The organism is Companilactobacillus bobalius, assembly GCF_002179915.1.
Lineage (GTDB): Bacteria > Bacillota > Bacilli > Lactobacillales > Lactobacillaceae > Companilactobacillus > Companilactobacillus bobalius.
The window spans coordinates 57,672-163,304 of record NZ_MYFM01000008.1; the positions used below are offsets into that span (position 1 = coordinate 57,672).

At 35.1% G+C, this 105,633-nt stretch carries 116 protein-coding genes, 2 tRNA genes and 1 other annotated feature (1 of these 119 cut by a window edge); of the genes, 99 read left to right on the plus strand and 19 right to left on the minus strand.

Annotation, left to right across the window (positions count from 1 at the left end; all coding sequences use genetic code 11):
• The 5 genes in view from LKACC16343_RS12025 to LKACC16343_RS12045 are tightly spaced (at most 60 nt apart) and all read left to right on the plus strand, a layout consistent with a single transcriptional unit that may run on beyond the window.
• On the plus strand, positions 1 to 710 hold the final stretch of the coding sequence (locus LKACC16343_RS12025) for a PBP1A family penicillin-binding protein (RefSeq protein WP_056951436.1). Its footprint begins 1,363 nt before the window's first position; only the last 710 of its 2,073 coding nucleotides appear in the window; the start codon falls outside the window, past its left edge; the stop codon is at positions 708 to 710.
• Positions 711 to 719: 9 nt separating this feature from the next.
• Positions 720 to 1,061 (plus strand): YlbF family regulator, encoded by a 342-nt coding sequence (locus tag LKACC16343_RS12030; protein WP_056951434.1) that lies wholly within the window; start codon positions 720 to 722, stop codon positions 1,059 to 1,061.
• A gap of 60 nt (positions 1,062 to 1,121) precedes the next feature.
• The gene (locus LKACC16343_RS12035; RefSeq protein WP_056951431.1) at positions 1,122 to 2,285 is read left to right on the plus strand and encodes a metallophosphoesterase family protein; all 1,164 of its coding nucleotides are present in this window, start codon (positions 1,122 to 1,124) and stop codon (positions 2,283 to 2,285) included.
• 2 nt (positions 2,286 to 2,287) lie between these two features.
• Complete coding sequence (locus tag LKACC16343_RS12040) at positions 2,288 to 4,717, plus strand: AAA family ATPase (RefSeq protein WP_056951429.1); 2,430 nt, start codon at positions 2,288 to 2,290, stop codon at positions 4,715 to 4,717.
• Complete coding sequence (locus tag LKACC16343_RS12045) at positions 4,717 to 5,655, plus strand: 3'-5' exoribonuclease YhaM family protein (protein WP_173585299.1); 939 nt, start codon at positions 4,717 to 4,719, stop codon at positions 5,653 to 5,655. The genes LKACC16343_RS12040 and LKACC16343_RS12045 overlap by 1 nt, the downstream gene beginning before the upstream one ends.
• A gap of 65 nt (positions 5,656 to 5,720) precedes the next feature.
• Here LKACC16343_RS12045 and LKACC16343_RS12050 read toward each other — a convergent pair whose 3' ends face one another.
• The 5 genes from LKACC16343_RS12050 to LKACC16343_RS12065 form a co-directional block, all read right to left on the minus strand.
• A complete protein-coding gene (locus LKACC16343_RS12050) occupies positions 5,721 to 6,182 on the minus strand; it encodes an HD domain-containing protein (RefSeq protein WP_338064418.1) in 462 nt (153 codons plus the stop codon).
• Entirely contained in the window at positions 6,097 to 6,315 is a 219-nt protein-coding gene (locus LKACC16343_RS14620) for a hypothetical protein (protein ID WP_056951424.1), read from the minus strand. Before LKACC16343_RS14620 ends, LKACC16343_RS12050 begins: the two co-directional genes overlap by 86 nt.
• Before the next feature lie 57 nt (positions 6,316 to 6,372).
• On the minus strand, positions 6,373 to 7,281 hold the full coding sequence (locus tag LKACC16343_RS12055) for a peptidylprolyl isomerase PrsA (RefSeq protein ID WP_056951422.1): 909 nt from the start codon (positions 7,279 to 7,281) through the stop codon (positions 6,373 to 6,375).
• Positions 7,282 to 7,392: 111 nt separating this feature from the next.
• The gene (locus LKACC16343_RS12060) at positions 7,393 to 7,686 is read right to left on the minus strand and encodes a hypothetical protein (RefSeq protein ID WP_056951420.1); all 294 of its coding nucleotides are present in this window, start codon (positions 7,684 to 7,686) and stop codon (positions 7,393 to 7,395) included.
• A 1-nt stretch (position 7,687) separates the two neighbouring features.
• The gene (locus tag LKACC16343_RS12065) at positions 7,688 to 8,116 is read right to left on the minus strand and encodes an HIT family protein (RefSeq protein WP_056951418.1); all 429 of its coding nucleotides are present in this window, start codon (positions 8,114 to 8,116) and stop codon (positions 7,688 to 7,690) included.
• Positions 8,117 to 8,205: 89 nt separating this feature from the next.
• Here LKACC16343_RS12065 and LKACC16343_RS12070 point away from each other — a divergent pair, with 89 nt between their 5' ends.
• Genes LKACC16343_RS12070 through trmB form a run of 3 tightly spaced genes read left to right on the plus strand, consistent with a single transcriptional unit; the run spans position 8,206 to position 10,821 of the window.
• Positions 8,206 to 8,940, plus strand: a complete 735-nt coding sequence (locus tag LKACC16343_RS12070) for an ABC transporter ATP-binding protein (protein ID WP_056951416.1) — start codon at positions 8,206 to 8,208, stop codon at positions 8,938 to 8,940.
• Positions 8,940 to 10,157 carry an ABC transporter permease gene (locus LKACC16343_RS12075; RefSeq protein ID WP_056951413.1) on the plus strand — a complete coding sequence of 406 codons (1,218 nt, stop codon included), beginning with the start codon at positions 8,940 to 8,942 and terminating at the stop codon, positions 10,155 to 10,157. The genes LKACC16343_RS12070 and LKACC16343_RS12075 overlap by 1 nt, the downstream gene beginning before the upstream one ends.
• A 16-nt stretch (positions 10,158 to 10,173) precedes the next feature.
• Entirely contained in the window at positions 10,174 to 10,821 is a 648-nt protein-coding gene (trmB, locus tag LKACC16343_RS12080; RefSeq protein WP_056951411.1) for a tRNA (guanosine(46)-N7)-methyltransferase TrmB, read from the plus strand.
• Between the two features lie 10 nt (positions 10,822 to 10,831).
• On the opposite strand, the gene LKACC16343_RS12085 is transcribed toward trmB, so the two are convergent.
• Complete coding sequence (locus LKACC16343_RS12085; protein ID WP_056951409.1) at positions 10,832 to 11,146, minus strand: hypothetical protein; 315 nt, start codon at positions 11,144 to 11,146, stop codon at positions 10,832 to 10,834.
• 127 nt (positions 11,147 to 11,273) lie between these two features.
• Between LKACC16343_RS12085 and LKACC16343_RS12090 the strand changes: the two genes are divergently transcribed.
• The 14 genes from LKACC16343_RS12090 to LKACC16343_RS12155 all read left to right on the plus strand — a co-directional run bounded on the left by LKACC16343_RS12090 (position 11,274) and on the right by LKACC16343_RS12155 (position 28,342).
• Positions 11,274 to 11,600, plus strand: coding sequence for a thioredoxin family protein (locus LKACC16343_RS12090; protein ID WP_056951407.1), 327 nt, complete (start codon positions 11,274 to 11,276; stop codon positions 11,598 to 11,600).
• A 22-nt stretch (positions 11,601 to 11,622) separates the two neighbouring features.
• Entirely contained in the window at positions 11,623 to 12,258 is a 636-nt protein-coding gene (gene ytpR / locus LKACC16343_RS12095; RefSeq protein WP_056951405.1) for a YtpR family tRNA-binding protein, read from the plus strand.
• 8 nt (positions 12,259 to 12,266) lie between these two features.
• Positions 12,267 to 13,598, plus strand: a complete 1,332-nt coding sequence (gene murC / locus LKACC16343_RS12100) for a UDP-N-acetylmuramate--L-alanine ligase (protein WP_056951403.1) — start codon at positions 12,267 to 12,269, stop codon at positions 13,596 to 13,598.
• A 51-nt stretch (positions 13,599 to 13,649) separates the two neighbouring features.
• Complete coding sequence (locus LKACC16343_RS12105; RefSeq protein WP_056951401.1) at positions 13,650 to 15,068, plus strand: MFS transporter; 1,419 nt, start codon at positions 13,650 to 13,652, stop codon at positions 15,066 to 15,068.
• 114 nt (positions 15,069 to 15,182) lie between these two features.
• Positions 15,183 to 17,840 carry a DNA polymerase I gene (gene polA / locus LKACC16343_RS12110; protein ID WP_056951399.1) on the plus strand — a complete coding sequence of 886 codons (2,658 nt, stop codon included), beginning with the start codon at positions 15,183 to 15,185 and terminating at the stop codon, positions 17,838 to 17,840.
• Positions 17,841 to 17,854: 14 nt separating this feature from the next.
• A complete protein-coding gene (gene mutM / locus LKACC16343_RS12115) occupies positions 17,855 to 18,682 on the plus strand; it encodes a DNA-formamidopyrimidine glycosylase (RefSeq protein ID WP_056951397.1) in 828 nt (275 codons plus the stop codon).
• Positions 18,679 to 19,272 carry a dephospho-CoA kinase gene (gene coaE, locus LKACC16343_RS12120; RefSeq protein WP_056951395.1) on the plus strand — a complete coding sequence of 198 codons (594 nt, stop codon included), beginning with the start codon at positions 18,679 to 18,681 and terminating at the stop codon, positions 19,270 to 19,272. The genes mutM and coaE overlap by 4 nt, the downstream gene beginning before the upstream one ends.
• 21 nt (positions 19,273 to 19,293) lie before the next feature.
• Positions 19,294 to 19,767 carry a transcriptional regulator NrdR gene (gene nrdR, locus LKACC16343_RS12125; RefSeq protein ID WP_025084483.1) on the plus strand — a complete coding sequence of 158 codons (474 nt, stop codon included), beginning with the start codon at positions 19,294 to 19,296 and terminating at the stop codon, positions 19,765 to 19,767.
• Between the two features lie 17 nt (positions 19,768 to 19,784).
• Positions 19,785 to 21,152, plus strand: coding sequence for a DnaD domain protein (locus LKACC16343_RS12130; protein ID WP_143444269.1), 1,368 nt, complete (start codon positions 19,785 to 19,787; stop codon positions 21,150 to 21,152).
• A 2-nt stretch (positions 21,153 to 21,154) separates the two neighbouring features.
• The gene (gene dnaI / locus LKACC16343_RS12135) at positions 21,155 to 22,063 is read left to right on the plus strand and encodes a primosomal protein DnaI (protein ID WP_025084486.1); all 909 of its coding nucleotides are present in this window, start codon (positions 21,155 to 21,157) and stop codon (positions 22,061 to 22,063) included.
• A gap of 297 nt (positions 22,064 to 22,360) precedes the next feature.
• Positions 22,361 to 24,331, plus strand: a complete 1,971-nt coding sequence (gene thrS / locus LKACC16343_RS12140) for a threonine--tRNA ligase (protein ID WP_056951392.1) — start codon at positions 22,361 to 22,363, stop codon at positions 24,329 to 24,331.
• 334 nt (positions 24,332 to 24,665) lie between these two features.
• Complete coding sequence (ald, locus tag LKACC16343_RS12145; protein WP_056951391.1) at positions 24,666 to 25,787, plus strand: alanine dehydrogenase; 1,122 nt, start codon at positions 24,666 to 24,668, stop codon at positions 25,785 to 25,787.
• Positions 25,788 to 25,835: 48 nt separating this feature from the next.
• Positions 25,836 to 26,864: a bifunctional threonine ammonia-lyase/L-serine ammonia-lyase TdcB gene (tdcB, locus tag LKACC16343_RS12150; protein ID WP_087721297.1), complete on the plus strand. Its 1,029-nt coding sequence runs from the start codon at positions 25,836 to 25,838 to the stop codon at positions 26,862 to 26,864.
• A gap of 92 nt (positions 26,865 to 26,956) precedes the next feature.
• Entirely contained in the window at positions 26,957 to 28,342 is a 1,386-nt protein-coding gene (locus tag LKACC16343_RS12155) for an APC family permease (RefSeq protein WP_056951389.1), read from the plus strand.
• A 358-nt stretch (positions 28,343 to 28,700) separates the two neighbouring features.
• On the opposite strand, the gene LKACC16343_RS12160 is transcribed toward LKACC16343_RS12155, so the two are convergent.
• Positions 28,701 to 29,141 (minus strand): MerR family transcriptional regulator, encoded by a 441-nt coding sequence (locus LKACC16343_RS12160; RefSeq protein ID WP_056951386.1) that lies wholly within the window; start codon positions 29,139 to 29,141, stop codon positions 28,701 to 28,703.
• A 91-nt stretch (positions 29,142 to 29,232) separates the two neighbouring features.
• Between LKACC16343_RS12160 and LKACC16343_RS12165 the strand changes: the two genes are divergently transcribed.
• The 18 genes from LKACC16343_RS12165 to LKACC16343_RS12250 all read left to right on the plus strand — a co-directional run bounded on the left by LKACC16343_RS12165 (position 29,233) and on the right by LKACC16343_RS12250 (position 43,809).
• Complete coding sequence (locus tag LKACC16343_RS12165) at positions 29,233 to 30,252, plus strand: NAD-dependent epimerase/dehydratase family protein (RefSeq protein WP_056951384.1); 1,020 nt, start codon at positions 29,233 to 29,235, stop codon at positions 30,250 to 30,252.
• Positions 30,253 to 30,515: 263 nt separating this feature from the next.
• The gene (gene infC, locus LKACC16343_RS12170; protein ID WP_056951383.1) at positions 30,516 to 31,049 is read left to right on the plus strand and encodes a translation initiation factor IF-3; all 534 of its coding nucleotides are present in this window, start codon (positions 30,516 to 30,518) and stop codon (positions 31,047 to 31,049) included.
• Positions 31,050 to 31,063: 14 nt separating this feature from the next.
• Positions 31,064 to 31,261: a 50S ribosomal protein L35 gene (gene rpmI / locus LKACC16343_RS12175; RefSeq protein WP_025084493.1), complete on the plus strand. Its 198-nt coding sequence runs from the start codon at positions 31,064 to 31,066 to the stop codon at positions 31,259 to 31,261.
• A 50-nt stretch (positions 31,262 to 31,311) separates the two neighbouring features.
• Entirely contained in the window at positions 31,312 to 31,668 is a 357-nt protein-coding gene (gene rplT / locus LKACC16343_RS12180) for a 50S ribosomal protein L20 (protein ID WP_025084494.1), read from the plus strand.
• 73 nt (positions 31,669 to 31,741) lie between these two features.
• Entirely contained in the window at positions 31,742 to 32,269 is a 528-nt protein-coding gene (locus tag LKACC16343_RS12185; protein ID WP_025084495.1) for a YqeG family HAD IIIA-type phosphatase, read from the plus strand.
• Complete coding sequence (gene yqeH / locus LKACC16343_RS12190) at positions 32,256 to 33,371, plus strand: ribosome biogenesis GTPase YqeH (protein WP_056951382.1); 1,116 nt, start codon at positions 32,256 to 32,258, stop codon at positions 33,369 to 33,371. Before LKACC16343_RS12185 ends, yqeH begins: the two co-directional genes overlap by 14 nt.
• A 10-nt stretch (positions 33,372 to 33,381) precedes the next feature.
• Positions 33,382 to 33,696: a YhbY family RNA-binding protein gene (locus tag LKACC16343_RS12195; RefSeq protein WP_025084497.1), complete on the plus strand. Its 315-nt coding sequence runs from the start codon at positions 33,382 to 33,384 to the stop codon at positions 33,694 to 33,696.
• 14 nt (positions 33,697 to 33,710) lie between these two features.
• A complete protein-coding gene (locus LKACC16343_RS12200) occupies positions 33,711 to 34,349 on the plus strand; it encodes a nicotinate-nucleotide adenylyltransferase (protein WP_025084498.1) in 639 nt (212 codons plus the stop codon).
• Positions 34,342 to 34,944: a bis(5'-nucleosyl)-tetraphosphatase (symmetrical) YqeK gene (gene yqeK / locus LKACC16343_RS12205; RefSeq protein ID WP_056951380.1), complete on the plus strand. Its 603-nt coding sequence runs from the start codon at positions 34,342 to 34,344 to the stop codon at positions 34,942 to 34,944. The genes LKACC16343_RS12200 and yqeK overlap by 8 nt, the downstream gene beginning before the upstream one ends.
• Position 34,945: 1 nt before the next feature.
• Positions 34,946 to 35,302: a ribosome silencing factor gene (gene rsfS, locus LKACC16343_RS12210; protein ID WP_056951378.1), complete on the plus strand. Its 357-nt coding sequence runs from the start codon at positions 34,946 to 34,948 to the stop codon at positions 35,300 to 35,302.
• On the plus strand, positions 35,302 to 36,033 hold the full coding sequence (locus LKACC16343_RS12215; protein ID WP_056951376.1) for a class I SAM-dependent DNA methyltransferase: 732 nt from the start codon (positions 35,302 to 35,304) through the stop codon (positions 36,031 to 36,033). Before rsfS ends, LKACC16343_RS12215 begins: the two co-directional genes overlap by 1 nt.
• Before the next feature lie 8 nt (positions 36,034 to 36,041).
• Entirely contained in the window at positions 36,042 to 37,142 is a 1,101-nt protein-coding gene (locus tag LKACC16343_RS12220; protein WP_056951374.1) for a nucleotidyltransferase, read from the plus strand.
• A complete protein-coding gene (locus LKACC16343_RS12225) occupies positions 37,142 to 37,693 on the plus strand; it encodes a YceD family protein (RefSeq protein ID WP_056951372.1) in 552 nt (183 codons plus the stop codon). Before LKACC16343_RS12220 ends, LKACC16343_RS12225 begins: the two co-directional genes overlap by 1 nt.
• Before the next feature lie 171 nt (positions 37,694 to 37,864).
• Positions 37,865 to 39,289, plus strand: coding sequence for an NADP-dependent phosphogluconate dehydrogenase (gndA, locus tag LKACC16343_RS12230; RefSeq protein WP_056951370.1), 1,425 nt, complete (start codon positions 37,865 to 37,867; stop codon positions 39,287 to 39,289).
• Positions 39,290 to 39,442: 153 nt separating this feature from the next.
• The gene (locus LKACC16343_RS12235; RefSeq protein WP_056951367.1) at positions 39,443 to 40,753 is read left to right on the plus strand and encodes a PTS sugar transporter subunit IIC; all 1,311 of its coding nucleotides are present in this window, start codon (positions 39,443 to 39,445) and stop codon (positions 40,751 to 40,753) included.
• Positions 40,754 to 40,981: 228 nt separating this feature from the next.
• Positions 40,982 to 41,668 carry a response regulator transcription factor gene (locus LKACC16343_RS12240; protein ID WP_056951365.1) on the plus strand — a complete coding sequence of 229 codons (687 nt, stop codon included), beginning with the start codon at positions 40,982 to 40,984 and terminating at the stop codon, positions 41,666 to 41,668.
• On the plus strand, positions 41,665 to 42,744 hold the full coding sequence (locus tag LKACC16343_RS12245) for a sensor histidine kinase (protein ID WP_056951363.1): 1,080 nt from the start codon (positions 41,665 to 41,667) through the stop codon (positions 42,742 to 42,744). Before LKACC16343_RS12240 ends, LKACC16343_RS12245 begins: the two co-directional genes overlap by 4 nt.
• 129 nt (positions 42,745 to 42,873) lie before the next feature.
• Positions 42,874 to 43,809 (plus strand): hypothetical protein, encoded by a 936-nt coding sequence (locus LKACC16343_RS12250; RefSeq protein WP_056951361.1) that lies wholly within the window; start codon positions 42,874 to 42,876, stop codon positions 43,807 to 43,809.
• A 51-nt stretch (positions 43,810 to 43,860) separates the two neighbouring features.
• Here the strand turns inward: LKACC16343_RS12250 and yidC are convergent, their stop codons facing one another.
• Entirely contained in the window at positions 43,861 to 44,847 is a 987-nt protein-coding gene (gene yidC, locus LKACC16343_RS12255; RefSeq protein ID WP_056951359.1) for a membrane protein insertase YidC, read from the minus strand.
• 58 nt (positions 44,848 to 44,905) lie between these two features.
• Positions 44,906 to 45,181 carry an acylphosphatase gene (locus tag LKACC16343_RS12260; RefSeq protein ID WP_056951357.1) on the minus strand — a complete coding sequence of 92 codons (276 nt, stop codon included), beginning with the start codon at positions 45,179 to 45,181 and terminating at the stop codon, positions 44,906 to 44,908.
• A 67-nt stretch (positions 45,182 to 45,248) separates the two neighbouring features.
• On the opposite strand from LKACC16343_RS12260, the gene LKACC16343_RS12265 reads away from it, so the two are divergent.
• From LKACC16343_RS12265 to LKACC16343_RS12325, 13 genes are all read left to right on the plus strand, one after another.
• Entirely contained in the window at positions 45,249 to 46,010 is a 762-nt protein-coding gene (locus tag LKACC16343_RS12265) for a TrmH family RNA methyltransferase (protein ID WP_056951355.1), read from the plus strand.
• Positions 46,011 to 46,334: 324 nt separating this feature from the next.
• Complete coding sequence (gene pheS / locus LKACC16343_RS12270; RefSeq protein WP_056951353.1) at positions 46,335 to 47,381, plus strand: phenylalanine--tRNA ligase subunit alpha; 1,047 nt, start codon at positions 46,335 to 46,337, stop codon at positions 47,379 to 47,381.
• A gap of 4 nt (positions 47,382 to 47,385) precedes the next feature.
• On the plus strand, positions 47,386 to 49,791 hold the full coding sequence (gene pheT / locus LKACC16343_RS12275; RefSeq protein ID WP_056951352.1) for a phenylalanine--tRNA ligase subunit beta: 2,406 nt from the start codon (positions 47,386 to 47,388) through the stop codon (positions 49,789 to 49,791).
• Positions 49,792 to 49,898: 107 nt separating this feature from the next.
• Positions 49,899 to 50,993, plus strand: a complete 1,095-nt coding sequence (gene mltG, locus LKACC16343_RS12280; protein WP_056951514.1) for an endolytic transglycosylase MltG — start codon at positions 49,899 to 49,901, stop codon at positions 50,991 to 50,993.
• A 103-nt stretch (positions 50,994 to 51,096) separates the two neighbouring features.
• Positions 51,097 to 51,573, plus strand: a complete 477-nt coding sequence (gene greA / locus LKACC16343_RS12285) for a transcription elongation factor GreA (RefSeq protein ID WP_054641987.1) — start codon at positions 51,097 to 51,099, stop codon at positions 51,571 to 51,573.
• Between the two features lie 50 nt (positions 51,574 to 51,623).
• Entirely contained in the window at positions 51,624 to 51,920 is a 297-nt protein-coding gene (locus LKACC16343_RS12290; RefSeq protein WP_056951350.1) for a HesB/YadR/YfhF family protein, read from the plus strand.
• 24 nt (positions 51,921 to 51,944) lie between these two features.
• Positions 51,945 to 54,053: a peptidoglycan D,D-transpeptidase FtsI family protein gene (locus LKACC16343_RS12295; RefSeq protein WP_056951348.1), complete on the plus strand. Its 2,109-nt coding sequence runs from the start codon at positions 51,945 to 51,947 to the stop codon at positions 54,051 to 54,053.
• Between the two features lie 89 nt (positions 54,054 to 54,142).
• On the plus strand, positions 54,143 to 54,292 hold the full coding sequence (gene rpmG, locus LKACC16343_RS12300; RefSeq protein WP_075887565.1) for a 50S ribosomal protein L33: 150 nt from the start codon (positions 54,143 to 54,145) through the stop codon (positions 54,290 to 54,292).
• Positions 54,293 to 54,345: 53 nt separating this feature from the next.
• Entirely contained in the window at positions 54,346 to 54,918 is a 573-nt protein-coding gene (locus LKACC16343_RS12305; protein ID WP_056951346.1) for a 5-formyltetrahydrofolate cyclo-ligase, read from the plus strand.
• Complete coding sequence (locus LKACC16343_RS12310; protein ID WP_056951344.1) at positions 54,911 to 55,582, plus strand: rhomboid family intramembrane serine protease; 672 nt, start codon at positions 54,911 to 54,913, stop codon at positions 55,580 to 55,582. The genes LKACC16343_RS12305 and LKACC16343_RS12310 overlap by 8 nt, the downstream gene beginning before the upstream one ends.
• Positions 55,575 to 55,805: a YqgQ family protein gene (locus LKACC16343_RS12315; protein WP_025084517.1), complete on the plus strand. Its 231-nt coding sequence runs from the start codon at positions 55,575 to 55,577 to the stop codon at positions 55,803 to 55,805. The genes LKACC16343_RS12310 and LKACC16343_RS12315 overlap by 8 nt, the downstream gene beginning before the upstream one ends.
• A complete protein-coding gene (locus tag LKACC16343_RS12320) occupies positions 55,802 to 56,764 on the plus strand; it encodes an ROK family glucokinase (protein ID WP_025084518.1) in 963 nt (320 codons plus the stop codon). The genes LKACC16343_RS12315 and LKACC16343_RS12320 overlap by 4 nt, the downstream gene beginning before the upstream one ends.
• Positions 56,765 to 56,776: 12 nt before the next feature.
• A complete protein-coding gene (locus LKACC16343_RS12325) occupies positions 56,777 to 57,184 on the plus strand; it encodes a rhodanese-like domain-containing protein (protein ID WP_054641982.1) in 408 nt (135 codons plus the stop codon).
• A 58-nt stretch (positions 57,185 to 57,242) separates the two neighbouring features.
• Here LKACC16343_RS12325 and LKACC16343_RS12330 read toward each other — a convergent pair whose 3' ends face one another.
• Positions 57,243 to 57,437: a DUF3042 family protein gene (locus LKACC16343_RS12330; protein ID WP_025084520.1), complete on the minus strand. Its 195-nt coding sequence runs from the start codon at positions 57,435 to 57,437 to the stop codon at positions 57,243 to 57,245.
• An 86-nt stretch (positions 57,438 to 57,523) separates the two neighbouring features.
• On the opposite strand from LKACC16343_RS12330, the gene miaA reads away from it, so the two are divergent.
• The 4 genes from miaA to LKACC16343_RS12345 all read left to right on the plus strand — a co-directional run bounded on the left by miaA (position 57,524) and on the right by LKACC16343_RS12345 (position 61,139).
• The gene (gene miaA, locus LKACC16343_RS12335) at positions 57,524 to 58,450 is read left to right on the plus strand and encodes a tRNA (adenosine(37)-N6)-dimethylallyltransferase MiaA (protein WP_056951342.1); all 927 of its coding nucleotides are present in this window, start codon (positions 57,524 to 57,526) and stop codon (positions 58,448 to 58,450) included.
• Positions 58,443 to 59,696: a methionine gamma-lyase family protein gene (locus LKACC16343_RS12340; protein WP_056951340.1), complete on the plus strand. Its 1,254-nt coding sequence runs from the start codon at positions 58,443 to 58,445 to the stop codon at positions 59,694 to 59,696. The genes miaA and LKACC16343_RS12340 overlap by 8 nt, the downstream gene beginning before the upstream one ends.
• Before the next feature lie 91 nt (positions 59,697 to 59,787).
• A complete protein-coding gene (locus LKACC16343_RS14625) occupies positions 59,788 to 59,919 on the plus strand; it encodes a hypothetical protein (RefSeq protein ID WP_256970471.1) in 132 nt (43 codons plus the stop codon).
• A gap of 245 nt (positions 59,920 to 60,164) precedes the next feature.
• Positions 60,165 to 61,139 (plus strand): cation diffusion facilitator family transporter, encoded by a 975-nt coding sequence (locus tag LKACC16343_RS12345; RefSeq protein ID WP_056951338.1) that lies wholly within the window; start codon positions 60,165 to 60,167, stop codon positions 61,137 to 61,139.
• A 47-nt stretch (positions 61,140 to 61,186) separates the two neighbouring features.
• Here the strand turns inward: LKACC16343_RS12345 and LKACC16343_RS12350 are convergent.
• The 4 genes from LKACC16343_RS12350 to LKACC16343_RS12360 all read right to left on the minus strand — a co-directional run bounded on the left by LKACC16343_RS12350 (position 61,187) and on the right by LKACC16343_RS12360 (position 62,126).
• A tRNA-Arg gene (locus tag LKACC16343_RS12350) sits at positions 61,187 to 61,260 on the minus strand.
• A gap of 147 nt (positions 61,261 to 61,407) precedes the next feature.
• A tRNA-Arg gene (locus LKACC16343_RS12355) sits at positions 61,408 to 61,481 on the minus strand.
• Between the two features lie 135 nt (positions 61,482 to 61,616).
• Positions 61,617 to 61,739, minus strand: coding sequence for a hypothetical protein (locus tag LKACC16343_RS14630; protein WP_256970564.1), 123 nt, complete (start codon positions 61,737 to 61,739; stop codon positions 61,617 to 61,619).
• A gap of 186 nt (positions 61,740 to 61,925) precedes the next feature.
• A complete protein-coding gene (locus LKACC16343_RS12360) occupies positions 61,926 to 62,126 on the minus strand; it encodes a hypothetical protein (RefSeq protein ID WP_054641980.1) in 201 nt (66 codons plus the stop codon).
• A gap of 186 nt (positions 62,127 to 62,312) precedes the next feature.
• Here LKACC16343_RS12360 and LKACC16343_RS12365 point away from each other — a divergent pair, with 186 nt between their 5' ends.
• The 15 genes from LKACC16343_RS12365 (at position 62,313) to recN (ending at position 74,237) form a co-directional block, all read left to right on the plus strand.
• Complete coding sequence (locus LKACC16343_RS12365) at positions 62,313 to 63,716, plus strand: carboxylesterase family protein (protein ID WP_056951336.1); 1,404 nt, start codon at positions 62,313 to 62,315, stop codon at positions 63,714 to 63,716.
• 131 nt (positions 63,717 to 63,847) lie between these two features.
• A complete protein-coding gene (locus LKACC16343_RS14380; protein WP_025085483.1) occupies positions 63,848 to 64,102 on the plus strand; it encodes a hypothetical protein in 255 nt (84 codons plus the stop codon).
• 93 nt (positions 64,103 to 64,195) lie between these two features.
• On the plus strand, positions 64,196 to 65,764 hold the full coding sequence (locus tag LKACC16343_RS12375; protein ID WP_056951332.1) for a hypothetical protein: 1,569 nt from the start codon (positions 64,196 to 64,198) through the stop codon (positions 65,762 to 65,764).
• A 44-nt stretch (positions 65,765 to 65,808) separates the two neighbouring features.
• Positions 65,809 to 65,876, plus strand: a sequence feature (ribosomal protein L21 leader region).
• A gap of 9 nt (positions 65,877 to 65,885) precedes the next feature.
• Positions 65,886 to 66,197 carry a 50S ribosomal protein L21 gene (gene rplU, locus LKACC16343_RS12380; RefSeq protein ID WP_025085481.1) on the plus strand — a complete coding sequence of 104 codons (312 nt, stop codon included), beginning with the start codon at positions 65,886 to 65,888 and terminating at the stop codon, positions 66,195 to 66,197.
• 2 nt (positions 66,198 to 66,199) lie between these two features.
• Positions 66,200 to 66,544 carry a ribosomal-processing cysteine protease Prp gene (locus LKACC16343_RS12385; protein ID WP_054641976.1) on the plus strand — a complete coding sequence of 115 codons (345 nt, stop codon included), beginning with the start codon at positions 66,200 to 66,202 and terminating at the stop codon, positions 66,542 to 66,544.
• Between the two features lie 12 nt (positions 66,545 to 66,556).
• Entirely contained in the window at positions 66,557 to 66,829 is a 273-nt protein-coding gene (rpmA, locus tag LKACC16343_RS12390) for a 50S ribosomal protein L27 (RefSeq protein ID WP_025085479.1), read from the plus strand.
• Between the two features lie 137 nt (positions 66,830 to 66,966).
• Complete coding sequence (efp, locus tag LKACC16343_RS12395; RefSeq protein WP_054641975.1) at positions 66,967 to 67,530, plus strand: elongation factor P; 564 nt, start codon at positions 66,967 to 66,969, stop codon at positions 67,528 to 67,530.
• 23 nt (positions 67,531 to 67,553) lie between these two features.
• Positions 67,554 to 67,973: an Asp23/Gls24 family envelope stress response protein gene (locus LKACC16343_RS12400; protein ID WP_025085477.1), complete on the plus strand. Its 420-nt coding sequence runs from the start codon at positions 67,554 to 67,556 to the stop codon at positions 67,971 to 67,973.
• 5 nt (positions 67,974 to 67,978) lie between these two features.
• Positions 67,979 to 68,383, plus strand: coding sequence for a transcription antitermination factor NusB (gene nusB, locus LKACC16343_RS12405; protein WP_054641974.1), 405 nt, complete (start codon positions 67,979 to 67,981; stop codon positions 68,381 to 68,383).
• Between the two features lie 27 nt (positions 68,384 to 68,410).
• Complete coding sequence (locus tag LKACC16343_RS12410; RefSeq protein ID WP_321197791.1) at positions 68,411 to 69,271, plus strand: bifunctional 5,10-methylenetetrahydrofolate dehydrogenase/5,10-methenyltetrahydrofolate cyclohydrolase; 861 nt, start codon at positions 68,411 to 68,413, stop codon at positions 69,269 to 69,271.
• Positions 69,264 to 70,613 (plus strand): exodeoxyribonuclease VII large subunit, encoded by a 1,350-nt coding sequence (gene xseA / locus LKACC16343_RS12415; protein WP_056951330.1) that lies wholly within the window; start codon positions 69,264 to 69,266, stop codon positions 70,611 to 70,613. The genes LKACC16343_RS12410 and xseA overlap by 8 nt, the downstream gene beginning before the upstream one ends.
• Positions 70,606 to 70,845: an exodeoxyribonuclease VII small subunit gene (locus tag LKACC16343_RS12420; protein WP_025085473.1), complete on the plus strand. Its 240-nt coding sequence runs from the start codon at positions 70,606 to 70,608 to the stop codon at positions 70,843 to 70,845. The genes xseA and LKACC16343_RS12420 overlap by 8 nt, the downstream gene beginning before the upstream one ends.
• Before the next feature lie 2 nt (positions 70,846 to 70,847).
• A complete protein-coding gene (locus LKACC16343_RS12425) occupies positions 70,848 to 71,696 on the plus strand; it encodes a polyprenyl synthetase family protein (RefSeq protein ID WP_056951328.1) in 849 nt (282 codons plus the stop codon).
• Between the two features lie 10 nt (positions 71,697 to 71,706).
• Complete coding sequence (locus LKACC16343_RS12430; protein ID WP_056951326.1) at positions 71,707 to 72,531, plus strand: TlyA family RNA methyltransferase; 825 nt, start codon at positions 71,707 to 71,709, stop codon at positions 72,529 to 72,531.
• Positions 72,532 to 72,539: 8 nt separating this feature from the next.
• Complete coding sequence (gene recN, locus LKACC16343_RS12435; RefSeq protein ID WP_056951324.1) at positions 72,540 to 74,237, plus strand: DNA repair protein RecN; 1,698 nt, start codon at positions 72,540 to 72,542, stop codon at positions 74,235 to 74,237.
• On the opposite strand, the gene LKACC16343_RS12440 is transcribed toward recN, so the two are convergent.
• Positions 74,229 to 74,549, minus strand: coding sequence for a hypothetical protein (locus LKACC16343_RS12440; RefSeq protein WP_056951321.1), 321 nt, complete (start codon positions 74,547 to 74,549; stop codon positions 74,229 to 74,231). The two genes, recN and LKACC16343_RS12440, sit on opposite strands and share 9 nt — an antisense overlap.
• Before the next feature lie 179 nt (positions 74,550 to 74,728).
• On the opposite strand from LKACC16343_RS12440, the gene gmk reads away from it, so the two are divergent.
• The 11 genes from gmk (at position 74,729) to LKACC16343_RS12495 (ending at position 86,639) form a co-directional block, all read left to right on the plus strand.
• Entirely contained in the window at positions 74,729 to 75,340 is a 612-nt protein-coding gene (gene gmk / locus LKACC16343_RS12445; protein ID WP_056951319.1) for a guanylate kinase, read from the plus strand.
• A gap of 4 nt (positions 75,341 to 75,344) precedes the next feature.
• Positions 75,345 to 75,602 carry a DNA-directed RNA polymerase subunit omega gene (gene rpoZ, locus LKACC16343_RS12450; RefSeq protein ID WP_025085468.1) on the plus strand — a complete coding sequence of 86 codons (258 nt, stop codon included), beginning with the start codon at positions 75,345 to 75,347 and terminating at the stop codon, positions 75,600 to 75,602.
• A gap of 84 nt (positions 75,603 to 75,686) precedes the next feature.
• Complete coding sequence (gene priA / locus LKACC16343_RS12455; protein WP_056951317.1) at positions 75,687 to 78,095, plus strand: primosomal protein N'; 2,409 nt, start codon at positions 75,687 to 75,689, stop codon at positions 78,093 to 78,095.
• Between the two features lie 10 nt (positions 78,096 to 78,105).
• Positions 78,106 to 79,056, plus strand: a complete 951-nt coding sequence (fmt, locus tag LKACC16343_RS12460) for a methionyl-tRNA formyltransferase (RefSeq protein ID WP_056951315.1) — start codon at positions 78,106 to 78,108, stop codon at positions 79,054 to 79,056.
• Positions 79,046 to 80,368: a 16S rRNA (cytosine(967)-C(5))-methyltransferase RsmB gene (gene rsmB, locus LKACC16343_RS12465; RefSeq protein ID WP_056951313.1), complete on the plus strand. Its 1,323-nt coding sequence runs from the start codon at positions 79,046 to 79,048 to the stop codon at positions 80,366 to 80,368. The genes fmt and rsmB overlap by 11 nt, the downstream gene beginning before the upstream one ends.
• 19 nt (positions 80,369 to 80,387) lie before the next feature.
• Positions 80,388 to 81,134, plus strand: coding sequence for a Stp1/IreP family PP2C-type Ser/Thr phosphatase (locus tag LKACC16343_RS12470; protein WP_056951311.1), 747 nt, complete (start codon positions 80,388 to 80,390; stop codon positions 81,132 to 81,134).
• On the plus strand, positions 81,135 to 83,102 hold the full coding sequence (pknB, locus tag LKACC16343_RS12475) for a Stk1 family PASTA domain-containing Ser/Thr kinase (RefSeq protein WP_056951309.1): 1,968 nt from the start codon (positions 81,135 to 81,137) through the stop codon (positions 83,100 to 83,102).
• Between the two features lie 7 nt (positions 83,103 to 83,109).
• On the plus strand, positions 83,110 to 84,000 hold the full coding sequence (gene rsgA / locus LKACC16343_RS12480; protein WP_056951307.1) for a ribosome small subunit-dependent GTPase A: 891 nt from the start codon (positions 83,110 to 83,112) through the stop codon (positions 83,998 to 84,000).
• A gap of 13 nt (positions 84,001 to 84,013) precedes the next feature.
• Positions 84,014 to 84,685, plus strand: a complete 672-nt coding sequence (gene rpe / locus LKACC16343_RS12485; RefSeq protein ID WP_056951305.1) for a ribulose-phosphate 3-epimerase — start codon at positions 84,014 to 84,016, stop codon at positions 84,683 to 84,685.
• Entirely contained in the window at positions 84,682 to 85,335 is a 654-nt protein-coding gene (locus LKACC16343_RS12490) for a thiamine diphosphokinase (protein ID WP_056951303.1), read from the plus strand. The genes rpe and LKACC16343_RS12490 overlap by 4 nt, the downstream gene beginning before the upstream one ends.
• A gap of 158 nt (positions 85,336 to 85,493) precedes the next feature.
• The gene (locus LKACC16343_RS12495; protein ID WP_056951301.1) at positions 85,494 to 86,639 is read left to right on the plus strand and encodes a trans-sulfuration enzyme family protein; all 1,146 of its coding nucleotides are present in this window, start codon (positions 85,494 to 85,496) and stop codon (positions 86,637 to 86,639) included.
• Positions 86,640 to 86,702: 63 nt separating this feature from the next.
• Here the strand turns inward: LKACC16343_RS12495 and LKACC16343_RS12500 are convergent, their stop codons facing one another.
• Positions 86,703 to 87,530, minus strand: a complete 828-nt coding sequence (locus LKACC16343_RS12500) for a polysaccharide lyase domain-containing protein (RefSeq protein ID WP_056951299.1) — start codon at positions 87,528 to 87,530, stop codon at positions 86,703 to 86,705.
• Positions 87,531 to 87,640: 110 nt separating this feature from the next.
• Complete coding sequence (gene rpmB / locus LKACC16343_RS12505) at positions 87,641 to 87,826, minus strand: 50S ribosomal protein L28 (protein WP_010019437.1); 186 nt, start codon at positions 87,824 to 87,826, stop codon at positions 87,641 to 87,643.
• A 197-nt stretch (positions 87,827 to 88,023) separates the two neighbouring features.
• Between rpmB and LKACC16343_RS12510 the strand changes: the two genes are divergently transcribed.
• The 14 genes from LKACC16343_RS12510 to rplS all read left to right on the plus strand — a co-directional run bounded on the left by LKACC16343_RS12510 (position 88,024) and on the right by rplS (position 103,431).
• Positions 88,024 to 88,392 carry an Asp23/Gls24 family envelope stress response protein gene (locus LKACC16343_RS12510; protein ID WP_025085695.1) on the plus strand — a complete coding sequence of 123 codons (369 nt, stop codon included), beginning with the start codon at positions 88,024 to 88,026 and terminating at the stop codon, positions 88,390 to 88,392.
• A gap of 25 nt (positions 88,393 to 88,417) precedes the next feature.
• On the plus strand, positions 88,418 to 90,106 hold the full coding sequence (locus tag LKACC16343_RS12515; protein ID WP_087721298.1) for a DAK2 domain-containing protein: 1,689 nt from the start codon (positions 88,418 to 88,420) through the stop codon (positions 90,104 to 90,106).
• Between the two features lie 73 nt (positions 90,107 to 90,179).
• Positions 90,180 to 92,216: an ATP-dependent DNA helicase RecG gene (recG, locus tag LKACC16343_RS12520; RefSeq protein WP_056951297.1), complete on the plus strand. Its 2,037-nt coding sequence runs from the start codon at positions 90,180 to 90,182 to the stop codon at positions 92,214 to 92,216.
• A 12-nt stretch (positions 92,217 to 92,228) separates the two neighbouring features.
• Positions 92,229 to 93,233 (plus strand): phosphate acyltransferase PlsX, encoded by a 1,005-nt coding sequence (plsX, locus tag LKACC16343_RS12525; protein ID WP_056951295.1) that lies wholly within the window; start codon positions 92,229 to 92,231, stop codon positions 93,231 to 93,233.
• A gap of 11 nt (positions 93,234 to 93,244) precedes the next feature.
• A complete protein-coding gene (acpP, locus tag LKACC16343_RS12530; protein ID WP_025085698.1) occupies positions 93,245 to 93,487 on the plus strand; it encodes an acyl carrier protein in 243 nt (80 codons plus the stop codon).
• Between the two features lie 85 nt (positions 93,488 to 93,572).
• Positions 93,573 to 94,262, plus strand: coding sequence for a ribonuclease III (gene rnc / locus LKACC16343_RS12535; RefSeq protein ID WP_054641954.1), 690 nt, complete (start codon positions 93,573 to 93,575; stop codon positions 94,260 to 94,262).
• Between the two features lie 14 nt (positions 94,263 to 94,276).
• Positions 94,277 to 97,822 carry a chromosome segregation protein SMC gene (smc, locus tag LKACC16343_RS12540; RefSeq protein ID WP_056951293.1) on the plus strand — a complete coding sequence of 1,182 codons (3,546 nt, stop codon included), beginning with the start codon at positions 94,277 to 94,279 and terminating at the stop codon, positions 97,820 to 97,822.
• Positions 97,823 to 97,832: 10 nt separating this feature from the next.
• Complete coding sequence (ftsY, locus tag LKACC16343_RS12545) at positions 97,833 to 99,332, plus strand: signal recognition particle-docking protein FtsY (protein WP_056951291.1); 1,500 nt, start codon at positions 97,833 to 97,835, stop codon at positions 99,330 to 99,332.
• Between the two features lies 1 nt (position 99,333).
• Positions 99,334 to 99,675 carry a YlxM family DNA-binding protein gene (gene ylxM / locus LKACC16343_RS12550; RefSeq protein ID WP_056951289.1) on the plus strand — a complete coding sequence of 114 codons (342 nt, stop codon included), beginning with the start codon at positions 99,334 to 99,336 and terminating at the stop codon, positions 99,673 to 99,675.
• A gap of 12 nt (positions 99,676 to 99,687) precedes the next feature.
• Positions 99,688 to 101,124, plus strand: coding sequence for a signal recognition particle protein (gene ffh, locus LKACC16343_RS12555; protein ID WP_054641952.1), 1,437 nt, complete (start codon positions 99,688 to 99,690; stop codon positions 101,122 to 101,124).
• Between the two features lie 257 nt (positions 101,125 to 101,381).
• The gene (gene rpsP / locus LKACC16343_RS12560) at positions 101,382 to 101,654 is read left to right on the plus strand and encodes a 30S ribosomal protein S16 (protein WP_010019451.1); all 273 of its coding nucleotides are present in this window, start codon (positions 101,382 to 101,384) and stop codon (positions 101,652 to 101,654) included.
• 66 nt (positions 101,655 to 101,720) lie between these two features.
• Positions 101,721 to 102,236: a ribosome maturation factor RimM gene (gene rimM, locus LKACC16343_RS12565; RefSeq protein ID WP_056951288.1), complete on the plus strand. Its 516-nt coding sequence runs from the start codon at positions 101,721 to 101,723 to the stop codon at positions 102,234 to 102,236.
• Positions 102,236 to 102,964 (plus strand): tRNA (guanosine(37)-N1)-methyltransferase TrmD, encoded by a 729-nt coding sequence (gene trmD, locus LKACC16343_RS12570; protein ID WP_056951286.1) that lies wholly within the window; start codon positions 102,236 to 102,238, stop codon positions 102,962 to 102,964. Before rimM ends, trmD begins: the two co-directional genes overlap by 1 nt.
• A 113-nt stretch (positions 102,965 to 103,077) precedes the next feature.
• Entirely contained in the window at positions 103,078 to 103,431 is a 354-nt protein-coding gene (gene rplS, locus LKACC16343_RS12575) for a 50S ribosomal protein L19 (RefSeq protein WP_054641949.1), read from the plus strand.
• A gap of 91 nt (positions 103,432 to 103,522) precedes the next feature.
• Here rplS and LKACC16343_RS12580 read toward each other — a convergent pair whose 3' ends face one another.
• Positions 103,523 to 104,143 carry a histidine phosphatase family protein gene (locus LKACC16343_RS12580; protein ID WP_056951284.1) on the minus strand — a complete coding sequence of 207 codons (621 nt, stop codon included), beginning with the start codon at positions 104,141 to 104,143 and terminating at the stop codon, positions 103,523 to 103,525.
• Positions 104,144 to 104,230: 87 nt separating this feature from the next.
• A complete protein-coding gene (lexA, locus tag LKACC16343_RS12585; RefSeq protein ID WP_025085679.1) occupies positions 104,231 to 104,854 on the minus strand; it encodes a transcriptional repressor LexA in 624 nt (207 codons plus the stop codon).
• A gap of 94 nt (positions 104,855 to 104,948) precedes the next feature.
• Between lexA and LKACC16343_RS12590 the strand changes: the two genes are divergently transcribed.
• Together LKACC16343_RS12590 and LKACC16343_RS12595 are read left to right on the plus strand one after the other, a co-directional pair.
• Positions 104,949 to 105,191: a DUF896 domain-containing protein gene (locus LKACC16343_RS12590; protein ID WP_025085678.1), complete on the plus strand. Its 243-nt coding sequence runs from the start codon at positions 104,949 to 104,951 to the stop codon at positions 105,189 to 105,191.
• Positions 105,192 to 105,253: 62 nt separating this feature from the next.
• Complete coding sequence (locus LKACC16343_RS12595; RefSeq protein WP_056951281.1) at positions 105,254 to 105,472, plus strand: YneF family protein; 219 nt, start codon at positions 105,254 to 105,256, stop codon at positions 105,470 to 105,472.
• The last annotated feature ends 161 nt before the right edge of the window (positions 105,473 to 105,633 follow it).

A 105,633-nucleotide genomic window follows, 5' to 3' on the forward strand; every position in this document is an offset into this window, starting at 1 on the left:
GTGTGAAAAAAGGTGTTAGCTCTGTTGAAAATTTTGGAATTAAGATTCACAAGAATGATCAAAATTTGGCTTTAGCTTTGGGTGGTTTGGAGAATGGTGTTTCACCAATGCAAATGGCTCGTGCCTATACTGCTTTTGCCAATGAAGGTAAACTAGCTAATACACACTTTATTACTAAAATTGTTGATTCAACCGGAACTGTGATTGTCGATAATACTAATAATTCAACTAAACAGATCATTAGTAAGAATACTGCTAAAGAGATGACAAGTATGATGCTTGGTGTTTACAATGAGGGAACTGGTAAAGCTGCCAAACCTTCAGGTTATCAAATAGCAGGTAAGACCGGCAGTACCGAAGTTCCCCGTTCATGGGGCTACGACGGTACAAAGGATCAATGGATGATTGGTTATACTCCAGATGTAGTCGTTGCTAGTTGGATCGGTTTCGACAAGACAGATCAAAATCATTTCATACCAGGTACAAGTGAAAATGGTCTAGCAGCTTTATTCAAAAATGAGATGGAAAACATTTTACCAGAAACAAAGGGTACTGATTTTGGAGTGAAGGATGCTGCCAATTTGGCTCAAGCGGATAAAGATGATTCTGGAAATAAAGATATTACAAAATCTATTGAAGATGGCGTAAACAACGTTAAAAATAAAGCTACAGAATGGTATAATGATATTAAGAACTTTTTTGGTCAATAGGAGGACTGTATGAACATTTATGATAGTGCCAATCAACTTGAACAAGATTTAAGAAAGACAACAGAAGTTTCCGAATTAAAACTTGCTTTTGAAGCTGTTAAGGCTAACGACCTAGCATACAAGCTTTTTGATAAGGTTCAAAACAAACAATTTGAACTTCAACAAAAACAAATGCAAGGCCAAGAAATCACGGATGATGATATCAACTCAATGCGTGAATTAACAGATCAACTTTCAAATTACAGTGAAATTCAAAACTTAATGGAAAAAGAGCAAAAGATGAATTCGATGATGGATGAATTGAACAAAATCATTTCAAAACCAATCGCCGAAATTTATCAAGATAAATAATAAGGACTTAGGGCTTAGGTATTTTGCTCAAGTCCTTTTCTTTTACGGGGGAGTTTTAGAATGAAGTTTTTGCATGCAGCTGATTTGCATTTAGACACACCATTTGTGGGTATAAGTGATTTTTCAAAAGAATTACAAGCTAAATTAAAGGCTTCAACTTATGAAGCAGCTCGAAAGCTTTTTCGAGTTGCCTTAGAACAAGAAGTCGATTTTGTCATATTAGCGGGAGATATTTTTGATGATACGGACAGTTCTTTAAAAGCACAGATGTTTTTAAAATCTGAATTTGAAAAGTTAAAGCAAGCTGGTATTGAAGTCTTGATGGTCTACGGTAATCATGATTATTATCGCAGTAATTTTTCAGTTATCGACTTTCCTGATAATGTGACAGTTTTTGGTCAAGAACCCACAGAAAAAACTTTGACCACTAAAGATGGTCAAAAGGTTGGCGTTGCTGGATTCAGCTACTATCAACAACACATTAATAAAAATCTCGTTCAAGATTATCCTGAACGCGAGGGCGTAGATTATCAAATTGGCATCTTGCATGCAGGTGTTGGTGATGATAATTATGCTCCCTTTAAAATCAATGATTTATTGAAAAAAGGATATGATTACTGGGCTTTAGGTCATATTCATAAGCGCCAGGTTTTGAATAAAAAGCCAATGATCGTTTATCCAGGCGATATTCAAGGTCGCAATCAAAACGAAACAACTCCTAAAGGCTTTTATCTTGTTTCAGTTGAGAATGGTGCTACACAATTAGAATTTGTTCAGAGTAGTATTTATACGTGGGAAAAAGCCAGTTTAAGTGTTACTGCAGATGATACAGTAGACTCATTGATTCAAAAGATACAACAATTTTTGGATAAGCCTAATGTATTATTGACCTTAACAATTGAAAACGCTCAGAATTTGGATGCGGATGTTGTTAAGACAATTAATCGTAATGAGTTAAAACAACAACTACAAAATCTAGCAATGCCAGGTACTCTTTATAAGATTTATTTGAAATATAATAGTAATCCTCAATTGGCCGCAATTGATCAAAAATATTGGGATGAGGCAGAACAAAAGTCTATTAACTTAGATGATATCAAGGATTTAGATAGTAGACTTTACAGTTCGGATGTTATTCGAGAGCATATTAATCAGCCAGATTTTCTAAAACGTATTGTTAGACTGACTAAAAATACAATTAATCAAAAATATACTGGAGAGTAATCGTGAAACTAGTTAAAGCAAAAATATATGGTTTTGGTAAATGGGTCGACCAGGAATTTGACTTTCAACAAGATTATCAAGTTATTTTTGGTTCCAATGAAGCCGGTAAAACGACCCTCTTAAATTTTATAAAAAGTATTCTCTTTGGCTTTGCATCAGCTAGAGGGGATAACAAGTATTTACAATATAAGCCTAAGACGAGCAGTCAATATGGTGGTGAATTAGTATTTAAAGCTGACGATAATAGTAGTTGGACTATTCGTAGAGTTGATGGTAAAGGTGATGGAGAATTGACCCTTTTCCATGATGAGCAACAAGTCCCTGAATCCATGTTAAAAGAAATTATCGGTAGTTTTACTAAAGATGATTTTGAACATACTCATGTTTTTGACGATAAAAACATTTTTTCCATTTATGGATTAGATGAGAATCAGTTAGAAACAGAGATCATGTCTGTTGGTGCTGTGGGAAGTAAAGAATGGTTAGCTACAGCCGATCAAATGACAATCTCAGCGGAGAATATCTATAAGCGTCGAGGTCAAAAACAACCTTTAATTGCTAAGCTCAAAGAACGTGATGACTTAATTGAGGAAAAAGCGGAGTTTGAAAACCAGCAAGTTGCTTATCAGAAGGTTAAGGATCAATCTAAGCAGACTCAAATTGAATTTGACAGTAATGCTGAATTATTGAAACAAGTTAGTGAACGGGAAAATTTCTTACGTAATTTAGATAAGAAGTGGGAACGCTTTGAAGAATTAGAGAAAAATAAACAACCAATTGGCAATAATGTTCAAATTAGTAATGAAGATTGGGAAAAATTCTTAACTGACAATCAAGAATTAAGCACATTGCAAGAGACGACAACAACAAATCGTGTGGCGCAATTGAATAATGTTGAAAAACAAATGTTAATCAATTATAGAGCTAATCAGAAACGTATGGATTACATTCGCAATCAGAAATTCGAATTACAAAACTTGCAGTTTCATCGCGATGATATGAAATCTAAATTGTTGAAAGTAGATACACAAGTTGATCAATTATTTCAAAATAATCCACAATTATCGGAAGATATGCGGCCATTATCAAGTGAAGAGTTGGACCAAATTAATCCGCAACAACATGTAAAGACCAACAGTTTACCATTGCTGATTTGTGGTATTGCTATAATTTTGGCTGTGGTGACAGGTAATCCGTTAAAAGTTATTTTTGCTATTTTAGCAATTGGCTGTGGTGGTTGGTACTTTTATCAAAGTCATAATCTTAAATCCACTCAAAATATGGTTAATTATGATTTTCTCAAACAAAAGGGTTATCAATCTCTAAATCGGGAAAGTATTGTTAATATTCAAAGTACAGTTATTCAGTTAGCCAATTATCGCTCGACTCAAACTAGTTTGAGCGATGGTATTAAAGCAATTGAAGTTGATTTAAATAAATGGCATGACATTTTGTTAGAGTTAAACATTTTAGATAAGTCATATAAAAATGATAATTATAATGAGCAGATCGAAAAGTACTTTACAAGATTGGATCAAATAAAGGCGCGAGCTGACTTGAATGAACAGAACCAGTCAGAAACTCAAGAAATTACTGATAATCGGAATCAACGTTTGCAGGAAATAAATGCAGAAATATCGCAAATCGTTGATAAGTATCAATTGGTAAGTGTAGAACGTTTTGTTCAAATGCATACGGCTCAAGTTAAGAATCAAAAAGTTATTAATCAAATTAAACAAGACAAGGCCTTTTTAGGTGATGACTTAAAACGATTACAACAATATTCCAATCATGATGAATTGATTAAAGAATTACAACAAGTGGTTATGAGAAAAGAAGCTTTGACTGATAAGAATAATGAGCTAAGTCGCCAAATTGGTTCATTGAAGGAACAGATGCAACAAGTTTTGGATAATACCCAATATCAACGAGTGGTTGATCAGTTGGCTCAGAACAAAGTTGATATCATTGAAAATTATGATGAATGGTTGTCTAAAACCTTAGCAAGTAAATGGATTCGAGAAATGTTAAATATTGCTACTGAGAATCGTTATCCTAAGATGATGCAAAAAGCTACACAGTACTTTGCTTTATTGACAAATAATAATTATGTTAAGATAGATTTTCACGATAATGATATTGCAGTTTTTAGCCAATCTAAAAACCGCTTTGATGTTCACGAATTATCACAGGCAACAACAGTTCAATTGTATATTTCTTTACGTTTGGCTTTTGTTACAGAGATAGCTGACCTAATTAAATTGCCAATTCTAATTGATGATGCATTTGTTGATTTTGATATCTCAAGAACAGAGAATGTTTTTGAATTGATTCAAAAAATTGCTAAAGATAACCAAGTAATTTATGTAACTGCCAATGAGCCTAGTTCGTTGCCACAGGATCATATCTTAAAATTGAAGGGGGAAGCCTAGTGAGTAAACATATTATTGATTTTAACAATGGAGAAACAATGAGTTTGGAAGTTATTATTAAACGTTCCGACTTTAGATTAGCCAAAAATGGCAAGAATTTTCTATCATTAGTTTTCGAAGATAAGTCAGGACAAATTCCTGGTAAGTATTGGGATGCTAGTGAAGATGATGCTAAGAAGTACCATATTGGTGCCATTGTTCAATTAGAAGGTCGTCGTGATTTGTATCAAGGGAAACCACAAGTTAACATTACTCGTCTAGGTCTTCTGGATGCTGATACTGTAGATATGTCGCAATTCGTCCAAACGGCACCTATGAAACGTGCTGATATGGAAAATGAATTTGAGGATGTCTTTTTACAAATTACTAATGGTGCCTGGAATAGAATCGTTAGGTATTTATTTAAAAAGTATCATGATCAATTCTTTACTAGTGCTGCCGCTAAGAGTAATCATCATGATTTTCAAGGTGGTTTAGCTTTTCACACTTTGAGTATGGTACGCATGGCAGAAAAAATTTCTGATCTCTATCCACAAATTAATCGAGCTCTATTGATAGCTGGAGCTTGCTTACATGATTTTGGCAAAATTATTGAATTAACAGGTAGCTTGGATATTGAATATACCTTTGAAGGCAATATGTTGGGTCATATTACTATTGTTGATGAAGAAATCGTCAAGGCGGCAACAGATCTTGACATTAGTCTTGAAAGTGAAGATATGATTCTTTTGAGACATATGATTTTGTCACATCATGGCTTGCTTGAATATGGATCACCTGAGCGTCCTAAGATATTGGAGGCTGAAGTTTTACATAATATAGATATGATGGATGCTTCTATCAATATGATTACTAAGGCTTTAGATAAAACTGAAGAAGGTAAGTTCTCTGAAAGAATCTTTGGATTAGATAATCGTTCATTTTATAAACATAGTTAGTAATAAAAAGCAGTACCAATTGAACAAGTCATATCTGTGACTGAATTCAATTGGTACTGCTTTTCTTATATGATTAGTTGTTTTTGAGCCGCCAATAGCCAAGGATGTATTATCAATGGATTGTGTGATAATAAATAATCAATATAAACTAACGCCGCTTTTCGTGGTGAATCCTGTAAGGCATTGTTTAAGTCCTTCAAATAAGGTGGGGTACCTGATTGGTCCCAAGCAATTTTATCAGCTAAAAAAATAATCAAATCAAAATTGTTAAAATTCTTTTTCAAAGTGGTGTGACATTCGATAGCATTCAAAATCAAAGGATCTTTAATTTGAAAACATTCTTGCGCAATATAGGCTGAGAGTTTCTGGTGTAATAGAAGAGGGACTTGGCGTTCCTCTTTTAAAATAGAAATGTGTAGTTTTTCAGAAATTGACAGACGTTTATTTTGGGGAATAAATGCGCTGACATCGTGCAGAAGTCCTGCCTGGTAAAGTTTGCTCAGAATGTTTTTTTGAAAGGCTGACAGCTTCTTTGGCGACCATCTGACCGTGATGGAAGGTAGATATGGTTTCAGTTTCTTGATAGAAGCGTTTGACGTTACTTATAAAACTTTGATTAGGTTCCAACTTAAAATTATCAATGTATTCAATGTAATCCATATTTTTCCTCAAAAAAAAAGAACTTTGGATGTTATATCCAGAGTTCTTTTCAATTAATTATTTTTTGCTTGATGTTGAAGATGATGATACGTAACCTGAAAGAACATCTTTCAAATCGCTATCCTTGATAGAAACATCAGCATTCTTCAATACCTTAGAAATAACTTTTTGCATTGTTGTTGAATCTTGTAGCCATGAAGCATAAATCTTAGATTTAAGTTCAGCTTCGTGATCCTTCATGTTACCCTTAGCAGGTTTCTTAAGAAGCTTGATAACACTGTAACCATAACTTGTCTTAACAGGTGTTGTTGTGTAATCACCGACTTTGTTTAGCTTGTATGCAGCTGTCTTAAAGTCTGAATCAATACTTGTTGTATCGTTATCAAAGGCTGCTAACTTACCACCTTTGTTCTTTGTAGCAGAATCTGTTGAGTATTCTTTAGCAAGCTTAGTGAAGTCGCCACCGTCTTGAAGTTTAGTAATAACTTCTTCAGCAGTTGATTTCTTAGCTACTAAGATATGAGCAACAGTAATCTTAGGTTGGTAATTCTTCCATTCTTTTTGAAGATCTTTGTTTGTAACTTTCTTGTTCTTCTTCAAAGCAACCCTTGTAAGAAGATTTGTACGAATATTCTTCTTGAATTGGGCAGTTGTCATACCGTTTTGTTGAAGAATTGAACTAAATGAAGAACCATATTGACTCTTGTATTTGTTGTATTCCTTGTCGACTTGTTTTGTTGATACGTCCTTACCATATTGATCCTCAAAGGCTTTTGTGATAATCATTGATTGAAGTGTTTGTTTACCTTGAGAAGAACTCTTCATTTCCTTGTAGTATTCTTCTTGGGTAATTCTTCCGCCCTTAAGTGTAGCAACAGTCTTGTTACTTGAACATCCAGCAGCAACTACAGTTATCATAAATAGACCAGCAAGCGCCAAGATCCATTTAGTTAATCGTTTATTCATCTTTACACATCCTTAATTAAATAAATATATCTACAGTTGAAAAGACTACCATAAAAACTCGTTAATAGTTTATCATTTTATGAAAAAATCACAAAAACTTCATAATTAACTTCAATCTTTGTTTAACTCGTCGAGGTTTGATTTCATTTCGGCGATAGATTCCTGAAGTTCTTCTACATCTGGTTTGATACTTTCTGAGTAGTTAGATAAATCTGCTTGAATACCGGAAACTACTTCTGGAACTACTGCAGCATTTTTCTGTAAGTCAGTTAATATATCCTTAAAATCTTTTATATTCTGAAATATCTTGGTATCATTGACACTAGATAGCGCATCTTTTGATTGGACAAAATGAAGTGCAACTCCAGAAATGGTACCAACTACGAATCCAGTAAGAAATTTCATTTTAATCCTCCAAGTTTTCCTTGATCTTGTCAGCACGAGTTTGTAATTCTTCAGCACTAGCTAGACCAGTGTTATCACCCCAGTGCATTGAAAAGGCATCGTCTTTAGAATAACGAGGAACTAAATGGATATGTGAGTGCATAACACTTTGGTAAGCAATCTCACCATTGTTTTGGCAGATATTCATACCAATGATCTTGGGATTTGATGCTTTGATAGCACGTGCAATCATAGGAACCTTCTTGAAAACACGTTCAGCCAAATCTTCGTCATAGGCAAAGATATCTTTAACATGTTTCTTAGGCACTACAAGAGTGTGGCCCGGTGTAACTTGTGAAATATCGAAGAATGCTAGTACATCATCATCTTCGTAGATTTTAGTACTAGGAATATCTCCGTTAATAATTTTGCAAAAAACACAATCATCCATGTAAAAAACTCCTTTCAAAAACAGCAATATATTTACTACAATGCTATCATATTAACATTATTAAAAACAGATAATAGGTGGTTTAATCCATGACTTTAGAAGTAAAAGAACTGACCGGAGGATACGGTCAAGTATCAGTTTTAAAAAAAGAGACCTTTAATGTTGAAAGTGGTCAAGTCGTTGGTTTAATTGGTTTAAATGGTGCCGGTAAATCAACAACAATCAAACACATTATCGGTTTGTTAACCCCACGAGGAGGACAAATCCTAATAGATGGTATCAGTCTGCATGATGATGTTGAAAAATATCGGAAGAAGATTGCATATGTTCCTGAAATGCCAATTTTATATCCTGAATTGACCTTAAGAGAGCATATTGATTTAACAATTATGGCGTATGGTTTGGATCATGATAAAACTTGGGCTAATGCAACTGAGTTATTAAAAACTTTCCGTTTGGATAACAAGTTGGATTGGTTCCCACAAAACTTCTCTAAAGGTATGAAACAGAAAGTTATGATTGTCTGTGCCTTTATGACTGATGCCAGTTTATTCATTATCGATGAACCTTTTACCGGTTTGGACCCATTGGCGGTCAACGATCTTTTGAATATTGTTGAAGCTAAAAAAAGGGCAGGATGTTCTGTTTTGATGTCAACACACGTCCTGGCAACCGTTCAAAATCATGCGGATAAATTTGTTTTGATCAACCATGGTCAAGTTAGAGCTGATGGAACGTTAGATCAACTCAAAGCTAAGTTCAATATGCAACAGGATAGTAATCTTGATGACATTTATATCAAGATGTCGCATGAGGATCTCTAATGACAAACTTATGGCAAGAAAGGTTGAGAAGACATCAACTCGATCAATTTAAATATTTAAGACTTATTTTTAATGATAATTTTGTCCTTGCATTTATTGTCTTGATAGGTGCTTTAGGATTTTGGTATTCTAATCTTTTGGGAACAATTCACCATCAACTAGTCATAGGCAAACCAATCGTTATCCTATTGTTATTTTTAGCAACGCAAGTGGGTGGAATTGCTACTTTATTGGAAGAGCCAGATAGTACATTTTTACTAGTTAAGGAAAAAGAATTTTATAAGTATTTCAAGGCTGCTAAAAATTATAGTGTTTTTATTCCAATCGTAACTTTAGCTTTAGTTAACTTTTTATTGTCAGCTTTTGCTTCAAGGGCAGCAGGAATGAAAATCATTGATATTGTTTTGATTGCAATTGGTCTAATTGTTTTCAAATTAGGATCTTTAAACGTCAATTTAATGGCGTTATACGGTCAAGATCATTTTGGCAGTTTGAACATGCGTCTAGTTTCAAATGTTCTTTTAGTTATTTCTTTGATTGCTTCAACTTATTTCTTAAGTGCTGTTATGGTAATTGTTGGGGTGATTTATTACTTATTCTTGAACATGCGCGTAAAGCCTTTGGAAACAAGTGGACAATTACAGTGGAAATATGCAATTGAAACTGAGAATCAACGAATGTTTCGCATCAAACGTTTTTACAACTTATTTACAGATGTACCTGGAGTTAATAGTAAAATTAAGCGTCGTAAGTGGTTAGATGGACTCTTTAACTTTATTAAGCCAAGGAGTTCTAATACTTATTTGTATTTGTTTGCACGTGGTTTTGTTAGAAATAATGAGTATATCGGTCTTTTCTTGCGTTTGACAATTATTCAAGCGATTATGCTTTGTTTGATCGATAATTTCTATATCTCTTTGATTGTTGAAATGTTATTCATCTATCTAGTTGGATTCCAGTTAAAACCATATTTCAAAGAGGTTATGCAGAACTTAATGCAACGTTTGTATCCAGTAAGTAGTAAAGATAAGATTGCTTCTTTTACAAAATTAAGTACAATAATTTTAAGCATTCAATGGATCGTCAGTGCTTTAGCTATTATTTATAAGTTTGGATTGAGTATGAATGGACTTATAATTATTGTTGCTGGAGCTTTGGTACTAGTATTTGTAAATTATTTCTATATGCCAAGACAACTGAAAAAATATTTAAATTAATGGAGAATTTTGATTTATGCGATTAAGAAACAAACCTTGGGCCAAGGATATGATTAATGACAATCTTGACCTTATTGCTGTGCAACCAGAAAATATGCCTGGAAAGTGGCAAGACCGTTTCGAAAAGAAACAGCCTTTGTTCATTGAAGTTGGTTCTGGAAAGGGTAAATTCATAACTGAATTGGCTCAACAGAATCCACAAAATAATTATATTGCAATGGAAGTACAAGAAGGTGCCATTGCTTTGGTACTAAAAAAGCAAGTTGAGTTAAAATTACCCAACTTGCAACTATTATTAGCTAATGGTGCTGATTTATCAGATTTATTTGCTGAAAATGAGGTTGACGGTGTTTATTTAAACTTTTCTGATCCATGGCCCAAGACACGTCATGAAAAGCGCCGTTTGACTTACAAATCTTTCTTGAAACAATATCAGTATATTTTGAAAGATGATGGTTATCTACAATTCAAGACTGATAATCAAGGATTATTCGAATACTCATTAGTTAGCATGAATAACTTTGGCATGAAATTTGACGAACTTTCATTAGACCTACATAATGATGAAGTTCTAAATGCTAAGAATATCGAAACTGAGTATGAAGAAAAGTTCTCAAAAAAAGGCTTCAGGATTAATTACCTGAAAGCCCAATTTGAAAATTAATTATCGATTATTATTGTACTTTTTTAATATTAAGTAACTCACCAGTAATGGCGTCGGCAATGAAGTGATATTGGGCAACGTCAAATTCGTCCATGGTTGTAACACCACCAACGATTCCCCATGTGGAATGACCATTTACGTCAACACGTTGGTAAAAGGGTTCTACCCATGAACCGATTACTTTGCTATCTTCGCCCAAGACGGACTTAACTTTATCAATTATTTTTTCGCTATCTAGATGGTGTTTTACTAAAACTGTAGCAGCTGTTCCAGCTACAAGTACAGAACCAGCAACGATTAGTGAACCGATACCTTTTTTACTCATAAAAAATCACTCCTTGATTTCGATTTAATGATATATTACCACTATTATATATCATTCGAATGCTCAAGAACATTTAATTGACCGTTTAATAAATAAAAAGTATCTTATTGACAGAGGTGAATTAGTTATGAAAACAATTGAAGACTATAACGTAAAAGACTGGCACGAAGCTACTAAAGAAGGAAAATATGTTCTATTTTTCCACGCTGATTGGTGCCCAGATTGCAAATTTATCGAACCAAAACTTCCAGAACTAGAAGAAGAATATTCAGACTTTACTTGGATCAGCTTTAACCGTGATAATAACATGGAAGTTGCTCAAGAATTGGAAATTATGGGTATTCCTAGCTTTGTTGTTATTGAAAATGGTAAAGAAATTGGTAGACTAGTAAATAAAGATCGCAAAACTAAAGAAGAAGTTGAGACCTTTATTAACAGTGTAATTAACAAATAATTAATCAAGTGAGGGGAAAAACTTGCTATTAAGCTTTTATAATCCAGATGTTTTAGGGGATGTTCTTATTGTTGAGCTAGCTAATGATGCTGGTATCACTCAAGAAACTGCCCAAAAAGATAATGTTGTACGTATTTTTAATGAAGAAAATGATGAAGCCATTGGTTTTAATTTCTTTGGCCTCGGAGAAAAGTTAGGAATTCAAAATGACTCCGGTCAATTATTCCTAGATGATGAACAAGTTAACGTTCTAAATGACGCACTTGCTCAAGCAGGTTTTTCTGATAAGTTAGTAGCAGATAAGAGTCCTAAGTTCGTAATCGGACATGTTGATGAAATGAAAGCTCATCCTGACTCAGATCATTTGCATATTACACAAACTGATGTGGGCTTGGATAAGCCTGTTCAAATCGTTTGTGGTGCACCAAATGTAGATCAAGGGCAATTAGTCGTAGTTGCATTACCAGGTGCAGTTATGCCTACCGGAAAAGAAATTTGGCCCGGTGAATTGCGTGGAGTAGATAGCTTTGGAATGATTTGCTCAGCTAGAGAATTGGGTATTCCAAATGCACCACAAAAACGTGGTATTCTAGTACTTGATCATGGTACAGCTGGTCAAGCATTTGATTTTGAAGAAGCAAAGAAATTGTTCAATTAGGAGCTATTATGGAAAAGACAGTTTATCATTTTGTTGGAATTAAAGGAACAGGAATGAGTGCTTTAGCACTTATCTTGAAAGATTTAGGATACGAAGTTCAAGGATCAGATATTGATAAATATACATTTACACAACGTGGTCTTGAACAAGCTGGAATTAAAATTTTACCTTTCGATGAAAATAACATTCACGAAGGTTTAACGATCGTTAAGGGAAACGCTTTTAGCAATGATCAAGTAGAAATTAAAAAAGCTAATGATATGCATTTAAAAGTAGTTACATATCCTGAATTAGTTGGTACATTAGTTTCTGACTATACTTCAATTGGTATTGCCGGATCACATGGTAAAACAAGTACAACTGGCCTTTTGGCACATACTTTAAGTGGTATTGCTAAGACTTCATACTTGATCGGTGATGGTACTGGTAAAGGTATCAAAGATGCTAAATTCTTCGTCTTTGAAGCCGATGAATATCGTCGTCATTTCTTGGCATATTCACCAGATTACTTAATCATCACAAATATTGATTTTGATCATCCTGATTACTTTTTTGGTGGAATCAATGACGTTGTTGATGCCTTTGAATCAGAAGCTAGAAAGACTAAGAAGGGTATCTTCATCTGGGGTGAAGATAAACATGCTAAGTCAATCAAAGCTGACACACCAATCTATACTTACGGATTAGATGAATCAGATTACATTCGTGCTACAAACATTCAACGTACTGTCAAAGGATCATCATTTGATGTTTCTATTGATGGTGAGAACATTGGTAACTTCCAAGTTCCATTGTTTGGTGAACACAATGTCTTGAACTCATTGGCCGTTATTGGTGTAGGTCATATGGAAAAACTTGATCATGCCTTGATCAATCGTGAGCTACAAACATTTAGTGGTGTTAAGAGACGCTTTAGTGAAAAGAAAGTGGCAGACCAAGTTATCATCGATGACTATGCTCACCATCCACAGGAAATTAAAGCTACAATTGATGCTGCTAGACAAAAGTATCCTGACAAGAAGATTGTTGCTGTCTTCCAACCACATACTTATACAAGAACATTAGCTTTAATGGATGACTTTGCTAAGTCATTGGATATGGCTGATGAAGTTTACTTGACTAACATCTTTGGTTCCATTCGTGAAGCCCATGGTGATATTACAAGTAAGGATCTTGGCGACAAGATTCATAAGGGTGGTAAAGTTCTAACACTTGATAACATGTCTCCATTATTGGAATACCATAATACAGTTATGATATTCATGGGTGCTGGGGATGTTCAAAAGTATGAAACAGCTTATGAACAACTATTGAGTACTTTAAATCCTAATCAACAATAATATTTAAATTAACAAAGGCTATGACAGAGCATATTGTCATGGTCTTTTTTTATGAAAAGAGGTAAAAACGTGAAAGATGTTGTTTCTACAAGAGTTAAGTTATCAATTTTCGCAGTTGGTTTATTGTCGTTTACAGGTATTTTGATTGAAACCTCGATGAATGTTACCTTTCCCACATTGACCAAAGTGTTGAATGTCAGTCTAGGAACCGTTCAGTGGTTAACAACAGGGTATTTGTTGTTGACGACGGTAGTAATGAGTACAACGGCCTATATTTTGAAAAAATTTAATCCAAGAAGGATTTTTGTATTTGCGGCGACGCTTTGTTTAATAGGCTCGATTATTTGTATGGCAGCGCCTAATTTTCCAATTCTGATGTCAGGACGTCTTTTACAGGCGGTAGCAACAGGATTGTCGACACCATTGATGTTCAATTTGATTTTCCTAGAAGTACCACAGTCAAAATTGGGTCTCTATACTGGTCTAGCTGGGGTAGTTATTTCTTTGGCTCCAGCTTTAGGGCCAATGTATGGTGGAATTATCAATCGTGTCTGGACGTGGCGTGAAATCTTTGTTGGTGTGATTCCATTGATTGTCATCTTATTTTTGATAGGTTATTTTTCAATACAAGGGAAGGCTCCCGGAACTAAGGGAATTTCATTTGATTACGGTAGTGTTATTGGTTTAGCCATCATTTTTTCAATGATTTTATTTACTTTCGATCAGGCCGGAGTACACGGTTGGACATCTCTAAACTTTATAGGATGGCTGATAATTTCAATTGCTGTTATCGGAATTTTTAGTTGGTATAATCGTCGAAGCAGTCGTCAACTAATTGATTTTTCGATTTTAAAATTACCAGTTTTGAGACTCAGATTATTCAGTTATTTTAGTTTGCAATTCATTAATATTGGTTTGTCATTTGTATTACCCATTTTTGCACAAACGGCTTTGAAAGTAGATTCAGCCCAAGCTGGTTTAATGTTGTTACCAGGTTCTCTTTTAGGGGCCGTTGTTGGTCCATTTGCAGGCTATTTGTATGATAAGAAAGGTGCTTTGATACCACTGTTATTCAGTGGCAGTTTGATAACGATTGGTTCAGCACTGTTTTGGTTCAAGAGTGAAAGTTTAACTTTAACCAGTATTACTTTAATCTATCTTATTTTAAGAATTGGATTTAACTTCGGTTTTGGTACTTCACTATCAGATGGTAGTATGCAGGTCCAAGGTCCTAAGAAGTCAGATCAAAATTCATTATTTAGCATGATGCAACAATATGCCGGTTCATTAGGAACCAATGTTTTATCAGTTGTGATTTCAGCAGCTGCTCTAACTAGTGGTACAAAAAATACAGTTTATAATACAATTTTAGGAACAAAAATTGACTTTATTGTTTTAACTGTTTTATCATTATCGGTACTGATATCAGTGATTTATGTCTATTTTAGATATGAAAAGAAGAATAACTAAGTAAAAGCCTTGATTGGATTGTAATCTGGGCTTTTTTAGTTGTTCGGAAACTGTTACAACAGGTTGGTATTTGTTAAAATAGAGATAGTTAATTTCAGTTTTATTGGAGAATATATGTCAAAAAATAAAAAGTTACTTTTAATAGATGGAAATAGTGTTTCGTTTAGAGCCTTCTTCGCAATGCATAATGTTTTAGATAAATTTGTCAACGGTGAGGGAATACATACTAATGCTTTGTATGCTTTCAACAATATGTTGGAAATTATTCTAAAAGATGAAAAACCAACACACGCGCTAGTAGCGTTTGATGCTGGGAAAACTACTTTTAGAACGAAAATGTTTGATGAATACAAAGGTACTCGTGCTAAAACACCCCAAGAATTGATGGAACAATTACCGTTGATTCAAGAGATGCTTAATTATCGTGGTATCAAAACTTATGAATTGCCGGATTATGAGGCCGATGACATTATTGGAACTATGTCTCACAAAGCTGAAAAAGATGGCATGGATGTCACTATTATTACTGGTGACCGTGATTTAACACAATTAGCCACTGATAAAGTGACTGTAAAAGTTAATGTAAAGGGTGTGACTGAAACTGAAAGTTACACACCTGAACACGTTCAAGAGAAATTGGGTATTACACCTAATCAAATTATTGATATGAAAGGCTTGATGGGTGACAACTCTGATCATTATCCTGGTGTTGAAAAAGTTGGTGAGAAGACAGCTATCAAGTTGATTAATGAATATGGCAGTGTTGAAGGTATTTACGATCACGTTGATGAAATGAAGAAGAGCAAGTTAAAAGAACATTTGATCAATGATAAAGATAAAGCTTTCTTGAGTAAGAAATTAGCCACGATTGATTTGGATGCGCCCGTGGAAATTAAATTGAGTGATTTGGAATATCATGGTGACGATGAAGAACAATTGATGCAATTTTATCAAAAGATGAATTTCAAAACGTTCTTAAGTCGAATGGATGTACCCCAAGAGAATACTGCCGAGGATTTAGCTGACATAGCTGTGAAGCCTTTGGATGATGATGCTATTAAAACAATTGTTAGTGATTCTAAAGCTCACACGTTGATTGTTGAAGGTTTTGGTGAAAATTATCATACAGCGCCAATTATTGGTATATTGATTTCTGATGGCAAAGATTTCTATGGGACAACCGACTTTGCTATTTTAGAGAATGAATCTTTGAAGAATTGGTTAGCTGATAAGACAAAAGAAAAGTATTTATTTGATAATAAGCGCACAATTGCTTTGCTACATCGTTATGGTTGTGATTTAGCCGGAATCAGTTTTGATATGTTATTGGTATCTTATTTGTTAGATTCAAATGATAACAAGCAGGATATTGGTCTAGTGGCTAAGAATTACAATGTTAATTTACCAACTGAAGAAGAATTTTACGGTAAAGGCGTTAAAAAAGCTGTTTCTGAAGATGAAAAACTCTTATTGAATTTCTTAGCCCAAAAGGCTCAAGTTATCGATAATTTGAAAGCTCAAATGTTGAAAGAATTAAAAGACAATGATCAGGATAGTCTCTATGATGAGATTGAATTACCATTGTCGATTGTTTTGGCTGAAATGGAGATTAAGGGAATTACAGTTGAAGTTTCCAAATTAAAGGAAATGGAAAATAGTTTTGCTACACGTTTAGCTGAAATTGAAAAGGCAATTTATGAAGAAGCTGGTAAAGAGTTTAATATCAATTCTCCAAAACAATTAGGCGTTGTCCTATTTGAAGATTTGAAATTGCCAGTAATTAAGAAGACTAAGACTGGTTATTCCACTTCAGTTGATGTTTTGGAAAAATTGAAGGATAAGTCACCAGTAGTACAGAAAGTATTGGATTATCGTCAGATTTCTAAGATCCAGTCGACATATGTTGTTGGTTTACAGAAATTTGTTCAGCCGGATAATAAGATTCATACTATTTATCTACAAACGTTGACTCAAACAGGTCGTCTATCATCAATTGAACCTAATTTGCAAAATATTCCTATTCGTATTGATGAGGGAAAACAAATTCGGAAGGCCTTTGTACCACAACATAAAGATTGGGAAATCTTTTCAGCCGATTATTCACAAGTTGAATTACGTGTGTTAGCCCATATTTCTGGGGATGAACATATGCAAGAAGCTTTTAACGAAGATTACGATATTCATGCTCATACAGCAATGAGAATCTTTGGCTTGAATAGTACTGATGAAGTGACACCAAATATGCGTCGCCAAGCTAAAGCTACCAACTTTGGGATTGTTTATGGAATTAGTGATTACGGTTTATCACAGAATATCGGTATTAGTCGTAAACAGGCTGCTGCATTCATTGAATCTTACTTTGAACAGTATCCAGGGGTTAAGAAATATATGGATGATATTGTTAAATATGCCCGTGAAAATGGCTATGTTGAAACAATTATGCATCGTCGTCGTTATCTTCCAGATATTCATTCAAAGAACTTCAACGTTAGAAACTTTGCTCAACGAACAGCTATGAATACACCAATTCAAGGTAGTGCCGCTGATATTATCAAAGTTGCCATGATAAATATGCAAAAGATGTTAAAGAAAGAAAATTTACAAGCTAATTTGCTTTTACAAGTACATGATGAAATGATTTTTGAAGCCCCAGCTTCAGAAATTGCAACCTTAGAAAAACTAGTTCCGAGTGTTATGGATTCAGCGGTTAAACTTGATGTACCTTTGAAAGTTGAAACAGCTCATGGAAAAACTTGGTACGAAGCTAAATAATAGTAGGTGATAAAATGCCAGAAATGCCAGAAGTAGAGACAGTTAGACGTAGTTTGATTGCTCAAGTAAAGGGTAGAAAGATAACTCATGTTGAAATTCGTTATCCTGATTTGATTACTGGTGATGTGGATCAATTTGTTGAATTTGTTACAGGGGCAACTATCAGTGATATCGGTCGTCGAGCAAAATTTCTATTGATTCATTTGAATAATGGTTATACAATTATTAGTCATTTGAGAATGGAAGGTAAGTATCGGATTTCTGCTGATCCAAGTGCAATTGATAAGCATTCACATGCTATCTTTACTTTGGATAATGGGCAAAAGATGATTTATAATGATGTTCGTAAATTTGGTCGAATGCAGTTGTGGAATACTGATGATTTATCAGACAATAAATCACTAAAAAAATTGGGACCAGAGCCGCTGTCGGCTGAATTCACTTTTCAAAATTTAAAGCCAAGAATTATGCGTCATCACAAAGACATTAAGACCGTTTTGTTGGATCAAAGTGTTATGAGTGGTCTAGGTAATATCTATGTTGATGAGGTTCTTTGGAAAGTTAAATTACACCCTGAGACACCATCCAATCATCTTAGTGATGAAGATATTCAAAAAATTATTGAAGCCTCTAACCAAGAGATGGATAAAGGAATTGCTGCTGGTGGTTCATCAATTAGAACCTATGTGGATGCTACAGGTCACAAGGGTACTATGCAAAATAATTTAAAAGTTTATGGAAAAGAAGGAACGCCTTGTCCAAGATGCGGAACCGAGATAAAAAAGATTAAGGTCGGAGGTCGCGGTACGCATTTTTGCCCAAAGTGCCAGGTAGTAAAATGAGTAAGATTTATGGTTTGACTGGAGGAATTGCCTCCGGTAAATCAACCGTTTTAAATTTATTTAGACATAATAAATTCATTGTATACGATGCCGATTATGTTGCTCGAGATGTGGTTAAGGTCGGAACTGTAGGCTTAAAGCAAATTACCCAACAATTCGGTGAACAAATTTTATTGCCGGATGGTAATCTTAATCGTCGAAAGTTGAGTTCTATTGTTTTTGGCGATAGGGATGAATTAGATAAATTGGATAAAATAACGAGACCTTTGATAAAAAAAGAAATTTTACAAACGGTTGCTGAAGTTAAAAGATCAACAGATAAAACAATCTCTATTTTTGAAATACCATTACTGTTTGAAGGCAATTATCAGAATTACTTTGATGGTGTGATCAGTGTCTATGTCGAACCACAAATCCAATTGCATCGATTGATGAGACGTAATGCTTTAAGTAAAGAAGTTGCTTTGGAACAGATCAATTCACAGATGTCGATGTACGAGAAAAAAGAGCGTGCTGACTTTGTGATTGATAATTCGGAAGATTTAGCACATCTTCAGGATGAGTTTAGTCGGTTAATACCACAACTTTAATTTGGAAAAGAGGCTGGAATTTTGATTTGTCCGCATTGTCATCATGATTCATCAAAAGTTATTGACAGTCGTCCCAGTGATGAAGGACGCGCCATTAGAAGAAGACGTGAATGTGAATACTGTGGAACGCGATTCACAACGTTTGAAAGATTGGAAAAATCGCCATTGTTGGTTATCAAAAAGAATGGCAACAGAGAGGAATTCAGCCGTGAAAAGTTATTACGTGGATTAGTTCGTGCTGCTGAAAAACGTCCTGTAACAATGGATCAAATGAATAGTATCGTCGATAAAGTAGAAAACGAAATTAGATCAACTGGTGAAAGTGAAGTTCGCTCACAATTAATTGGTGAACATGTTATGAGAATTCTATCCAAAGTAGATGACGTAACTTATATTCGTTTTGCCAGTGTTTATCGTGAATTTAAAGATATGAATGGATTCATGGAAGAAGTCCAAGAAATGATGTCTAACGGTAAAAAAATTGATAAGAAGTAAGGGGAGTATTAGTGTCCGTGAGTAATTTTGAATCAGATAAATTTACACCTTTAGTAGGTTATTGGTGTTTGCCAAGTGGTCATTTGAATGATGATGATCGTCATGTTTTGACTGACTTATACTTGCCCATTTTAGGTACTGAGGCTTTCAGTTTGTACTTGCTGCTGTGGGAAAAATTACCTAATAAAGAGGTCGTCACACAAAGAAAAAGCCATGCTGAATTGATGAGTTTACTTGGTATTGATTTGAAACGATTTTATGAAGCACGAATCAAGACGGAGGCTCTAGGCTTAATTAGGACCTATCAAAAGAAAGATAGTTTAGGACCTTATTATATCTATCAACTTTTTGAACCCTTATCACCAGATGAGTTTTTTAAAGATGACTTGATGAGTATTTTTCTTTATGAGCAAGTTGGTGAGAGTAAATATCATTTATTGGCCGATAAATATGCGCATTCAGATTTGATCTTGCAAAATTCACATGAGATAACGAAAGATTTTTTGGAAGTCTTCCAGTTAAGCAATAGTGATTTGATCAATACGCCAACAGAAGTAAAGAATACTCAAGATAGTTTTAAAGTAAATAATACAGATAATAAAAAGCCGTCGTTGAATGAAGAAGAGATTCCCCAATTAGATTGGGAGTTAATTTCGGATCGTATCCAACAATTATTTAGAATTCATCCTGATAATTTGTTAGAGAATCAGGAATTGATTTTAAATCTTCATGCGTTTTATGGTTTAGACGAGATTACGTTGATTGATTTGATTGGTAAGACTTGTGATATTGTCAATAATAAAATTGATCCTGCACGTCTGAAAAAGGCGGTACAAGACCGTTTTGAAAAGAACGCTAATATCTCAGTTAAGCAGCAAGCTAACACGGAATCTGAACCAACTGAGCAGACTGATGGGCAATTAAATCGGGCTGATCAATTGTTGTTGAAACAGGCTCGTTCACTGCGTCCGGCTGATTTTTTGGCTGCTCAAAAGCAAAAAAGTGGTGGCTTTACTGGTACAGTGGAAACCAATGCATTGAGAAATATGGCGACAAAAACCTACTTGTCTCCAGCTGTATTAAATATTATGGTGTACTATATTTTGCAAACTTCACCTACTTTGACTTTGCCATTAATGGAAACTATGGCTAATGATTGGCAGCAAAATGATGTCAAGACGCCGGAACAGGCTCTGAAACGAATTAATGATTTTCAAACTAAGAGTCGTAATCCTAAACGTCGTTATAACAATAAGAATCGTAAAGTTGAACAAGCAACTGACTGGAGCAAAGTGAAGGCTAAGGTTCCTGCACAAAAGAATCAAAAAAATGAACAGGATGATCTTCAGAATCGTTTGAAGAGATTAAGAAATAAGGATAATTAAGTATGGAAAATTTAGGTAGTAGATTAGCAGAATATTTGAATTCAAAGAATTTGACGGAGGACTATCGCCGTCTTCTTAATAGTGCTTTGAACGATCCCGATGTGCAGAGATTTTTGAAGGAGAATAGCGATAGAATCAATCCTAATGCAATCTCTACTAGTGCAGCTAGCATTTATGAATTTTATAATAACAAGCGACATACGAGTGAATTGACACGTGGATATTATCCTAAATTGATTGTTAACAATCATAATATTGAAGTGGCCTATTATCCTAATGAGCGTACTCAAAACCGAGAGAAGCGAAGTCAGTACGAATCAGGGTTTGTTTTAATGGATATGGCTCCAGATATTCGTCGTGCCAAGTTGGATGATTACGATGGCGAAGGTAGACAAGATGCTCTAGCCAAAGCCTTGGATTTCATTGATAATTATTTACATCAAGATAGTTTTACACCTGGCCTATATTTGGCCGGTGATTTTGGAGTAGGTAAAACATATCTTTTAGGAGCCATTGCTAATGAACTCTTTAAACATGATGTTCATACGACCTTAATGCATTTTCCAACCTTTGCAGTTGAAATGAAGGATTCTATTGGTCAAAATAATGTGTTGGCAAAAGTTAATAAAATTAAAGGTGCCGATATTCTGATGTTGGATGATATTGGAGCTGATACGATGTCTAGTTGGATTCGTGATGAAGTATTAGGTGTTATTTTACAATATCGAATGCAAGAGAATTTACCAACGTTCTTTTCATCTAATTTTTCGATGAAAGAATTAGAACAACATCTAGCTGTAAACCAACGTGGAGAAGAAGAACCTGTTAAGGCTAAGCGTATTATGGAACGAGTTAAATATTTATCTCGAGAAGTAATTGTGACCGGCGAAAATAGAAGATTTAAAAAATAGCTTGCATTATCTAAAAATTAATGTTTCAATAAAGCCATGAAAGATAACACTTCGGTTCTATTCAGGGAGGGTACGGTCACTGGAAGCTTACCCATTACTGGAGTTACCACTTTCACATAAAACTGTATAATTGCCGGTTACTTTATAACCATAGAGTGAAAACTGTTTATTTGTTATACAGTTTTAAAGTGGGTGGAACCGCGTAGAAATGCGTCCCTGAAGTATGTACATGTCTTAGGATATGTCTATACTTCAGAGACGCATTTTTTGTTATCTAAATATTAGGAGGAAAAGTATATGTCAAAAATCAAGTTAACATTCCCAGACGATTCAGTTAAGGAGTTTGACGAAGGCACAACTACTTTAGATGTTGCTAAATCAATTAGCACATCATTGGGTAAGAAAGCTGTTGCTGGTAAGCTTAATGATACTTTAGTTGATCTTGAACGTCCTATCAAACAAGATGCTAAAATCGAAATTATCTCTGGAGAAGATAAGGAAGATGCTCTAAAGGTCTTGAGAAATACTGCAGCTTTGGTATTCAGTGCTGCTGCTAAGAGTTTCAAGAAGGATCTTCACTTCGGTGAAAAACAAGCAAACGATGATGGTTTCTATGTTGATACTGACAGCAAAGAAGGACAAATCAGTGTTGATGAATTGAAAGAAATCAAAGCTTTGATGAACAAGATTATCAAGAACAACGACAAGATTGAAAGATCTATGATGGATAAAGACAAGCTTGTTGAAATGTTCAAAGATGATCCATACAAATCTTCATTGATCAGTGCTATTGAATCTGTTCAAATCCCTGTTTACACATTAGATGGATTTGTTGACTTTGGTTATGATGCTGTACTTACAAATCTAAAGGCTTTGAAACACTTTGAATTACTTTCAGTTGCTGGTGCTTATTGGCAAGGTAAGTCAAGTAACCCAATGCTTCAAAGAATTTATGCTACAGCCTTCTACAAGGAAGATGGACTAGAAGCTGACCTTAAACGTCGTGCCGAAATCAAAGAACGTGATCACAGAACAATTGGCCGTGATTTAGACTTGTTCTTCGTTGACCCAGAAGTTGGTGCTGGTCTTCCATACTGGATGCCAAATGGTGCTACAATCCGTCGTGTCATCGAAAGATATATTGTTGATAAGGAAGTTGCTTGGGGTTACCAACACGTTTACACACCTATTCTTATGAACTTAAATGCTTATAAGACTTCAGGTCACTGGGCACATTACCGTGAAGACATGTTCCCACCAATGGATATGGGTGATGGCGAAATGCTTGAACTACGTCCAATGAACTGTCCTTCACATATTCAAATTTACAAGCATCACAACCGTTCATACAGGGATCTACCACTTCGTATTGCTGAACTTGGTATGATGCACAGATATGAAAAATCTGGTGCTTTGTCAGGCTTACAACGTGTTCGTGAAATGACTCTAAATGATGGTCACACATTCGTTGCTCTTGACCAAATCCAAGAAGAATTCAAACGTACACTACAATTGATGGTTGAAGTTTACAAAGACTTTGATATCAATGATTACACATTCCGTCTAAGTTATCGTGACCCTGCTAATACAGAGAAGTACTTCGATGATGATGAAATGTGGAACAGATCACAATCAATGCTTAAGGCTGCTATGGATGATCTTGGCTTGAAGTACTATGAAGCTGAAGGTGAAGCTGCATTCTATGGTCCAAAGCTTGATGTACAAACAAAGACAGCTCTTGGTAATGAAGAAACATTGTCAACAATTCAATTAGACTTCATGCAACCAGAGAAGTTCCAACTAACATATGTTGGTTCAGATGGTGAAGATCACAGACCAGTTATGATTCACCGTGGTATTGTTTCAACTATGGAAAGATTCATTGCTTATCTAATTGAAATTTACAAGGGTGCTTTCCCAACATGGTTGGCTCCTACACAAGTACGTATTATCCCTGTTAACCAAAAACTTCATACAGAATATGCTAACGAAGTTCTTTCAGAATTACGTGCTAAGAATATCCGTGCTGAAATCGATGACCGTGACGAAAAGATGGGTTACAAGATTCGTGATTCTCAAACAATGAAGATACCATATACAGTAGTTATTGGTGATGAAGAAGCTAAGAACGCCACTGTTTCTGTAAGAAAATATGGTGAAGATGATTCAGCTTCAGAAAATGCTAAGATGTTCGTAAGTTCAGTTGTTGCTGATATTGCTAACTTTAGTCGTAAAGATGTTACTGATAAATCTGCTGACAAGAATTAATTAATATCCTTTAGCAAAATAACATTTTAAAAATTAAATACATTCAATCATGAAAATGATTGAGTGTATTTTTTTTGGACAAAATCGTGTTGAGTGTTCATTTAAAATGAACAATTGTATTCACTATATAAACAATATATGAATCAAAAATTTTAAAAAATATGATAATTTGTGAAATTAAATTTTTTTTTGATAAAATTTTCTCAATCTTAGCAGTGGTTATCACAATCTTTGAGTTTGTGAAGTAAAAAAACAGGTTGATACCCCAGAATGTAAGCGTTATCATGCGCTTGTAAGGAAATAGTTATCGTTTTCACAAAAGGAGAGTGTGAATATGCAAATCGCTGTAATTAAGGAACAAAAAGAAGGAGAAGGTCGTGTAGCGGCAACTCCAGAAAATGTTCGTAAGATGGTTGAAGCTGGTAATGAAGTACTTGTTGAAAAAGATGCAGGTATTGGGGCAGGCTTTACAAACGAAGAGTATGTCGATGCTGGTGGTAAATTAGTTAGTCATGAAGATGGCTGGAAAGCTGAATTGATCATCAAGGTTAAAGAACCTGATCCTGAAGAATATAAGTATTTCTCAAAAGGTAAAATTGTTTGGGGATTTCAACATTTGGCATCATCAAAGCCAACTGTTGAGGCAATGATGAAAGCTGGTACAACTGCAATTGGTGGTGAAACAATTGTCAAAGATGGGAAATTGGAATTGTTGGCACCAATGAGTGCAATTGCCGGCCGTAGATCAGTTATTATGGGTGCCTATTATCTTGAGGCACAACATCAAGGCCAAGGAATTCTTCTACCGGGTATTCCTGGAATCGATGGTGGTAACGTCGTAATCTTTGGTGGTGGTAATGCCGCTGTAAACGCTGCTACATTAGCTTTAAACATGGGATGCTCAGTTGTAATTATTGAATTGAATGATGAAAGAATTAAGTTCTTACAAGATAAATTTGCAGGTAAGAAATTCAGAGTTGTTAAATCAAATGAAGAAAACTTAGCCAAGGAAATTAAAGATGCTGATATCTTTATTTCAACAATTTTGATTCCAGGTTCAAGACCACCTAAGTTGGTTAAGGAATATATGGTTAAATCAATGAAGCCAGGAAGTGTTCTAGTTGATGTAGCTATTGATCAAGGTGGAACTGTTGAAACAATTGATCATCCAACAACTATTGATGATCCAATCTTTGTAAAAGATGGAATTATCCATTATGCAGTTCCTAATCAACCAGGAGCAGTACCACGTACAGCAACAATGGCCTTGGCAAAAGGTAATTTGAGTTACTTACTAGAAATTGCTGACAAAGGTATTAACGAAGCCATCAAGACAGATGAAGCTTTAGCATCAGGGGTTAACCTCTTTGAAGGTAAGGTAACTAATAAAGGATTGGCAGATTCACTTGATTTACCTTATACAAAATTGTCAGTTGATGAAGAATCAGTTAACTAAATATTGATTAAATATAGATAAAAATTAAAGATGGGTGAGGTACGGATCATGCTAAAAGGTGTAGGCATTGATAATATTGTTGATATTCATGATATTGAAGAAGCAAAGGCAATTGTTGGAAAATATGCTCGTAAGACCCCTCTAGTTCAATCCATGTTTTTGAGCCGTAATGTTGTTGGTGGGGACGTTTACTTAAAACTAGAAAATATGCAACTAACAGGATCGTTCAAATTCAGAGGTGCCAATAATAAAATTAATCATTTATCACAGGAGGAATTGAATCGAGGAGTAATTACTGCATCAGCTGGTAATCATGCTCAAGGTGTAGCTTTGACAGGACACCTATTAGGAATTGACACAACAGTCGTTATGCCTGATGAAGCTCCTCAAATGAAACGTGACGCTACAAGAGGATATGGTGCTGAAGTAGATATTCATGGTGCAACTTTTGATGATGCACATCAATGGATGTTCGAACGTGCTGAAAGAGAAGGAAAGACCATTGTTGATCCATTCAATGATAAATATGTTATTGCTGGACAAGGAACAATTGGTTTGGAAATTCTTGATGATATTTGGGATGTAGATACTGTTATTATTCCTGTCGGTGGTGGCGGATTAATTTCCGGAATGGCTACTGCATTGAAATCATTTAATCCTAATATTCATATCGTCGGAGTTCAATCAGAAAATGTTCATGGTATGTATGCATCAGTTAAAGCTGGTCAAATTACTAAGCATCATGATGATTTCACATTGGCAGACGGAACAGATGTAGCTGTACCTGGAGATATCACATTCCCAATCGTTAGTGAATTAGTAGATGAAATCGTCTTAGTAAACGAAGATGAAATTGCTCATGCCATGAAAGATCTATTACAGAGAACCAAGGTTGTAGCAGAAGGTGCTGGTGCACTTCCAGTAGCAGCTCTTGAATCACATAAGATCGATGACAGATGGCTCAAGAATAAGAAGACTGTTGCTATGGTATCTGGTGGTAATGTTGACCTTAATCGTGTTTCACAAATTATTGATCAATTCTTGAAACCAGTTAAAGCCGACGGAGGCATTGGTTAAAAATTAATTTGAAACCTGAAAAGATGCTGCATTTGAATGCAACATCTTTTCTTTTTTAAAAAATATCTTTTTTTACGTGGAGGTATAAGATTATGGGCGATCAAGATACCAAATTGAAAAAAACAATTGGTTTTTTCCCCGCTTTTGCTACTGTAACCGGGAGCGTAATTGGAACGGGAGTATTTTTTAAAGCGTCAGCTGTTACTAACTATACGGGGTCAACCAGTTTAACTATGCTTGTATGGTTATTAGGAGGTTTCATCACTATTTGTGCCGGTTTAACGGGAGCTGAATTGGCCGCTGCCTATCCTGAAACGGGTGGATTAACTAAGTATATTGAACACAGTTATGGTGGTTTTTGGGGATTTATGGCCGGTTGGGCGCAAGCTATTATTTATTTCCCTGCTAATATAGCGGCTATATCAATTGCTTTTGGTACACAATTCACACATTTATTTACACTCTCTAATTCATGGATAGTTCCAGTGGCAATTTTGAGTGCTTTATCAGTAACCTCACTTAACTGGATCAGTGCTAAAGTGGGAGGACGAGTTACATCTATCTCTTTAGTGGCAAAATTGATTCCATTGGCCTTGATTGTATTGTTTGGTTTCATGCATAAGGGACCAGTTGAATTATCATTATTCCCAGTTGTGGCGGGTCCACATCGTAATTTAATTACAGCAATGGGAAATGGATTGTTAGCAACTATGTTTGCATATGATGGCTGGATTCATGTAGGTAATATTTCTGGAGAAATGAAGAATCCTCGTAAAGATTTACCAAAAGCCATTTCTTTAGGAATCGCAGTTATCATGTTAGTTTACGTTCTTGTCAATGCAGTCTTTATGTATGTGTTACCAATTAATCAAATTGCCGGTAATCTTAACGCCGCATCTGATGCATCTACAATGATTTTTGGTAATATGGGTAGCAAATTGGTTACAATTGGAATTTTGATTTCAGTTTATGGTGGTCTAAACGGTTATACAATGACAAGTATGCGTATTCCATATATTATGGGTAAAGAACACAAATTACCATTTGGTGATACCTTTGCTAAACTAAATAAAGCGGGGATTCCATGGGCTGCTGGCGCAATTCAATTAGTTATCGCTTGTTTGATGATGTTAACCGGTGAATTTGATGCCATTACTAATATGCTGATTTTTGTAATTTGGGTATTTTATGTTATGGCTTTTATTGCAGTTATTAAATTACGTCATACTCAACCAGAATTGGAAAGACCTTATAAAGTGCCGCTATATCCAATTATTCCTATCATTGCTATTTTAGGGGGAGTATTTATTCTGGTATGTACTTTGTTGACAGAATTTGTTACTACAATTATTGGAATTAGTGTTACCGCTATAGGTGTTCCAATATACTTCTACTTGAAGAATAAGTGGAATTTTGATGGACAAAAGGTTGATAAGAAATCAAAAAGAATGACAAAATTAGAAGTTGATCCTGAATAAAATAATAAGGTCTAGAAATCAGAAATTGATTTCTAGACCTTATTTTAATACTGCCAAGCTCTTCCTAAGTGTCAGTAGCAATGATATTGATATTTTTTTAATTTAGATTTAAATAGGAAGGAAGATTAACCATTTAATTCAAGCTTTTCACAGTTGAATGAACTAAGATCGGTTTCGTAATTAGTATTAAAGATGGAACGGCGATCAGTTAGAACAATAATGTATCTTTTGCAGTAAGAGCCTGAATAAGTTCCGTAGAATTTTTAACTTCTACCATAAAAATCACTCTTTAATTTTGTTTAAATATGTTAACTAAATTAAAGAGCGTCTTGAACTGTTTATCCAAAGTTATACTTAATTATTTAAAAGGGTTCTCAAGGTTTAGACTCTTCTTTTCATCTTGAACAAAATTGATTTGCCCTTTGATGATGTTAACTGAATCCTCACTAGCATAGCGTTGAATTTTGGTAGTGATTTCTTTTAGATTGTCATGCAACACTTGTTGTTGTTTCAAAACATTTTTCTTATGTTGCTGTAGTAACTCTCTGCGTTGTTGAATTGAAGCAGTTCCTTGCATACAAAGATCAATGTAGGTTCTGATGTCTTTAATAGGCATACCAGTATTTTTTAAACAACAAATAGTTTTAATGAAACCAAAGTCGGATTCCGAAAAAACTCGATAACCAGCTTCATTTTTTGAGACAAAGGGAAGCAATCCTTTTTTGTCATAGTAACGGATAGTTGAAATTGGTAAGTGAAAGTAATCAGCTACTTCTTTAATAGAATAAGTTTTTTTCATGGAATCTCCTTTATGTGCTTGCTCTAAACCATAGTTTAGGGTTTAAAGTGATGATAATCAATTAATAAAATAAGTACAAGGAAGTTCCTTTATGAAAAAAGTTTTAGTCACAGGTGGTACGGGATTCTTAGGTTTAAGATTAGTTATGCAATTGTTAAATGATGGTTATGACGTTAGAACAACTACTCGAAAGAAAAGCGGTCAAGCTCGCATAATGAAGATCTTAGAATCCTATGGGGTTAAAAATTTACAGAATTTGTCTTTTATTGAAGCTGATTTATCCAATGACAATAATTGGTTAGAAGCTATGCAGGATCGAGAATATGTTTTTAGTGTTGCCTCACCAGTTTTCTTTGGCAAAATCAAGAATGAATCAGATGCTATAAAACCGGCATTGGATGGTACTTTAAGAATTTTGAAGGCTGCTAATGCTAGTAAAGTGAAACGAGTTGTAATGACATCTAATTTTGGGGCGGTCGGTTTTAGTAAAAAACAAGGGCTAACTACCGAAGCTGATTGGACTGATCCTGAAGAAAAAGGATTATCAATTTATGAAAAGTCTAAATTATTAGCTGAACAAGCGGCCTGGAAATATGTTAATCAACCAGAAGTGAATTTGGAGTTTGTAACAGTCAATCCAGTTGCAATTTTTGGTCCATCGTTAGATCGACATGTATCAGGCAGTTTTGATTTATTAAAGAATCTCGTAGCCGATACAACTAAAAGGATTCCCGATTTACCTTTGAACGTAGTGGATGTTAGGGATGTTGTAGATATTGAAATCAGGGCTATGGAAACACCTGAGGCCAAATTCAAAAGATTTATTGCTAGTGCAGATGGACAAATCTCAATGGAAGAGATAGCTGAACTGATAAAAACTCAACGTAAATCTTTAAAAGATAAGGTTACGGATAAAACTATACCCAATTGGCTTATTGATGTTGCAGCAATATTTAATTCTAGGGCTAGGGAAGGTAAATTGATGATGCATATGAATCGTAAAGTCAGCAATCAACAACCTAAAGATGTTTTAGGTTGGACACCAATTTCCGATAACCAACAAGCTGTTTTGTCAGCAGTCGATAGCTTAGTCAAATATGATCTAATATAAGTTTAAAAACTTGTGTTAGCTAAGATAACGTGATAAATTACTTGTATTGAACTTTTTCAGCTTTTCTATAACAAATTTATCGATGTTTATTGACATGTCGCGTTTATATTGTTATAGTTTATAACTGTTGAGATTAAGCAGAAGCGCCCGCTTCTCACCTATGCATTCGCCTCTAGGTTAATACGATTACGTAGATAATATAGTGGGCATGCTTGTGCAGCCCGCTTTTTTTGTGGGCCAAATTACTCCGGAGGTGACTACTCATAGCAAGAGAATTATTATTAAATGATCAAATACGTGCGAAAGAAGTTAGATTGATCGCTGAAAATGGGGATCAAGTTGGTGTTAAACCAACCGCAGAAGCTAGAAGATTAGCCGAAGCAGCTAATATGGACCTAGTTCTAATGTCACCAGGTGCTAAACCACCCGTTGCCAGAATTATGGATTATGGTAAATATAAGTTTGATCTTCAAAAGAAAGATCGTGAAGCACGTAAAAAACAAAAAACTGTTAGTCTTAAAGAAGTGCGTTTAAGTCCAACTATTGAGGCAAACGACTTCAATACAAAACTTAACAACGCTCGCAAGTTCTTAGCTAAAGGTGATAAGGTCAAAGTTTCTCTTCGCTTTAAGGGTAGAGCAATTACTCATAAAGAGATAGGTAAGGAAGTCTTAGACCGTGTCGCTGAACAGACTAAGGATGTTTCTACGGTAACAACTAGACCTAAGATGGACGGTCGTAGTATGTTTTTAATGCTTGATCCAATTAACGCAAAAGATAACAAAAAGAAGAAATAGTGGAGGGATTTTCAATGCCTAAACAAAAGACACACCGCGCATCAGCAAAGAGATTTAAGAAAACTGCTAATGGTGGTTGGAAGAGAATGCATGCTTATACAAGTCACCGTTTCCACGGTAAGACTAAGAAGCAACGTCGTCAATTAGCTAAACCAGGTATGGTTAGTTCAAGTGATATGAAACGTATCAAACAAATGTTAGCTACATATTAATTAGCTAATCACTTAAATATTTATTTTTGTAAATTAAAGGAGGAGTCATTATGCCACGTGTAAAAGGTGGAACAGTAACTCGCAAACGTCGTAAAAAGGTTTTAAAATTAGCTAAGGGATATCGTGGTTCAAAACATATCACTTTTAAAGCAGCACATACTCAAATCATGGTTTCATACCGTTATGCATTCCGTGATCGTCGCCAAGTTAAGCGCGACTTCCGTAAGTTATGGATTGCTAGAATCAATGCTGCTGCAAGAATGAATGAAATCAGCTACAGCAAATTAATGCATGGTTTGAAGTTAGCTAATGTCGACATCAACCGTAAGATGTTGGCCCAAGTTGCTATTGAAGATCCAAAGGCATTCACAAGTTTAGTAGATACAGCTAAGAAAGCTTTAGCTTAATTGTTAAAACAAACGTAATTTGGATAACCCAAATTACGTTTTTTTACTAATTAGCAGATAATGAGGATTAAAAATGTTTAAACCATATATTATGCTTGATAAAATTACTGATATTGAGATTGATGATCTTAAACAATTAGGAATTACTACGATTATGACAGATCTTGATAACACACTTTTGCCATGGAATAGTAATAAATATGACCTCTCATTACGAAAATGGCTCAATCAGATGTCTAAAAATGATATTGAGGTTATGATTGTTTCGAACAATAGCTATGAACGTGTTGAAAAAGCTGTTCATGAATTACCTGTAAGTATTGTTGCTCGTGCGGTTAAACCATTACCATTCGTAATTATTAATCATATTAGAAGTGAAAAAATTAATCCTGCCAACGTTTTATTTGTCGGGGATCAGGTGATGACTGACGTTTTAGCAGGAAATATGGCCGGGTTGAAAACAGTTTTAGTAAAGCCTTTAGTAAAGACTGATGCTAAAAAGACTCGTGTGAATAGATTTTTTGAACGTCCAATTTTAAAAGCTATGCAAAAGCGTGATAAGAATTTATACTGGAAGGATTCATTAAATGACAGAAATTGATGATAAGTTGTATTGTATAGGTTGTGGTGCCAGACTTCAGACCGAAGATAAAGACAAACCTGGCTATGTGCAAGAATCAACTTTAAAGAAATATATAGAAGACGATTCTAAAGAATTATTGTGTAAGAGATGTTTTAGACTACGTAATTATAATGAAATTACGGATGTTGATGTCTCAGACGATGATTTCTTGAAGTTGTTGGACTCTATTTCAGAAAAAGATGCACTAGTAGTAAACGTAGTCGATATTTTTGACTATGAGGGTAGTGTCATTCCCGGTTTACAAAGATTTGTTGGTGATAAAAAAATTATTGTCGTTGGTAATAAGGTTGATCTATTGCCAAAATCAGTTAATAAGAATCGTCTATTGAACTGGTTACAACAAAAGAGTAAGGAAAATGGAATCAAGTCAACTGACCAAATTTTAGTTTCAGCTGTTAAGGGAATTAATATTGATGAATTGATGGATATGATTGAAAAATATCGTGATGGCAAAGATGTTTATGTTGTAGGAACAACCAATACTGGTAAATCAACTTTGATTAACCGTATTATCAGTTCTAATTCAGACGTTAAGAATTTGATCACGACATCAAGATTTCCAGGTACAACGCTTGATAGAATTGATATTCCTTTGGATGATGGCCACAATCTAGTTGATACACCAGGTATTATTCACAATTATCAATTAGCACATTATTTGAATGCCAAAGATTTAAAGACTATCACACCAAAGAAGCCATTGCGTCCAGTTACTTTCCAACTTCGTGATGGACAAACAATTTTTGTGGCTGGCTTAGCTAGATTCGATTTCTTAGATTATAAGACGAATGTTACTTTCTATGTCAATCAAGGATTGCCACTTCATAGAACTAAGACAATTAATGCGGATGAGTTCTATCAAAAACATTTAGGTGATATTTTAGCTCCACCTACAGAAATTGAATCTTTCCCTAAAATGAAGCAACAAATTTTCTCTGCACATGAGAAATCTGATATTGTTATCTATGGTTTAGGTTGGGTTACAATTCCTGCCGGAAGCAAGGTTAAGGCCTACGTTCCAGATGGTGTCCGTGTCTCAATTCGGAATGCAATTATTTAAGGAGAAACATATGATAATTAAAGGAAAAAAGAATCGTTATTTAAGAAGTCAAGCCGCTACCATGAAACCAGCTATTCAAGTTGGTCGTGATGGTATCAGTGAAAATCTTTTAAATCAATTAGAACTTTTGATTAACAAAGATGAAATAATTAAAGTTTCATTACTACAAAATACAATGGTGGAACCCCAAGATTTGATTGATGCTTTGAATGAATTTGACGAACAAATCGTTCATGTACAAACAATTGGTTCTAAATTAGTCTTTTACAAGAAAGCACCTAAAATTAAAAACCGTAAATATTCTATTGAATTAGAAAATATGTAATTTAAGTGATGAAAATGGATACTCAAAAACAATTATTAACTAAAGCAAAATTAGAATTTCATAGTAATTTGCCCAAAAAGCATGTTGGAATCTTAGGTGGAACTTTTAATCCCATTCATTTGGGACATTTAGTTATTGCCGAACAAGTTTACGAACAATTGTGTTTGGATAAAGTGTTATTTTTGCCTGACAAAGTTCCACCTCATCGTGGAGTACAAAAGACCATTCCTACCATCAATAGTGATGATCGTATCAATATGATCAAATTGGCTATTAGAGATAATATGCATTTTGACCTAGACTTAACTGATATTCATCGTGGTGGAGTGAGCTATACTTATGAAACCATTAAGCTATTGAAAGAATATAATCCTAATACTGAGTATTACTTTATTATTGGTGGAGATATGGTGGAGAATTTGCCTAAGTGGTCTCACATTGAAGAATTGAGACAGATGGTACATTTTGTAGGAGTATGTCGCAAAGGCTTTGAGAAAAAGTCAAAGTACCCTATACTTTGGGTAAACACGCCTGAATTAGAAATTAGTTCAAGTATGATACGTGAGCGAGTCAGAAAGGGTCAAACAATAAAGTATTTGGTACCTGATGATGTTGCTTGGTATATAAATGACAGGGGGCTTTATAATGACTGAATTTAATTATGATGAAGTTATGCCAGGAATCGATCGAGACAAGATTCTGGAGCGAATGCGTGATACTTTAAGCGACTTTCGCTATAACCATTGTTTACGAGTAGAAAAAGTAAGTCGCGGACTAGCTGCTGAAAATGGTGGCGACGTCGAACGTGCAGGTTTAGCTGGTTTGTTACATGACTATGCTAAAGAGCGCAGTGATGAAGAATTTATTAGTGTTATTAAAGAGAAGAATATGGATCCAGAGTTATTAAAATTTAACAATGCTATTTGGCACGGAATCGTTGGCGCTGAAATTGTTAAAGATGAATTGGGTATTTATGATGAAGATGTCCTGAATGCTATCAGAAGACACACAGTTGGTCATACAACCATGACTACAGTTGATAAATGTGTATTTATTGGTGATTTCATTGAACCTAAGAGAAGTTTCCCAGGAATCGATGAAGCTAGACAATATGCTAAAAAATCATTAGATGCTGGAGTAACTTTTGAATTGAAGCACTCACTGGCATACTTGATTGACCGCAATAGAGTAGTATACCCAGAAACATTTGTAAATTATAACTACTGGATCGCAAAAGGAGAATTATAGTTTGGACTCAAAGAATATAATGGAAATCGCTGTTAAGGCAGCAGATGAAAAACACGCTAACGATATTAAAGTTTTGAATATCAGTGGTGTAAGTATTGTGGCTGATTATTTTGTTATTATGGATGCCGGTTCTCAACGTCAAGTTGATGCTATTGTTCAATCAGTTTTGGACAAAGCTGGCGAAAATGACATTAATGTAAGTCACGTTGAAGGAAATCGTAACTCTGAATGGGTATTGATTGATCTTCATGATGTTATTATTCACGTTTTCACAGCCGAAAAACGTGAATTCTACAATTTGGAAAAACTTTGGTCAGATGCTCCCGAAGTAGATATTTCCAATTTGGTAACTGAATAATGATTTATAACTCATTTGCACGTGTTTACAGTGAACTAATGGATGATTCACTGTATGCTAAGTGGGCACAATATGTAGAACAACAAGTCTCAGATAAAGCTAAATCTTTGCTAGATGTTGCTTGTGGTACAGGTGATTTAACAATCCAATTGGCTGATCGTTTCCAAGTTACGGGAACTGATCTATCTGAAGAAATGTTAAAAATTGCAGCGGAAAAAGCAACCAAAGCCAAAAAGAATATTCCATTTGTTCAAAGCAATATGATGGATTTATTTGATTTTGATAAATTTGATGTTATTACTTGTTTTGATGATTCAATTTGTTATTTAAAAGATGAAGATGAACTAGCAGTAGCTTTTAATCAAGCTTACGAACACCTTAATGAAGGTGGTAAGTATTTGTTTGACGCCCATTCTTTATATCAAATGGATGAAGTTTTTCCAGGTTATATGTTTAATCATCGAGCTGAAGATTCAGCTTTTATGTGGAATAGTTATGAAGGAGAATATCCTCACAGTATCGAACATGAATTGACATTCTTTAATTGGAATGAAAAGATTCAAGGCTATTCGGTTAACACTGAACTTCATAAGGAAAGAACATATCCTGTTGAGACTTTTGAGATGATTCTTAAGGACATCGGCTTTAAGAACGTCCAAGTTACGGCAGAATTTGGTCAATCAGAGATCAAAGATAATTCAACTCGTTGGTTCTTTGCTGCAGAAAAATAGAGGATTCTATGACAAAAGTCTATGGTTTCGTTGCGGAATTTAATCCGTTTCACAATGGTCATAAATTATTTATAGATAAAATCAAACAAGAATATCACCCCGATGTTTTAATTGCCGTAATGTCTGGTAATTTCGTCCAACGGGGTGATTTTGCTGTTTTAGATAAATGGAGTCGAGCCCAGATTGCCATCGATAATGGTGTTGATCTTGTTGTTGAGTTGCCATTCGCATATGCAGTGGAGCCAGCACAATATTTTGCTCAGGGTTCGATGAAATTATTGCAGCTGTTAGGAGTCAATGAACTAGTTTTTGGTACTGAACAAAAATTAGATTTTGACGAGTTAGCGAAAAAGATAATTCATTCTAGGACTGAGTTTCAACAGAATTATCATTTGAGTTCAGCTGAAAATTTAACTCAGTATTATCAAACTTTAGGGATTGATATTGCTAAATTGCCTAACCAGCTTTTAGGTATAAATTACGTAACTCAATTGATTGAACAAGGCTATCCAATACATGTCAATACGATTCAACGCGATTCAAGTATGTTTAGTGCAACGGAGATTAGACGGCGTAGGGCTCAAAAACTATCATTCACAGAATTAGTTCCATCGGCAACTGAAAAAGCTTTTGATGAACAAAAGATCGTGAGCTGGGATGATTATTTTCCTTATTTAAAATTTCAAATTCTCAGTCATTCAGTAGAGGAGTTGCACTCCAATTATCAAATGGTTGAAGGGTTGGAATATAAATTAAAGAAGGAAATAAAGCAGAGTCATAATTTCACAGAATTAGTTGAACGTGTGAAATCAAAACGGTATACTATGGCTCGAATCAGACGACTAATGATGTATACGCTGTTAAATGTAAAAGAATCGGAAATTAATAATGTTTATAATAATCCTTATTTGAGAATATTAGGATTTAATGAATGTGGTAGGAACTATTTAAAAGGCTTAAAAAAGAGCAATGTCGATCTGATTACACGTGTTGGTAAAAAGGAACAAAAGCAATTAAACTTAGAGATACGAGCAGATGAAATCCGTCAGCTCATAACTGAGGAAGAACAAAATTTTGGAAAAATACCTTATATGAAAGGGGTAAATTAATGCTAAATTGGGATGTGCAAGAAGTTCGTCGCTATAAGGACAAACCTTTTACATTTAAAGAAACACTTGATTTAACTAAGGAGATGCAAACACGTTCAGAGGATGTGTTAGAAATTTCTCCCGTAGAAGTTGAGGGTCAGTTATTTAATGACCACGGTCTAGTTATTTCAGATATTAAAGTGGAGACAACGTTAAAGGTTCCTTCAACTAGAAGTCTATTACCAGTAGACTTACCAGTGAATATCCGAATTAACGAAGCTTACAACATTGATGATGTAGATGAAGAGGAATTGGAAGATTACAATGTCGTTATTCCTATTGATGATGATAATCCTACCATTAACGTTTACGAGTCAATCGTAGATAATATCTTGTTGAGTATTCCTTCAAAGATTTTAACTAAGAAGGAAGAAGAAGAGGATGTTATGCCATCAGGTAAAAATTGGAATGTTATTTCTGAAGAAGAGTATAAGAAACAACATGAAGAAGAACACGTTAACCCTGAATTCGCTAAATTAAAGAATTTATTTAATGATGACACGAAGGAGTAGTATTGTTACTGCTCTTTTTTATTTGCTTTTATTAGGAATTGAAAATAACATATATAAATCTGATTACGTTTTTTTACAAAAAAATCGCTAAAAAAGTTCTTTTATATACTCCTTTTTTGTTTTTTTGTTAAGATTAATATGTGTTAACAAAAATCGGAGGTAATTATTATAATGGCAAAACCACAAATTGGTGTTATTGGTATGGCTGTTATGGGTAAGAATCTTGCCCTTAACATTGAGAGCCGTGGATATGAAGTTGCTATCTACAACCGTACTGGTTCAAAGACAAAAGCAGTTGTTGAGGAACATCCTGAAAAGAAATTGGTACCAAGTTATACAATCGAGGATTTTGTAAACTCACTAGAAAAACCACGTCGTATTTTGATGATGGTTAAGGCTGGTGCTGGTACTGATGCTGTTATCAATCAATTATTGCCTTTACTAGATAAGGGTGATGTATTGATCGATGGTGGTAATACATTCTTCGAAGATACTATGAAACGTAATGAACTTTTGGATAAATCAGGAATCAACTTTATCGGAATGGGTGTTTCCGGTGGTGAATTGGGTGCTCTTCAAGGACCTTCATTGATGCCCGGTGGCCAAAAAGAAGCTTATGATTTAGTTGCTCCTATTTTGGAACAAATTTCAGCTAAAGCTGACGAAGATGGTGCTCCTTGTGTTACATACATCGGACCTAATGGTGCTGGTCACTATGTAAAGATGGTTCATAATGGTATCGAATATGGTGATATGGAATTGATCTCAGAAAGTTACAACTTGTTGAAGCACTTATTTAACAATGATGTTAATAAGATTGCCGAAGTCTTCCAAGACTGGAACAAGGGTGAACTTTCAAGTTACTTGATCGATATCACATCACAAATCTTGACTAGAAAAGATGATGAAGGCTCAGATGACTACATTGTCAACAAGATCATGGATAAAGCTGGTAACAAAGGTACTGGTAAGTGGAGTTCACAAAGTGCTCTAGAATTAGGTGTTCCACAATCATTGATTACTGAATCAGTTTACTCACGTTACGTTTCTGCTTACAAAGATGAACGTGTTAAGGCAAGTAAGGTTCTTCCCGCACCTGCTACAAAGCCAATTGTTAAAGATATGGACGAATTAGTTGAAAAGATCCGTAAGGCTTTGTACTTCAGTAAGTTGATCAGTTATGCTCAAGGATTTGCTCAAATGAAGGCTGCTTCAGATCACTATGAATGGGATCTACAATATGGTAAGATTGCTCAAATCTGGCGTGCTGGTTGTATCATTCGTGCACAATTCCTACAAAAGATTACTGATGCTTACGATAAAGAACCAAAACTTGATAACTTATTGTTGGACGATTACTTCAAGGGTATCGTTGAAGAATATCAATCAGATGTTCGTGACGTTGTAAGCTTTGCTGTTCAAGCAGGAATTCCTGTTTCAGGTTTCATGGCCGCAATTTCATACTACGATCAATATCGTTCAGAAGTTCTTCCTGCAAACTTGATCCAAGCTCAAAGAGATTACTTCGGTGCTCATACTTATGAGAGAAATGACAAGCCAGGCGTATTCCACTACACATGGTATGAAGAACAATAATTAAATTAATATAAAAATGTCCTTAGACATAATTCGTTGTGTAAATAACGATTAATTGTCTAGGGCTTTTTTATTTAAAAAAACTGAACTTGCTAGAGTTTAAATACTTTCTTATACTTTGAAAATGGGGATTTTTAAAGGGGAGAGGATTTTGTGCCAAAAAGAATAGAAGCTAAGCTATTACCTTTAGCTGATAAATTATCAAATAATGTTGTTTTGAAATCGTTGCGGGATGGTTTTTTGATTGTAACGCCATTAATCTTAATTACGTCTTTATTCTTATTATTTGGAAACTTTCCAATACCGGGATGGACTGATTTTTGGATTAAAATATTTGGATCACAATGGACCAACTGGTTTGATGCTGCGACCGGTTCAGTTTTTAACTTTACCGGACTATTGTCATGTTTAGGAATATCATATGCTTATGGTAAAAACCGCAATTTGATTCCGATCCATGCAAGTATGGTTAGTTTAGTGTCCTTTCTAATTTTGACACCAATGACGGTTAGAGTTAGCGCTACTAGTTCAATTAGTGCTGTTAGAACACTTTATTTAGGCCCAAACGGTATCTTCTTAGGAATGTTTACCGCCCTCATTAGCGTGGAATTATTTAGATTTGCTCAAAATCGTAATTGGACTATTAAAATGCCACAAGGTGTTCCGGATATGGTTAATCAATCATTTGAAGCACTGTTACCAAGTGGCTTTGTAATTCTGTTTTTCTTTCTTATACGAATTATTTTTAGTTTGACTAAATTAGGAACGGCTTATAATTTCTTTTATTCACTATTACAATTACCACTTAAAAATGTTGGAAATTCTATTTTTTCAGTTTTGTTATATATTTTCTTAGCATCTATTTTGTGGTGTTTGGGTATCAATGGTCCATCAGTTGTGAACAGTGTTTGGTCACCAATTTTCTTTGTGCTAACACAGGATAACTTAAAGGCTTTTCAAAGTGGACATCCCTTGCCACACATCTATACAGAGCAATTTATTGAAGATTTTTCTACATATGGTGGCGGAGGCAGTATTTTGTCATTGATTTTGATAATGCTGATCGTTGGTAAATCAAAGAGAATTAAAGGTTTGAGCAGGTTAACTGTCATACCAAGCATGTTTGGAATTGGGGAACCATTTATTTATGGATTACCGGTAGTGTTGAACCCAGTAATAATGATTCCCTTCGTTATAACTCCAGTTACCAATGTATTAATTTCTAGTTTCTGCTTTTCATTGCATTTGGTGCCATATACTAATGGGGTCATGTTGCCGTGGACAACGCCACCTTTGATTTCTGGTTGGTTAACGACTGGTAGTTGGCGAGGATCAGTATTACAATTATTTGAAATTATTTTAGGAATGATTATTTATTATCCTTTTGTAAAAATACTTGATCGTCAGTACTTATCGGAGGAAATGGGAAAGTTGGAATCTCATTTAATAAATCCACAATCTTAACCTGTTCTCATTATTTATATTTCTATGATTAGTAAATTAAATTATTAAAATTGAGGCTAATTATTGTCTCTTTTTTATTTTTCTAAAAAAATAAAAATAAAAGCTTGTCTTCTTTTAATTTTTGCTATATGTTAAAATCATTAGTGCATTGCCAAGAATCTGGCATATTCAAATTAATGATTAAGCTATAATTAAAGACAATTTAATATTTATGTATGGGAGAAATATATGGCTAAAATACTTGTTATTGAAGACGAAGAGAACATGGCAAAATTTGTTCAACTCGAACTTCAACATGAAAACTATGAAGTAACTGTTGAACGTGACGGTAGAACTGGCCTTGAAGCAGCATTGTCTGAAGACTGGGATTTGATCTTACTAGATCTAATGTTGCCTGAATTAAATGGTATTGAAGTTTGTCGTCGTGTTCGCCAAGAAAAGAACACACCAATTATTATGATGACAGCAAGAGACTCAATTATTGATCGTGTATCAGGATTAGATCATGGTGCCGATGATTATATCGTTAAGCCTTTTGCTATTGAAGAATTACTTGCAAGAATTCGTGCTTTGTTAAGACGTATCGATTTAGATATCGATGTAACTAGAAATAATGATCAAGTTCTTAAGTATAAGAATTTGGTAATTGATAAGACAACACAAACTTTGAAGCGTAATGGTGAAGTTATTGATTTAACACGTCGTGAATATGATTTGTTGAGTGTTTTGATGGAAAACGTTGGAACTGTTTTGAGCCGTGATGACTTATTAGAGCGCGTATGGGGAACTGGTTCTTCAACTGAGACTAACGTTGTGGATGTTTATATTAAGTATCTACGTAATAAAATCGATCGTTCAGGTGCACCAAGTTATATTTCAACCGTTCGTGGTAAAGGATACGTGATGAGACGATGAGGATTTCCATTAGATTCAAGTGGACAGCATTGATTTCGATAGTTATTTTAATGGCCTACATTTTTGTAGGTGTCTTAGCTATGCGAACTGTCCAAAATGTTGCATCTGTAAATGAGATTCATTCTTTTACAAATAAATTGTTGATCGGTGGTATTGTTGTTTTCGTTATTGGAGTTCTTTTGAGCTATTTTGCAGTAACTATGGTTTTGAACGACTTGAAGCGAATCAATAAAACGATTGATGATTTAAACAAAAAACCTGATTCTGATTCCAGAATTAAGCTACGTAAAAGAAATGATGAAGTTTACGATTTAACAGTTAATATCAATAAGATGTTAGATCGAATGCAAGCTTACACGAATCAACAAAAGGAATTTGTGGAAGATGTTTCGCATGAATTGAGAACACCAGTGGCTGTTTTGGAGGGACATTTGAGTATGTTGCAACGTTGGGGAAAAGATGATCCTCAAGTTTTGAATGACTCAATTAATTCTTCATTGCAGGAATTGAAACGTATGCAGTCCTTAATTCAAGAGATGCTTGATTTAACTAGAGTTGAACAAATCGATAGTGCCTATTTGGAACAAACGACAGAAGTTAAACCATTGTTTACCCAAGTTTATAATGATTTTAAAATGTTGCATCCCGATTTTGTTATTAATTTTGACGACGATATTCGTGAGGGTAGCAAGGTTAAAATTTATCGTAATCATTTGGAGCAAGTGTTGGTTATTTTACTGGATAATGCTTTCAAATATTCCGCTGATCGGAAGGAAATAAATTTTGCAGCTTCAACTAACTCAGCTTTGCTAGAAGTTGTGGTTCAAGATTATGGCTTAGGAATCGCAAAAAAAGACCTTAAACGTATTTTTAACAGATTCTATAGAGTTGACAAGGCTCGCTCTAGAAAACGTGGAGGGAACGGATTAGGGCTTTCTATCGCCAAGAGATTGATTGAAATCTATCATGGTAGTTTGGAAGTAGAAAGTGTTGTCGGTTCAGGAACAGTTTTCAAGATTGAATTGCCACTTATTCAAGAAGCTCCTGCTGAAGATGAAACATCTAAAGGTGAGTAATTATAAATAAACAGACATTTACTAGAGAATACAATCTTTAGTAAATGTCTGTTTTCATTTTGCAGGTTATTTCCCAAGTTTGATCTAAAAGTATATTATTAAGATACCATCCAAGGGGAGGAAGATATTTTGAGTAAGAAAGCACTGTTAATTGGCGTGATGTGTTTACTACTAATTAGTGCCGGTTGTGCGAATAAGGCTGACGCAGATAAATCAACTTCTGACGTCAAGGCCACGGAAACTACAGAAAAGACAGTAGACTACACAAGCTTATCTCAATCAGAGAGAAATGAATTAACATTTTTATTTACTAGAAGTAGTCAAGATCCAGTATCAGTGGATTTAAAAATTATTAATCGTACTAATAAGAATATAAGCTTTATCAATTCTGATTTTATCCTGATGCATACGAAAAGCGATAAAGTAAGAGCTGACAAAGATGGTGATAGCACTATTGATTCTAACAGTACTAAGACTGTAAAGAATTTATTTGAAGATGTTGAATTGAGTGAATTTCAGACAGTTGGTTTGTTTGTTTATAAAAATTCAGATAATGAATTAGCTTATAGTGAGACAGCCAAGTTAAGTTCCCGTTCATCTAATTTAACTAATAGTAGTTTGGAAAATTCATATAAACAGGCTAATAAAGCGGCTAAGGCAGCTAACCGAGTAACGAAATCAACTAGTTCTGAAACTGAAGATTCTAAGAAGAACAGTACTGATACCGATACTAATACTACGAATACGAATGCTAATGATTCAACAAATACAAATACTGATAGTAGCAATAGTACTGATAATAAAACTGACAGTAATGATGACTCTTCATCAGTTGGAACTGTTAGTTCTGATCAGGCAATGAATATGGTTAAAAGTCACGATGGTAATTCTGATAAGAAATATGCCGTAGTCGTTGATCAAAACGGCGGTACAGCAAAGACTTATACTGATAGCAATGGTCAATCTGTTTATTGGATTCATTCAAGCGATAACGATGGATCATCTGGTGATGATTGGACAGTTTATCCAAATGGAACAGTAATGCATGCTAAGCCAAATCTATAGAGTAAAAAAAGAGGTTGTAAATTCATTTAGAATTTACAACCTCTTTTTTGTCTATTTCTTATTACGATTTTGTTTACCCTTATTTAATTCACGGATGTTTTTGTGTAATTCTTTTTCTTCAGCCTGTTGAGCACCACCTGCAGGGGAACTAGGAGCAGCTCCACCGTTTAAGATACTATCAAGCATTTCTTGAGTAACCACAACTTTAACTGGATGCTTGGCTAAATCAGCATCAGTTTGTTTTCTAATTCTTGGGGTTACGATGTAGTTAGTAATCAATTGTTGAATAACAATAACGACACCACCGACCAAGAAGTAAAGAGCAAGTGCAGCAGATAAGAAGATTGAGAAAAAGAAAGTCATCAATGGACTGACCATCATCATTGTTTGCATTTGTTTTCTTTGTTCTGGTGGAACAATTTGTAATGACATCCAACTTTGGATAACGTAGAACAATGTAGCAATAATGGCAATGACAATACTTGGTTTACCAAGTGGAATATTTAAGAAGGTAGCTGAAGCAATTTCCTTAGAATATTGCACAGCTTGATAAATACCCATTAAGATAGGCATTTGAAGCAATAGTGGCAAACAACCCATACCACCGGTCAAACTAAGATTATTTTGTTTATAAACATCCATCATTAAAGCACTAATTTTTTGTTGTGCAGCTGGATCTTTAGCTTTCTTTTGTGCAGCTTGTACCATCTTCAATTGAGGTTGAACGGCACGCATTTTTTCCTGTTGAGTTGTTGACTTATATTGTTGATTCAATGATAAAGGAACCAACACTAGACGAACGATAAAGGAAATAATAACGATACCCCATGCATAGGCATTCTTACCACCAATAGTTTGAGCCGTCTTTAGGATTAACTTTTGGAATGGAGTTCCAATCCATTTGTAAACAATTCCGTAGGGCCCACTAGTAGGAGCGTGCAGGTTCGCAGCTGTTTGCTGAGCACACCCCGTCAAAACTAGTGTCAGTACTAAAACTAACGAAAGTACTGATAGATATTTGACGTATTTTTTATTCAATTAATAAACCACCCTTTTAGTCGTATATACTGTAATATACGTTAACTCATTTGACGTTTCAACCAATCACAGTAAATTTTTTGTAATGTTGTAAGTCGTCAGAAAAAGTATAGTCCAATTTTCTAACTTTTCCAAAGGGTGATGGTGAAGATTTAACACGATTTAAAAAAATATAAAGTTCTTTTTGTGGTGCTTCGGCTTCAATAGACACAGAACCGTCAAGTTCATTTCGAACGGTTCCAGTTACGCCTAGTTCAACTGCAACCTGTAAAGTTGAGTAGCGAAAGCCCACGCCCTGTACTAAACCGTCAACATTAATAGAAAGATGTTTCACAACTAATCACCTCACATCATCTTATGTGTTAATATTTATATTATAGAACAAGAGGGATGAGACACATATGAAATATATTGAATCTAAAAAAAATGATGAAATCAAGCAACTAAAGAAATTAGCATCAACAAAGTACATTAGAAAAACAGGAACTTACATGGTAGAAGGTTTTCACTTAGTACGTGAAGCCGATGAATATGAACAAGATTTTGTTCAAGTGTTAGTTACCGAGAAGTATGCAGAGGATCGTTTGGTTAAGAAATACCATGATATCGCTGTGACTGTTTCAGAGGATGTAGCTAAAGAGTTATCTGAAACAAAGACTCCACAAGGAATTTTTGCTGTCCTTAAAGTAAATAATACTGAATCTTTATCAGAACTTACTGGACAATGGGTTATGCTAGATGATGTTCAAGATCCTGGTAATGTGGGAACAATCGTTAGAACGGCTGATGCTGCCGGATATGATGGTATTATCACTAGCTTAGACTCAGCTGATTTTTATCAACCAAAAGTTCAACGCTCAATGCAAGGAAGCCAATTCCATTTGCCAATCTATCGTATGGATATTCATAAGGCTATTGATTTAGCTAAAGAATCAGAACTAACAATTTATGGTTCTGAAGTTAATGAACAAGCTAAGCCTTACAATGAACTAGAAAAAATTGATAATTATGCTTTGGTTATGGGTAATGAGGCTCACGGAGTAACACAAGATGTCCTTAATGCCTGTGACGAGAACATTTATATTCCAATCCTAGGAAAAGCCGAGTCATTAAATGTGGCTGTAGCAGCTGGAGTATTGATGTACGGATTACAAACACTTTAAAGACTTGCGAAACTTTTTGGTTTTTGTATAATTAGTCATATGAAAATAGTTTAAACTTTGATGAAAAATAGTAGCTTGGAATTTCATAACAGGAAGAGTCGTTGACTGAGAAGACTTGATGAATGAAAGAGTGAATTCACTTTCTGAGTTTATGAGTTGGTTACTTTATAACCTTTGAGTGCATGTATTAGACATGAACTAGGGTGGTACCGCGAGTCCTCGTCCCTTATTTGGGATGGGGACTTTTTTTATGCAGAAAGTTCATTAAAGAAATTACAAACATTATTTAAAATAACAATAAAAGGGTAATGCAGGAGGAAAACTATGTCATTAGATGATAAGCTCAAAAGCTTAAGAGAAAATGGTATTGATGAAGCCAAGCGTGCACAAAGACTTCAAGAGTTAAATGACCTAAGAGTCAACCTATTAGGAAAGAAAGGCCCAATCACTAAAGCCTTACGTGGGATGAAAGACGTTCCAGCTGAACAACGTCCTGAAATTGGTACATTAGCTAACAATGTTAAGAATGATATTCAACAAGCCATTGAAGAAAAAATGACTGAATTGAATGAAAAATTAGTAGCACATCAACTTGAAGAAGAAAAAATTGATGTTACTTTACCAGCTGCTAAACAAGTTCAGGGAACTAAGCATATCTTGAATCAAACAATTGAAGATATTGAACAATTCTTCATTGGTTTAGGTTATGAAGTTGCTCCCGGTTATGAAGTTGAAGAAGATCACTATAATTTTGAAAGATTAAACATCCCTAAGGATCATCCTGCTCGTGATATGCAAGATACATTCTACTTGTCAGATGAACTATTAATGAGAACTCAAACTTCGGCTCAAGAAGGCCGTGACATGGAAGCTCATGACTTTACTAAGGGTCCTTTGAAGATGATCTCACCAGGCGTTGTTTACCGTCGTGATGATGATGATGCTACTCATTCACATCAATTCCATCAAATTGAAGGTTTAGTAGTTGATAAGAATATTAGTATGGCCGATTTAAAGGGTACTTTGGAAGCTTTATGTCGTCACGTCTTCGGCGCACAACGTGAAATTCGTTTCCGTCCAAGTTACTTCCCATTCACGGAACCTTCTGTTGAGGTTGATGTTTCATGTTTCAACTGTGATGGAAAAGGTTGTCGTATCTGTAAGTATACTGGCTGGATTGAAGTCTTAGGTGCCGGACTAACTCATCCTAATGTTTTGAAGATGTCTGGAATTGATCCTAACGAGTACAGTGGTATGGCTTTTGGTCTTGGACCTGAACGTTTTGCTATGCTCAAATATGGAATTAACGATATCCGTGATTTCTATTTAAACGATGTTAGATTCCTAGAACAATTCAAAGGAGTAAATTAAGATAATGAAAATTTCTGTTAATTGGTTAAAAGATTATATTCCTGTTACACATACTGTTGAAGAAATGGCTAACAAAATTTCTCTAACTGGTATTGAATCAAGTCCTGTTGAATTGGGAACAGAGCTAACAGGTTTAGTTGTAGGTCACGTTACAAGCGTTAAACCACATCCTGATTCAGATCATTTGAAAGTTTGTATGGTTGATGTTGGTGAAGATGAGGATATTCAAATTGTCTGTGGTGCTCCTAATGTAGCTGTAGATCAATATGTGATCGTAGCAACACACGGTGCGCACTTACCAGATGGTATCAGAATTAAACGTGGTAAATTACGTGGTCAAGAGTCAAATGGGATGATCTGTGGTTTGGATGAAGTAGGAGTACCTGCTAAATATATGCCTGAGGAATTTGAAAATGGTATTTATGTTTTCGATGAACCACAAAAACCAGGTACTGCTGTATATGATCTATTAGGCTTGAAAGATCAAATGGTTGATATCGATATCACACCTAACCGTGCTGATACTTTGGGTATGCGTGGGGCTGCTTGGGAAATTGGTGCTACTTATGATGAGAAGCCTAGTTTCAAAAAGCCAGAATTGAATGCTGATAAGATCAAAGATTTAAATGATGTCGATGTAGAAGTTGAAGAGAAATCTTTAGTACCTGATTACTTACTACGTGAGTTAAAAGACGTTAAGGTTGGCAAGAGTCCACTTTGGATGCAAAGAAGACTTTGGAATCAAGGTATTCGTCCAGTTAACAGTGTAATTGATGCTGCTAATTACGTTATGATTGAATATGGTCAACCTATTCAAGTTTATGATTTAGATAAATTGACTGAAAAGAAATTGGTTATCAAAAAGGCTCATGATGGTGACAAACTAAAATTAGCTGATGAAGATAAAGTTTTGAATCACAACGATTTGATCATTACAGCTGGCGAAGATATTCTTGGTGTTGCTGGAATTGTCAATGGTACAGTTGCTCAAGTAGATGAAAATTCTAAAAATATTTTACTAGAGGCCGGTGTATTTGATGGAGCCAGCATTCGTAAGACAGCTCAAAGACATGATCTACGTGATGATGCCTCAAACCGTTTCGAAAAGGGTGTTGATAATGGTATTGTTTCTGAAGCCTTAGTTCGTGCCACACAATTGGTTGATGAAACTAGTGCCGCAGAAGAAATCTCTAAAGAGATTGTTGGTAATTATACAGAAGCTAAACCAACTGTTATTGAAGGTAGTGTTTCTCATATCAATCATTTGATGGGCTTAGAATTATCAACTGATGAAATGGTAGGTATTTTGAATCGTTTAGGCTTTACTGTTAAAGTTGATGGCGACAAAATCACTGTTACTATTCCAACTCGTCGTTGGGATATGGCAATTGAAGCCGATCTTGTAGAAGAAGTTAACCGTATTTACGGATATGAAAACTTGCCTAATACTTTACCAGCCGGTATGGAAACACGCGGTGGCTACAGTCAAAAACGTGAATTCAGTAATAAATTACGTGACGTTTTACTTGGCGAGGGAATGGACGAAGTTATTAATTTCTCATTACTAAGCAAAAAAGAAGTTGATGACTTTAATACAGCAAATACTGAATATACTAAGTTGTTACATCCAATGACTGAAGATCATGAATATTTGAGAAATAGTTTGATTCCTGGTTTAGTTCGTAATATTGCCTACAATCAAGCTAGAAATAATAATGATCTAAGTATTTTTGAACAGGCCCGTATCTTTGCTCGTCCAAAAGGTCAAGCTCGTCCTAATGAAATTGAATACCTTTCAGGTGCTATCAGTGGCAATGTGATAAATGATTCTTGGAATACTAAGGCTCAAAAAGTTGATTTCTATTATCTCAAAGGAATTGTTGACGAAGTATTATCATTTACTAATGCTGATGCTAAATTTGAATATGAAGCTACCGCAGATTATTCAAATATGCATCCAGGTCAAACAGCCCAAATTTTGGCTAATGGTCAAGTAGTAGGTTTGATTGGTAAATTACATCCTAAGTATCAAAAAGACCATAATGTTGATGAAACATTTGTTTTTGAATTGAATATTGACGCTCTCTTTGAACTAAACGAGAAGAGTATTAAATCTCAAAGTGCTCCAAAATATCCAAGCGTTAGTCGTGATTTAGCTATTTTAGTTAAGAGCGATGTTGAAAATGCTCAAATTATTTCAGATATTTATGAAAATGGTGGTAAATATTTGAATGATGTAACGATTTTTGATGTTTATGAAGGCAAGAATATTAAGACAAACTATAAGTCATTGGCTTACCATCTAGAGTTTTTGAATCCAAATGGCACCTTGACTGATGAAGAAGTTGAAAAGGCATTTTCATTGGTTAAAGATAGTTTAGTTGAAAAATTTAATGTGGAAATTAGATAATTATTCCAAAACTAATGGTATAATTCTAATAAATTAACTCGGGAGGCTGTGTCTTGAGCCAGAAGGACGAAAAAAAAGAAGCATTAAATCAAGAATCAACTGATAAAATGAAAACTCGTGCTGAGGAACGATCTGTAGCTAATCATATAGCTTATTGGATTGTCGGCGTGATTGCTGTTTTAGCAGTTGTCGTTGCCATTATTGGCTTCAATTATGTAAACAGTTCATTGCAACCATACAATGCGAATAGTAAAGATGATATTGTCGTTAATATTCCTGTTGGTTCATCAAGCAAAGAAATTGCAAAAACACTTGAAAAGGACAAAATCATCAAGAGTGCAACGGTCTTTAATTTTTATATAAAGGCTCAAAACTATAATGATTTTCAAGCCGGATATTATACGTTCAAGCAATCAATGGATATGAATTCTATTGTTAAGCAATTACAAAAGGGTGGAAGTGCTCAACCAACTGGAACAGCTAAAGATAGTGTGCTAGTTCGTGAAGGTGTTACAATTGATCAAATTGGTGATCAAATTCAAAAGAGTACTAGCTTTACGAAAAAAGATTTCTTGAAGTTGATGAAAGATGAAAAATTCATGAAACAGCTTCAAAAGAAATATCCACAATTGCTAAATTCAACAATGTCCAGAAAGAATGTTAGATATCATCTTGAAGGTTATTTGTTCCCAGCTACATACAGTGTTTATAAAGGATTGAGTTTGAAACAGTTAGTTGGTCAAATGGTTGAAAAGGATAATGATATGCTACAGCCATACTTCTCAACAATTAAAGAGAAGGGTTATTCTGTTCAAGAGGTTCTAACCTTAGCATCATTGGTTGAACGTGAAGGTGTTACAAAGACAGATCGTGGAAAGATTGCTGGTGTCTTCTTTAACCGTTTAGATGTCGATATGCCTATACAATCTGATATTTCTGTTATGTATGCTTTGAATACACATAAGACAAAACTTACATATAAAGATGTTAAAGTGAACTCACCATATAACTTGTACAAGAATACTGGTTATGGTCCTGGACCATTCAATACTCCAAGTATTCAATCAATAGAGGCTGTTTTAAATCCAACTGACAGAGATCAAAATTATCTCTACTTTGTTGCAGATTTGAAGAGCGGTAAGGTATATTATTCACGTACACGTGAAGAGCACGATAGTAAAGTTGCTGCTCTTAACCAGTAGTATTATAGTGAATTAAAAAATGTCATCTAATCATGGTTGATTAGATGACATTTTAAAATTAGAATATTAATAAATGATTTTTTAGAAATGAGGAAGTTATAAAATGGCAGATAAAAGTTACCCTATGACAGCTGAAGGTAAGAAAAAGCTTGAAGAAGAATTGGAAAATTTAAAGAAAGTTAAACGTCCAGAAGTAATCAATAGAATTAAGATTGCTAGAAGTTTTGGTGATCTATCTGAAAACTCTGAATACACTTCTGCTAAAGATGAACAAAGTGTTGTTGAATCACGTATTTCACAAATTATCGAAATGCTACAATATGCTAATGTTATCGATACTGATGAGGTTGCTAGTGATGAAATTTCTATTGGTAAAAAAGTTACCGTTCAAGAGGATGGTGAAGAACCTGACGTTTACACAATCGTTGGTGCTGCTGAATCAGATCCTGACAGTGGTAAAATTTCAAATGACTCACCAATTGCTAAGGCCCTATTAGGTAAGCATACAGGTGATGTTGTTACTGTTGATACTCCTGTTGGCAGTTATGATTTGACTGTTAAGTCCGTAGAAGTTGCTTAGTGAAGACGTTTTCTGGTATGTTTACCTTATAAAATATTGAGGTGACAATAATGAAAATTGAAATAACTGATGAGGCTTCTAAGTGGTTCCGCGAGGAACTTGATTTGGTTCCTGGGGATGGAATCCATTTCTATGGTAAAGTGTATGGTAAGACAATGGTTCATGATGGTTTTTCAATTGCTATGCGAAAAGAAAAACCGGTTGATCCGGAATCTAGTACTATAGTTGATGGAATCACATATTTTATTACTGACAGTGATACTTGGTTTTTTGCCAGATATGATTTGTTAGTTGAATATGATCCTAAACTGGATGGACCTAAATATATTTTTAAATCTAATGAATAACTATTCGCTTTTTTGAAGGATAATATGAGAAGAATACTTGATATATTAAAGAAAAGAACAGGTAGTCAAGCGAAGTCTACTATTCCATTTCGTCTAAACCTGCTTTTTTTTATTGTCTTTGTTCTATTTGCTATGTTAGTTGGACAACTTGCATATTTACAAATCGTTTATGGTGGTAAATTTCAAGCCGAAGTTAACCGAACAGACAAGACAGTAATGACAGGCAGTGTACCTCGAGGAATGATTTATGATTCTAAAGGTAGACTATTGGTAGGTAACTCAACACAAAATGCTATTACTTATACAAAGAGTGGTAGCGTTAAGTCAACGGATATCTATCAAATCGTTAACAGACTAACTAAATATTTAACCGTTGAGAAAACTAATTTAACTAGCCGTGATAAAGCTGATTATATTCTTTCAGCACCAGGTAAATCAGCCAAGGTTATTAAGCAAATGCCTAAATCATACCGTGTTAATTCGAGTGGTGATGCATTAACATCTACTAAAATTTATGCAAATGAAGTTAAATACGTTGAACAACAAGGTATTCATTTGAATGATAAAGACCTTCAAAGGGCCACTTTATTTAAGAAAATGAGTTCAGCTTATTCACTTTCAACAGTCTTTTTAAAAGATAAAGATTTAACTGCTAAAGAGATTGCGGAAGTTAGTGAACATTTAACAGAATTGCCTGGAATTAGTATTGGTAGTAACTGGGAACGTGATTATCCACAGGGAACATCTATCGAAAGTATTATTGGTGGTGTTTCGACTGAACAACAAGGTATTCCTGATGATGAGTTAAATACTATGTTGGCATCTGGTTATTCCCGTAATGACCGTGTTGGTACAAGTTATTTGGAAAAGAGTTACGAATCAATTCTTTCTGGTACTAAGAGTAAACGTGAAGTACAAGTAGGCTCTAATAACCAAATTAAGAAGAGTAAAGTTGTTTACAAAGGTCAAAAAGGTGGAAATCTTAATTTGACTATTGATTCATCTTTCCAAAAGAAAGTACAGGATGCTTTAAATACACAATATAGTGCTGCTAAGGCAGCCGGTATTACTCAATATTCTGATGGGGCTTATGTTGTTGCTATGAATCCTAAGACTGGATCTATTTTGGCTATGGCTGGGGTTCACAATAATCCTAAGACCGGTAAAACTAGTGAAGATGCTCTAGGTGTCATCAATCGTACCTTCGTAATGGGTTCTGCTGTTAAGGGTGCAACTGTTTTGGGTGCTATGATGGATGGAGTTATTTCACCATCTAACAATACTTTGGCCGATGAACCAATTTACTTGCCTGGTACTCCAGTTAAGAAGTCTGTTTACCCAATTGGTACTTTCAGTAGCTTGAGTGCCGTACAAGCCCTTCAATTCTCATCTAATGAGTACATGATGGCTTTGGCAATGAAAGAGGCTAATGCTAAATATACGCCAAATTCCTATATTAAAATGGATTCAGATATCTTCTCTAAGTTGAGAGGTTATTTCAATCAATTCGGATTAGGTGTAAAAACTGGTATTGATATTTCAGGTGAAACAACTGGTATCGAAGGTGCTACACTGAATAGCTCTGGCGAATTGAAGACAGGTTCTGCACTGGATTTATCTTATGGAAACTACGATGCTTATACTTTAATTGAAATGGCTCAGTACATTTCAACTATTGCTAATGGTGGATATAGAATGAAACCATACATTGTACAATCAATTCAAAAGACTAAAGATGATGGTACTAAGGGTGCTTTGACTTCAGTTACACAACCTAAGGTCTTGAACAAAGTCGGATTCACTAATGATGAATTAGACGTTGTTAAGAGAGGTATGTACGCTGCTGTTCATGGTAGTGGGTACTGGACTACTGCTACTCGTTTGGCCGATATTAAGCCAGCTGTAGCTGCTAAAACTGGTACTGCTCAGTCATTCTACTATGATCCTGATAATCCAAGCAGTGACCCCCCTGAAACAATTACTACTAGTTTAGTTAGTTTTGGACCTTATAGTGATCCTAATATTGCGATGGCTATTGTGTTCCCTAATTTAACTAGTGAAAGTGGATCATACCCACAATTACTTGCAAAACAGATATATACGGATTACTATAAGATGACAGGACAGAAATAAATCCTGATTTGACCTTTTAAAATACCGTGAAAAATGATATATTTAATTAGTTGAATTTAGTTAAGTATTTATGAAAGGATGTTCCAAAGATGAGAGTAAACATAACAATGGAATGTACTTCATGTCATGAACGTACATATCTAACAAACAAGAGCAAACGTAACAACCCTGATCGCCTTGAACTTAAGAAATATTGTCCACGCGAACGTACTGTTACATTGCATCGTGAAACAAAATAAACAACAGGTTAAAATCCCTGTTGTTTTTTTTTACTAGGATTGGGAGTGATTAGTTGGATAAAGTAAGCTTTAGAAAAAAGCAAATTGATTTAGTTAGTACTTTCATGAAGTCTGACAAAGCACAAAAAGAAATCAATAATATTTATTTTCAGCTTTTTAATGATTTAGATTTTCAAAATGCACCAAGTATTGGAATTACTTTAAGTATGAATGATGAAATTCCAACGTTCCCAATCATTAATCAATGTTGGGAAATGGGCAAGGAAGTTTATATTCCAAAGACTTTTGCCGATCATTCAATGACTTTTGTTAAGTATACGAAAGACACTGAAATCGAAGAAAGTCCTTTTGGAGTTCGTGAACCAAAGAATTATGAAAATAATTTAATGGATCCTCCTGATCTTCTAATCGTTCCAGGTTTAGCCTTTTCAAAAGATAGGCATAATCGTTTAGGATTCGGCGCAGGATATTTTGATAGATATCTAGCCAAGTATCCAACTAAAACCATCTCTTTAGCATCTTCACAGCAATATTATGAAGAGGCTCAATGGCCAATTTATGTACTAGATAAGCCAGTAGATAAAATTATTTTAGCCAAGACGGATAAGGATCAACAAAATGTTTAATCGACAGAGTAATGCGTATGTGACATGGACACTCTTGGTATTAACTATTGGAGTTTATCTGGTTGAAGTTCTAGCTGGAGGCTCACAGAATAGCAATACTTTGATGACAATGGGTGCCATGACGAATGTAAGTATTCAAACTGGTGACTGGTGGCGTTTGATTACACCAATATTTTTACACTTAAGTGTCTTCCATATTTTCATGAATGGGTTTACACTATTATATGTTGGTCAAATATTAGAGCCCATGATAGGTCATTGGCGCTTTTTAACAATTTACCTTTTGAGTGGTATCACTGGTAATTTAGCAAGTTTTGCTTTTGGAAGCGATAATACAATTTCAGTGGGTGCTAGTACTTCGATTTTTGGTCTCTTTGCGGCTTTTCTAGCTTTGGGATTCATATATCGTGAAAATAGATTTATGACTGAAATTGGTAAGAGTTTTCTAGGTTTGATTGTCGTTAACTTACTTTTGGACTTATTAATGCCTAGTATTAATATTTGGGGGCACCTTGGTGGTGCACTTGGGGGATTGTTCTTAGGTTATACTTTAGGTTTGCCTGGTATACAACGTCCTAAGATGATTTTTAGAATATTATCTCTGGTTGTTTTAGTCGTAATTTCTTACTTTATGTATACAAAAGGTATGATAGTTTATGGATGAGATGAGTTTTAGAACTCTTTATGACGTTCAGCAACTTCTGAAAAGATATGGCACTTTTGTTCACGTTGGTAAAAGAATGTGGGATATAGAGCTTATGTTTATTGAGGTTAAGCGTTTATATGAGAGTCAAATGATCGACAAAAAGACCTTCATCAATGCTCAATTGGTCTTAAAACGGGAGCATAGAATAGAAGAAGAAAAAGAAAAGGACAGATCAAAGTGACAGACAAAAAGTTAATCGGTGTTGACCTTGGTGGTACAACAATTAAATTTGCTATTCTTACTGAAAAAGGTGAGATTCAACAAAAATGGAGTATTGAAACAAATATTCTATCTGACGGACAATTAATTATTCCTGATATTATTGATTCAATTAATCATCATCTTGATATGTACGGTATGAGTGCCGACCAATTTGATGGAATTGGTTTGGGTTCACCTGGTACTATTGATCATGAAAAAGGAACAATCAAAGGTGCTTACAACCTTAACTGGACTAATGAAGTTTATCCAGTACGTGACATCGAAAAAGGAACAGGTCTTCCTGTAACTATTGAAAATGATGCTAACGTTGCAGCACTTGGTGAAAGATGGCAAGGTGCTGGTAACAACGCTAAAGATGTTGTTTTTGTAACACTTGGTACTGGTGTTGGTGGTGGTATCATCGCTAATGGTCAATTACTACAAGGTGCTAATGGTGCAGCAGGTGAAATCGGTCACGTTACTGTTGATCCTAATGGTTTCATGTGTACATGTGGTAAGAGAGGTTGTTTGGAAACAATTGCCTCTGCTACTGGTATCGTTCGTGTTGCTAGAGATCGTGCTTCAGAATATGCTGGAGATTCAGAATTGAAAGCTATGCTTGATGATGGTCAAGATATCTCTGCTAAAGATGTATTCGATTTGGCTAAAAAAGATGATGATCTAGCATTGATCGTTGCTGATTATGTTTGTGATTCACTTGGATTTGTTCTAGGTAATATTGCTAACACCTTGAATCCTAAGTATGTAGTTATCGGTGGTGGTGTTTCTGCTGCTGGAGAATTCCTTCTAAACAAAGTGGACAAAGCTATGCGTAAGAATGAATTTGCTACAATCAAGGACTCAACTGAACTAAGACTTGCTAGTCTTGGTAATGGTGCAGGTGTTATCGGTGCAGCTTCATTGATTAAAGTTGGTTAGGGGTTTGTGTTAATGCAAGTATTAAATGCAGTTTTGTACGTTATTGTAATAGGATTTATCATCTATTGGGTCGGCTCATGGCTTTATTATTGGTATAAAGGCAGACAAATGGGTGGCTCAGTTGATCAAAAAACCTTTGAAAAGACAATGAGAAAAGCTCAAATTGTTGATTTGAGAGAAAAAAATGCATTCGATGCAAAACATATCCTTGGTGCTAGAAGTCTTCCTTATACACAATTAAAATATAATGAGGGCGAATTGAGACCAGATCTTCCTGTATATTTATATGCAGATAGTAAGAATATTTGTGTTCGTGCTGCTATCAAGTTAACAAAAAAATGGGGCTTTACTGACGTTAAGTGGTTAGAGGATCGCTTTTCCGATTGGGAAGGTCAAACTAAAAAGACTACTAAACTATAAAAAAATGCTGTGCAGAAAAAATTCTGACACAGCATTTTTTATTATTTGAAATTAATAATTAACCTTGGTGTGCTTGAAGGCTCTTACGGTTAGCACGTCTGCGGTTTTCTTCTACTCGTTCGTTTTCTTCATTTTCAGGTTCGATAACCTTTTTCTTGAATGCATGTAGTGCACCATAAACGGCTGTTGCTGTTGTTAATGAACCAACAAGAAAGCCTTTAACAAAACGAAAGTGTTTTTGATTTTTTGCCATAATATAATTCCTCCTGTCTTTAGTTCTCATTATGGCTTATTTCCTTTAAAATATCTATAAAAGACTATATTAAGTGGGGTAATTTTTTGAAAAAAGTTATAGCAATTGTCGGTCCAACGGCTGTGGGAAAAAGTGCGTTGGGTCTAAAATTAGCTCAAGAGTTTCATAGTGAAATAATTTCTGGTGATTCGATGCAAATATATCGTCATTTGGATATTGGTACTGCCAAGGATTCGCCTGCCGAATTAAAAGCCGTGCCACACCATTTGGTTGATATTTGTGATCCAGATCAACGTTATACAGTTAAAAATTTTCAAGAACGTGCCAAAAAGATAATTACAGATTTGAATGAACAAGGAAAAATTCCATTCGTTGTTGGCGGAACAGGTTTTTATTTGAGTTCGTTGATAAATAATCTTAATTTAGGTGGAAATTCTACGGGGGACGACAAAGTACGTCAAGAGTTACTCGAAATCGAAAAGAATGATGGAGTGGGTAGGTTGCAATCAATTTTGAAGTCAGAAGATCCGATTGCTTATCGAAAAATTGATATTGAGAATTCTCGAAGACTAATACGAGCAATTGAAGTAATTCGTACTACTGGAAAATCAATAACAGATCAAAACAATGGTAATAAATGGGCTAACTTTTATTTAATAGGTTTAACCGATGATCGTCCTAAGTTATATGAACGGATTAATCAGCGTGTTGATAAAATGGTAGAAATGGGACTATTAGATGAGGCTGAGTACGTTTTTAAGCATCGTGAGACATTTGTCCAGGCAAAGAACGCTATTGGCTACAAGGAGCTATTTCCCTATTTTGAACAAAATACTCCTTTAGATAGTTGTCTAGATGAAGTTAAAAAGAATTCTCGTCATTTTGCCAAGCGACAATTTACATATTTCCGCAATCAAATGGATGTAGATTGGTATAATATTAGTGATGATAATAATTATCAAAAAACAATCGAGAAAAATATCATAAAATTTGTAGGAGGGCACAATGACTAAATGGAACGCAGCATTTCCAGATAAATTAAAAGAGGTTATCAAAGAGACTGATGAGATGATTGCTCCAAAGTTGGCTGAAATTGATGAGCAAGTTTTGGATAATCAAAATAAAGTTTTAGAGGCCTTTAGAAAAGAAAGTATTGATGAAAGTAGTTTGCTAGGTACGACTGGTTATGGGGATGACGATCGTGGTCGTGACCAATTAGAAGCTGTTTATTGTGACGTTTTTAAAACTGAAGCGGCTTTAGTACGTCCACAATTTGTTTCAGGTACACATACATTGGCAACAGCACTCTTTGGTATGCTTCGTCCAGGAGATAATTTACTTTATGTTACAGGCGAACCATATGACACTATGCAAGAGGTTATTGGAACTGCTGGTAATAAAAAGGGTTCATTGATTGATTATAAGATTGGTTTCGATTACGTTGAAATGGATGGCGACAAGGTCAACTTCGATTTGATGAAGAAGAAGATAAAAGAACAAAATCCTAGAGTTATTGCTATTCAAAGATCTCGTGGGTATTCCGTACGTAAGAGTTTGACAGTTAAAGAAATTGCTGAAATTATCAAGCAAGTTAAGACTGTTTCTGATGCAATTATCTTTGTTGACAATTGCTATGGTGAATTTTCCGAAACAATTGAACCTACCGAAGTAGGTGCTGATATTATGGCTGGTTCATTAATCAAGAATGCTGGTGGTGGTTTGGCCAAAGTTGGTGGCTATATCGTTGGTAAAAAGGATTTAGTTGAATTAGCAAGTTATCGTCTCACAGCTCCTGGAATTGGCGCTTCTGAGGGTCCTACAGTTGGTCGTTTGTCAGAAATGTTCCAAGGTTTCTTCCTAGCTCCAAGAGTAACTGGTAATGCTATTAAGGGTGCCATTTTTGAAGCAGGTATTTTTGAAAAATTAGGTTTGAATGTATCACCTAAGTGGAATGATGACCGGACAGATTTGATTCAAACTATTGAATTTAACGATCCGGATAAGATGGTTAAATTTGCCGAAATGGTTCAAAAATTCTCACCAATCGATTCCAATGTTTTGCCTGTACCTAGTGAAATGTCAGGTTATGAGGATAAAGTCGTTATGGCCGCCGGAACTTTTGTTTCTGGAGCAAGTATTGAATTCTCTTGTGATGGACCAATGCGTGCACCTTATATTATTTATATCCAAGGTGGCTTAACATTTGAACATGTTAAGATTGCTATTGCTAATGCATGTAAAGAATTATTCTTTAAGTAAAATAAGTATGGTTATAATAATTAAATCGTTTTGATTGTATTTTTTGTTTAGGAGTGTATAATTAGTATTCAAATAATTGGAGGTAAGCAATATGAGATATAAAGTTACTTTAGATACTAAGCATCAGTTGTTTACCGTATTTGATAAGAAAAACACTCGGGTTTCTGCATGCGGTAAGTCAATTGAAGAAGCTATGAACAAATTATTGAAGTTGAGCGCATAGCTTTGAGTTAATATGAATCATTTATTACAGAATTTGTAATTAATAATACAATTTCTTTACGGGAATTTTAAAATGGAGAATTTCTGGTTGATAGATGATATATTAAATGAGCAACGAAAGTTGCATTCTATCCTCAACGATAAAAGGGAGAGCCTCTTCGATATTGAAGGGGCTCTTTTTTTGTGATTTTAAAGTTAAAGCGCTAGGATTATTTAGTAAAAGGGTCTATTCAGTGAGGCATTATCATGCAAGAAAAAAAACAACATCTTCAAAAAGAAACGAAAGAATGGCATAAGATTCAACATCGAGAATTGAATAAATTACGCAGTGCTCAACATCATTTATTATTTAATGTAGGGGCATATTTAGCAATTTCTATAATTGAATTTTATTTGGCAGAGATTGGACATTCACAGACTTTACGTGCTGATGCTTTGAATAATTTAGCTGGAATTATATCAGCTGTCTTATTATTAGTAGGAATTTTTATTGCTCGAGATATTGACGATGACGATTTAATGGGACAACCTTTGCCAGAGGATATTCAAAACAATGGTCAACGATTGCAACTGACACGATTTCATTATGAAACAGTCTTTACTCTGATTACCGGAATAGTTATGATTGCTATTTCGCTGAACGTTATTTATGGTGGATTCAAGAGTCTAATGCATCCGAAATTACAAGAAGTACCTCAACCAATCACTCTATTAGGAGCGGGTGTTGCAATGGTAATTATGATAGTTGTTTGGTGGATGAATCGGTCTGCTGGTTTAAAACTACAGAATGCAGCTTTGACAGCAGCCTCTCAAGATAGTTTAAGTGATGCTTTGACCAGTTTGGGAACTATGGTAGCGATCGGTGGGGCCTTGTTATTTAAGATATCATGGCTTGATGGCGTGGCCAGTATCATTGTCGGTATTTTTATTTTGGTAGCTGGCATCAAGATTTTTAAAGAGAGCAGTTTAAATTTGGCTGATTATTTTGATCCGAAAGCCGAAATGCAATTTCGGAAAGTTATTGAGAATAATCCTCAGATAAAAAAGGTAGAGGATATAAATGCTCATTATAGTGGCAATATGGTTACTATGGATGTGATTATTGCTGTTGATGCTCATATGGAAGTGAAAGACAGTTACCGTTTAGGCGAAGAGATTGAGGCCCAAATGCGGCGTCAGTTTGGTATTGTCGATACAGATGTAATGGTCGTTCCAGCATAAAAAAAGCCGCTAGGATTATTCCTAACGGCTTTTAGCGTATAAAAAAATGTCACAGGTGAGATTCGAACTCACGACCTACGGTTTAGAAGACCGTTGCTCTATCCAACTGAGCCACTGTGACATCACTTATACTATTATAGAGAAAAGTGATTTGAGTTGCAATAATTAATTTGAATTTTTTTATCACAAAATATCGTTTAATTTGGTAAATAGATATTAAAAAAGCCATTAGGATTTTACTCCTAACAGCTTTTAATGTATAAAAAAATGTCACAGGTGAGATTCGAACTCACGACCTACGGTTTAGAAGACCGTTGCTCTATCCAACTGAGCCACTGTGACATCACTCGTACTATTATAGTGAAAGTGATGTCTTGATGTCAATAAAATTCTGACTAAATATTCGAAAAAAGAGCAAAATAAAAGGTCCACTTAATAATAAGTGAACCATCCCTAATAATAATTTACTGAATAACATTACTTACCAAACAAGAAGGGTTTGTTTTCAGCTTCAAGTTCGGAGAGTACCTCTCTATCTTGAGTAGAAGCTTCGTTTTTTTCGGCTTTTAATAATGACTTGATCCATGTTATCAATTTCATGATTTTCATCTCCGAAATAATCACAGCTTTTAATGTCATCAGCATCTGGACAGAACGCTTATAGGACAAGGCTTCCTTTAACTTTGTCCTTAGCCAAATTATATCAGAAAAAATAAAATTAAGATAAATTTATGCCTTATTTTGAAAAATATTTTTGTAATTTTCAAATGCAAGGGCATACAATTTTTAAAATTGATTATTTAGGGATTGAGCTAACTCTTTACGACGTCCCTCAATGATGTCCTGGAGTTCTTTTAAGTCTTCCAAGGTAGACTTTTTACGAATAAAACTTCTTGCGGATGAACGCATAGCAATATAGTTTGCACGTTCACGATGATTCTTATGCCATTTTTCATTGGCACGTTTTTGTGCATCTGTTAATACCATAAATTACTCTCCCTCTAAAAACGTATCCTTGAAATTATATACAAGCTTTATTAACTAAACAAGGCAAATTATGAATAAATTTATATAACTTTCTTGTAAAAATGGTTTCATGAAATTCTTGTACATTAATATTATTAGTTTAGAATATTAACTAAACCGATATTTTGTTCACTGGGGGTTTATTTGATGAAAAAGATTATAAAAACAACAACTGGTACTTTCCACGGAATCGCTGATCATCAGCATGTGGACTTTCTAGGAATTCCTTTTGGTTACGGTCGAAGATTCAAGCGAGCTGAAGAATTTTCGATTGCCAAATTTGGTAAACAAGAAATCAATAAACTCCAATATGCTGTACATAATGGTACACAGCCAATGCAAGATGAGGCTTTGGAACAAAATGATAGTAAAATTAATTTTGGTGAAAATTGTTTGAATTTGGATATTTGTACACCGGATGTCGATGGGCATTATCCGATCGTCATTGAATTATATGGCGGAGGATTTACAACAGGTGGAAATTATCAAAAGCAGATGTCCTGGCTGGATCATCAAGAAGTAGTGCATGTTGTTCCTAATTATCGATTAGGTTTATTTGGTTGGGGGAAAGTTGACGGTGGTGACACTAATGTCGGCTTATCTGATCAATTAATGGCAATCCAATGGGTTATAGATAATGCACGCAGTTTTGGTGGCGATGTCGATAATATTAATTTGATAGGATTGTCTGCTGGAGCAAAATCAATTTCTGCTTTGATGGCATCCAATTCTAAAATGCTGGATCGTATTAAGAAAGTTATTATGTTCTCTGGTGGCGTACAGACTATACGCGATTTAGAGACCGCTCAAAAAGTAATAGATAATATTTGTCGAACTAACAAAATTAAAACAAGTAAAGATTTATTCAATTTGACTGACGATGGTTTACAGTTAGCTCAGAAGACAGCTTTACAAGGACATTTTGCAACTAACTGGTTTGGTCCTGTGATCGATGACGATTTAATTTCTGCTGATTGGCAAGATAAACTAATTCAACGTGTAAAGAGAACTAATTTTAAAACGATTATTTCAGCTGGCAGCAACGAATTGAAATTCTTTGAAGATATGGATTCGACTCAGATTGAAGAAAATGTTTTGCCAGATCTGTTTGGTGAGAATATTGAAGCCTTGAAACAAGAACTATTAGGTAAGGATTACTCTAAAGAGGAATTGATCCAAATGCTAGGCAACGCAATGTATGCTTTACCTGCAAGGAAATTGGCAGATTTGTTGATTAAGAATAGTGATGCAGAAGTTTATTGTAATTATGCCAAAGTTGATGAAGGAAAACATGGTGGAATTGTACGCTATTTGAATACACCAACTGCTGATTTGAAAATTGACTATCGTAAGAATCAATTGCACATGCTTCGTTTGTTGAAAGAATTTATTAATAATGGCAAACCTTACGATGAAGAAATTAAATTTGAATGGCCCGCTTATGATGATGATCGATTGGTTCTTGAATTAGATCCAGATGATCTTAAAAGTATCTCTGTAATAAGCCGTCGGAGCCCTAATGATTTGCCTTGGCAATCGTACAAACTATAGTTATAAATAAATATTGTAATTTGTATCATAAAAAATATATTGCAATTAATATATCTCACTTTTATACTATAGATGTTGTGCTTAAGTTTAAGCATCTTTTTGCGGTGCTTAGGATTTTAGAGGTGGGCGATTTGAAAAGAAAGTTTTCATTTGTTATTACAATTGCTTTCATTTTAATTGATGTTGTTGCAGCATTTTTAACGCAGCAGGCGATTATTAGTAATTTAATGGGGATTTTAATTGGTGTAGGGCTAATCATTGCTCTTATACTAATAACAAGCTTGATCAGAAGATTGAAACTTAGTAGAGGTAAACTAGTTTTGGCAACACTATTTTTCTTTTTGGTCATCGGGCATGTAGTCATGGCAACATTGCCAATATATTAAAACTGAATATTGTAAAAGGATTGTGAAGAATAGAGTCTTCACAGTCCTTTTTTAGTATAATTATTTGGTAAGTCATTTTTTAAGGGGCTAATTATGTCGAGTCGTTCATGGAGAAGAATAATCATTGGAATTATTTTTCTAATAATAACTATTTTTTATACATTTCTATTTTTAAAACACGCATCAGTGACTAATGAATTGATTTTCAATATTGCGCATATTAAAAGTCTGTCTAATATTTTTACTTCACCAATCAATTTTGATTATTGGGGTCATACGGGCAGTCTGATTAATTTTTATAGTCCTTGGCTGACAATACTGCCAGGATTATTATTTTTAAATCAAAACGTCATTATTGGCTTTGTAGTTATTTTTGCATTGGTTACCTATCTGACCTTAACTAGTTCTTATTACTATATGAAAAAGTTTTCTAACGATACCTTGGAAGCATTACTGTTTGCCGTAATCTATACATTGTCTTTTAATCGTTTCTTGTTGGTTTTTGATGAACAGAGGATTGAAAACTATTTAGTCTTAATCTTTTTACCGATGGTCTATTATGGAGCATTTCAAATTTTTAATGGTAAATTTCAAGATTGGTTGACATTAACTTTAGGGATGACGTTAATTATCTGGACAAGTCCATATATGGCGGTTGCAGTTATTCTAACTTTGTTACCAATATTACCGTTGATGATTTTTTCAAAGCTTTCACATAATTGGACATATTGGGGAAAAACTCTGTTGAATTTAATTAAAGCTGGATCAGTAACAGGACTATTGACGGTTGGTTATTGGGGACCGTTATTGGAGAATCAGTGGTCCGAGAAAATAGTGCAACAGAAGCGTCCTCAATTTGATTACTGGTCTTGGCTCAACCAAGAGTTCCTAGCAAAAAATAATTGGTATCTTGTTTTAATTCTGGCAATTTTATTAGGTCTAGTTTTGATCATAATTTTCTTAAAGAGTTCTTTCAGTTATAAAATTATGATTTTGGAGAGTTTTGCTTTAGCAACTTTATTAGTTATTCGTCCAAGATTAGCTTTTGATACAAGTCGTTTGCTGTTTGCTATGATAACGATTCTGGATCTGTTTGCTATCATTATTTTAATTCGAGTAGTTTTATTGCTTTTCCAAGAAGGACCAGCTATTTTACAGTTGCTGATTCTACTATTAGCTATTGGCGATTTTGGTTATCTAACATTTAGTCAAGCAAATCAATTACATCCACATAATAAAATTGAATTTGCTCAAAAAATTGACTATAAGAATTTGGCTGTGAATTATCATGATAAAGCTTCAGATAGTAAAAATCATTTCTTGATTGATGGTCGTAGCAGTCAGGTGCAGTTTAATGCCAAAGGAAATGAATATTGGTTGCAATATTACAATCCTAAATCAGTAACGATGGATATTCCGATTCAAAAGTACGATGGGTATAAAGTTACTATTAATAATGAACAACCTAAAATCACTCGTTCCAATCGTCAAACATTACTGTTGCAGACGGATCCAAATAAAAATATTATTGAAGTCCATGCTCACTATACTGTTTTGGCTATAATTTCTTTGTTAATCAATTTATTTAGTTTTATTGGTTTGAGCTATATTTATTTCAGTGATAAATGGAAAATGAAGAAAAAAATCGTGGCAGAGAGTTGAAAAAGTATGTGAAATTTGCTATATTTTATTAGTTGCAATCACTATTGCATCTACAACCGCTCAAAACTAGGTTTAAGCTTAGTGCACCTAGTTGGCGAGTCTTAGAAGGGAGTGTACGTTTATGTACGCAATTATTAAAACTGGTGGTAAGCAATATAAAGTTGAAGAAAATGCTTCAATTTATGTTGAAAAGCTTGATGTCAAAGAAGGAGACGCAGTTACATTTGATGATGTAATCTTAGTTTCTGATGGCAAAACTGTTAAAGTTGGTAGCCCAGTAGTTGAAGGCGCTAGTGTTTCTGGTAAGGTTGAGAAACAAGGTAAGGAAAAGAAAGTTGTTACTTACAAGTACAAACCTAAGAAGCATTCACACAAAAAGACAGGTCACCGTCAACCATATACAAAGGTACTTATCGATAGTATCAAGGCTTAATCATGATAAGAGCGAGTTTTCACCAGAATTCAGATGAACAGATTGATTCCTTTTTAATTAAAGGACATGCTGATTCGGGACCTTATGGTCAAGATTTGGTTTGTGCTGCTGTTTCAGCAGTGACAATTGGAACAATCAACAATCTGGAAAAACTTACTGGGGCCAGTCCTCAGGTCGTCATGGATGAAGTTAATGGTGGTCATCTTGGCTGCCAATTCGATAAAGCAGTTTCACATGACACTGCCTTATTATTAGATAATTTATTTTGGATATTGAAAGATATTGAAGGTAGTTATTCTAAAAATATTGAAGTTCAAGTGCAAAAAAATAATATAGATCTTGATTAGGAGGTAAATTTCATGCTTAAGATGAATTTACAATTTTTCTCTCACCATAAGGGTGGTGGATCAACAACTAATGGCCGTAACTCAGCTGGTCGTAGACTAGGTGCAAAGCGTGCTGATGGTCAAGCTATCACTGCTGGTGCAATTATTTATAGACAACGTGGAACAAAGATTCACCCAGGTGCTAATGTTGGCCGTGGAAATGATGATACATTGTTCGCACTTAAAGATGGCGTTGTTAAGTTCGAAAGACTTGGCAGAGACAAGAGAAAAGTTTCAGTATACTAATATATTGAGAAAAAAAGAGGACAATGTTCCTCTTTTTTTTATATAATAAGTATGAGTTATTGCCATTAACACCGAAATATTGGTAAGATAATGTATAGTGTTCTATTGGCAAAATTTAGGAACCAAGGGAGAAAGAAATGTCAATTTCAGTAAATGAATTTAAAAATGGATTAACAATCGAAGTAAAAGATGGTATCTGGCGTGTTGTAGAATTTCAGCATGTTAAGCCAGGTAAGGGTAGTGCCTTTGTTCGTTCAAAGTTAAAGAATTTAAGAACTGGTGCCGTTCAAGAAATGACATTCAGATCAACTGCTAAGGTTGAAAAAGCTAACATCGAAAACAAAAAGATGCAATATCTATATGCAGAAGGTGACAACTACGTCTTCATGGATACTACAACTTATGAACAACTTTCATTGCCAGGCGACGAAATTAGAGATGAGCTTAAGTTTTTGAAAGAAAACATGGAAGTCAGCGTAGTTATGTATAATGGTGAAACACTTGGTGTTGATGTACCTAATACAGTTGATCTTAAGGTTGTTGAAACCGAGGCTTCAATTAAGGGTGATACACAATCTGGTGGTTCAAAACCAGCTACTATGGAAACAGGCTTAGTTGTGCAAGTACCATTCTTCGTTAACGAAGGTGATATGCTAACTATCAATACACAAGATGGTACTTACATTTCACGTGCTAATTAATAACTGATTATGGAGATAAGTTTATGGCTGAACAAAAATATGTTTCTCTACAACAAGATAGTGGAAAAATAAACGGTAATGTTGAAATATCACATCAAGTTATTGAGATCCTTCTTGGGATTGCTACAAACCAAGTTGAAGGTGTTTACGAAATGCGTGGCACTATTTCTAGTCGAATAGATTCACTTTTTGGCAGAATCAATCATGGTAAGGGCGTTGATGTGTCGTTCAATGACGATCAAATATCTGCGGATGTTTATGTATATTTGGAATATGGCGTATCGATTCCAAAAGTATCCTTGGAGATCCAAAAATCAGCCATTGAACAACTCGAATTCATGACCGATTTAGACTTAAGTGAAATTAACGTACATGTTGTAGGTTTGATCGCTAAAAAAGATAGCGGCGAAATAGAACGTGTAACAACTGATAAAAAGGAATAAAACTAGTGATAAGTAGACATAAGATCAGAGAACTCGCAGTTCAATCACTATTTTCTATTGAAACGACTCAGGATACTCCTCAAGATGCTATTTCTTCTACCATGCAATTATGCGATTTAACATCAGAGGCAGTGCCAGATTATTTGACGTTTCTAGTTTCAGGTGTTGTAGAACACCAAGATGATCTTGACAAAGAAATTTCAGAACACTTAAAGAATAAGTGGACTGTTCAGCGTCTATCCAGAATTGACCGCTCGATTTTACGTGTGGGATTATTTGAAATGGAAAATAGTTTAGAAGTACCCAGAAAAGTAGCTATTGATGAAGCAATTGAAATGGCTGGCGATTTTGGTGACAAGGACTCAAAGTCCTTCGTTAATGGTATTTTATCTAATTTTGTAGAAGGGTAAGGCTGGTGATTTTTTGCCAGCCTTTTTATGGTGATTAGTGTGAATTTATTAGAAGGTAAAAAAGTAGCAACAGCATTAGATGAAACAATGATAAAGCGTGTTCAAGTTTTGAAAGAAAAGGGTGTAACTCCTGGTCTAGCTGTTATCTTAGTTGGTGACAACAGTGCCAGTGCAGTTTATGTTCGTAATAAGAAACGTCGTGCTGAAAAATTAGGAATTGATTTTCAACTCATCCATTTCGATGCCACCGTTACGGAACAAGAGTTGCTAAATAAAATTGATGAATTAAATAATGATCCAGCTATTGATGGATTTATCGTTCAATTACCAGTTCCAGATCATATCGATGAAGATAAAGTTATTGAAGCTATCAGTCCAGCTAAGGATGTTGATGGTTTTACACCAATTAGTGTTGGAAACTTATGGATTGGTACACCACTAACAAAACCAGCCACAGCTTCCGGTATTTTAATGATGTTAGACTATTACAATGTTGACCTTGATGGTAAAGATGTTGTTATCGTTGGACGTAGCAATATTGTGGGTAAACCTACTGCTGCTTTGATGTTGGATCGTAATGCCACTGTAACGATCACGCATTCACATACTAAGAACCTAAAAGAAATAACAAGTAAGGCTGATGTGCTAGTAGTTGCCATTGGACAAGCTAAATTTATTAAAAAAGATTATGTCAAAGACCAAGCAATTGTTATCGATGTCGGAATGGACCGCGATGAGAATGGCAAGCTTTGTGGGGACGTTGATTTTGACGATGTTAAAGATCACGTTTCAATGATCACACCAGTACCTGGTGGGGTTGGCCCAATGACAATTACTGCATTAGTAGATCAAGTGATTGAATTAGCCGAAGGCAGGGCAAATGGATAATGAGCAATATTTAACTGTAACAGCTTTAACTCAATATCTGAAAAGAAAATTTGACGTGGACCCTTATTTGGGACACGTCTATTTGATGGGAGAAATTTCTAACTTTAGAATACGTCCCAATGCTCATCAATATTTTTCTTTGAAAGATGATAAAGCCAAGATTTCAGCTATCATGTTTAAATCAAATTTTAGTAAAGTTAAATTTCAACCAGAAGAAGGAATGAAAGTTCTTGTCAAAGGTCGAATTTCACTTTATGAACCTAGTGGTTCTTATCAGATTTATGTTGAATCGATGGAACCCGATGGATTAGGAGCTTTGTACTTAGCTTTTGAGCAATTGAAGAAAAAGCTAGCGGCACAAGGTGTCTTTGATTTACCTAAAAAGCCTATACCACAATTTCCTAAACGAATAGCAGTGGTAACCAGTCAATCAGGTGCGGTTATTCATGATATTATGACAACCGTTGCTCGAAGGTACCCAATTGTGCAAATAGTTTTGTATCCAGCTCAAGTTCAAGGTCAAGAAGCTGCTCCGACGATTGTTAAGCAACTGAAACGAATCAATGAAAATGGCAACTACGACACTATCATCATTGGGCGTGGTGGTGGATCGATTGAAGATCTATGGCCATTCAATGAGGAAGTGGTTGCACAAGCCATTGTTCAAAGTAAGATTCCTGTGATTAGTTCAGTTGGTCATGAAACTGATACAACTATCGCTGATCTAGTTGCTGATTTAAGAGCGGCTACACCAACAGCTGCGGCTGAATTGGCCACACCTGTGTTGAGGGATGTCTTATTGCATCTGCAAGATCTCAATACAAGACTGTATAATGCACAAACTAAGATTATAGGTAATTACAAGGATAAGGTTGATTCTTTGTCTCAGAATGTCTTTTTGCAACATCCAGAGCGAATCTACGAAGTGTATTTACAAAAAGTTGATTATCTGCAGGATAAATTACATCAGAATTTCTCTAATTCATTGAGCAGGTCAAAAACAGAATTGATTCAATATGCTAATCGATTGGTACAAGCATCACCTAGAGATCAAATCTATAGTTACGCCAATCAGGTTAATCGGTTGTATCAAATTTTGATTAATAATGTGAATAAAATTATCAATAAAAACCGTAATGTATTTAATAGTGAGGTTGCTACATTGGATTCGTTGAGTCCACTGAAGACTTTGAGCCGTGGTTATGCCATTCCTACTAGTAAATCAGGTAAAGTATTAAAAAATGTGACTGATTATCAAGTGGATCAAGAGGTTGACCTAAAAGTTAAAAATGGTAACGTCAAGTTAATAACCAAAGAAGTAAGCGAGGACGGAAATGGCTGAAAAGAAAAAATCATTTGAAGAAAATCTTGCTGATTTAGAAGCAATTGTAACTAATCTTGAGGCAGGAAACGTTCCTCTAGAAGAGGCAATGGAAAAATTCAAGACAGGTGTTACTTTAAGTAAGGAACTTGAAAAAACTTTGAGTGATGCTGAAGAAACTGTAACCAAAGTCATGACAAAAGATGGCGAGGAAATTAATATCAAACAAGATCAAGATAAGGATCAAAAATAATTATGGAAATAAAAGAATTCTCTGATTTTTGCGATCAAGTCTTGCCGGATTTTAATAAATTTTTAGATGACAAATTAAAGTCTGAAATAAAACAAACTACTTTAAGAGATGCCATGCTTTATTCGTTAGATGCCGGTGGTAAAAGGGTTCGTCCAATGCTTTTTTTGGCAGTTGCTTATTCTAGCGGTATCAAGTTAGACAAGCTTTCACAATTTTACGATATTGCTGGTGCAATTGAATTAGTACATACTTATTCGTTGATTCATGATGATTTGCCTGAAATGGATGATAGTGATTACCGTCGTGGTAAATTGTCGAATCATAAGCAATTTGGTGTAGGTCCTGCCGTTTTGGCCGGGGATGGTTTGTTAACGCAAGCCTTCTATTGGATTGCTAAATCAAGTTTAAGTACCGATAAGCGTATGGCTGCTGTAAGAATTTTGGCTCATAATGCTGGTCCTATGGGAATGGTAGCTGGTCAAATGACTGATATCACCATGGAAAGTAAGATTTTAACTGAAGATGAATTAACAACTCTACACAGAGAAAAAACAGCTGATCTAATTACTGCAGCTGTAACAACTGGAGCCTTTTGTGCCGGTCATGAGCTATCGAAGAATTTAGTTCAATATGCGAATGATATCGGTTTGGCTTTTCAGTTGAAAGATGATTTGAATGATGCTGACGATGGTGAGGATAGTAATAAGAATACTTTCCCTAATTTGATTGGCAAAGAAGCAACAGAAGCTAAGTTGAAAGACTTAGTTAAAGATGCTTTGAATGCAGTTTTAAAAGAAAACGAGTTTGACAAGAATTTATTGGTAAGCTTCTTAGATTATTTCAAAGAATAGGTGACACATATTGGCAAAAAAAAGAATTGATGTTTTATTAGTTGAACAAAATTTATTTGAATCCAGAGAACAAGCTAAACGCTCGGTTATGGCTGGGGAAGTTTATAATCAAGACAATTTGCGCTTTGATAAGCCGGGGGAAAAAGTTGATCCAGATACTGTTTTCCATCTAGCTAAGAATGCTCATAGCAAATATGTCAGTCGTGGTGGCTACAAGCTTGAAAAAGCTTTGAAGTCTTTTGACATTGATTTGACCGATCGGATCTGTTTGGATATCGGTTCATCAACAGGTGGCTTCACAGACGTAGCTTTACAAAATGGCGCACAAAAGGTTTACGCGCTAGATGTTGGTTACAATCAATTGGCTTGGAAACTGAGAAAAGATGAACGTGTAGTTGTTATGGAGCGAGTTAATTTCCGCTATAGTAAGCCAGAAGATTTTCATGAAGGTTTACCTAGTTTTGCAATGACAGATGTTTCCTTTATTTCTCTGGAATTAATTTTGCCACCAATGTTTAACATCATTTTGCCAGGTTCAGATGCAGTTTGCTTAATCAAACCACAATTTGAAGCTGGTCCCGAAAATGTTGGTAAGCATGGGATTGTCCGTGATCACAAAGTTCATAAGATGGTCTTAGAGAAGATTACTAATTTTGCTAAAGAGGCTGGATTCATTGTTTCTGGTTTAGATTATTCACCTATCAAGGGTGGAGAAGGTAATATTGAATTCTTGATGCACATTCAAAAGCCTCAAGAAGAACAACCTGGTGAAATTTTAGATAATGTTTCTGTTGAGAATACGATGGAAGCAGCTTACGCAAATCTTAATAAATAGGTGAGATAATGCTAAAAAAACTAATAATCAATAACTTTGCGATTATTAATAAGCTACAGATTGATTTTAAAAGTGGGATGACTGCTTTAACTGGTGAAACCGGAGCTGGTAAGTCAATTATTATTGATGCTTTAGGTTTATTAGTTGGAAGTAGATCGTCAATTGATTTTATTAGAACGGGACAAGAGCAATTAAATGTGCAAGGACTATTTGAGGTAAAAGCAAGTAGTCCTATTTTTGCTATTCTGGCTGAATATGGAATTGCTCATGATGATAATCAAATTATTATTAAACGAGAGATCAACCGTAAGGGACGGAATGTTTGTCGTATCAACAATGAATTGGTGAAAACAAATGTTTTACGACAAGTTGGTAAATTTTTAGTTGAGATTCACGGTCAAAATCAACAACAAGAGCTATTAGATGAAGATAATCACATCAACATTTTGGATCGATTTGCCGATGACGACTTTCAAGGTGATTTAGTGAAATATGCTCAACTATTTGAAGAATATCAAGCCAAACGTAGTCGATTAAGAACTATTCAAAAAAATTCTCAAAATTTAGTGCAAAGAATTGATATGCTTAAGTTTCAAATTGAGGATATTGATAGTGCTCAATTACAAGCAGGTGAAGATGATAAGTTAGAAGATGAGAAAAATCAATTATCTAACTTTGAAAAAATCAGTTCATCTCTTCAAGATAGTTATCGAGGCTTATCTGAGAATAATGTTGGTGTCGTGGATACTTTAGGAAATGTACGTGATAATTTAGAGGAAATCATGGACTATGATTCTTCTTATAAGGAACTCTATGATTCTATCAACGGAGCCTATTATCAATTACAGGACAATGCTGCCATGATTGCTGATCAGTTGGAGAATCTTGATTTTGATGAGAATCGTTTGGATGAAATTCAAAAACGTTTGATTACTTTAGATAATTTAAAAAAGAAGTATGGTCCTACCTTAGATGAAGTTATTGAGTTTGGTAAGAGTGCTCATGATGAATTGTCTAAGATTGATATTGATGATGATACTGAAGCCAAATTGGCAGATGAAATTACTCAGTATCAAACCAAGTTACTTAATTTAGGTAAGGATTTATCTAAGCAACGTCACAAAACTGCCACAGCTTTGGAAAAATCAATCAATCGTCAATTAAAAGATTTATATATGCCCAATGCTAAATTTGGTGTTGCTTTTAAATCATTGGATGATGATAATTTATCACCTAAAGGAATTGATCAAATTCAATTCAACTTGAAAACAAATATCGGTGAAGATTATAAACCGCTGGTTAAGGTTGCTTCAGGTGGTGAATTATCTCGTGTTATTTTAGCTTTTGAAGCTATTATTGCTGAAAAAATGAATGTAGAGACAATTGTTTTTGATGAAATTGATACAGGTGTCAGTGGTCGAGTTGCACAGGCCATTGGTGATAAAATTTATAAGGTTTCACAATTTTTGCAAGTTCTCTGTATTACGCACTTGCCACAAGTTGCAGCTATGAGTGATATTCAATTTGAAATCAAAAAAGAGACCGTTAAGGATAAAACAGAAACAAAAGTTTCTATACTTAACGATCTCCAAAGGATTGAAGCTATTTCTTTAATGTTGGCTGGGACTAAGGTAACTGATTTGACTAGGAAGCATGCTCAAGAGTTGTTGGAATTGGCTCAAGGAGAGCAACAAAGATTAGACTAGGTTGATTGACTTGATTTGATCGAGCGTTGCAATTTTAAAGAAGGTTGAATTCATCTTAAATACATATTTATTTTTATTAACTTGTGAAATAAATTTGCCTTGGAACTGTTCATCGTTTAACATTGTAATAACGACAGAATAATGTCTTTGAAAACTCTGTTCTGCGAAAAGTTCTATTTGCATAAAAGGCATTTGTTTAATTTGAAGATTCTGATTACTTTCAATATTAAAATCAAAGTTATTATTAATAAAATTAGCGGTATGGTTGATTAGATTTGTAGTGAAATGATTGTATGCTTGTTTTGCTTGCATTTTTAAACCCCCGAACACTTGTTTGTGTCTTTATTATACGAACCTTTGTTCGAAAGAGCAACTCTATTTTTTTATTTCTTTGGAAATTTTTATATTGACAAGTCGGAAAACCTTGAAAATTGAATGATTTTATTGCATGATAGATACCATATTATATAGATAGTAGGGATAACTTAATTATGTCAACAAGGGGAATGTTAATCGTTTTATCAGGTCCATCTGGAGTAGGTAAAGGAACTGTTAGAAAAGCTATGCTTAAGAATTCATCAATCAAATTTGATTATTCTGTTTCGATGACTACTCGTCAAATGCGTCCTGGAGAGGTCGATGGAGTCGATTACTATTTCCGAACAAATGAAGAATTTGAAGAAGAAATAAACAATGGTGGCATGCTTGAATATGCTAAGTATGTCGATCATTACTATGGAACACCATTAAAGTACGTTAATCAAAAGCTAGATGCTGGGATTGATGTCTTGTTGGAAATTGAAGTGAATGGTGCAATGCAGGTTCGTGAAAAGATGCCTGATGGTGTCTTTATCTTCCTTACACCACCTGATTTAACTAGTTTACGAGATCGTATTACTCATCGTGGTACAGATGATGAGAAGACAATTGACAAACGTATGGTTCAGGCTAAAAGGGAAATTGAAATGATGACAAGCTATGACTATGCCGTCGTAAATGATAAAATACCTAATGCAGTCGAAAAAATTGAAGGTATAATTAGAGCCGAACACTTAAGAGTGCCACGCGTAATTGATAAATACAAAAAGATAATAGGAGATTGATAATATGATTATTTATCCATCAATTGATAAACTTTTAGATCGAGTTGATTCTCGATACTCATTGGCAGTTCTAGCCGCAAAGCGTGCTCACCAATTAGAGAATGGTGATATTGAATTATTGAACAAATATGAATCACCAAGAACTGTTGGCCGTGCACTTGAAGAGATTGCTGACGACAAAATCGAAATTGATCCTAATTCAATTCTTCTTGAAAAAGAAGCTGAAAAGATTGAAGAAGAGAAAAAAGAAGAAGACAAATAAACCATTCCTTCACTGATTGTTGAATTAGTGGAGGCTTTTTTATTTAAAAAATCTTTTTAAAAATCTATTTATTGGGTGGTTTTTATGGCAGTAGCAGAGATAATTGTGGATGTACCTACTATGCAAACTAATCGACCATTTGAATATTTGATACCTGATTCTTTGGCAGAAGTTGTTGTACCAGGAATGCGAGTTGAAGTACCTTTTGGTCGTGGAAAAAGAAAAATTCAAGGTTTTGTTATGCAGGTCAAGGCAACAAGTGACTTTCAAGGTAAATTAAAACCCATTTCAAGAGTGATTGATTTGAAGCCGGTTTTATCAGATGAGATGTTGCAATTATCATACTGGTTGGCCGATCGAACATACTCATTTCAAATTTCATGTCTACAAACAATGCTTCCTAGTGTCATGAGAGCAAAGTATAAGCAATATGTTATTCCCTTAGATAAAGAGGATACAGAGGTTCAGACACTCTTAGATGGTAAGGAAACATTGGAAATTACTAACCAACTAGATGATGCCACAATTAGATTAATTAATAAATTACGTCAAAATAATAAGATTGATATTCAATATGTTGTTGAGAATCAGGCACTACAGATTAAACGTCAAGCAGTGACGACAAGTCTAAATGTTATTCAATTACATGAGGCTAAAAGTAAATTACGTGCTAATGCTAAATCACAGATCAAATTATTAGATTTTTTGGCACATCATTTGGAAGAACTGCCAGTCGAGTTGAATGTTTTGCAAAAAGAATTTGGAATTTCTCGTTCAGCTATTAAGACAGCTGAAAAGAATCAATTATTACAAATAACTGAGGTCACTAAGTTACGTAAACCAGTTGGAATAGATCCTGAAAAGACAACCAAACTCAAATTAACAGAAGAACAACAAGTCGCAGTGTCTGAAATCGGTGATGCTATTCAAAGCGAAACGCCACAAACTTTTTTAGTTGAAGGTGTCACGGGTAGTGGTAAGACCGAAGTTTATTTACAGACAATTGAGAAAGCTTTGCAACAGAATAAAACAGCTTTGATGCTTGTACCAGAAATTTCTTTGACGCCACAAATGGTCAATCGAGTGGTTGGACGTTTTGGTAATCAAGTCGCTGTGTTACATAGTGGCTTATCGAGTGGTGAGCGATATGACGAGTGGACTCGAATTGAAAATCATGATGTTAAAGTGGTTGTTGGAGCTAGAAGTGCCGTCTTTGCACCGTTAAATAAAATTGGTTTAATCATTATTGATGAGGAACACGAAGCCAGTTATAAACAGGATGATAATCCTCGTTATAATGCTCGTGATGTGGCTTTGTGGCGGGCACAAATGAATCATTGCCCAGTTGTTTTAGGAAGTGCAACTCCATCGTTAGAATCACGTGCACGGGCTGAAAAAGGTGTATATAGACTGATTCGGATGAAAAAACGAATTAATAATCAAAATTTACCTCATGTACAAATTGTGGATATGAGGGATGCGGAAAATTCCGCAACTAAAGGTGATTTTTCACCAGCCTTAAAAGAAAGCTTACAGACGACTCTTCAAAGACATGAACAAGCAATTGTGCTATTGAATCGTCGGGGTTATTCCTCTTTCATGATGTGTCGGGAGTGTGGATTTGTTTTGAAATGTCCTAATTGTGATGTTTCACTGACATATCATAAAGATCTAGGTAAGATGAAATGTCATTATTGCGGACATGAAGAACCTGTACCAAAATATTGCCCTAATTGTAAAAGTAAGAAAATCGGCTTCTATGGAACTGGAACCCAAAATATTGAACAACAATTAAATACACTATTTCCCGAAGCACGTGTTTTAAGAATGGATGTTGATACCACACGTCGTAAGGGTTCACACGCCAAGATTTTGCAAAAATTTGGCCAACATCAGGCTGATATATTACTGGGAACACAGATGATTGCCAAAGGATTAGATTTTCCCGATGTCACTTTAGTTGGGGTAATCAATGCTGATACAACATTGAGCTTGGCTGATTTTAGGGCTAGTGAACGAACTTTCCAATTATTAACCCAAGTTAGTGGTCGTGCAGGTCGAGCCGATAAAACTGGTCATGTCGTGATTCAAACTTTTAATCCAGATCATTATGCAATTAAAGATGCAGCTGAGCAGGATTATGAAACTTTCTTTAAACAAGAGATGTACATCAGACATCAATCTAACTACACGCCATATTACTTTACGACTCTAATCAGTGTCGCGAACAAAGATGAAGGACAAACTTTAAAACAAAGTTATTGGCTCAAAAAACAGCTAGAAACGTCGTTATCAAAGGATGCTATCTTATTAGGACCTAGTCCAACGATGATTTCACGTAAACAAAACAAATATTATTATCAAATTATTGTAAAATATAAACATGAACCTCAATTGCATCAAAAATTATTAGAAATTTTAAACGAGACTCAGGCAGATGCAAAAAAGGGTTTTACGATTGCGATTGATAATGAACCACAACATATAGATTAAAGGTGATTGAATGACAAAAGTTATATTTTTAGGAACACCAGAATTTTCTGCAACAGTTTTAAAGGGACTTCTAAAAGAAGGCTATGATGTAATTGCTGCAGTGACTCAACCGGATAAGCCAGTTGGTCGTAAGCAAAAGTTGCAAAAGAGCCCAGTAAAGTTAATTGCTGAAGAAGAGAATATTAAGCTCTATCAACCAGCTAAGTTACCAGGAAGTCCAGAAGTTGAAGAATTAAAAGCATTGCAAGCTGATTTGATAATCACAGCAGCTTATGGTCAATTTTTACCAACTTCTTTCTTGAATTCAGCTAAAGTAGCGGCTATTAATGTACATGGCTCCTTGTTACCTAAGTATCGTGGTGGTGCCCCAATTCAATGGTCATTGCTTAATGGCGATAAAGAGACAGGAATTACCATCATGTATATGGTTAAAGGAATGGATGCTGGTGATATCATCAGCCAAGAGAAGTTACCAATTGAAAGAGACGATGATAACGGTAGTTTGTTTGAAAAATTAGCTATTGTTGGTCGTGAGTTATTGCTTGATACTATTCCTAAGATTTTGAGTGGCGACATTCAACCTATTCAACAAGACCCTGATAAGGTAGTTTTCTCACCAAATATTTCTAAAGAACAAGAACACATTGACTTCACACAGCCAGCTGAGACTGTTTTTAATCAAATTAGAGCATTGAGTCCCGATCCAGGTGCTTGGATGATGCTTAACGGTCAAAGAACTAAGCTTTATAAGACAGAAGTTGAAGAAATCAATTCTGATTTACCTGTAGGTAGTGTTTATGACTTAGGTAAAAAACGCTTGGTTATTGTTGCTGGTGATGGACAAGGCGTTTCAATCAAAAAGATTCAACCAGCCGGTAAAAAAATTATGGATATTGCCAACTATATGAATGGTTTGGGCAAAGATCTAGAAAAAGGACAACAAGTAATAGATGAAAAATAATCCACGTGAATTAGCAGTAATTGCTTTAACAAAAGTTTTCCAAAATAAAGCATACTCAAATATTGAAATCAGTAATTTATTGAAAGATTCTGATATGTCAGATGCTGACAGTCGTTTAATGACCAATATTGTTTATGGTGTTATTCAAAATAAATATGTTTTGGAATATGAATTGAAGCCATATTTGCAAGATAAAAAAGTTGAATTGTGGCTAGATCTTTTATTGATGAGTGCCGTGTATCAATTGCACTTTTTAGATAAAATTCCTGATCATGCTGTTTTAAACGAATCAACCGAGATTGCTAAACAAAAAGCTGGTCGTGGGGCCGGTAATTTGGTTAATGCGGTTTTAAGAAATTATCAACGACATGGTTATAAGGAATTGCCTAAGAGTAATTCTGTCTATGATTTGAGTTTACGTAACAGCATTCCTCGTTGGTTAGTTGACCTCTTCATTGATCAACAAGGACTTGATAAGACTAAGGAAATCCTCAGTTCAATTAATCAACCATCACACGTTTCTATTCGTGTGAATACTAATAAGACAACGGTTAAGGATTTGCAGGAAGCTTTGGATAAACAAGGCTTCGATGTTCATCCCAGCAAGATTTCTTCAGTTGGTTTAATCTGTAAGAGTGGTAATTTAGTTAACACACAAGAATTCCGTGATGGCTTGTATACTATCCAAGATGAAAGTTCAATGTTGGTTGCTCCAGCACTTGATGTTCAACCTGACAGTAAAGTATTAGATGCTTGTTCAGCTCCTGGTGGTAAAACAACTCATATTGCTAGTTACTTAAAAGACGGGGAAGTCTTTGCCTTAGATATTCACAAACACAAGACTAAATTAGTTCGTGAAAATGGTGAAAGAATGGGTTATGGCGACCTTATCAGCACTGGAGCAGTTGATGCTCGTAAAGCTAAGGATGTTTTGAATACTAAATTTGATCGTATTTTAGTTGATGCCCCATGTTCTGGACTTGGCTTGATCCGTAGAAAACCAGAGTTAAGATACTTCCGTAAAGAAGAAGATTTAAATAACTTGCAACGTGTTCAATTAGAAATTCTCGATAGCATGGTAGATTTACTAGAAGTTAACGGGAAATTAGTTTTCAGTACTTGTACTTTTGATGATGAAGAAAATGAACTAGTCGTAAAGAAATTCCTCGATAAACATTTGAACTTTGATTTAATTCCAGTTAAACATGATCCCGCTTTGGATGGATCAATGACTCATGGAATGTTAAAAATCTTCCCAAGTGATTACTTCACAGATGGATTCTTTATAGCAGCGTTTGTTAGAAAAAACTAAAGAGGTAAGGTTGAGACTAATGAAGTATGCGTTATTAACTGATGTTGGAAAACTCAGAGAAAATAATCAAGATTACGTCAATGTTTTCAAGAATAAAAAAAATATTGTTTTTGGCATCGTAGCTGATGGTATGGGCGGACACCGTGGCGGTGATGTCGCTTCAGATATGGCAGTCTCACATTTGGGACATAATTTTGAAGAGTCCGAAGTCGATAATATTACTGAATTACGTGAATGGATCATTAGGGAATTAAGTAAGGAAAATGATCGAATTGTTTCCGTTTCTAATCAATTTGATGATTTGAATGGTATGGGAACAACTATGGTTGGTGTTTTCTTTATTGATAAGAAAATGATGGTCGTCAATGTTGGTGATTCACGATGTTATATTTATACAAATGATGAATTAAAACAATTGAGTGTAGATCACTCACTAGTTCATGAATTGTTAGAAACTGGTCAAATTAGTCCTGAAGAGGCTGAGAATCATCCACAGAAGAACATCATTACTCAAACTTTGGGTGTTTCGCAGACTGTTCAACCACGGGTGAAAGATTTTGATCTAGTACCTGATTCAATTATTTTGTTGTGTACAGATGGATTAACTAATATGGTTCCTGAGAATGAAATTAGGGATATTTTGGCTCAAGAATTAAGCTTAGAGGCTAAGTGTCATCTTTTAATTGATAAAGCTAATACCGCCGGGGGAAGAGATAACATTACCGCCTTGCTCTTTTCTACAAATGAAGACGGAGGTAAGCATTAAATGGAGAAGGGTTACCTAGTAGATGGTCGTTATGAGATTCTAGGTACACTTGGCGAAGGTGGAATGGCCAATGTTTATTTGGCTAATGACACGCTTTTAAATCGAAAGGTTGCCGTAAAAGCTTTGAGATATGATCTTCAAGATGATGAATCTGTCAAAAGAAGATTTGCTCGTGAAGCTAAAGCAACTAGTGGACTCTCCAATCCTAATATCGTAAATGTCCTAGATGTCGGAAATGACAAGGGCGTTCAATATATTGTTATAGAGTATGTTGATGGTCCGAATCTTAAGAAGTATATAAGAACACATTTCCCAATTCCTTATCATGAAGTTGTCGATATTATGAAACAGATCTGTATGGCTGTTTCAGATGCACATGAACATGGAATTATTCATCGTGATTTAAAACCAGAAAATATTTTGGTTGATGAATCTAAGGACCCAATACAAGTTAAAGTTTCTGATTTTGGAATAGCCTTAGCTTTAAGTGAACGTTCGATTACCAGAACTAATTCACTCTTGGGTTCAGTACATTACATGTCGCCGGAACAGATAAAAGGTCGTTCAGCTACAGTTTTGTCGGATATTTACGCTTTAGGGATCATTTTGTTCGAGTTATTGACTAAACATGTTCCCTTCACAGGAGATACAGCGGTAACGGTCGCTCTGAAGCATTCTAAAGAAGATATGCCGGATTTACGTAAGATTGACCCTGATATTCCGCAACCACTGGAGAACGCCGTTTTGAAAGCTACAGCAAAGGATCCAGATCAACGTTATCAATCTGTTAGAGAAATGTGCGATGATCTGAATACTTGTTTGATGCCTGAACGTGCTGATGAACCAAAATTTATACCGACCCCAATTAATAATTTAGAAGAAACACGTGTGATGGAACCTTTGAATGACACTGCTGACGATGCACCGGTCCCTAAACACCAGACAAAAAAATTAAGTAAAAAAAGAAAAATAATCTTGTTAGCATCACTTGTTCCATTGATTTTGATTTTGTTTATCATTGCAATGGTCATCAAGAGTAATCAAGAAACAACGGTGCCAGATTTGTATAATTTGACCGTTAAGCAGGCAAATGTCATGTTAAAGAGCTCTAATCTCCAAGTTGGAGATCTATCTAGGGAAAATGATGACGATGTTGAAGCAGGGCATGTCATCAAATCAATCCCAGCTAAGGGTTTGAAATTGAAGAATGGCGCACAAGTCAATTTGGTCGTTAGCCTGGGAGCTACGTACTACAAGATGCCAAAATTGGTGGGTAAACAGTATGAAGACGTTTCTGATAATCTGAAGAAACGAGGCTTCAAGGTTAAGATTGAATACAAGGCTACAAACGAATATGTGGCTGGAACGATTTTAAAGCAAAGCATTCCTAAAGGTAAAAAAGTTGTTACAAAGAATAAATCTTTAACTTTGACTTTAGCTAAAATTAAGACGGTTAAACCTAAGATGGTTAAAGTACGTGATCTTGATGGATATAATTTGAAGAGCATTCAAGATTATGCCAGTGAAACCGGACTGAGTTTAAATACTTCTTATCAGTATTCAGATGATGTTGAAAGCGGTCTTTTGATTAGTCAAAATCCAGCCGCTAATAGTACAATTAATCAAGGTGGTACATTGGCAGTTGTTATCTCTAAAGGGAAAGACCCTGATAAGTCAACAAGTACAGATAAGGATGACAGTGACAGTAGTGACAGTGATAATGATAGTAGTTCATCGTCAACAAGTACTGTAACTAAGGATATTACGATTCCTTACGATAATGGCGGAAATAATAGTGTGACAATTTATATTTCTGATGCCACACACAGTATTGGGACAGTCTATAAGACAATGACAATTACACAAGATACTCCCGTAACATTGAGTTTTAATTTAAAGGATGGACAAACTGGATCATACGTAGTTGAACGAGATAACAAGACCGTTCTAGGTGGTTCAGTTAAATAGGTGATTTATGGAAAAAACAGGAAGAATCATAAAATCAATCAGTGGTTTTTATGATGTTTTTGACGATGAAAGTAAAGAGATAATTCGAACTAGAGCACGGGGTAATTTTCGTAAACGTAAGATCAAGCCTTTAGTTGGTGATAAAGTAACTTTTGATGCAACAGGTGATCTAGGTTATATTCTGGAAATCTTGCCACGTGAAAATAGTTTGGTTCGACCACCAATAGCTAATATTGACCAAGCTATTGTGGTTACTTCAGCAGCAGAACCAAATTTTTCAAGCAACTTATTGGATAAAATTCTAGTTAATATTGAACATAACGATATTGAACCAGTAATTTATTTGACGAAATCGGATCTTTTAAGTGATGAACAGTATCAAACACTAAAGAAAACCTTGGAAGGTTATCATCAAGCAGGTTATTTGGTTTTTGATGATCGTGATAGTTACAATGACCAACAAGTTGCTAAATTAGAGGCAACTTTTGCTGGAAAGGTGACTGTCTTTACCGGCCAATCCGGTGCTGGTAAGTCGACTTTGCTGAATCATATCGATACTGAATTAGGTTTGGCAACAGCTGCCATTTCTCAGACTTTGAATCGTGGAAAACATACAACTAGACAAGTATCGTTATTTGATATTGCTGATGGTTTAGTAGCTGATACACCTGGATTTTCATCAATTGATCTGATGAATATTGCTCCAGAAGAATTGCCTACTTTATTCCCAGAGTTCTTGGAATATAGTCCTGAATGCCAATTCAGAGGTTGTCGTCATGTCAATGAACCAAACTGTAAAGTTAAGGAAGAGTTGGCAGAAGGTAACATAATGCAGAGTCGTTATGACAATTATCTGTATTTTTTAAATGAAATTAATTCATACAAAAAAAGATATTGAGGAGTTGATTTAAATGACAGTAAAGATTGCACCTTCAATTTTGTCTGCAGATATTATGAATCTAGAACGAGATGTGAAAGTAGCTGAACAAGCTGGAGCAGATGTGTTCCACATTGATATTATGGATGGTCACTTCGTACCTAATATGTCCTTTAGCCCTAGTGTGGTTGAAGGGATGCGTAGAGTAACCGATAAGCCATTAGATGTTCATTTGATGATCGATAATCCTGATGCTTATATCAAACCAATCGTTGATGCTGGTGCTGATACTATTCTGGTTCATGCTGAAAGTACACAACACATTTATCGTTCAATTGACTTGATTAAGAGCTTGGGTGTTAAAGCTGGAGTAGTTGTTAATCCAGGAACACCTTTGGAAACAGTTAAAGAGCTTTTCCCAGTTATTGATCAAATTTTGGTTATGACAGTTAACCCCGGGTTTGGTGGTCAAAAATTCATTCCTGGTATGACTAAGAAGATTCAACGTTTGGATCAACTACGCCAAACAGCTGCCGATGATGATTTTCTAATCGAAGTTGACGGTGGGATCAATAATGAGACTATTGCTCAATGTGCCCATGCTGGTGCCGACATTTTTGTTGCTGGCTCATACCTTTATGGTCATGAGGACATCAAGGATCGTGTTGATAATTTGAAGTCGTTAGCAGTGAATGCTAAACAATGAAACGAGTAAACATTCTTTTAGGTGGTCCCAAGTCTGAGTATCCAGATGAGTTAAGTAAGAGCATTAAAGGAATTCCTGGACCTTGGGTTGGAGCGGATCGCGGTAGTCTATATTTGTTAGAACAAGGCATTATTCCTGATATTGCCATTGGTGATTTTGATTCGATTAACAAGAAAGAACAACGCTTGTTAAAAGACAATATTGCTGATTTCAAAAAGTTCCCACCAGAAAAAGATGATACGGATTCAGAGCTATGTCTTTTAGCGGCTAGGGAGAAGTATAATGCTCAAGAATATTATGTTTATGGAGCAACTGGTGGTCGAATTGATCATTTCTTAGTTAACTTGTTTTTACCATTCGATCCAAGATTTTTGGATTTTTACGATAAGTTGTATTACAAGTCAGCTACGAATACGATCAGATTCTGTAAACCAGGCCGCTACAAAATTTATCATGAGAACGGAATGAAATACATAGCCTTTGTTAATTTAGGACCTGTAACGCATTTAAATATCTATGATGCTAAATATAAGCTGAAAGATTTTAATGCCGGACATCCGGTTAGCTGGGCAAGCAATGAATTCTTGAATGAAACCATTGATTTTGGTTTTGAAAGTGGCATCGTTGCCATTATTCAAAGTAAAGATTAAACAAAAGAGCAGACACTTATTGTTAGTAAGTGTCTGCTCTTTTGTTATAGTTTAATAAATATTTTGATAATAAAAGTATTTATAGTTAAAAGATTTTCTTAGAAGTGATACGATAGGGCTTGTTTTGCACTGACTAAATCAAATGTTGGAGGGGAATTATGACAGAATTTGATACGAAATTAGTTCACGGAACACCACAAAAAGATAACAATACAGGGGCTGTTAATGTACCTGTTTACAATTCATCGACTTATATTTATCCATCAGTTGATGCTAAAGTTAAATATGATTATGCTCGTTCTGGAAATCCAACCAGAAATTATTTAGAACAGCAAGTTGCAGAATTAGAAGATGGTTATCGAGGGTTTGCCTTTTCTTCGGGTTCAGCTGCCATTCATGCAGTTTTAGCAATTTTTAAACCAGGGGATCATTTAATTATTGGCAAAGAAATCTATGGCGGGACTTTTAGAATTATTAATGAATTTTTCAAGCGTTGGAATTTAGAGTTTACTGCCGTTGATACTCAAAATCCTGAGGAAATTGAAGCCGCAATTAAGTCAAATACTAAAGCAATTTATTTTGAAAGTTTTACTAATCCGTTATTACATGTAACAAGTGTTAAGAAGACGGCTGAAGTTGCTAAGAGACACCATCTTTTAACGATTGTCGATAATACGTTCTTATCACCATACTTACAAAGGCCATTAGATTTAGGGGCTGATATTGTAATTCATTCAGCTACTAAATATTTGAGTGGTCATTCAGATGTTATTGCTGGTATGGTTGTGGCAAAAAATGCCAAAATTGCAGAAAGAATTTATTTTAATCAGAATGCAATTGGTTCGACACTTTCTCCAGAGGATTCCAATTTAGTTCGTCGAGGAATTCAAACTTTAGCTGTTAGAATGGATCGTCATTTGAGTAATGCTCAGAAGATTGTTGAATTTTTACAAAGTCGTTCAGAAATTGCTAAAATTTATTATCCAGGAATTGCAGGTAGTGAGGATCACGAAATAGCTCAGGCCGAGGCAGACGGTTTTGGTGGAATTGTTTCTTTTGAATTGAAAGATGGTTTGGACTCTACTAAATTCGTTGAGGGGACTAAATTGATTCAATTAGCCGTTAGTTTAGGCGCTGTTGAGAGTTTAATTGAATTGCCATATAAGATGACACATGCAGAATTATCGCCTGAGGAGCAATTAAAAGCGGGTATAACACATCAATTAGTCAGATTGTCCGTTGGTATTGAGGATCCTAAGGATTTAATTGCAGATCTTGCCAATAGCTTGGATCAATTACAATAAAAAACATCTATGTCAGAAAAATGATACAAATTACGTATCACTTTTTCAGTCATAGATGTTTATTTATTTTTTTTTAATGTTTTGGTGATCTTCATTGAATGGCTTTTTGTCGTCAACTGATACTTTAGAAGAGTTATCAAATTTAAAATGCAATTGATCAGGCTCAGGGTTAGTATTATTAACTTCAAAGTCGCCTTTAAAGATTCGCAACTTTGGTTTATTGCTGGTAAAAACTAAATCTTGACCTTGAAATTTAGATCCGCTATGGACAGTTAAGTCATTTTTATGAGGAACTACGTACGAAACCATAGTTAAATTGCGGAAATAAGTTTCTGAATGTTGACGTAATTTAAATTCGTGAGTAACGATTGAGTTTCTCAAATATGCTTTTGATTTTCTTTGGAATAAAAATTGAATTGAAGTATTGTCAGCGAAAATTTGGCTATTATCGAGTGATAGGCCAATTGCTTTTGTCTTCATACCAGTCAAAATTTGTGAGTTTTTGAATGAGAAACTAGCATTTTGACCATAAATCGTATCCCAATTATCAGAAGTTTCACGATTTATACAGACATTATCCGTATAAACTTCAGCACCGTCGTAAGCAGATAAAGTATTTTCACCATCAGCAGGGAAAGTAATGGTTAAGTTTTTAAAAATAATAATATTCTTAGCACCAATGGTAAAACTACAATTTAATTTAATATTATCTTTGTTAGAAGATTTACCGATAAAAGTTAAATTTTGTCTGACTGTACAAATAAAGGGGCTCTCACTTGTAAAGTAGGTACCAGGTTGCAATTCAATTACATCGCCGTCCTTAGCGTTCACAATAGCTTGAGCCAATTGATCATCTTTATTTTCTTGATCGCCAATGATAAATTTACTCATTTTTAATAGGCCCCCTTTAGAAAAGAATTTTAGAAATTTATTATAATAGAGTAAAATAAAAAGGACCAACAATATAGATTGCTAGTCCTTTTTAAATAATTAAGTGATAATTATACACGAGTAACTTTTCCTGATTTCAATGCTCTAGCTGAAACCCATACACGTTTTGGCTTACCATCAACCATGATACGAACTTTTTGCAAGTTTGGCTTCCAAGAACGTTTTGATTGGTTAAGAGCGTGTGAACGTTTGTTACCGAACACTGTTTTACGGCCTGTAATAATATCTTTTGCCATGGGACCGACCTCCTTTGGCTACATGTTTTTCTTTAAAATATCACCTGACTAATTTACCATAACCTAGAAATGAAATCAATAGACTAATTGTGTAATAATAGAGTTTATTATAGTTTATTTCTTTAATTCGAAATGTTGCTATGATAAAATTTTAATGTTTATTATGGCTTAGGTCCAAAGAATAGGAGGATCCAGAAATGGCAGTTACAATAAAAACAAAACATGGTGAAATTGAAATTTCAACAAATACTGTTGCAACAATCGTTGGTGGAGCTGCTTCTGATATCTACGGTATCGTAGGTATGGCAAGCAAGAATCAATTGCGTGATGGTATGAATACAATCTTAAACCGTGAAGATTTTTCTAGAGGTATAGTTATTCATCAAGAAGATGGTAAACTGGCCGTTGATGTCTATATAATCGTTGGATATGGAATTAAAATATCCGAAGTAGCAAGAAATTTAAAAGAAAAAGTAAAATATAACCTAGAAACAATGCTAGGAACACCAGCCGGCACTGTTAACATCTATGTTCAAGGAATTAAAGTTCTAGATGATATTGAATAGGTAAAGCTGGTTGGAGGGGAAACTTTTGAGCAAAGAATTAATTACAAAAAAAGAATTTTCAGATATGGTGCGTGTTGCATCGCACAGACTTGAAAAAAATGCTAAGTTTGTAAATTCGTTGAATGTCTTTCCGGTTCCTGATGGCGATACCGGAACTAATATGAGTTTGACAATTCAAAGTGGTTTTAAAGCTGTTAATGAATCAGAGAGTGAAAATGTCGGTGTGCTCGGCAAAGCTCTTGCAAAGGGTCTTTTGATGGGTGCACGTGGTAATTCCGGTGTTATTACTTCACAGATTTTCCGTGGTTTCTCAAAGAGTATTGAAAATAAAGATTCTTTGACGGCTATGGATTTAGCTAAGGCTTTCGATGATGGCGTAAAGACAGCCTATAAAGCTGTTATGAAACCAGTTGAAGGAACAATTTTGACTGTTGCCAGATATGGTGCTGAAGCAGCTATGAAGAAAGTCGAAAGTACTAATGATACAATCGAAATTCTACAAGCAGTCGTTGCGGGTGCTAAGGTCGGACTAGAGAAGACACCATCATTGCTTCCTGTATTGAAGGAAGTTGGTGTGGTTGATTCCGGTGGTCAAGGACTAGTATTCATCTATGAGGGCTTCTTAGAAGGCCTCAGCGGTCAAACAAGCAATGATGAAGAATATGTCCCTGATGAAAAAGATATGAGCGAGATGGTTAATGCTAGTCATCATCAAACAGCTCAAGGTCAATTCAACACTGATGATATTGAAAATGGTTATTGTACTGAAATGATGGTCGAGTTAGGTGATAATCCTACTTCTGACGAAAAATTCGATAATGAAAAATTACGTAGCTATTTAGATACAATTGGTGATTCACTAATTTGTGTATCTGATGATGAAGTGATTAAAGTCCATGTTCATACCAACTACCCTTATAAAGTTTGGGAAGCTGGTCGTAAATTTGGTTCTTTATCAAAAATCAAAATTGATAACATGAGACTTCAACATGAAACAATCGTTGAGGAAGATGAACCATTTGAAAATGCTGAAGCACCTAAGGAAGAAGTAAAGCAACTTGATTATGCTGTTATTGCTGTTTCTTCAGGTGAAGGTTTGACCAAATTATTTGAAAGTTTGGGTGTAACAAATATTATCAGTGGTGGACAAACAATGAATCCATCAACAAATGATATTGTTGACGCAATCAATAAATCCAATGCTAAACGTGCACTTGTTTTGCCTAATAATGGAAATATCATTATGGCAGCCAAACAAGCGGTCGATCTAGTGGATATTCCGGTAGCCATTGTTGCTACAAAGACGATTTCACAAGGAATGACAGCAATGCTATCGTTTAATCCTGAATCTGATTTGGAAGATAACAAAGAAAACATGGAAGACTCCTTAGATACAGTTAAGAGTGGTCAAATTACTCAAGCTATTCGTGATACTGAGATTGATGGCTTAAAGATTACCAAGGGTCATTATATGGGAATTGTTGACGGTAAGATTTTAGTTGATGATGCTGATATTATTGCCGGTACTGAAAAGATGCTCGACAAGATGATCGATGAAGATAGTGAAGTAATTACTATTTTGGTTGGTAAAGATGGAAATACTGAAGATGCTCAAAAAGTCGCTGATTACTTAGATGATAAGTACGCTGATCTTGAAACCGAGATTCACCAAGGTGACCAACCAGTTTATCCATATTTAATTTCGGTTGAATAAAAATAAAGGAGGCACTGATAAAACGTTTGTTTTGTCATGCCTCTTTTAATTCTGTTAGAGAAAGGGGAAATTTATGGATCTTAGGAAAGTATCGTTGGCAACATTACCTGGCGTAGGTCCTAAACGCTTAGAATCTTTACAATCGTTAGGAATCGAAAATGTCTATGATTTGTTATTTTATTTTCCTTTTCGATATGAGGATATGGAAGCCAAGTCGTTAGATGAAGCCACGGATCAAGAGAAAATTCTTTTAAAAGGTGTTGTTGCTAGTGATCCGGTTGTCTTCCGCTTTGGTTACAAAAAAAATCGTTTGAATGTGCGGCTCTTGGTTGAAAATGAATCGATTATGGTAACATTCTTTAATCAACCATGGTTAAAAGATAAATTTGAAACTGGTAGCGATGTAGCAGTTTATGGTAAATGGAATCAGAATCGACGCGCTTTGACAGGTGTTAAAGTGATTGATGTGAATAATGATGATTCGATCGACTCAGTTTATTCAGTAAATAAAAATATCCATCAGAAGACATTGATTAATTTGATAAAATTAGCTTTTGAGAAATATCATGATCAGATTGATACCGTGGTGCCAGAATTCTTGCGAGAAAAATATAAACTGTTGGATGATGAACAGATTGTAGCCGGAGTTCATTTTCCTAAAGATGCAGAACAGAGTGATGAGGCCAGACGTAGCGCAAAATTTCGTGAATTTTTCTTATTCCAATGTGGTTTGCAGAGCATCAAATTAAATGATAACCAAAGAAATATCGGAATAATTGAAGGTTATGATAAGACATTTATTGAAAAATTTATTAAAGATTTACCGTTTACTTTAACGTCAGCACAAGATCGAGTTGTCAAAGAAATATTGAGTGATATGGATTCAGATCATCACATGAATCGTCTTTTGCAAGGGGATGTTGGATCTGGGAAGACGATTGTCTCGGTTATTGCTATGCTGGCTTCAGTAACAGCGGGATACCAAGCTGCCATCATGGCACCAACGGAAATTTTGGCTCAACAACATTTTGATAAAATTAGTAAATTGTTAGCACCATTGAAGATTCGGACAGCTTTATTGACGGGGTCACAGACAAAAAAAGAACATGATTTTATTACTAGTGATATTGCTGATGGCAAAACTAATATTATTGTGGGAACCCATGCTTTGATTCAAGAGGGCGTTGATTATAAAAATTTGGGCTTAATCGTAATTGATGAGCAACACCGTTTTGGAGTTAATCAACGAAAGGCCATGCGTCAAAAGGGTGAAAATCCTGATGTCTTGGCAATGACAGCTACACCAATACCAAGAACCTTGGCAATTACGACATATGGTGATATGGATGTTTCACGAATCGATCAATTGCCTGCTGGACGTAAAAAGATTGAAACCTATTGGATCAGAAGTCAGAAGATTGAACAGATGTACCAATTTGTCGACAAAGAGTTATCCACAGGCGCCCAAGTGTACGTAGTCACTCCGTTGATTTCTGAGTCAGAGAAGATGGACTTGAAAAATGCTGAGTTGATTTATGATAAATTTACAGAACTCTTTGGTAAGAAGTACAAGATCGGGCTGTTACACGGACAAATGCCCAATGATCAAAAGGAATCAGTTATGAATGATTTCAGTGATAAAAAAATTGATGTTCTAGTTTCAACGACGGTTATTGAAGTTGGAGTCGATGTGCCGAATGCTTCAGTGATGGTTATCTATGATGCTAACCGTTTTGGTTTATCACAGTTGCATCAGCTTCGTGGTCGTGTTGGTCGTGGAGAGAAGCAATCGTATTGTATCTTGATTGCGGATCCTAAAAACGAGACAGCTTTAGAGCGGATGAAAATTCTAACTTCAACTAATGACGGTTTTGTCCTAGCCGAAGAAGATTTGAAAATGCGTGGCGCAGGTGATATGTTAGGTAATCGTCAGTCAGGTTTACCAGAATTTAAAGTTGGTAATCCTGTTAATGACATCAATATTCTAGAAGTGGCCCAAGAAGAGGCAAAGCGTCTCTTTGAAGATGAAAAACTGATGAATAGTCCAGAAACAAAGGTTTTAAAATCATTTATAAATGATGAATTTGACCAATTAAATAATTTTGATTAGTGAGGAAACAAAATGAAAATAGCTGTAGATGCAATGGGTGGGGACAATGCTCCTCAAGTAATTGTTGAAGGTATTGAACAAGCACGAGATGAATGGGATAATCTAGAATTCGTTTTATATGGTGATCAAGAAAAGATCAAGAAATATTTGAAAGATGCTACAAGAATTTCTATTGTTCACACGGATGAAGAAATTTTAGGAACTGATGAACCAGTTAGAGCTATTCGTTCTAAAAAGAATGCTTCAATGGTTTTGGCTGCTAAGTCAGTTAAAGATGGTGAGAATGATGCGCTATTTTCACTAGGAAATACCGGAGCATTGTTGGCAGCAGGAATTTTTATTGTTGGAAGAATCAAGCAAGTTGATCGTCCAGCCTTGATGCCAACTTTACCAGTAACTAATTCTTCTTTAGGTGTTAATATTCTTGATGTTGGTGCTAATGCCGAAGCAAAACCTAGCTATTTACAACAATGGGCCGTTATGGGTTCAATCTATGCACGTGATGTTAAAAAGATTGATAAACCAAGAATTGCCTTGTTAAATAATGGTACTGAATACGATAAGGGCGATACCTTACACAAAGAGGCTTATCAATTATTAAAGAATACTGAAGGTATTAACTTTATTGGTAATGTTGAATCAAACAATATTTTGGCTGGTGTAGCTGATGTTATCGTTACTGATGGCTTTACTGGTAATGCTGCATTGAAGGCTACTGAAGGAACTGCTACTATTCTTTTAAGCGAGTTAAAAGATGCCTTGCTAAACAATGGTATTTTTACTAAAATGGGTGCAGCTATCGTTTCGCCGTCATTAAAGGGTTTAAAGAAGATGTTTGATACATCTCAAGCTGGTGGGGCAGTCTTACTTGGATTGAAGTCACCAGTAATCAAAGCACACGGTGCCGCAGATGCTAAGACAGTCTTTTATACAGTTAAGCAAATTAATGATATGCTACAGAATGATACAATTAACAAAGCAAATAAGTATTTTGAAAAAATGAGTACTGAAAAATAAGGAGAAACTCCATGACAGAACAAGAAGTTTTTGACAAAATTGTTTCACTAATTACTGATAAATTCGAAGTTGAACCATCAACAATTACTAAAGAAACATCTTTTACTAAGGATCTTGATGCTGATTCAATCGACCTTGTTGAATTTGTACTTGAACTAGAAGATGCCTTTGGTTCAGAAATTCCAGATGATGATGCTGAAAAGATTACAACAGTCGGTGAAGCAGTTACTTACATTTCTTCACATCAAAAATAAGGCCGTGTGGTCTTATTTTTTTATCCAGATAATTATTTATGATAAAAGTTTAGTATAATTAATGTTATTGGAAAGGGGACACGTTATGTTAGATCCGAAATTCTTAGAATTTTTAGATGAAAGATACGGAATTAAGTTTAACGATAAAAGACTCGTTGAAAGAGCCATGACACATTCGTCATTTGATAATGAACACAAGGAATTAGGTATTGGTGACTACGAACGCTTGGAGTTCTTAGGAGATGCCGTTCTAGAAATTAATATTTCTCGTTATTTGTTCAAAAAGTATCCTGAATTACCTGAAGGTAAATTAACAAGATTAAGATCAGATATTGTCAGAACAGATAGTTTTGCTCGTTTTGCTAAAGAAATTAATATTGATAAGTACCTTTTGATTGGTAAAGGTGAAGAAAAACAAGGCGCACGTCAAAGACATACATTGTTGGAAGATATCTTTGAAGCCTTCAATGGTGCCTTGTATTTGGACCAAGGTAATGAAGTTGTAAATGAATTCTTGAAAAAAGTTGTTTATCCACATATTGATTCAGGTGAATTCTCCGAGGATACAGACTTTAAGACTCATTTACAGGAGAAATTACAACAATCTGGTGAAGTAGAAATTGATTATAAAGTGATCGATGAAGAAGGTCCAGATCACGATAAGAAATTTAAAGTAGAATTAATTGCTAATGGTAAAATCTTGTCCAAGGGTCTTGGATACAGTAAGAAGCACGCCGAACAAATGGCAGCCAAAAGAGCATTAGAGGAATTATAGTAGGAGTTTAGTTTATGCCATTAAAATCGTTAACGATCAATGGGTTTAAATCTTTTGCTGACAAGACAAAGATTGACTTTACGAGTGGAATCACTGGTATCGTCGGACCCAACGGGAGTGGAAAATCAAATATCACAGAGGCCATTCGTTGGGTAATGGGTGAACAATCAGCAAAAAGCCTACGTGGAGACAAAATGGTCGATGTGATTTTTGCTGGTAGTGCAACACGTCCCCAAATGAATCGGGCGGAAGTTGTTTTAGAATTTGATAATCGTAATCACGAATTAAAATCGTCACAAGATGAAATTGTTATTTGTCGTCGTCTATTTAGAAATGGTGATACAGAATTTTTAATTAACAATAAACAGTGTCGTTTACGTGATATTACGGAATTATTTATGGATTCGGGGATGGGGAAACAATCATTCTCCATTATTTCTCAAGGTCGTGTTGAAGCTATTTTTAATAGTAAACCGGTTGAAAGAAGAACCATTATTGAAGAATCAGCGGGTGTTTCGCTTTTTAAACAGAAGAAACAACAAGCTGAGAATAAAATGTCCGAAACAACTGATAATTTACATCGTGTTTCGGATATTGTCTCTGAGCTATCTAAGCAAGTTGAACCCTTGAAAGAGCAAGCTAGTATTGCTCGCGATTATCAAGAACAAAAGAGTAAGTATGACAGCATTTATCAAAAAATCTTAACAATTGAAATTAGAAATTTGTCGGCTCAAAAGCATCAAATTGATAAGGAATTGCGTGAAGTTAAGTTAAGTGCTCAAAACATTGCTAAAGAAGTAAAAATTGCGAATAAACAAGTTGAAGATAACAATGCTGCTATCAATGATTTGACGCAAAAAATTGATGAGAATCAGACTAAATTGGTTGAGAATACCCGCACACTCGAAGTGTATAACGGTAAAGTAGCCGTAGCGGATGAACGTAGTGGTTTCAATTCGACTAACCAACTTTCTTTAAAGAAACAGTTAGATGATTTAAAGAAACAAAAAGAAATTAATGAGAAGAAATTAACTGATTCTAATCAAAAGTTAGCTGATTGTGAAGCACAGATTGCTGATTTTCAAAAGCAATTGGAAGATGTTCAACAATTAAAACAGAAAACGCCAGCTGACATTGAAAAAAATATTAGTGATCTTCGTGACCGATATGTAGATTTATTGCAAGAACAAGTTTCTAACAATAATGAACAAAATTTCTCACAGAAACAGTTGGATCGAATTCAAGCTCAAATCAGTGATCAAAATCAACAGATCCAGTCGATTAATAATGATTTAACTGAATCAAAAGAGAAACGTCAGGCAGTAGAGGCTAAAGTTAAGGTTTTAGTTACCGATAATAAATCTTTAATTGAACATGATCAGACTTTAGCTAAGGAAATTGACCAAGTAACTGAGACTGGAAAGCAAGAGAATCGCAATTATCTAAATGTCTTAGAAGGACTTCAAGAAATCAAAGCACGTAAAAAAGTTCTAGAGAACATGGAACAAGAACATGCTGGTTTCTTTGAAGGTGCTAAAAATGTCTTGAACAATCAATCCAAGCTAACCGGAATTGTTGGTGCCATCGCTGAGTTGATTTCAGTGCCTAAAGAATATCAATTGGCTGTTGAGACGGTCGTAAGTAATCAATTGCAATCAATCGTTACTGAAGATGAAGTCTCAGCTAAACAAGCAATTGCCTTTCTACGTCAAAGTCGTGGTGGTCGAGCTACTTTCTTGCCTTTAAACATCATCAAACCACGCAGCATTTATGCTAATGACTTGAACAAAGCCCAAGCAATCGCAGGTTTTGTTGGGGTCGCTAGTGACTTGATTGAATATGATGGTAAAGTTGAAAATATTGTAAAGAATATTTTGGGTAATCTATTAGTTTCTGAGAATATTGACGCAGCTACTAGAATTTCAGCTGCGGTAGGTCGTAAGTATCGTGTCGTTACTTTAGACGGTAATGTGGTCAATGCGGGTGGTTCATTAACTGGTGGTCAACAAAGAAGAATTAATTCTAATATTTTGACAAGAAAAGATGATTTGACGGCCTTGACGACTGAATTGTCTAAAAAGGAAATTTTACTTGATCAAAAGCAAAAGACTGTTCAAGATTTACGTCAAAAATTGATTGGCTTAAATGCTGAAAAGAAGACAGCTGATGAAAAATTAGCTAGCTTTAATCAGGAAAAGAATCAATTAGAAAACTCAATGTCAACTTATCAAAATGAAGAGAAATATTTTAAAGAACGTTTGGATGTTATGCAGTACAGTCTTTCTAAGAATCGGACTGAAGAATCAGAATTAAATTCTGACTTGGAAAAACAAGTACAATTAGCCAATGATATCAAGGATAAAATTTCTCAAGTACAGGATGAAATTAAACAAAAAGAACAAATCTTGGCTGACTTTGATAGTGAATTGAGTTCAATCAATGAAAATGAACAGAGTTTGCAAACTAAATTGGCGGTTGTTCAGAGTAAACACGAGAGTGAGTTGGCTCAGAATAACGATTTGAAAGAAAGTACTATTAGTCTTAGTCAACAAGTAACAGAAGTTGAAGAACGATTGAAAGATTTGAATTCTGAAAAAGATAAATTACAGTTAAGTAATTCAGAAGTAAAAGAAAAGATCAATCAATTGAAACAAACAATCACAGAACTTCAAGATAACGCGACTGATTTGAAAGCTAAACGTCAGGAACAACAAGAATTGTCTACACAGTTGAATGCAAAGGCTCAACGTAATTTTGACTTACAAAAGAATGCCTCTGATCAACAAGAGACGTTGGCAATCAAGAATACAAAGCTTTCTAATGAAATTGATAGCCGCTTGGATATTCTCTCTCAAGATTATCAATTGACCTATGAAGCTTCATTAGTTGAATTGAATAAAGGCGACTATGATCCAGAACAACTACAAAAAGAAGCTCGTTTACTTAAGATGGGAATTGATGAGTTAGGAACTGTTAATTTATCGGCCATCGCTGAATATGATAAAGTAAAAGATAGATATGAATTTTTAACACAGCAACAAAACGATTTATTAAAGGCCCGAGCACAATTATTAGATACAATGTCAGAAATGGATAAAGAAGTAACAACTAGATTCAAAAAGACGTTTGATGAAGTTGCAAATGCTTTTGAAGACATTTTCCCAGAGATGTTTGCTGGTGGCCGTGCTAAATTAGTACTAACTGAGCCAGATAATCTTTTGGAAACGGGAATTGAAATTATTGCTCAACCACCAGGGAAGAAGTTCCAACGTTTAAGCTTGTTATCCGGTGGTGAAAAGGCTCTAACAGCTATTACGTTGTTGTTTGCCATTATCAAAGTAAAACCAGTGCCATTCTGCATTTTGGATGAAGTTGAAGCTTCACTTGATGATGCTAACGTTTATCGTTTTGCCAATTACTTGAATCAATATGATGACAATACAGAATTTATTGTGATTACTCACCGTAAGGGAACCATGATGAATGTTAACCGTTTGTATGGAGTAACCATGGAAGAATCTGGTGTATCACGTATGTTGTCTGTCGAAGTCAAAAAATAAGGAGTTAATTATGGGATTATTTGATCGTATTAAAAAAGCTTTTACTGGAAAAGACGATTCTAAAGATGAAAAATTAGAAGAAAAAGCTCCAGAAGCTGAAAAAGAACCTGACCAAAGTGTTGAATCCAGCAAAACTTCTGATGATTCCGATAAAACAGAGGAAACACCTAAGGAAACTGAAGAATCCACTCCAGAGGTTAAGGTAGAACAAGAGCCAGAATCTGAATCAGAACCTGAACCAAAATCAGATTCAGAATTAGAGCCAGAACCAAAGGAAACGGAAGCTGAAAAAGAACCTGAGGAAGTTCAACTTGAACAAGAAGAGCCTCAAATAGAAATACCAGAAGTTAAGGAGTCCGTAGAACCAAAGAAATCTGAACCTGTAGACTCAACTGAAAATGAAGTAGAAGTAGAGTCAGAACCTGAAACAGAAGAGACACAACCTGAGGAAGCAACTATTTCTGAGGATACTGAAGTAGAAGAGGAGACTAAATCTGAAGAATCAGAGGATGTTGAATCAGATGCTGAAGATAAATCTGAACCGGAATCCGAACCAAAAGATGATGTTAAAGAATATGATGAGGGTTTGAAAAAGAGTCGTAATTCCTTCAGTGCTCGTTTTAATCGTTTTTTAGCTAATTTTAGAAGTGTTGATGAAGATTTCTTCGATGATTTGGAAGAATTATTAATTGAATCAGATGTTGGCTATGAAACGGCAATGCGTATTTCTGACGAATTACGTGAAGAAGTAAAACTTGAGAATGCTAAGAAACGTTCTGATGTTTCTAACGTTATTGTTAAGAAATTAGTTGATATGTATGGTGAAGAAGGTAAGAACGAAGATAATACTTTGAAGTTCAGTACTGATAAAACACCGACTGTCTTTCTATTCGTTGGTGTTAATGGTGCTGGTAAAACAACTACAATCGGTAAATTAGCACATAGATATCAACAAGAAGGCAAAAAAGTTTTACTTGCTGCAGGTGATACTTTTAGAGCCGGTGCGATTGAGCAACTTCAAGAATGGGGTAAACGTGTTAACGTACCTGTTCAAGCAAGCAAAGCACATACTGATCCAGCTTCGGTTGTTTATGATGCTGTCCAAAGGGCCGTAGAAGAGGATTTTGACATCTTATTAGTTGATACAGCTGGACGTTTGCAAAATAAAGAAGGCTTGATGCGTGAGTTGGAAAAAATCAAGCGTGTTATTACTCGTGAATTGCCAGATGCACCACAAGAGGTATTGTTGGTGTTGGATGGTTCAACTGGACAAAATGCTTTAAGTCAAGCTAAACAGTTTAATGAGACCACTGCTGTTTCAGGTATTGTTTTGACAAAACTTGATGGTAGTTCTCAAGGTGGAATTGTTTTGGCTATCCGTAATGAGTTACATATTCCTGTGAAATTAGTTGGTTTGGGAGAACAAATGGACGATTTACGTGACTTTGATCCTGAGAAGTTCATTTACGGACTATTTAAGGAACTAATTGTTGGAGCTTCAAATAAATAAAATGAAGATAGATGAAACCACACGCGTGAATCTGTTGTATAATTTTTATCATTCTTTATTAACTAAGAAACAGAGCCGCTATGTTGAACTTTATTATGTTGAAGATTTTTCACTTAGTGAAATTTCTGAACAGTTAGAAGTTTCACGACAAGCAGTTTTGGATAATTTACATCGTACTGTTAATTCATTGGAGTCTTTTGAACAGGAATTAGGATTAATTAAAAAGACAACTGAGATTGATGATATTGCTGATACTTTGCAAACCTTAGTCGAAAAAAAATATTCCAACGATAAAGAACTTTTAGATTTAGTACAAAGAATTTTAAAAATAAATGAAAATTAATAGGAGAAGAATATGGCTTTTGAAGGATTAAGCGAACGTCTACAAAAAGTTTTCTCAACCTTAAAGGGTAAGGGAAAGCTTTCTGATGAAGATATTCGTAAAGTAATGCGTGAAGTACGTATGGCTTTACTTGAAGCTGATGTTAACTTTGACGTTGTTAAGAGTTTCGTTAAGACAGTCAGAGAACGTGCTTTAGGTGCCGAAGTAATGGACAGTTTGACACCTTCACAACAAGTTATCAAAATTGTTGATGAAGAGTTAACTAAGTTAATGGGACAAGAAGCTGTTCCGTTAAATAAATCGGCTCATATACCAACAATTATCATGATGGTTGGTTTGCAAGGTGCTGGTAAAACTACAACAGCTGGTAAATTAGCTAATTATCTTAAAAATGATAAAAAGGCTCGACCACTCTTTATTGCTGGGGATGTTTATCGTCCAGCCGCTGTTGAACAGTTAAAGACTATTGGACAACAATTGGATGTGCCTGTATACGATGAAGGAACAGAACATGATCCTGTTGATATTGTTCGTAATGGTTTAAAAGTTGCTGACGAGAACAAAAATGATTATGTAATTATTGATACAGCTGGACGTTTGGAAATCGATGAGCAATTGATGGAAGAATTGACACGTATCAAAGAATTAGCTCATCCAGATGAAATTTTGTTTGTTGCCGATTCTATGACTGGTCAAGTAGCTGCTAAAGTAGCTGCCGGATTCGATGAGCAATTGGATATCACTGGTGTTGTTCTAACTAAGTTAGATGGTGATACCCGTGGTGGTGCTGCACTTTCAATTCGTTCCGTTACTGGTAAACCAATTAAGTTTATTGGACAAGGTGAAAAATTAGATCAATTAGATGTTTTCCATCCTGATCGTATGGCTAACCGTATCCTTGGTATGGGTGATATGTTGACCTTGATTGAGAAAGCTCAGTCAGATTATGATGAGAAACAAGCTAAAGAAGTAGCCGAAAAGATTCGAGAGAATAGTTTTGACTTTAACGATTTTATTGATCAAATGGATCAGATTCAAAAAATGGGTCCTTTGGATGAAATCATGAAGATGATTCCAGGAATGGCCAATAATCCTGCTTTAGCCAATATCAATATTGGTGAAAAAGATATTGCGCATTTAAAGGCAATAGTTTATTCCATGACACCAAAAGAACGAGAAGATCCCGATTTGTTGAATCCTTCAAGAAGAAGAAGAATCGCTAAAGGATCAGGCCAAAGCATTCAAAATGTTAACCGAATGATCAAACAGTTCAAACAGTCACGAGACATGATGAACAAAATGAGCAAAGGTAACATGGCCGGAATGGATCAACTTATGGGCAATGGTATGCAAGGACGTCTAGGTAAGATGGCAATGCATTCAATGGTCCGTAAGAGTAAGAAACGTAAGAAGAAACGCTTAAAGAAGATTAAACGATTCAAATCATAGAGAGCGCAGTAGGCCTGGGAATTTCCGAGGATTTGCCTAAGCTCTGGAATCGCGCGCGTACTGTGCGGGCAATTTCAGAACTGTAGCAAACCGGAAGAAATTGGCCTACGCAGCTCGTTTCCACTATTCAACATAGAACATTGGTTATTAAAAAAGTAAGAAACATAAAAAAGAGAGTGGTGTAAAGAAAAAAACTTTACACCACTCTCTTTTTTGTGTATACTAACAAAGTTAAGTATTTAGGAGGAAACAAACATATGTCAGTTAAAATTAGAATGAAACGTATGGGTAGCAAGTTACGCCCATTTTATAGATTAGTTGTTGCAGATTCACGTTCACCACGTGATGGCCGCTTTATCGAACAAGTTGGTTACTACAACCCAATCTCACAACCAGAAGAAATCAAACTTGATGATGACAAGATCGTTGAATGGTTGAACAAAGGTGCACAACCTTCAGATACAGTTCGTCACTTGTTGAAACAACATGGTATTATGCAAAAGTTCCATGAAAGCAAGTTTACAAAATAGTTATTTTGATGGGACCAGATAAAACGATGTTTTGTCAGGGTCCTATTTATTTATCACGGAGGAAAAATGACCGAAAAATTATATCGAGTTGGTACTATCGTCAATACGCATGGTATTAAAGGTGAATTAAAAGTCGTTCCAATTACAGATTTTCCAGAAGATCGTTTCAAAACGGGTTCAAAATTAGTCTTTAAAAAGAATAATTCTAGTGAAGAGTTCACGGTAGAGTCAGCTCGTAAACATAAGAATTTTATCCTTTTGAAAATAAAGGGATATGACAACATCAACGATGTTGAAAAGTATGTTAAATCAGAGCTTTTTGCTAGTGGTGAGTTAACTTCCGAATTAAATGAAGGTGAATTTCTTTATAAGCAGATCATTGGTTTGCAAGTAGTAGACAAAGACCTTGGTGAAATTGGAAAGATTACTGAGATTATGGAATTAGGTCCAAATGATGTTTGGGTCGTAAAAGGAACTAAGTATAAGGAAGTCTTGTTACCTTATATTGAAGATGTTGTTAAGAATGTTGACCTCGACAAACAAGTTGTTGAAGTCGAAATACCGGATGGATTGATAGATTAATGGATATTACAATTTTAAGCATTTTTCCAAGAATGTTTCAGGCTTTAAATGAATCTTTGATTGGTAAAGCTCAAGAAAAGGGACTTGTTAATATTGATGTAGTTGATTTTCGTGATTATACGACAAATAAGCAACATCATGTTGACGATACAACTTACGGTGGTGGAGCAGGTATGCTTTTACAAGCTCAACCAATTTATGATGCTATGAATTATGTTGAAACAAAAAAGCCGGGTCGCAAACGAGTAGTTTTACTTGATCCAGCCGGTAAAACTTTCAACACAAAAATGGCACGTGACTTTGCTAAAGAAGATCAATTAGTTTTTATTTGTGGACACTATGAAGGTTTTGATGAGCGTGTTAAGGATCTAGTTACAGATGAAGTTTCAATTGGTGACTATATTTTAACCGGTGGAGAATTACCAACTATGAGTATGATTGACGCAACATTGCGTTTTGTACCTGGAGTTTTAGGTAATTCATTCTCCGCTGAGGAAGAATCGTTTTCAAATGGTCTGTTAGAGTATCCACAGTATACTAAACCGGCTGATTTCCGTGGTAAGAAGGTTCCAGAGGTTTTGACAAGTGGTGATCACGAAAAGATTCGTCTTTGGAGATTGACTCAAGCCTTGAAAAAAACCTTGGAACGTCGACCAGATTTATTGGAAACTGCAAAGCTGACGGATGAGGAAGAGAAGATTCTCAGAAAAATTCGTCAAAATATATAGTTTACAAGTTCGTCCAAATAAAGTATCATATTAAGAGTGTTTGGACACATATTAACGATATTCCGCTGTATGTCAGAGATATATAAGAGTGTCGAATTAGGGAGAAATTATTCATGAATGAATTAATTCAAGATATTACAAAAGAACAATTACGTTCTGACATTCCTGACTTCCGTAGCGGTGACACTATTCGTGTACATGCTAAGGTTGTTGAAGGTACTCGTGAACGTATTCAATTATTCGAAGGTGTTGTAATTAAGAGACATGGCTCAGGTATCAGTGCTACATACACTGTACGTAAGATGAGTAATGGTGTTGGTGTTGAAAGAACATTCCCATTGAACACACCTCGTGTAGAACAAGTTGAAGTTATCAGACATGGTCGTGTACGTCGTAGCAAGCTTTACTACCTACGTGCTCGTACAGGTAAGGCTGCTCGTATTAAGGAACGTCGTCGCGACATCTAATTTAATACATTTAATGGCAACTAAACTTCAAAAAATAAACCATCAGGTTGAATTTTATAATTCAATGATGGTTTATTTTTTTGCAATCAAATTAGTTAAAAATCTGGTTAAAATATTCTAAATAAAACTTCTGATCTTCTGGGGTAGCGACAATTTTAGTGACACTAGTATTTCGAGGTTCGGGAATACTCATCATATCTTGAGGTTTCAGAACGTCTAAAGCTGCTGCTTTAACAGTAAAGCCGTGTGTAACGCAGATAAGCTTGTCATTGGGGGATTTACTTAGAGCGTCTTCTAAAAAGCTGTGTACCCGTTTAACAACGTCCTCAAAGCGTTCTCCATCAGTGGCATACTTAGTGTAAAAAGGTAGAACGTCATTCCAGTATTTATTGTAAGCATCAGGATGAATCTTTTTTAAGTCGGCATTCTTTTGTCCGTCCCATTGACCGTAAGATATTTCCACCAATCTTTTATCATAAGAGATTGGTAGATTAGCTTCTTTATTTAAGACGGCAGCTGTCTGTTGGGCACGCTTTAAAGGACTACAGATAATACGATCAGCAAAACTAATGTCAAAATTTTGTGCCAAAGTTTGGGCTTGTTGTTGACCGTGTTCATTTAAGTAAGTCATTTCAGTATTGATGTTACCTTGTTTCATTTTCATCACGTTAGCTTTAGTTTGTCCATGGCGGATGAGATAGAATTCAGTCATAATTTCTCCCTCGTAGTTAAATTACTTTCTATTATAGAAGAAATTACTGATAATAATAAAAAAATCACCCCAAAAGGAGTGATTGATTTAAAAAATTTGTGAACGATATAATCCAACAACTTTACCAAGTATCTCTACGTTATCTAAGATAATTGGATCCATTGTATCGTTTTCAGGTTGTAGGCGGTAATGTCCATTTTCTTGATAGAATCTCTTACATGTGGCTTCAATGTCTTCAGTCATGGCAATAACGATCTCACCATTGTTAGCAAAGTTTTGTTCATGTACTATGACATGGTCGCCATCGTAAATACCACAGTTGATCATACTTTCTCCGTGAATTTCGAGCATAAATAATTCGCCAGAATCACGATTTAAGTCAGGTGGAATTGGGAAATATCCATCAGGGTTACGTTCAGCTGTAATTGGTTGTCCAGCGGCAACAGTACCGAGGATAGGAATTTGTTTTGACTTAATACCGATGGAATTCAAACCCGCACCGGTAAGTTCGATTGCCCTAGGCTTAGTAGGGTCACGTTGAATGAAACCTTTTTTCTCAAGACGAGATAGATGACCGTGTACCGTTGATGTAGATGATAAGTCTACAGCTTCGCAGATTTCTCTGACAGTTGGCGGATATCCATGCTCGTCTAAATAATCATAAATACATTGTAAAATTTGTGACTGTTTAGAGCCTTCAGCTTTTGACATTAGAACACCTCATTGTTAATATCTTAATTAGATTGTATCAAAATATGAATGCAAGTTCAAACAAGTGTTCGATATAATGGGGAGAGTTAAAATTATGAACGAACAAGAAGAATTGCTCAAAAAAATTAATAAATTAGCTCATAAGGCTAAAGATGGAACTATTACCAAAGAAGAAGAAGATCAACAAGCCGAACTTAGAAAAGAATATTTGAAGAATTTCCGTGCTAGTTTTAGATCTCAACTTGAAATGACACGAGTGTTTGATAAGCAAGGAAATGAAGTCACACCGGAGAAAGTTAGAGAAATTCAACGTAAAAAAGGTTTACGTGACGATTAGTGCTTTCAATTAGAGTGATTTTTTTGTAATATTAATAGATGTATGGAAAGGGTGAAACATAAATGGGAACAACAATAATCGTTGGTATTCTAGCCTTATTAATCGGTTTAGTTGGTGGATTCTTTATTGCCAGATGGTATATGAAGAAGTACTTCCAAGACAATCCACCAATCAGTGCAGATATGATTAAGCAAATGATGGCTCAAATGGGACAAAAACCATCACAAAAGAAACTTAACCAGTTAATGAGTACTATGAAAGCATCACAAAAAAAGAAGTAATTAGTTAAATTAATAGGCGATATGCATATTTTAATAGTTCTATACTTTCTGGTATTGATGAATAATCAATACCAGTTTTTTAATCTCTAGAAAATAAAAAAAGAACATCACTGTTCTCATGTTAAGATTTAAGCGACCAAACCCAATCAAACATGGAGAAA

What these genes read in the sequence shown, in the direction of transcription:
- LKACC16343_RS12030 (WP_056951434.1), top strand. Translation starts at nt 720, where the DNA reads ATGAACATTTATGATAGTGCCAATCAACTTGAACAAGATTTAAGAAAG.
- LKACC16343_RS12035 (WP_056951431.1), top strand. Translation starts at nt 1,122, where the DNA reads ATGAAGTTTTTGCATGCAGCTGATTTGCATTTAGACACACCATTTGTG.
- LKACC16343_RS14620 (WP_056951424.1), bottom strand. Translation starts at nt 6,315, where the DNA reads ATGGATTACATTGAATACATTGATAATTTTAAGTTGGAACCTAATCAA.
- LKACC16343_RS12055 (WP_056951422.1), bottom strand. Translation starts at nt 7,281, where the DNA reads ATGAATAAACGATTAACTAAATGGATCTTGGCGCTTGCTGGTCTATTT.
- LKACC16343_RS12060 (WP_056951420.1), bottom strand. Translation starts at nt 7,686, where the DNA reads ATGAAATTTCTTACTGGATTCGTAGTTGGTACCATTTCTGGAGTTGCA.
- LKACC16343_RS12065 (WP_056951418.1), bottom strand. Translation starts at nt 8,116, where the DNA reads ATGGATGATTGTGTTTTTTGCAAAATTATTAACGGAGATATTCCTAGT.
- LKACC16343_RS12070 (WP_056951416.1), top strand. Translation starts at nt 8,206, where the DNA reads ATGACTTTAGAAGTAAAAGAACTGACCGGAGGATACGGTCAAGTATCA.
- LKACC16343_RS12075 (WP_056951413.1), top strand. Translation starts at nt 8,940, where the DNA reads ATGACAAACTTATGGCAAGAAAGGTTGAGAAGACATCAACTCGATCAA.
- trmB (WP_056951411.1), top strand. Translation starts at nt 10,174, where the DNA reads ATGCGATTAAGAAACAAACCTTGGGCCAAGGATATGATTAATGACAAT.
- LKACC16343_RS12085 (WP_056951409.1), bottom strand. Translation starts at nt 11,146, where the DNA reads ATGAGTAAAAAAGGTATCGGTTCACTAATCGTTGCTGGTTCTGTACTT.
- LKACC16343_RS12090 (WP_056951407.1), top strand. Translation starts at nt 11,274, where the DNA reads ATGAAAACAATTGAAGACTATAACGTAAAAGACTGGCACGAAGCTACT.
- murC (WP_056951403.1), top strand. Translation starts at nt 12,267, where the DNA reads ATGGAAAAGACAGTTTATCATTTTGTTGGAATTAAAGGAACAGGAATG.
- LKACC16343_RS12105 (WP_056951401.1), top strand. Translation starts at nt 13,650, where the DNA reads ATGAAAAGAGGTAAAAACGTGAAAGATGTTGTTTCTACAAGAGTTAAG.
- polA (WP_056951399.1), top strand. Translation starts at nt 15,183, where the DNA reads ATGTCAAAAAATAAAAAGTTACTTTTAATAGATGGAAATAGTGTTTCG.
- mutM (WP_056951397.1), top strand. Translation starts at nt 17,855, where the DNA reads ATGCCAGAAATGCCAGAAGTAGAGACAGTTAGACGTAGTTTGATTGCT.
- coaE (WP_056951395.1), top strand. Translation starts at nt 18,679, where the DNA reads ATGAGTAAGATTTATGGTTTGACTGGAGGAATTGCCTCCGGTAAATCA.
- dnaI (WP_025084486.1), top strand. Translation starts at nt 21,155, where the DNA reads ATGGAAAATTTAGGTAGTAGATTAGCAGAATATTTGAATTCAAAGAAT.
- thrS (WP_056951392.1), top strand. Translation starts at nt 22,361, where the DNA reads ATGTCAAAAATCAAGTTAACATTCCCAGACGATTCAGTTAAGGAGTTT.
- ald (WP_056951391.1), top strand. Translation starts at nt 24,666, where the DNA reads ATGCAAATCGCTGTAATTAAGGAACAAAAAGAAGGAGAAGGTCGTGTA.
- tdcB (WP_087721297.1), top strand. Translation starts at nt 25,836, where the DNA reads ATGCTAAAAGGTGTAGGCATTGATAATATTGTTGATATTCATGATATT.
- LKACC16343_RS12155 (WP_056951389.1), top strand. Translation starts at nt 26,957, where the DNA reads ATGGGCGATCAAGATACCAAATTGAAAAAAACAATTGGTTTTTTCCCC.
- LKACC16343_RS12160 (WP_056951386.1), bottom strand. Translation starts at nt 29,141, where the DNA reads ATGAAAAAAACTTATTCTATTAAAGAAGTAGCTGATTACTTTCACTTA.
- LKACC16343_RS12165 (WP_056951384.1), top strand. Translation starts at nt 29,233, where the DNA reads ATGAAAAAAGTTTTAGTCACAGGTGGTACGGGATTCTTAGGTTTAAGA.
- rpmI (WP_025084493.1), top strand. Translation starts at nt 31,064, where the DNA reads ATGCCTAAACAAAAGACACACCGCGCATCAGCAAAGAGATTTAAGAAA.
- rplT (WP_025084494.1), top strand. Translation starts at nt 31,312, where the DNA reads ATGCCACGTGTAAAAGGTGGAACAGTAACTCGCAAACGTCGTAAAAAG.
- LKACC16343_RS12185 (WP_025084495.1), top strand. Translation starts at nt 31,742, where the DNA reads ATGTTTAAACCATATATTATGCTTGATAAAATTACTGATATTGAGATT.
- yqeH (WP_056951382.1), top strand. Translation starts at nt 32,256, where the DNA reads ATGACAGAAATTGATGATAAGTTGTATTGTATAGGTTGTGGTGCCAGA.
- LKACC16343_RS12195 (WP_025084497.1), top strand. Translation starts at nt 33,382, where the DNA reads ATGATAATTAAAGGAAAAAAGAATCGTTATTTAAGAAGTCAAGCCGCT.
- LKACC16343_RS12200 (WP_025084498.1), top strand. Translation starts at nt 33,711, where the DNA reads ATGGATACTCAAAAACAATTATTAACTAAAGCAAAATTAGAATTTCAT.
- yqeK (WP_056951380.1), top strand. Translation starts at nt 34,342, where the DNA reads ATGACTGAATTTAATTATGATGAAGTTATGCCAGGAATCGATCGAGAC.
- LKACC16343_RS12215 (WP_056951376.1), top strand. Translation starts at nt 35,302, where the DNA reads ATGATTTATAACTCATTTGCACGTGTTTACAGTGAACTAATGGATGAT.
- LKACC16343_RS12220 (WP_056951374.1), top strand. Translation starts at nt 36,042, where the DNA reads ATGACAAAAGTCTATGGTTTCGTTGCGGAATTTAATCCGTTTCACAAT.
- LKACC16343_RS12225 (WP_056951372.1), top strand. Translation starts at nt 37,142, where the DNA reads ATGCTAAATTGGGATGTGCAAGAAGTTCGTCGCTATAAGGACAAACCT.
- gndA (WP_056951370.1), top strand. Translation starts at nt 37,865, where the DNA reads ATGGCAAAACCACAAATTGGTGTTATTGGTATGGCTGTTATGGGTAAG.
- LKACC16343_RS12240 (WP_056951365.1), top strand. Translation starts at nt 40,982, where the DNA reads ATGGCTAAAATACTTGTTATTGAAGACGAAGAGAACATGGCAAAATTT.
- LKACC16343_RS12245 (WP_056951363.1), top strand. Translation starts at nt 41,665, where the DNA reads ATGAGGATTTCCATTAGATTCAAGTGGACAGCATTGATTTCGATAGTT.
- LKACC16343_RS12265 (WP_056951355.1), top strand. Translation starts at nt 45,249, where the DNA reads ATGAAATATATTGAATCTAAAAAAAATGATGAAATCAAGCAACTAAAG.
- pheS (WP_056951353.1), top strand. Translation starts at nt 46,335, where the DNA reads ATGTCATTAGATGATAAGCTCAAAAGCTTAAGAGAAAATGGTATTGAT.
- pheT (WP_056951352.1), top strand. Translation starts at nt 47,386, where the DNA reads ATGAAAATTTCTGTTAATTGGTTAAAAGATTATATTCCTGTTACACAT.
- mltG (WP_056951514.1), top strand. Translation starts at nt 49,899, where the DNA reads ATGAAAACTCGTGCTGAGGAACGATCTGTAGCTAATCATATAGCTTAT.
- greA (WP_054641987.1), top strand. Translation starts at nt 51,097, where the DNA reads ATGGCAGATAAAAGTTACCCTATGACAGCTGAAGGTAAGAAAAAGCTT.
- LKACC16343_RS12290 (WP_056951350.1), top strand. Translation starts at nt 51,624, where the DNA reads ATGAAAATTGAAATAACTGATGAGGCTTCTAAGTGGTTCCGCGAGGAA.
- LKACC16343_RS12295 (WP_056951348.1), top strand. Translation starts at nt 51,945, where the DNA reads ATGAGAAGAATACTTGATATATTAAAGAAAAGAACAGGTAGTCAAGCG.
- rpmG (WP_075887565.1), top strand. Translation starts at nt 54,143, where the DNA reads ATGAGAGTAAACATAACAATGGAATGTACTTCATGTCATGAACGTACA.
- LKACC16343_RS12310 (WP_056951344.1), top strand. Translation starts at nt 54,911, where the DNA reads ATGTTTAATCGACAGAGTAATGCGTATGTGACATGGACACTCTTGGTA.
- LKACC16343_RS12315 (WP_025084517.1), top strand. Translation starts at nt 55,575, where the DNA reads ATGGATGAGATGAGTTTTAGAACTCTTTATGACGTTCAGCAACTTCTG.
- LKACC16343_RS12325 (WP_054641982.1), top strand. Translation starts at nt 56,777, where the DNA reads ATGCAAGTATTAAATGCAGTTTTGTACGTTATTGTAATAGGATTTATC.
- LKACC16343_RS12330 (WP_025084520.1), bottom strand. Translation starts at nt 57,437, where the DNA reads ATGGCAAAAAATCAAAAACACTTTCGTTTTGTTAAAGGCTTTCTTGTT.
- LKACC16343_RS12340 (WP_056951340.1), top strand. Translation starts at nt 58,443, where the DNA reads ATGACTAAATGGAACGCAGCATTTCCAGATAAATTAAAAGAGGTTATC.
- LKACC16343_RS14625 (WP_256970471.1), top strand. Translation starts at nt 59,788, where the DNA reads ATGAGATATAAAGTTACTTTAGATACTAAGCATCAGTTGTTTACCGTA.
- LKACC16343_RS12345 (WP_056951338.1), top strand. Translation starts at nt 60,165, where the DNA reads ATGCAAGAAAAAAAACAACATCTTCAAAAAGAAACGAAAGAATGGCAT.
- LKACC16343_RS14630 (WP_256970564.1), bottom strand. Translation starts at nt 61,739, where the DNA reads ATGAAATTGATAACATGGATCAAGTCATTATTAAAAGCCGAAAAAAAC.
- LKACC16343_RS12360 (WP_054641980.1), bottom strand. Translation starts at nt 62,126, where the DNA reads ATGGTATTAACAGATGCACAAAAACGTGCCAATGAAAAATGGCATAAG.
- LKACC16343_RS12365 (WP_056951336.1), top strand. Translation starts at nt 62,313, where the DNA reads ATGAAAAAGATTATAAAAACAACAACTGGTACTTTCCACGGAATCGCT.
- LKACC16343_RS12375 (WP_056951332.1), top strand. Translation starts at nt 64,196, where the DNA reads ATGTCGAGTCGTTCATGGAGAAGAATAATCATTGGAATTATTTTTCTA.
- rplU (WP_025085481.1), top strand. Translation starts at nt 65,886, where the DNA reads ATGTACGCAATTATTAAAACTGGTGGTAAGCAATATAAAGTTGAAGAA.
- LKACC16343_RS12385 (WP_054641976.1), top strand. Translation starts at nt 66,200, where the DNA reads ATGATAAGAGCGAGTTTTCACCAGAATTCAGATGAACAGATTGATTCC.
- rpmA (WP_025085479.1), top strand. Translation starts at nt 66,557, where the DNA reads ATGCTTAAGATGAATTTACAATTTTTCTCTCACCATAAGGGTGGTGGA.
- efp (WP_054641975.1), top strand. Translation starts at nt 66,967, where the DNA reads ATGTCAATTTCAGTAAATGAATTTAAAAATGGATTAACAATCGAAGTA.
- LKACC16343_RS12400 (WP_025085477.1), top strand. Translation starts at nt 67,554, where the DNA reads ATGGCTGAACAAAAATATGTTTCTCTACAACAAGATAGTGGAAAAATA.
- LKACC16343_RS12410 (WP_321197791.1), top strand. Translation starts at nt 68,411, where the DNA reads ATGGTGATTAGTGTGAATTTATTAGAAGGTAAAAAAGTAGCAACAGCA.
- xseA (WP_056951330.1), top strand. Translation starts at nt 69,264, where the DNA reads ATGGATAATGAGCAATATTTAACTGTAACAGCTTTAACTCAATATCTG.
- LKACC16343_RS12420 (WP_025085473.1), top strand. Translation starts at nt 70,606, where the DNA reads ATGGCTGAAAAGAAAAAATCATTTGAAGAAAATCTTGCTGATTTAGAA.
- LKACC16343_RS12425 (WP_056951328.1), top strand. Translation starts at nt 70,848, where the DNA reads ATGGAAATAAAAGAATTCTCTGATTTTTGCGATCAAGTCTTGCCGGAT.
- recN (WP_056951324.1), top strand. Translation starts at nt 72,540, where the DNA reads ATGCTAAAAAAACTAATAATCAATAACTTTGCGATTATTAATAAGCTA.
- LKACC16343_RS12440 (WP_056951321.1), bottom strand. Translation starts at nt 74,549, where the DNA reads ATGCAAGCAAAACAAGCATACAATCATTTCACTACAAATCTAATCAAC.
- gmk (WP_056951319.1), top strand. Translation starts at nt 74,729, where the DNA reads ATGTCAACAAGGGGAATGTTAATCGTTTTATCAGGTCCATCTGGAGTA.
- rpoZ (WP_025085468.1), top strand. Translation starts at nt 75,345, where the DNA reads ATGATTATTTATCCATCAATTGATAAACTTTTAGATCGAGTTGATTCT.
- priA (WP_056951317.1), top strand. Translation starts at nt 75,687, where the DNA reads ATGGCAGTAGCAGAGATAATTGTGGATGTACCTACTATGCAAACTAAT.
- fmt (WP_056951315.1), top strand. Translation starts at nt 78,106, where the DNA reads ATGACAAAAGTTATATTTTTAGGAACACCAGAATTTTCTGCAACAGTT.
- rsmB (WP_056951313.1), top strand. Translation starts at nt 79,046, where the DNA reads ATGAAAAATAATCCACGTGAATTAGCAGTAATTGCTTTAACAAAAGTT.
- LKACC16343_RS12470 (WP_056951311.1), top strand. Translation starts at nt 80,388, where the DNA reads ATGAAGTATGCGTTATTAACTGATGTTGGAAAACTCAGAGAAAATAAT.
- pknB (WP_056951309.1), top strand. Translation starts at nt 81,135, where the DNA reads ATGGAGAAGGGTTACCTAGTAGATGGTCGTTATGAGATTCTAGGTACA.
- rsgA (WP_056951307.1), top strand. Translation starts at nt 83,110, where the DNA reads ATGGAAAAAACAGGAAGAATCATAAAATCAATCAGTGGTTTTTATGAT.
- rpe (WP_056951305.1), top strand. Translation starts at nt 84,014, where the DNA reads ATGACAGTAAAGATTGCACCTTCAATTTTGTCTGCAGATATTATGAAT.
- LKACC16343_RS12490 (WP_056951303.1), top strand. Translation starts at nt 84,682, where the DNA reads ATGAAACGAGTAAACATTCTTTTAGGTGGTCCCAAGTCTGAGTATCCA.
- LKACC16343_RS12495 (WP_056951301.1), top strand. Translation starts at nt 85,494, where the DNA reads ATGACAGAATTTGATACGAAATTAGTTCACGGAACACCACAAAAAGAT.
- LKACC16343_RS12500 (WP_056951299.1), bottom strand. Translation starts at nt 87,530, where the DNA reads ATGAGTAAATTTATCATTGGCGATCAAGAAAATAAAGATGATCAATTG.
- rpmB (WP_010019437.1), bottom strand. Translation starts at nt 87,826, where the DNA reads ATGGCAAAAGATATTATTACAGGCCGTAAAACAGTGTTCGGTAACAAA.
- LKACC16343_RS12510 (WP_025085695.1), top strand. Translation starts at nt 88,024, where the DNA reads ATGGCAGTTACAATAAAAACAAAACATGGTGAAATTGAAATTTCAACA.
- recG (WP_056951297.1), top strand. Translation starts at nt 90,180, where the DNA reads ATGGATCTTAGGAAAGTATCGTTGGCAACATTACCTGGCGTAGGTCCT.
- plsX (WP_056951295.1), top strand. Translation starts at nt 92,229, where the DNA reads ATGAAAATAGCTGTAGATGCAATGGGTGGGGACAATGCTCCTCAAGTA.
- acpP (WP_025085698.1), top strand. Translation starts at nt 93,245, where the DNA reads ATGACAGAACAAGAAGTTTTTGACAAAATTGTTTCACTAATTACTGAT.
- rnc (WP_054641954.1), top strand. Translation starts at nt 93,573, where the DNA reads ATGTTAGATCCGAAATTCTTAGAATTTTTAGATGAAAGATACGGAATT.
- smc (WP_056951293.1), top strand. Translation starts at nt 94,277, where the DNA reads ATGCCATTAAAATCGTTAACGATCAATGGGTTTAAATCTTTTGCTGAC.
- ftsY (WP_056951291.1), top strand. Translation starts at nt 97,833, where the DNA reads ATGGGATTATTTGATCGTATTAAAAAAGCTTTTACTGGAAAAGACGAT.
- ylxM (WP_056951289.1), top strand. Translation starts at nt 99,334, where the DNA reads ATGAAGATAGATGAAACCACACGCGTGAATCTGTTGTATAATTTTTAT.
- ffh (WP_054641952.1), top strand. Translation starts at nt 99,688, where the DNA reads ATGGCTTTTGAAGGATTAAGCGAACGTCTACAAAAAGTTTTCTCAACC.
- rpsP (WP_010019451.1), top strand. Translation starts at nt 101,382, where the DNA reads ATGTCAGTTAAAATTAGAATGAAACGTATGGGTAGCAAGTTACGCCCA.
- rimM (WP_056951288.1), top strand. Translation starts at nt 101,721, where the DNA reads ATGACCGAAAAATTATATCGAGTTGGTACTATCGTCAATACGCATGGT.
- trmD (WP_056951286.1), top strand. Translation starts at nt 102,236, where the DNA reads ATGGATATTACAATTTTAAGCATTTTTCCAAGAATGTTTCAGGCTTTA.
- rplS (WP_054641949.1), top strand. Translation starts at nt 103,078, where the DNA reads ATGAATGAATTAATTCAAGATATTACAAAAGAACAATTACGTTCTGAC.
- LKACC16343_RS12580 (WP_056951284.1), bottom strand. Translation starts at nt 104,143, where the DNA reads ATGACTGAATTCTATCTCATCCGCCATGGACAAACTAAAGCTAACGTG.
- lexA (WP_025085679.1), bottom strand. Translation starts at nt 104,854, where the DNA reads ATGTCAAAAGCTGAAGGCTCTAAACAGTCACAAATTTTACAATGTATT.
- LKACC16343_RS12590 (WP_025085678.1), top strand. Translation starts at nt 104,949, where the DNA reads ATGAACGAACAAGAAGAATTGCTCAAAAAAATTAATAAATTAGCTCAT.
- LKACC16343_RS12595 (WP_056951281.1), top strand. Translation starts at nt 105,254, where the DNA reads ATGGGAACAACAATAATCGTTGGTATTCTAGCCTTATTAATCGGTTTA.